Here is a 111902-nt window from a genome sequence, read left to right on the forward strand (position 1 = left end):
GTTTACTTCAGGGTTGGAGGTCATTGGCCCGTGCCTGTGGGGGAAATGAAAAGGCCGCCAGCAGGGCCGCCGCCGTCAGCCTAGCAGGCATTGTTCGGCTTGGGGATAGCAAGCCGGCCAGGCGCGTTCAGGCAATCGGGTTCGCCCCGCGGTCATCGGAAAACCCGAGCTCGCGAATGAACATCGAGAACAGTTCGGGGTGGGACGAGATGTTCAGTTTCGTGTACAGGTGCCGTCGGTGCACCTTGATGGTCTCGGGCGAGATCCCCAGCCGTTGTGCCATGGCCTTGGACGAGTAGCCGCGCAGGATGAGCCGGGCGATTTCCAGCTCGCGCTCGGACAACAGGCCTTGGCCGAACCTTGCCAAGGCGTCGCCAACGGCTGGCTGAACGGGTACCGAGACGCCGCTGCGGGCCCAGTGCTGCTGGAGCAACGCCAATACCCAGGCACTGACCAAGGTGAGTTTCCCCAGCTCCGCCGTCTCGAACGCGCGGCGCATGCCCAGCGACAGCGACAGCACCCCGTCGGGCAACTGCAGCAGAAACTGTACTTCGTCCACCAGCACATGGGCCTGGAAGTAGTTCAGGTAATAGTCCGCTTGCCAGAAGTGATCCGGCGCCACCTCCTCGAGGTGGTAGCAACCACTGGGCAAGCCTTCGCGCGCAGCCTGGTAGAAAGGGTCGAGCAGGTACAGCCCGTCGAGGTACAGCTCACCGGCGGCGGGCGCTGGCGCGGCATCGTATTCCTCCAGCACGTGCGGGGCGCCCTGGGGCGGGAAGTGAATTGCCAGCGCATTGTCGAATGGCACCCAGTGGCGCAACACCAGGATCAGCTGCCGCCAGAAGCGCGGGCCGCCGATGTGTTCGATAGTTCGGGCCAGGGCGGCGTGGCCGGCAACTTCATGAAAGAGAATGTCCACGACACGGTCCTTGAAAGCGGTAAGGCATTGGTGCGCTATTGGCCGCCGCTGTCAACGGGGGTAACCCTTAGTGGGAATTGTCCAGGCGGGTGCTGGCGCATAGATTCCATCCCCATCAAGCGGGCCGTCGAGCCCGCCATCGTTCGCCTGCTGGTTCTGCCTCCTGACACACCAACAATAACGTGAGGATGAACATATGACGTCCTGTAATGCCCCCACCCCGGCGCTGAAACCCACGCTGAGCGTGCCTGATGTAGTTGCCATTACCGTGTCCTCGGTAACCCCCGCCAGTTCGGTATTCGTGATTGCGCCGTTTGCCATTGCCCAGGCAGGTACCGGAGTAATCTGGGCCTTTGTGCTCGGTGGCGTGCTGGCGCTGATGTTCGCGCTTTGCTACGCCGAGCTGGGCCGTGCGCACAGCGCCGCCGGCGGCGAATACGTGTTCGCCAAACGGGTCTTTGGCGGCATGGCAGGTTACGCGACCTTTCTTACCGTGCTGGCCATGCTGGTATTTGTGCCGCCTGTGTTGGCCACCGGGGCAGCCACCTACCTGAATGCGGCACTGGGTACCCAGCTGGACGGGCAGACGGTGGCCTTGGTGATTGTGGCGCTGGGCTATCTGCTCGGCATCCTCAACATCAAGCTCAACGCGTGGGTCACCGGCATCTGCCTGCTGCTTGAGGTAGCGGCACTGATGGTGATCGTGGTGTTGGGCTTTGGCCACGCCCAGCAACCGCTCGGCACGCTCGTCACCCCACTGGTACTGGATAACGGGATATTGCACGCGGCACCCTGGGCACTGGTGATCGGGGCGGTCGGTACGGCGCTGTTCTCGTTCAACGGTTATGGCGGCGCCGTGTTGCTGGCCGAGGACATGAAGTGTGGCGGGCGCGGTATCCCTCGGGCGGTACTGTGGTCGCTGGTGCTGGTGGTAGCCATCGAAGTGATTCCGCTGGTGGCGTTGCTGATCGGTGCGCCCTCGCTGGAAGCGATGCTGGCAAGTCCCGACCCGATCGGCTACCTGCTGACCGCCCATGGCAACGAAACGCTGTCGCGCCTGGTCAGTGCCGGTATCTTCCTTTCGGTGTTCAACGCGATCATCGCGCTGGTGATCCAGAGTGGCCGGGTGATCTACAGCAGTGGGCGAGACGCGTTGTGGATGCCCACCCTGAACCGTGCCTTCACCCGCATCCACGCCAAGTGGGAATCGCCGTGGCTGGCCACGCTGTTCCTCGCCGTGCCCTCTGCGGCCCTGACCTTCAGCTCCAGCTTGTCGGAGCTTACCTCCTTCACGGTACTGCTGATCCTCGGCGTGTACCTGGTGGTGGGCCTGTGCGCGCTGTTCAGCCGGGTACTGCGGCGTGACCGCGAACACCCGTACCGGATGCCGCTGTGGCCTCTGCCGGCACTGGTTGCGGTGACGGGGGCGGGGTACCTGTTGACCACCCTCCTGAGTGAGGCTTCGGCCCGGGACATCCTGATCATCCTTGGCATGCTGCTGACCTCTGTGGTGCTGTACGGCACATACGGCAAGTTGAGCCCTGCCTTCCAGAAACTTTGAGCGAGAGACATGATGCGAGCACGCGACCTGGGCATTACGCTGGGCCTTGGCCAGCCAGGCCCCCACAATGCAATTACCGATGTACCTGGCGTACGGGTGGGCCACGCCACCTTGAACACCAGCCATGGCGGCAAACCTGTGCGCACCGGGGTCAGTGTCATTGAGCCCCGCGACGGACCGGCGCGCTACCAGCCCTGCTTTGCCGGTTGCCATGTGCTGAACGGCAATGGCGATGCCACGGGGCTGGAATGGATTCGTGAAGCGGGCCTGCTGACCACTCCCATCGCTACCACCAACACGCACAGCGTCGGGGTAGTGCGCGACGCGCTGATCGCGCACGAGCATGCGACCCTGGCCGACACGTCGACCTATTGGTGCATGCCGGTGGTGATGGAGACCTACGACGGGGTGTTGAATGATATCTGGGGCCAGCATGTGGATGCGGACCTGGTCCAGCAAGCGCTGGCCGCCGCCAGCAGCGGGGCGGTGGCCGAGGGCGCGGTTGGCGGCGGCACCGGCATGATCTGCCATGAGTTCAAGGGCGGCATTGGCAGCGCGTCACGGGTGGTGCCGGCAGAGCAGGGTGGCTGGACTGTGGGTGCGTTCGTCCAGGCCAATCACGGCCAGCGTCGTGAGCTGAGGGTGGACGGTTATCCGGTGGGCCGGGTGCTACTGGACCTGCCGTCGCCATTTGCACAGCAGGACACCGCGGGTATGGGCTCGATCGTGGTGGTGCTGGCTACCGATGCACCGTTGCTGCCGCATCAATGCCAGCGCCTGGCGCAACGTGCTGCGCTGGGAATTGCCCGCACGGGGGGCGGCACCGACGATTCCAGTGGTGATGTGTTCCTGGCGTTTTCAACGGGTAATACCGGGCTGGCGCCGGCCGACTACAACCGCCGCGATCTGCCGACCACGGCGCAGGTGGCGATGGTCAACAATGACCATATTTCGCCGCTGTTTGCGGCGGCGGCCGAGGCGGTGGAGGAAGCGATCGTCAACGCGATGCTGGCCAGCCGGGGCATGGTGGCCGGGGACGGACGACAGGTGCCAGGGCTGGCGGGGGCAGCGCTGCTGGCGGCACTGCGGGAGGTGGGCTGGAAGGCTCGGGTTTGAGGGGGGGCGTCAGGGCTGACAGGTGCTTGCCGCAAAATATGCAGCGCCTGTCAGCCCTGGCGCAATCTGCCAAAAACCATGAACTCTTCCATCCGAACCGATCATTTCCTGCTGCGGAGTACAAATGTACCCCTCACGCTTCCCCTTGAACCCGCGTCGCAATAAATGCTCTCATCCCGCCCCAAACCCAACCGGTACCGAACATGAACCGCCCGCTGTTTGTTTCCATGGACGGCCCCAAGGGCACCGGCAAGACCACGCTGCTCGAGGCCGTTACCCAGGCCCTGAGGGCCGAAGGCAAGAAGGTGATCCGCCTGTGCGAAAAGAACAACGACCCCTTCAGGCGCGAGACCATGGCCCTGGTCAACCAGCTCGCCAGAAACCCCTCGTGCGAGCTGGAGCTGCAGGTTTGTGAACGTTTTGCCGAAAGCCGGGCCTGGATTTCCCGGTCCGTGCTGCCACGCCAGCCGCTGGGCAGCATCATCCTGATCGATCGCTGGTACCCGTCCGACGCCGCGTTTCGCCGCAGCGTGCCATTTGCCGACATCTTGCAATTGAACCTGCGCCGTGATGTCCAGGTGCCAGACCTGCACGTCGGCGTGGTCACCGACCCGCAGACTTCATGGGCCAGGGCCGCAGCCCGCACACGAGGGCTGGGCAGCACGGTCATCCATCGTCTGGAGGAACAGGCTGCCTGCACCGAGGCGTTCGAGCGTGCGGCTGCAGAACACGGCTGGCTGCTGTGCCGTAACGAGGGAAGCATAGAAGCGGCCACACGCCAGTTGACCACTGAGATAAACAACGTGCTGCAGCAACGCCAGAACCTGGCAGGTTGCTGATCCTGCCTCTACCGCGTGGTTTCCAGCGCAGCCCATCGATCCGTCAGCTGGTCGATGAAAACGCGGATCGCAGCCGGTACATACATGCTGTTCCGGTACAGCGCATGGATGGGCTGGCGCAGCAGATGCGCGGGGTCGACGACGGCGTCGAGTTCACCCATGGCGATGGCTTCACCCACTAGCCAGGCTGGCAGAAGCGTCACCCCTAGGCCGCGCACGGCCATGGCCATCAAGGCTTCGGCGCTGTCCGCCTGCAACCGCGGTGGGTACTCGAAGCGCGCGTGACGGGGCAACAACCCGGGCTTGAAGAAGCGCCACGGCGCATCGCGCAGTTGCGTATGCGCCAGCCAGTGCGCGTGTACCAGCGCGTGCGGCGAGGCGATCGGGTGGCGCTGCAGGTACGCCGGGCTGGCGACCACTTGCAACGCATAGTCGCCAATTCTGGCGGCCTTGAAATCGGAGTCTGCCAACTGCCCCAGGCGGATGGCGACATCAAAGCGTTCGGCAACCAGGTCACTGAGCTGCGATGAGGCTACGTGCTCGATCGACAGATCAGGGTGAGCCTCTGCCATGTCCGCCATCAAGGGCAGCACCGCTCGCTGTGCGAAGGCCGGCGTACTGGTGATGCGCAAGCGCCCGCCGAGCCCGGCATGCGACTGCTGCACGCTTGCCGACGCCCGCTGTGCAAGCTCAAGCAGCTGGCGCGCCTCGCGCAGGAATGTGGCCCCGACATCGGTCAACACGGTGTGACGGGTATTGCGGGCCAGCAGGCTGACCCCCAGGTCTGCTTCCAGGCGCCGGACGTTGAAGCTGACCCGGGCCTTGGACAGGGCGAGCAATTGGGCTGCCTTGGTGAAACTGCCGGTATCTGCGACAGCCACGAAGGTGGCAACACGGTGAAGATCGAGCATGATTGTCAAAAAATAGCGAACAGTGTGAACGATATTACAGCACTTATGCCCCAGCAGCTGTTTGCTTACAGTCAGGCTCGCTGACTGGAGTTCACCGTGGCCTTACTTGACATGCGTCGTCGCATCACCTGCGTTTACCTGCTGGGGTTCTTCCTTGATCTGATCAATACATTCATCACGGCGGTGGTCGCCCCGAGCATCGGCGAAGCCCTGCAGGCCGATGTGGCGACCTTGGCCTGGGTAAGCACTGCCTATCTGCTGGGGCTGATGCTGGGGATGCTGCCCAGTCGATGGCTCGGGGAGCGCCTGGGCGAGCGCCCAGTGCTGCTGGGGTCGCTGGTGCTTTTCTCGGCGGCGACGATGTTGATCCTCGGGGCCGGCCAGATGGCTTTGCTATTGCCCTTGCGCGGGCTGCAAGGCTTTGCTGCCGGGCTGTTCATTCCGGTCGGGCAGGCGCTGGTGTACCGGCTGTACGCTGCCGACGAGCGCCCCAGGGTAACCATGGCGATCATGGCCACCGGGCTGCTGGCGCCCGCCGTATCCCCCGTGCTGGGTGGCTGGTTGTCGCAGCACATGCCGTGGCAGTGGGTGCTGCTCGCCAGCCTGCCGATCGCGCTGATCACGCTGGTGCTGGGGGCTGTTTGGTTACCGCGCACACCGGCAACGGCGGCTCCAGAAGCTTTCGATGGCAAGGGCATGCTCCTGGCCGGGGCCGGCATTGGCATCGGCTTGCTGGGCATGACCGAAGCAGGCAATGGTGCGGCCTGCAAGGCTGCTGCGTGGTTGCTGCTGGGGGCAGGCTTGCTCGCCGGCTACATCAGGCATTCTCGGCGCAGTGCAGCACCACTGGTGGATTTCTCGGTGGCCCGTGAGCCCGTATTCGCGGCGTCGCTGGTCTTGTACCTGGCCATACCGGGCCTGTTCATCGGGGTGAACCTGCTGGCCATGCTTTACCTTCAGGCCCAGCTTGGCTGGAGCCCAAGTGCAGCGGGTAGCCTGATGCTGCCATGGACACTGGGGGCAGCACTGGCGATAGCATCGACCACCTGGGGCTACAAACGGTTCGGCCCTGTGCCGTTGCTGCTGGTCGGGATCGTGCTGCAGATACCGGGTTATGCATTGCTGGCGCTGGCTTCGAGCGTGCCGTCATTGACGATCGCCTATGCGCTGCTCGGCCTTGGCGGCAGCTTGTGCACCAGCGTCGCGCAAAGCGCTGCATTTTCCACATTGCCTGCATCGGCGCTCGGCCAGGCCAGCACTCTCTGGGCCCTGAACCGGCAGTTGAGTTTCTGCCTGGGGGTAACCTCTGGCAGCCTGGTCTTCGGTTTGCTGGCAACGTTCCTCGGCGCCCGAACTGCCTACCAGACCACTTTCATGCTGGCGGGGGCAGTGCAGCTGTTGTGCCTGGCAACCCTCGGCTGGCTTCGCCTTTTTTCATCTGCAAAACGAAAGGAATGCCATGAACCCGTATCTTGAGGAAGTCATCGCTCTGCATGACATGATCGAAGCGCTGTTTGCCACAGGGGAGGGCTCTGTTGCCGGCATGCTGAAGCGCTTTCACCCGGACTTTGCCATGGTGACACCGGCCGGCATGCAACTGGGGCTGGGCGAGGTCTCAACACTGTTTGCCCAGCGTGGTGGCTCTCAGCCCGGGTTGTGCATCGAGCTCACCGAGCAGCAGGTTCTCGCGCAATGGCCGGAGGGGGCAGTGGTCAGTTATCGGGAAACGCATCATGTGCCCGGTCAGCCGGCCAAGGCACGCATCTCCACGGTCCTGTTCAGCCTGCAGGCCGGGCAGGTGCTATGGCGCCATCTCCATGAAACCTGGGCGGCTTGAAGGCACTCAGGCGCCCTGGCGGTCGATGTCACGGCGCAGCACCACCGAGGTGGTAATGTCGTCCACCGACTCGTGCCTTGCGACGTTGTCACGCACCTGATTCAGGTCTTCGATTGTGCGGGTCTCGACTTCGACCACCAGGTCAAGCTGCCCGCTCACCGAGGAAACGCGGCGCACCCGTGCGTCCGTTGCCAGCTGGTCGAGCAGGCCCATGGCCGGTGTGCGTTGCAACGTCACCAGCAGGATCGCGCGGATGACGTTCGCGTCTATTTCACCAATGTCGGCGCGGTATCCGCGAATGACCCCGCTGCGCTCAAGGTTGGCGACCCGTTCTGTCGTGGCACTTCTGGAAAGGCCTATACGGCCTGCCAGTGCCTTGAGGGCAATGCGCGCGTCCTTCGAAAGTACTTCAAGAATCTCACGGTCTTTTGCGTCCAGCTCCCGCATTGCACCACCCAATCCGCCCACCGTCTTTATGCCGGCCGGAACCGGCATTATGCTTGTCGATCCCGACAGCATGCAGGGTGTCGGTTTCGGTGGTGCATGACAAGCTATTGAAAAACAATTTGCTCGCCTGGAACGTGATGACATGACAGACCTTTCCCACCCGGCACCTCGGTTTTCGGCAAGCGATGCAGAGGGCCTCGCCAAAGAATTCTTCAATATCAGCGGCGCTGCGACGCCACTGGACGGGGAGCGAGATCGCAATTACCGGCTGACTACCGGCGTCGATGCAGGCTGGATCCTGAAAATCGTCAACGCCACGGAACCCCGTGTCGAAAGCGAGTTTCAAACCGCGCTGCTGGGTCACCTGGCTGCCCATGGCGCGCACCTGGGCGTGCCGCACGTGCGGGCAAGTGTGGCAGGCGATGTGTTGCCGTCGGTGACCAGTGCCAGTGGCGAACAGCATACGCTGCGTCTGGTCAGCTGGTTGCCCGGTAAGCCGCTGGCCGAGGCCAGGCGCAGCTTTGCGCTGATGGGCAACTTCGGCCGGGCGCTGGGTGAGCTTGACCGCGCACTGCAGGGGTTCATGCACCCAGGGGCGGTGCGCGAGCTGGATTGGGACCTGCGCCATGCCGCGCGTTCGCGCTCGCGCCTGCATTACATCAAGGACCCTGAACGCCGGGCCATGCTCGAGCGTTTCATCAGCCGCTTCGAAGCGACCGTCCGGCCGAAGCTGGCCGCACTGCGCGCCCAGGTGATCCACAACGACGCCAACGACTGGAACATCCTGGTCGATGCCGAAACCACCAGCAGCGTGACCGGCTTCATCGACTTCGGCGATGCAGTGCATACCGTGCTGATTGCCGAGGTCGCGATCGCCAGCGCTTACGCCATCCTCGACATGGACGACCCCATCGGCGCTGCGGCTGCACTGGCTGCGGGCTTCCATGAGTGCTACCCGCTGCAGGCACAAGAGCTTGATGTGCTGTTCGACCTGATCGCCATGCGTTTGGTCATCAGCGTCACCTTTTCCGCGTCGCGGCATGATCAGACCGACGACAACCCTTACCTGGCCATCAGCGAGGCACCTGCCTGGCGCCTGCTGGAGCGGCTGGATGCGATGAACCCGCGGCTCGCCACCGGGATCCTGCGCAAGGCCTGTGGTTTTGATGCCATTGAAGGTGCTGGCGCGGTCCGCACCTGGATCGCGCACAACCACAGAGCCTTCGCCGACCTGGTGCGCCCGTCAGCTGCCATCCTGAACAAGGTGCTTGCGCCGTTTGGTGACGCCAGCCACGAGATGACCATCGCTTCAGCCGAACAGCGCCCTGCCGATGCCACCCGCTGGTGGGATGAATTCTCTGCTGCGCACAAGGTGCCGCTGGCCATCGGACCGTGGGGCGAACTGCGCACCATCTACACCGATAGCGCTTTCGAGTCGCGCTTCATCAAGGGGGAGCGCCGCACGCTACATGTGGGCGTCGACCTGGTGATGCCAGCGGGTACGCCGCTGTATGCGCCCGTCGCCGGTGTGGTCAAAAGCGTTGAAGTGGAACCAGATCCGCTGGGTTATGGCGGCCTGGTGATGATCGAACACACGCCACCTGGTTGTCCGCCGTTCCTGACCCTTTGGGGACACATGGCCCATGAGGCACTCGGCCGCTTGAAAGCCGGGGACAGGCTGAACGCCGGTGACCTGGTCGGCTACATGGGTGCCGATCATGAGAACGGCGGTTGGATTCCGCACCTGCACTTGCAGATGACCACCGATACCCGGCTGAGCGCGAGCGAGATCATCGGTGTGGGTGAGCCCGAATACCGCGAAGTCTGGGCGGACCTGTTCCCTGATGCTTCGGCGCTGGCCGGTATCCCGCCAGAAACCTTCAGCCAGGACGGGATGACCAAGGCCCAGATCATCGCCAAACGCAAGGCGTTGCTGTTGCCTAACCTGTCGATTTCCTACAGCGACCCGATCAAGTTCGTGCGCGGTGACGGCGTGTGGCTGATCGACAACTTCGGCCGGGCCTACCTGGATTGCTTCAACAATGTCTGCCACCTGGGCCACAGCCACCCCGACGTCGTGCAAGCCTTGACTCGCCAGGCCGCGCTGCTGAACACCAACACCCGCTACCTGCACGACAATATCGTCGAATACGCCGAGCGCCTGACCGGCACCCTGCCAGAAGGCCTTTGCGTAGCGTCTTTCGCCTGTTCGGGCAGTGAAGCCAATAGCCTGATGCTGCGCATGGCGCGCAACTACACAGGACGTGACCAGGCAATCGTGCTGGACTGGGCCTACCACGGCACCACCCAGGAGCTGATCGACCTGAGCCCTTACAAGTACAAGCGCAAGGCAGGCAAAGGCAGGGCGCCGCATGTTTACGAGGCGGTGGTGCCGGACAGCTACTACGCCCCCGAGCATTGGCCGCTGGAGCAACACGGCAAGCGCTTCGCCGAATCTGTCGCTGACCAGTTGGATGCCATGCGCAAGGCAGGCAAGGCCCCTGGGTTCTTTATCGCGGAGTCGATCCCTAGCGTGGCGGGCCAGGTATTCCTTCCCGAGCATTACCTGCAAGAGGTGTACGCCATGGTTCGCGCCGAAGGTGGGTTGTGCCTGGCCGATGAGGTGCAGGTAGGCTTTGGGCGCGTGGGCAGCCACTGGTGGGCATTCGAGACCCAGGGCGTGGTGCCGGATGCCGTGACCATGGGCAAGCCGATCGGTAATGGCCACCCGATGTCGGCGGTCGTCACTACGCGTGAGGTGGCGGATGCCTTCGACAACGGCATGGAGTACTTCAATACCTTCGCCGGCAACCCGGTCTCTTGTGCTGTGGGGCTGGCGGTGCTCAACGCGATCGAGCGTGACGGGCTGAAAGAGAATGCATTGCAGGTCGGCAACTACCTGCTCGACGGTTTCCGCAGGCTCCAGCAGCAATTTGATGTCATCGGCGATGTGCGAGGGCTTGGCCTGTTCCTTGGCATTGTGCTGGTCACCGACCGCCAGTCGAAGGCGCCGGCTACCGCATTGGCCAGGAAAATTGCAGATGGTGCCAGGGAGCGTGGGGTGTTGATCGGCACGGAAGGCCCTTACGACAACGTGTTGAAAATGCGTCCTTCGATGATTTTCAGCCGGGCAAACGCTGATTTTCTGCTGGATGTGCTGCAAGACAGCTTTGCAGCGGCGTTGAAATAACCGGGCGGGCAGGGCGTGTCGACAGGCACGCCTTGCAAGCCAACTTCAGGCTTTCTGCCGGTCGATATCACGTCGCAAGACCACCGCCGTGGTGATGTCATCTACCGAATCGTGGCAGGCCACGGCGTCCCGTACCCGGTTCAGGTCATCGATGGTCCGTGACTCTACCTCGATTACCAGATCAAGCTGCCCGCTGACCGACGAAACCCGCTTCACCTGGGCGTTCTGCGCCAGCAGGTCCAGCAGCCCCAGCGCGGGCGTGCGTTTCAGCGCTACCAGAATGATTGCCCGGATAACGTTGGCATCGATTTCACCAATGTCGGCTCTATACCCGCGAATGACCCCGCTGCGCTCCAGCTGCAAGACCCGTTCGCTGGTGGCACTTCTGGACAGGCCTATCCTGGCTGCCAGCGCCTTGAGTGCCACACGTGCTTCCTTGGACAGTATCTCGAGGATTTCCCGATCCTTGACGTCTAAATCGCGCAATGCCGACACTCCCGCCTGTTGACCGGTAAATGGCACCCGCGCCCGGCAAAGTGCCGGGGGCAGGCAGCCGTGAACTTGCTGCTGTTTAGCGCAAGCATGACACTACTGCAGTTTCGGTCAGGCGAAAGTGGCACCGACGTTATGCCGGTGTATCCCGGCAATGTGCCAGCTGAACCTGCACATTGCAGGGTGATTTCAAAGTACCGGTGTGCAAAGCTTTCGGTGAAGGTTGGGACCTGCGAGCCCAAAACAATAAGAAATACAAACTTCCAAGGAGCGCCGCGATGCTGGCAAGAACAACAAGAATGCTACTGGCTTCAACCGCTGTCGCAGCGGCTGCATTGTTCGCTCACGGTATAGCGCAAGCCGATGACCTGCAGGCTGTAGAAGAGGCCAAAGTACTTCGAGTGGCCATGAGCGGGCAGTACTCGCCGTTCAGCTTTGCCAATGAAAGAAATGAAATTGTCGGTTTCGACGCTTCGGTGGGTGAAGCACTGGCCCAGCGTCTGGGTGTGAAGATAAAAATCATTACAACGCCTTTCGACGGCATTATTGCCGGGCTGTTGGCCAAGAAGTACGACGCCGTCATCGCGTCCATGACCATTACCCCGGAACGCTTGAAAGCAGTTGACTTCGTGGGGCCTTACTACCATGCAGGCCGTACTATCGGGGTGAAGGAAGATTCACCGATCAAAGGGCTCGATGACCTGAAGGATGTCACCGTTGGCGTCACCCTGGGCGACTCGCATGACAAATGGGCGCGTGCCCGCGGCAACTTGAAGGTGCGCACTTACAAGGGCTTGCCGGAAATGCTGGTGGATCTTGAAGCCGGGCGTATCGATGCTGTGGTAATGGACAGTATTCCAGTCATGGTGGCGGTGAAAGAGACCGGGCAGAAAGTGCGCATCATCAGGCTGCCAGACGAGCAGGGTGGTCGTGAGGGGCTCGGCATTGCCATCCGCAAGAACAACCCTGAACTCAAGGCCCGGCTGCAGCAGGCGCTGGACGAGATCCTGGAAGACGGCACCTACAAGGAAATCTCGATGAAATGGGTGGGTAGCGATATTCGCTGACGCGCGTCCAGAACGGCCTGGCCAGCGTGGCCGGGCCTGGTTAGCCGATTATTCGAGTGGTTCCCATGGATCTATCATTAATCCAGCGCACCTACCCGTTCTTCCTCGAGGCGGCGTGGGTCACCGTGCAGATTTCATTGCTGTCATTGTTGCTGGGCTTGCTGTTGGCAATGCTGCTGGTTGCTTGCAGATTATCGCCTTTCATACTCTTCAGGTGGGCGGCAAGACTCTATGTAAGCGTGTTCCGCGGCACACCGTGTCTGGTGCAACTGTTCATTATCTATTTTGGCGGGCCACAGGTTGGCATCGAACTGGAACCGTTTTCCGCAGCGGTGATCGGTTTGGGCATGAATATCGCGGCCTATATGTCCGAGTCCATTCGCGGCGCCATCGACAATGTCGACCCGGGCCAAGAAGAGGGCGCGCGGTCCATTGGCTTCAGCCGCCGTCAAACGCTGCTGTTCATCACTATTCCCCAGGCACTCAAACTCATGATCAGGCCGCTGGGCGTCAATGCCATCGGCCTGATCAAGGGCTCCGCACTGGTATCGGCCATTTCAGTGGTGGAGCTGACCTACACCGCTCAGCGTTTTATCAGCTCAACCTACAAGCCGTTCGAAATATTCATGGTTTCCGCGTTGCTGTATATCGTCATGGTCTACTCGGTCAAATACCTGGTGGACGTGCTGGATAGACGCTACTCGACCCAGTAAGGAGTGGTCCGTGGAAGGATTGAACCCAAGCGTCGTAACACCTTATCTCGACATGCTGGCAACGGGGTTATGGTGGACGGTTGTCATGTTTCTCTATTCGAGTGTGATCAGCCTGATCGTTGGCGTGCTATTCGCATTGGTCGACCTGTACGCGCCCAAATCCCTGGCGCTGCCGGTACGCTTCGTGACCTGGCTGTTGATGGGTACGCCACTGTTACTGCAGCTCTATCTGATCTACTACGGGTTGGTCCAGGTGGGGATCGATATTCCGGCGCTGGCGGCAGGTATCATCGGGTTGAGCCTGCATTTCGCAGTCTACAACGCCGAGGTGATCAAGTCCGGGATCGAGTCTGTCGACCCAGGCCAGATCGAAGGCGCACGCTCCATTGGCCTGAGCAGGGCACTCACCCAGCGCTACATCATTGTGCCGCAGGCGCTCAGAAAGACCATAGCGCCGTTGGGCAACAACCTCATCGTATTGCTCAAGGACACCTCACTGGTATCGATCATCGGTATCGCCGAACTCGTCTACAGCGCACAACTGGCGGTCAGCGAAACGTATAGCCCCTTCGAGTTCTACATCGCCGTCGCGGTGATCTACTACCTGGCCAACCTGGTACTCGAGGCCGGTCTGAACATTCTTGAAGCAAAGGTCGAGATGTCACGATGAATAACAACGCTATGGTGCAAGTGAAGGGCGCTCGCAAAGCCTACGGCGCAGTTGAGGTGCTCAAGGGCATCGACCTGTCGGTCTCGCGTGGGCAGATCGTCGCCATCATCGGCCCCAGTGGCTCGGGCAAAAGCACATTGCTGCGGTCGATCAATCATCTTGAAGTGCTCAATGGCGGCGAAATCTGGCTTGACGGCGCCCAGGTCAACCAGCCCTTGAAAGGCCGTGCCTTCGAACAGCACATCAACCAGGTGCGCCAGCAAATGGGCATGGTGTTCCAGCATTTCAATCTGTTCCCGCACCTCACCGTCTGTGAAAACATCGCGATCGGGCCGGTAAAACTCAAGGGCTATTCAAAAAAAGCGGGCAGGGAGCTGGCGCTTGAGTACCTGCAAAAGGTTGGGCTGGCGCACAAGATCGACGAGTATCCATCGCGGTTGTCCGGTGGGCAAAAGCAGCGCGTCGCCATTGCCCGGGCACTGGCCATGCAGCCCAAGGTCATGTTGTTCGACGAAGCGACGTCGGCGCTGGACCCTGAGCTTGTCGAGGAAGTGAACCTGGTAATGAAACAACTGGCGGCCGAGCACATGACCATGCTGATCGTCACCCATGAGATGCATTTTGCCGGCGAGGTGGCTGATCAGATCGTGTTCATGGATGGCGGGGTGGTTGTAGAGCAGGGTGCACCAGGTGAGATTCTGAGCAGCCCGAACCAGGAGCGCACACGGGCATTCTTGAAGAAGCATCTTCACGCTCGCTAGTTGCTCAAGATGGTCAGGCACGCATGTGTCAACTGCCCGTGCTGGGGGGTATCCTGAGCGTGTTATCCCTGGAGGCATATACCGTGCGTAGACTGATGCTGTTTCTCGCCGTCATGGCGGGTGCGGGGTGTCAGGCGCCCTTGCCAGCCGCAAACCCACAGATGGCCTGGGTCGACTTATCGGTGCCATTTCCCAATGACAGGGTGCTGATGGCCGAGCGCCTGGACAGACAGCGCCTGAGCGACGGGCGCTTTTTTCAGGTCAGCCCGGGCAGCCATGAATTGCTCGTCCGGTTCGACTACGAAGTTGGCGGGGGCGGGGGAACGAGCATGATGGGCGGCACCACGGTTCGCCAGTGCTACCTGACCATTCCTTATGCACACTTCAAAGCAGGCGAGCGATACCTGCTGGAGGCCCGATCGATGGCGCTGACGCCCGAGGCGCGCTTGTACGACGGCAGGCGCCAGGTGGTTGCAGAGCTCAGCGAGTTCTACTGCTTGTGATCACCGACCGCCCAGGTTGGTGATGCCCAGTGGGGTGGCGTGGGCGTCCCCTTGGCACCCATCAAGGAGCCTACATGGCTGCCATTCGCCTCCACTGCGCGCGGCACCTATCGCCCCCCGAACCGGCAAGAGAACATTTGTACTCCATGCGTGTGCCTTTACGTGCTGATTCAAGCAATAGTGTGTTGTTCTAGGGCAGCGGGGCGAAGGCTGTGATAATGAGGGCAATCACAAGGGCCCTTTCATGCTGATCATCTCCAATAGCGTGCATCTGCCGGATGCCGACATCGAACTGACCTACATCCGCGCGCAAGGCGCGGGTGGGCAGAATGTCAACAAGGTGTCCAGCGCCGTGCACCTGCGCTTCGACATCCGGGCCTCATCGCTGCCCGAATTTTACAAGGAGCGGCTGCTGGCGCTGCGTGACAGTCGCATCACCGGCGACGGCGTGCTGATCATCAAGGGCCAGCAGTACCGTACCCAGGAGCAGAATCGTGCCGATGCACTGGCGCGTCTAGCCGAGTTGATCATCGCTGCCGGCAAGACCGAGAAGAAACGCCGCCCCACCAAGCCGACCCTCGGCTCGAAAACCCGCCGCCTCGAAGGCAAAGCCAGGCGCAGCAACGTCAAGGCAGGGCGGGGCAAGGTGGAGTACTAGCCAATGGCCGACGACCGCTACTGATTAACTTCCGCGATGGCGGAGGGCTGTCTCAAAACATGCGGCATCTGACAAAGCACTGCCGTGTTCCGCAGTAAACAGGATATCGTGGCGGAGCAGGATGACTCTGTGCCGCCCAATGGCAACGAATTTTCTACAAGAGCGGTGGCAAAGGGGTGGTCGTTGAAGGTTTCCAGGCCGAGGTTGCGGGCGAGGTGATGACTGATTGGCAAATGAGCCTGGGCTACAGCTACACCCACGCCGCCACCGCTGAAAAGAAGAGAAGAAACACCGAGCAGCCATTGAACCTGGTGCGCTTCTCCAGCACTTACAAAATGACCCCGGTACTCACCGTGGGGGCGAGCCTGGATTGGCAGAGCGACAGTTTCAAGTTGGCTAACTCGGCCAGAAGGCGTTCTCGGTGGTGGGGTTGATGGCACGTTATCAAATCGATGAACCCTTGGCAGCGTCGGTCAACGTGAAGAACCTTTTTGACGAGCACTACTACAACAATGTTGGATTCTACAACGGTGTTTACCAAGGTGAGCCACGGACAATGATGGTCAGCCTGGACTGGAAATTGTAGGGCCAAGGCGCCGCCAGGCGTGATGCCTGGCGCTGCGCAGTCGTGACGGCTTACACTTTCACCGACGTCAGAAGTCCCCCGAGAACGCCGCTGCCGAGCACTACCAGCCATGGCGGCAACTTCCAGAACATGAGCGCGATCAAGGCCACAATGGCGAGGACGAAGTCTTGTGGAGTGAGTATTGCGCTCGTCCATACCGGCCGGTAGAGAGCGGCCAGCAACAGCCCGACTACGGCCGCATTTGTTCCCTGTAAAGCTGTTTGCATGAGGGTATTGCCGCGCAGGCTCTCCCAGAAAGGCAAGGCACCAGCTATCAGTAAAAATGAAGGTATAAAGATGGCGACCAGGCAGATCATGCCCCCGAGCCAAGCGGTGGGTGCCTGGTTCATCGAGGCGCCCAGAAAGGCTGCAAAGGTAAAGAGTGGCCCTGGAACAGCTTGCGCTGCACCGTAGCCAGCCAGAAATACATCGGCATCAACCCAACCAGGTGTGACGACTTCCGCCTGCAGCAGTGGCAGTACCACATGCCCCCCTCCGAATACCAGCGACCCGGTCCGGTAGAAGGCGTCCACCAGAGACAAACCGTGGCTCGCCGAGAGTTTCGTCAGGAGCGGGAGGCTTAATAACAGCGCAAAGAACAGCGCCAGCCACAAAATCCCGGCGCGACGGCTCACAGAAATGGGCAACGGCTCATGGGTGTCGTATGGCTGAGGTTTCAGGAGCCACAGGCCAGTCATCGCGGCGACAAGAATGATCCCGACTTGCCCGATAGCAGACGGGACGAACAACGCAAGGCAGGTGGCAACCATCATGATCGTGATACGAGGTGGGTCGGGGCAAAGATTGCGACCCATACCCCATACCGCTTGGGCAACAACCGCCACTGCAACCACCTTCAAACCGTGTAACACCCCGGCGGGCATGGCAGCGCCATAACTGGCGATACCCAGTGCGAAGAGGATCATGGCAATCGCCGAGGGGAGGGTAAAGCCCAGCCAGGCGGCTAATGCGCCGCCGTAGCCAGAACGTGAAAGCCCCAATGCGATCCCCACCTGGCTGCTGGCTGGCCCCGGTAGAAACTGGCAAAGGGCAACCAGATCAGCGTAGCTACGCTCGCTCAGCCAATGTCGTCGCACCACAAACTCATTGCGGAAATAGCCAAGATGCGCAATAGGCCCACCAAAGCATGTCAGCCCCAGGCGAAGGAAAATCACGAAGACAGCCCACGGGCTGCGGTCGGCTTGACGGCTGGTGGTCATACTGGATGATCCATTGAGAGCTTTCACATGCCCGTAATTGGAGAAAGCCAATTTTAGGGGATCGTATTGCCTTGGTGGGGACCTAGATGAAATACATGCGGCATTTAACCAGCTTTCAGCTGCTGCTTGAGCTTGGCCATGAGGCGCAGGCCTGCCGCTTCGACAAGATCGCCGTGATGACTGATGGCCCCACAGCCTCTGCAGGTAATCAGTGATTTGCGATGCAGTCTGATCGGCTGAACGAGCTGCTTTCCATCGCATTTCAGGCAACGCAGGGTGAGGCTCATGGTTCCGTCTCCTTGGAAAAATCGCAGGTGCTGCCCTCGTTCCTGCGAGTGCATCAGGTGGAGTCGGGATGGGCCATGAACGTTCATTCCAAAACACGTGCGGCGCTGTACTCTTCCGACTACGCCTTCAGTTTTGGCAAAAATACCTTTTGCAGCCCCTGGCGCGATTCGGTTGTCTGAGAGGTATCCGCTCACGAGTCTGTACTATGCATCCAACGACACCAGACGGTCGCTATTTCGTAGTTAAAGGCCAGCTTTGGCGCTGCAGCAATCCCGCGCTTTCTGACGAAGAGCGTCAGCACTTGGTGCACGACCTGATGAAAGCTAGGCGAGCCGTGAAGGAAGCGAAGGCATCAAGCGATGCAGTTCAGATGCGTATCGCTCGAGTAGCGGTAAATCAAGCGAAGGTGGCATTGGGGGAGAGGGGGCCCGTATGGTGGAGCGACGGAAGCCCGGACTACAACCGCTATAAAGCTGATAACACGCCGTACGCTCAGTGGTTCCGCTCGTTGCCAGATCAGGAAAGCTCATAGGACGGCCTGGAATTGGTACCGCAAAGCTTGAACGACCAAGGTAAAAGCGGGTGAGGGTTGGCGACGGCTTGGGTAGTAAAGGTAGTAGCCCGCAAATGGGGGGCACCAGTCTTCCAGCACACGCTCCAGCTTCCCATCTTTCAGGTGAGGAGCAAATTCCTCTTCGGGAAGCCAGGCAACACCTAATCCTGCAACTGCAGCGTCGACGATATTAGGTGAGGTGTTGAACGTGAGTTGCCCATCCACACGGACATTCACCTGTCGGCCCCTTTTCTGGAAATCCCAAACGTAGAGCCCCCCTGAACTCTGCATCCGCTGATTTATGCATCTGTGGCGGATAAGGTCTTTGGGTGTTTTTGGCTTCGGGTGTTCCGCGAAGTACGCCGGAGAGGCAACAACGGCCATGCGTAGCTGTGGGCCAATGGGCACTGCGATCATATCCTTGTCGATCGTGTCGCCCATACGAACACCTGCGTCGAAGCGGTCGCTGACGATATCCCGGAGGCCGTAGCTCACATCAAACTCGATGTTTATGTCGGGGTGTTCAAGCAAAAAAGGCGTGAGCTTGGGCAGCAAGGTCGTGCGCAAGATGTGATCACCGCTTGTGATCCTTACCGTTCCCGCTGGTTTGTCTCGCAGATCCGTCAGCTCGTCCAGCTCGGCTTCAATCTCATCAAAACGGTGCCCGATGGCATTCAGCAGGCGCTCACCCGCAACGGTCAGTGAGACGCTGCGAGTAGTACGAGTCAGGAGCCGAATCTGCAAGCGCGCTTCCAAGCCACTCACGGTTTGGCTTAGGGCCGACTGGGACACGCCCAGCAGCGCAGCTGCACGCGTGAAGCTTTTCTCGCGGGCGACAGTGACGAATGAAAGCAGATCGTTGAAGTTGCGTTTGGCCATGCCGCAAGTATCGCACAGATTATTGATTAGCCTAGCTTATAGGTTTTGTAAGTATTAAGTAGCTAGTCAGATGGGCTATTGGAGCAGACCATTGTAGTCATCATCAACGGGTCGCATATGGACTGCCAAATGACCGAGCCTACTGAAATCCCTCTAGATCACCCGGACGTAGTAAAGCCTGGTGTTGGGCGTCGCACATTGTTGAGGATGACCAGCACCGGAATTGCATCGATTAGCGTGGGTGCAGCGCTTCCTAATGGTGCCTTTGCCACAAGCGGCGTGCAGCTCGACAGCAAGTGGGACAAAACCTTTCCCAAGAGCGACAAAGTCGACCACCAGAAGGTAGCTTTCAAAAACCGCTATGGCATTACTTTAGCGGCCGACCTGTACCGCCCGAAAAACACGGCAGGCACGCAACTGCCAGCGTTAGCAGTCAGTGGCCCCTTCGGGGCTGTCAAAGAACAAGCCAGCGGTCTGTACGCTCAGGTGATGGCTGAGCGCGGCTTTGTCACAGTCGCTTTCGACCCTTCGTTTACAGGCGAAAGCAGTGGCGAAACCCGAAACATCGCATCCCCCGATATCAACACCGAAGACTTCAGCGCTGCTATCGACTTCTTGGGGCTGCTGCCCTACGTCGACCGAAACCGCATTGGCGTCATTGGCATCTGTGGTTACAGCGGGATGGCACTGACTGCAGCCACAAGCGACTCCCGAATCAAAGCGGTCGCCACTTCATCGATGTACGACATGTCCCGTAGCATGAGCCGAAGCTACAAAGACAGTTACACCACAGAGCAACGCCACCAGGTGGTCGACTACCTGAGCCAGCAGCGTTGGGCTGATGCACAGCTTGGCAAGCCTGCGTTGGGCTACCACGAAGTACCGTTTGACGAGAATGGCAACATCGTGAAGGGCCAGCGTGTATTGCCAGAAACGCTGCCGAAAGATCCGAACCCGGTATTGGCGATATTCTTCGATTACTACCGTACGCCTCGCGGCTTCCACCCCAGAGGGGTTAACTCGACAACGGCGTGGACGGCAACCACTCCCGTGTCGTTCTTCAACTTCCCAATGTACGCGAACATCGAAATGATCTCTCCACGCCCAATTTTACTGGTCGCTGGTGAGAACGCTCACTCGCGTTATTACTCCGAGGACGTCTTCAAGGCAGCCTCGAACCCTAAAGAGCTGTTGATTGTCCCCAATGCGGATCACGTGGATTTGTACGACCGCATGGACAAGATCCCTTTCGACAAATTGACAGCATTCTTCCAGCAGCACCTGGCTTGAACGTAAGCCCCTGACGAACTGAAACACGCCTGGCGCCAATGACAAGGACGCCAGTCTTTGAATGGGCGCGGTCAGTTGCGTCAGCCCGTTGGTACACACAGCGAGGAATCCATGACAAATCAAATGAGCAGCGCCACGTCAGGCTCTGCGACCTCAAAAACTTACGGTGAGCCGCGCGCCTACTGGAGCGGCGTATTCGCAATGACCCTCTGTGTTTTTGCGCTCATCGCATCCGAATTCATGCCGGTTAGTCTGCTTACACCCATCGCTGCTGACCTCCATATCACCGAAGGCATGGCGGGCCAAGGTATCGCGATTTCGGGTGCCTTCGCGGTTCTCACAAGCCTGTCGATCACGTGGATCGCCGGCAGTATGGATCGAAAGGCGATGTTGCTGGGCTTCACCGCGTTGATGGGCGTCTCAGGCGCAGTTGTCGCTTTTGCTCCGAATTACTTGGTCTATATGGTCGGTCGCGCGCTTATTGGCGTTGTCATTGGGGGCTTCTGGTCGATGTCCGCAGCGACGGCAATGAGGCTGGTACCCAGTGAACAGGTGCCTAAAGCGCTTGCGATCTTCAACAGCGGTAACGCTCTGGCAACGGTCATTGCCGCCCCATTGGGAAGCTATCTGGGCGCTATGGTCGGATGGCGCGGTGCCTTTCTTGCACTGGTACCCGTCGCCCTTATGGTTCTGGCTTGGCAATGGTTTAGCTTGCCCTCCATGAGAGCTGCTCCACGTCGCGCCACCTCCAGCAATGTTTTCAGGCTGCTCAGAAAGCGGCCTGTAGCATTGGGCATGGCTGCCAGTGGTGCGTTCTTCATGGGCCAGTTTGCTCTGTTCACCTACGTGCGACCCTTTCTTGAAACCGTGACACATGTCGGTATCACCACGCTGTCGCTCGTTCTGCTGGTCATCGGGGTGGCGGGCTTCATCGGCACCGCCTTGATAGGCACTTTCCTCAAAAGGGGACTCTACCGAACCCTGATCATTATCTCGATTTTGATGGCTGTAATCGCTCTCACGTTAATCCCCATGGGGGCCTGGGTCGTTCCTGTAGCAGTGCTCTTGGGGCTGTGGGGCCTGATGGCCACAGCTGCTCCTGTTGGATGGTGGAGCTGGGTAGCCCAAGCGATGCCAGACAACGCTGAGGCCGGCGGTGGCTTGATGGTAGCTGTCGTTCAGTTGTGCATCGCACTGGGCTCAACAGTGGGCGGTGTGCTGTTCGACGCGAGCGGGTACCGAAGCACGTTCATCGCGAGCGCGGCTATTCTTTTGGTCGCGGCATTCCTCACCTTTCTCACATCGCGATCGCAAGTATCTTGCTGAGCATGAGCTTATGAGGACCAAGGGCGATGGGGCCATCCAGGTGACCCCATCGCCGCGCTTGAAGCGCATGGCTTCCCAGTGTTCGGGCGGGGTATATCGGCCAAGGGTACCGTCAAGGCGACTACGCCTTCAGTAGGTCAACCGTTCCTCGCTCCGTGCGGCGTGCCAATCTATCCACTGCTTCTGCGAGGATGCACGATAGCTGAATAACCACGCAGAAGTAGAGCAGCGGAAGGCTGCACCTGCGCAACACCCCCGCTGTTGACCCAGAATGCTGATATCTTTTCCGATCGAACGTTGGCGTGAGTGTGTCCTCAAACATCTGCAGGAGGACTAATTATGCAGCCCAATACCGCAGGAACTGAAGAGCAGGGCCCCAGTGGCGTTCCCTATATCAATGACCCGGTAAAGCCCACGTCACCACCCATGAATGACGCCGACGCCACTGATGCTGACGAGGCCGAGCAAGACATGGAGGACGACGGTGAATCCATCCAGGTCAGAGGAGCAAGGCAATGGAGAACTATCATCTGAGTCAAACCCCCGATGGTTGGGAGCTCAAAAAAGCAGGCGCTGTCCGGGCCTCCAAGCGGGCCTCGACAAAGCAGGAGTTGGTGGGTTTACTGGCCGATTTTTTTGACGGCAAAACTGGATCGGTGAAGATCCACAAAGCCGACGGCACCATTGAGGAAGAACGTACCTACCCGCGGTCTACTGATCCGAGACGTTCGAAAGGGTGATCACCATTACTGCTGCTGACTTTGGAATCGAGGTCGGCGATGCGAGCAGCCACGGGTTGTACAAGTGGCTGCTCGCGAGCTTTTTGATCGCGAAGAGGATTCGATCCTCGATCGCTGTGGAGGCGTATCGAAACATTGTTGTTCGGCATGGCTTGGATACGCCCGAGAAGCTGGCTCAATGCTCACATCGTGATCTGGTCAGGTACCTCGGCCAGGCAGGGTATGCCCGCTATGACGAGTCTACGGCAAGGCGGTTGCATTTGCTGGGCGCTGGGCTCTCAAACGATTTGAAGACACGCATGAGCGCATTGACCCTAGGTCTCATCGACCTCGCGACATTTCAGCGTTGGCTTCTGAGCTTTGAAGGTATAGGCCCTAAGACGCTGGAGATTTTCATGCGCGAAGCGGGGCCGAGTTTCACCCGCCAACGGCAGAATAAGCTGGAGCCCATGTGTCGCCGTGATGGCGGTTTAAAGATCTAACTTGGAAAACGGAGTGGGAATCTGCCCAGGCGCGGGCATTCCAACGTGCAGGACCAGCGTGCCGTCGGCATCACTGAAGACCCATCGAAAATACCGGCAGACAAACTCCGCGCTCTGTTCGGCGTGCGCGTGCCGCAACGCAAAGGCCTGCGACAGTGGATACCTGCAAAGGCATACTCCACGGCAGCGTTCGAGCATTTCTTTGCTGCCACCATAGAGACCGTTGAGCAGCTCTGGCGCAAGGCCTGCAATGGACGAGATGTTGATGACAGCGCCTCATATCGGTACTTGCTCACGTAGAGATCAGCGATCCTCCCGTTGCTTTTGTAGCTCTCTGTGCAACCACACGCTTGCTGGTTCTACATCTCCTGAGCATCGCACCTCATAGGCACGGCCACTAACACTGCTTTTAGTCGCAGCAAGGTCAATGAAGTCTTCCGCGCTTTTCACCATGTTCTTGCTTTCGAGATAATTGAGCTTCTGCTCCAGGTGCGCTCGGGCTCGGGGGCCTGAATAGTCGGCGCCGTTACGAATGAATCTGCAGCCACTTTTTTCTACAAACTCTAGCAGGCCTTTTATTTCATCAGCGGTTTGAGGTAAGGCGAATACCCGCATGTCAACGGTGATTGCGATCACGCAAATACTCACTGCCGTGATCAGTTGGCTGACGACCCGCCGGGGGCCTTTCATCCACTTGCGCATGATTTGTCCTACCCACGCTATAGCATCTTTTCAAGCCCTATCGTGCTGCTGAGCCACGAATTGAAGCGCCGCCACCAGCCCCCCGGTTCAGTGGTCAACGTGCGTTGTTGGCCATTGTCCTCGGTGACCCAGACCAGATGATTATCTTCCAGCCGGGCCTGGTAACTCAGGGCAGGTGCCATGCCCTCCAGGGCCAGTTCGCGCACCCGTCCGGCGAGCTGCGGATCATCAACCAAGACACCGACCTCGGTGTTCCACAGCAAAGAGCGCGAATCGAAATTGAACGAACCGACAAAGGCTTTCTGTTGGTCGAACACTATCGCTTTGGTATGCAGGCTGGAGTCGGAGCTACTGGAGGGGCTGCTGGAGGACCCCTTGTGGGAGAAATGCGGCTTGGTATCGCTATCACTTCGACCACCGGCCTGGCGACGTAACTCGAACAGCTTCACACCATGCTCAAGCAAGGTCTTGCGATAGGGCGCGTAAGCACCGTGCGAAGCCGGTACGTCGGTGGCCTCCAGAGAGTTGGTCAGCAAGCTGATCGACACGCCGGCGTCGGCTCGACGGGTCAGGTACACCACTCCCGGATGGCCAGGTACCATATAGGCCGACACCAAGATTAGCTCCTTGTTGACCCCGTTGAGCTCGGGTGCCAACTGGGTGGCCAGAAGCAAGTGCGGAGCAGGTTCACCACTTGCCAATACCTTGCTCGGTGCATCCCACATCGCTTTGTTCCAGGCCCAGATCAACTCCCTGCGCCAGTCATTCAGGCGTGGCTGGGTGGTATAGCTCATCAATTGCCGGTAGAGCGCATGATTCTGGGTGCGAGTTTCCTCTAGGGACGCAACCAGCCGAGTCCGAAGATCTTTCAGATCTCTGCTGGTCGGCTTGAACGATATGAACTGCTCGATGGGCTTGCTGAGGACACTGTTCCAGTACTCGTCAAAACTATGTCCCAACTGTTCCGCGACCGGGCCGACACTGAGCATGTCAACGTCAGTAAAATTTCTGTTGGGCTCCGCATCGAAATACTCGTCCCCCAGATTGCGCCCACCGACGATGGCCACACAGTTGTCCACCACCCACAATTTGTTGTGCATTCGCCGGTGTTGCCGGGAAAGGTTGAAGAGCCGGCCCATCGTGCGTGTCACGACGGTACTGCGGCCCAAATGAAGAGGGTTGAATACCCGGATCTGTATATGCGGATGCGTCGTCAGTGTCGCGAGGGTTTGCTCGAGGTCGTCGCTGGTGGTGTCATCGAGCAAAATCCTGACGCGCACTTCACGGTCGGCCGCGCGGAGCAACTCGCTCAGCAGTATCCGAGTACTGATACCGTCGTGGACGATGTAGTACTGCAAATCAATGCTGCTCTGAGCACTACGAATCAGCTCCGCGCGGGCGGCAAAAGCTTCGGCACTCTCCGGGAATAGGCGGAACCCCGATTGACCGTGATGTGGAGCAACCTGGGTCTGGATAGATCGACCGAACGCCGAACCGTTTGCAGGCAAGGCCTGACTGGGTTCGTAGGGGGTGTTGGGTGTTGCACATCCACCAAGGAGAACCGTGAGTGAGAGAGCGGCAATCTGGAGCTGTTTGGTTCTCACTGAGCGCACCTTGACGATGGTGATGTGGGTCTCGGATGCCGAAGAATGGCCATTCCCTTACCACCCTGCATTCGGCCGTAACGACCTTCTGCAATGCGTCTTCGATCTGCGGCTTTTCTGAAGCGTAGTTCATTCCCAAGGACTGCGACGTTGGCCCTGTGCGAAATAGATGACGCCGATTAGACCAGCCAGGCAATCTAAGACCTACTGCCAAATTTTATACAAATCACATTGCGAATTATTTCATATACGCCTATCTCCACAGAGTACGATCAGCGTGGCCCGACCAGGTCGGTCAGACCTGGTCATTTATCTTGCCGAGTTAGATAAATTTTGTTACGTGTCAGGTTGCGAACAGTGCAAGCTATTAATAAGTTATTCAACCTCCTCCTTGATTGACCTCAATCGCGGGTGCAGTTTTTGATGGCGCTGGCAATAAAGTTGAGCTGCGCTTCATTATGTTGATCACCCATGTTTGCGACGACACGCAATCTCGCACTACCGGAGCTGTAGATTGTGATTTCTGAGATCATATTCTGAGAAGAAGGGTGGCCTTCGATTGTGCAGAAGCACGAAGGGGTAAGCCGAGGCTCCAAAACTTTCTTATAATTTCTACATGCTCATCATCCCGAGCGTTGGCTCGTAACCCTGGCATCACGCAGCAGGACGTTGATCAACATCCTTCATGAGATGAGGCCTTACGCACTCAATGAAGCGTTCCAGCGACCAAGGTTTTTGGAGGAATTGGATCCCCTGGGGTAGCGCCTCATCCATTTCAGGGTGATAGCCGCTGGATACGATGATGGCAGTATCCGGCAGTTCCTTGTGTGCGATCCAGGCCAGGTGGAGTCCTGTTGCGACGCCTGGAGTCCGGACATCAGTGATCACCAACGACCAGGATTGCAGCTTCAGCGCAGCAATGCCGTCGTCGGCCGTTGCCAGAGCGGTGACGGATGCGCCCAAGTCTTCCAGCAGCATGGTTATCAGTTCTCGCAAAGCGGGTTCATCCTCGACCAAGAGAACGGAGGAAGTGAAATCAGGGAGTCGTGGTTCTATCATCAGGGTGCTCGCATTCAAGCGCACGTCGGAAAAGCCATCCGTCCTTGATCCGCCCCAGCGGCATGGTGACGTGCGATATCATTCCGACATCGCTTTCACCGGCAAAATTCACTTCCACTGCCTGAAAAAAATTTCACCTCATCTCATGGCGTCTTCGCTGGGGGGTTGGGCGGGATCGGCGTCCGTATAAGGGTTGCCTGCTGCTGCTTGCTGATCACAATTCTCGCCCATCGCCCGATACTCCTTGCGCAGGGCTCGCAGCTGCTTATTGTCCAGTGCTTCAAGGTCAAGGACGGAGCGCTCGGCAGACTTTGTCGCCCGAATAAGCTCGTCCAGCTTGAGGTGGATTATGTCATTGTCCCGGTTTTGGGTGTTCTGAATCAGGAAAACCATCAGGAAGGTGATGATCGTCGTGGAGGTGTTGATGATGAGCTGCCATGTATCGTTGTAGTGAAACCATGGCCCTGAGGCTGCCCACATTCCAATCAGTACGACGGCGATGAAGAAGGTACTTGGCCTGCCAGCACGGTTGGATAGCCATTGGCAGAACTGCGCGAATTTCATGATGCTTTTCCTTTTGAACACGTTGCATGTTTCGGTTGACCCCAAAACCTTTCAGAAATCTTTTTTTACATTTGCTGGGTCTGACGAACAGCCGTATGTTTCCGTGACGGGTTGTCCAGAGACGATTACTACGGGCAGGTCGGGTTGGTTGACCAGATCGTTTTGGCGAGCCCAAGCCCATCTGTGGTGCCTCGCATGTTCAGGTCAGTAATGACGAGATCAAACGGCTAGGCGTTTAACTTACCGAGGGCATCGTGGGCATTGCTGCATTCGACGGCCGGATAGCCCAAGTGTGTCACGGCTTCGGCCATTAGCCTGCGCAGGATGTCATCGTCTTCGACCAACAAAACCCTCTGCGACATAGAGCTTTCGTCTGGAGGCTGATGCTGCTTATCTCAGAGCGGTCGCAGGGGACGATGATCCCTCAAGAATTGGATCGACGTAGGGTGTGGGCATGGACGTAGTCGTCTGAGACGCCCCGTCCATACCCAGCTGCAGATGGTGCCTTTCTAGTTTTTCCTGCGTTGTGAGCGGGCGATTGTTAAACCTGCAATGACTCCAAGCGCAGCTGCGCCGATCAGCAGTCGCGTTTTGTCTTTCGGCTTCCTCCAGCCTCCGTCTATCCCCCTCGTACCACTTGGAGGTTCAAAGAGATTGCCTGAGGATGTTTCGGCTAAAGGGCTGCGATTTATCCCCCACCGCGTCACCCACCCAGACAACAAAAACATACCTAGTACCAGGTAGCTGGCCAGGTGCGCGAGGCGAGCAGCAGTGCCGACCGTTGTGTGAGCTCGAGGTGAGATTGCACAGGCCACCATTGCCTTGGCTACCCGTTCGGGATCGTAGATGGGGCCTGGCGGTGTCAGCGCATGTCCCGTGTAGTTGCCGCCGTCTCGGAAGCCAGGTGTGTCCATGACTGCTGGATAGATGTCGCACACATGGATGTCGGGAAACTCGGTCAGCTCCCCTCGCAGCGCCTCGGTCAGTCCACGCAAGCCGAACTTGCTCGCCGAATAAGCCGCTGCATAGGGCTGGGCCACCCAGCTCCCCAGCGACAGGGTGTTGATCAGAATGCCGCTACCTTGCGCTTTGAAGAAGGGAAGGGCGACGTAGGCCCCTCGCAGGTATCCGACCAGATCGGTCTGGATAACCTGTTCGTGAGCTTCCAGTGGGGTATCCTCGAAGTTTCCGACTGCCCCAACTCCGGCGTTGTTGACCCAGATGTCGATCCGTCCGTGGCCAAATTCCGAGGCCTGCGCGGCCAGCGCTTGAACCTGGTCGCTGTGCGTGACATCGGTCATGATCGCTATCGCATCCGTACCGCAATCAGTGCATTCATCCAGGACGTCAAATAACGCTTCTTCATCGCGGGCCGCGAGCACCAAGCGTGCGCCTTTGCAGGCGAAGGCGTGTGCGGCGGCGCGGCCTATGCCGCTGGATGCCCCTGTGATTACCACGACTTTTCCGCGCAGCGGCCCCCTCACAGGATATCCACTGCGGGGCGCTTGTTGCTCTTTGCCAGTGCTGCAGTGATCGAGCGGGGCGATGATTTCGTCGGCCTCGACCAGAGAGAGCTCAAGGGCGGTGCCATCGACCAGGTTCAAGGTCAGGCCTTCTAGCGTACCGGCCTCTTTGTCTGGAAACACGGGTTCACCTTCAGCATCCAGGCTGTCGTAGATGAAGCGTGTACCTTCGAGCCATCCCACAGCTGTGAGAAGCTCAGGGCCTAGGTAATACTTCCCGTCTTGAAAGAATCCTGAAAACTGATGCGCTCGCTCCATGTTTTCCACACGGTAGCGCTCACCGGATTTCATACCTGTCGCTTGATCGACCATTGTGCATATCCCTCCAGGTGGTGCCAAGAAATGTCAGCCTTTGCTGTGCTCGTCAGAAGTGGGCCCAGTGCCTCGCTTGATTCCTCGCGGGCCAGCAACGCCCCATATGCCCAGACCAACAAGCGGTAGTGCCACGATCAGGAGGGCCCACGCCGCTTTGACGGCATCTGTCTTGTCGCTCCGAAACACGCTGACAATGGCCCACAGGTCAATGAGTAGAAGAATTGCCGCTACGGCAATCCAGAAATAGCTGGCGACACCGTTCATGACCATTACCCCTCTACACGAAGTCAGGGCCCAGTGTCCCTGATGCAGCCCCTGGAACAAGGATCACCTTGCGACAGTTGTCCTCTTTCTGATCGAACATCTTGTAGCCCATGGCTGCCTCCTCCAACGCAAGGCGGTGGGTGACGATCAGCTCGGGCTGGAGGCGTCCGGCTTCGATGTGTTCGAGTAGCTCGGGGAGGTACTTTTGGACGTGGGTCTGACCCATCTTGAAGGTCAGGCCTTTGTCGAAGGCATCACCGAACATGAAGCCGTGAATGAACCCTGCATAGACACCGGGGACGCTGACGACGCCGCCACGTCGCACAGCCGCGATGCTCTGGCGCAGGGCCTTGCCGCTGCTGCCTTCCAGTTTCAAAGCCGTCATCACGGTTTCCGTGGTGCTGCCTTTGGCCTCAAACCCGACCGCATCGATGACCGCGTCTACGCCACGCATGCCGGGTGTCTGACGAATGATGCTGTCGGCGGGATCGTCATCGTTTTCGAAGTTGATCGGGATGACGCCGTAGGCTTCCTGGGCGTAGGCCAGGCGGTAGTCGTTGTCGTCCACCATGAAGACGGTGTGAGCACCCAGCATCCGTGCGCAGGCGGCGCTCAGTAGGCCCACTGGCCCAGCGCCGTAGATCGCTACCGACGAACCTTGGCCGATCTCGGCATTGATGACCGCTTGCCAAGCGGTGGGAAGGATGTCGGAGAGGAACAACACTTTGTCGTCAGCGAGGGTGGTCGGCACTTTGAACGGCCCGACGTTACCTTTGGGTACTCTGACATAGTCGGCCTGGCCTCCAGGGATGCCGCCATACAGATGGCTGTACCCAAACAGCGCTGCGCCTGGTGGAATGCCTTTTTTATTGAGGATCGATCCGCGACCGGTGTTTGTGGTTTCGCAGGCGGCAAACAGATCGTGCTGGCAGAAGAAGCAACTACCGCAGGCAATCACAAACGGGATCACTACACGGTCGCCAACCTGCAGGTTCGTCACGTCTCTGCCGACGTCTTCGACGATGCCCATGAACTCGTGGCCGAAGATGTCGCCGTGTTCGGTTTCAGGGATTTTGCCGCGATACAGGTGCAGGTCAGAACCGCAGATCGCGGTTGCAGTGACCCGAAGGATTATATCGTCCGCCTCCATGATGATGGGGTCCGGGACGGTATCGACCCTGACATCGTTTGCTCCGTGGTAGGTCAGTGCTCGCATGGTGCTTTCTCCTGCATCAGGTTCAGAGGTTATGCAGGGGAAGCCATGGACAGTTACAAAGTTCAGACAAACTGATTCAGTGGTTAACTTAGGCGCTAACTGTTGGGGTGAGGTTGTTTTTATATTTTTATAAAACTTGGCTTGAACCTTTTCAACTTTTCCTTTCGTCCTGAAAACGCGTGGTGCGCTAGCACGTATCGAGTGCAACTGGCTCCCATCCATAGACGGCGCGCATTTATTTGGGCGCTTGATCAGCCGCGAGGAGAAAAATATGTTTATTCACAATAAGCGCTTGCAATATACGGTGCGCGTCGCGCAGCCCAATCCCGGCCTTGCAAACTTGCTTCTGGAGCAGTTTGGCGGCGCTCAGGGTGAGCTTGCCGCTGCGAGTCGTTACTTCACCCAGGCGCTCGCCGAGGATGACCCAGGCCGCAAAGACTTGCTGATGGACATCGCCACCGAGGAGCTGAGTCACCTGGAGATTGTAGGTTCGATCATCGTGATGCTTAACAAGGGTGCCAAGGGCCGACTTGCCGAGGGCGTTGAGGAGGAGGGAGAGCTGTACCGAGCCATCAATGGGGCCGGTAACGATTCCCATATTACCAGCATTCTCTATGGGGCCGGCGCTCCGCTCACCAACTCGGCAGGGGTTCCGTGGAGTGCGGCCTATGTCGACACCATCGGCGAACCGACGGCTGATTTCCGCTCCAACATCGCTGCCGAAGCGCGGGCGAAGATCGTGTACGAGCGCCTGATGAACGTGACGGACGACCCAGGCGTGAAAGAGGCCCTGGGCTTCCTGATGACTCGGGAGATCGCGCACCAGCTTTCTTTTGAAAAAGCGTTGCACGCCATTCAGCCAAACTTCCCTCAAGGCAAGCTTCCAGGCATGCCGGAGTTCACCAACAAGTATTTCAACATGTCGGGTGAACCGAATGTGCGCGGCCCTTGGAATGAAGGCGAGGAATGGGAATACGTCGAGAACCCATCGGCTGCCGTTGATGGCGGAGATGGCACTGCTTCGGTGGAACTGGCCGCGCCTGATCTGGCGGTTCTGGAAGCCATGAAACTGCGAACGATGTCCGATCCAGCCAGTAATCCGGTCACCGGTGCGGATCTGGGTTCTGGTTTGGTCAACGGCAAAGATGACTGAATTGAAGGAGGCCGCAATGAGCACTTCGAGAAGAAGGGATAAGGCTCAGGCTGACATCGGCTTCGAGCATTTGATGAGCACGGCGGTGGCAGAGTTTGAGGCCGACTCGCGCCTGGCTTGCCGAGCGATGCGAGTGAAGATGGCGATAGGCATGTTCGGCGTAGGCTCGGTGCTGCCTAACGATCTGCCCCTGAAGCTTCCGACTGAGTCCTTACACAAGAGTCTGGTGAGCCACACCCTGCAGTAACACCGATTTTCACACCCAAGGAGAATGACGATGGTTGCTCGCAAGACAGTTGAAGATCTGTTCATCCATGAGCTTTCGGACGTGTACAGCGCTGAGAAGCAGATCACCAAAGCATTGCCGCGCTTGGCTCGGGCATCTACCAACCCGCTTTTGGCTGATGCGTTCACCTCACACCTGGCGGAAACCCAGGGGCAGATAGAGCGCATTGACCAGTTGGTAGAGTCGGCTGGATTGAAACTCAAGCGGATGAAGTGCGTAGCCATGGAGGGGCTGGTTGAGGAAAGCAAAGAGCTGCTGGATGAAATCGAGAAGGGGGCAGTGCTCGATGCGGCGCTCATAGGGGCATGCCAGAAGGTCGAGCATTACGAGATCGCCAGTTACGGCACCTTGATTGCAATGGCGAAGCACCTGGGCATGGAAGAGGCCGCCTCGCTATTGGCAGACACACTCGCAGAAGAAAAAGCCGCTGACGAGAAGCTGTCAGCGATTGCCGAAGAGGGCGGCAATCAAGCTGCTACGCTCGAGAAGTAACGGGTCGGGCCCAGCCAGGGACGCGCTGGGCTTCCAAGAATTTGCGATTTCAATCATGTTCCTGGCCGAAGGTCTGCGTTATGCGGATACCATTTCGGTATGTCGAGTTTTATGACCTCACTCACTCGGTCAGCGCTTGGGAGTATGCAGATGCATTGCGCACCAACTGATAAAGAGATCGCGGACGCGCTGTGCATCAGTGAGATTGAGGTAGCCCGGTATGGACGGGATGTATTCGGACTTGGAGATGGAGGTTGGCTGATTCACTTCGAACTCAGCATGCCCCGAGAGCTTGGGGTCAACATCGAGGGAAGGTTCACCTTGATCATACGGCCCCCCGGTGAAGCGAACGAGAGACGCGCCCAGGATGTGTGCTGATGAGATGCTTTCTGGAACCCACCCAGAGCCAGCGAGGATGGGCAGAGATTGGCTTATGAAGGGAATTCAAGCATTCTCAAGAGCCGGACTCACGTACATCGACTACTACTTATGAGCAAGCCTGTCTTCCCTCAGCCCTTTACAGCGATTGGCTGCTCTCAATGTCGCGACGCTGCGAGCCTGGGTTTCGATTTTACAATGGCGTTTCAGCCTATCATCCATGTCCCTTCAGGGAGACCATTCGCCTATGAGGCACTGGTTCGGGGCCTGAACGGTGAAGGCGCTTCGGACATTCTGGCCCAGGTGACGCCTCACAATTTGTACCGCTTCGATCAGGCCTGCCGAGTGAAGGCCATCGAGCAGGCTGCTGCGCTTGGCTTGGGGCGGAAGACGGAATGTAAATTGAGCATCAACTTTCTGCCCAATGCCGTCTACCGGGCCAGCACCTGCATTCGGGCTACCCTGGAGGCCACGCGAACGTTCGACTTCCCTGCAAATCGGCTCATGTTCGAAGTGACCGAGGGCGAGCGGATCGAAGACACTGAGCATTTGAAGGCAATCTTCAAGGAATACGACCGACAGGGCTTCACCACTGCGATAGACGACTTCGGCTCGGGTTACTCAGGTCTGAATCTGCTTGCGGAATTCCAGCCGGACGTACTCAAGCTGGATATGGCACTCACTCGGGGAATCAGTCAGGATCCAGTTCGCCAAGCCATCGTCGCCGGTATCGTCCTGGTAGCCGAGCGGCTGGGCATCACCCTTGTAGCCGAGGGGATTGAGACTGACGCAGAGAGCCAAACGCTGGGGGCGCTCGGGATTGATTTGATGCAAGGGTATTTTTTCGCGCGGCCGGAGATAAATAGATTGCCCCTGATCGAGCGGCTTGCCTCGTCATGAACTGACCGCGCACTATCAAGGCGTGCTCAGCAGGTGCAGGAATACCTGGTGCAATCAACTGACCGGACGAGACTTCATACCCGTGGCTATGCCACATCGCCTTATAGCTCTCGGCTAGCAGTGTTGGTGGCGGCAACCTACTGGCCGCTACCCAGGTGAGCCCATTCGCGGTATGCCGATTTCAATATCTGGGGCAGGCGAGGCAGCTCACGCCTGATTTCGCCCAGAGCATCAGGACTTCGAATCCATTCCGTCAGCCACGCGATCATCATGGGTCGAGTAGTGGGGCAGGGCCCTACTTGCTGTTCAAGCTCGTCGGCTATGTGGGCGAGTAGTTCAAGGTACGCGTCCAGCTCGGCCATTTGATTTGCCATGGTGTTCAGCCTCTTCACGTGCGGACAAGCACTGGCTCCGCCGCCATCTTGGCTCCCATTTCAGCAAGTGAGCAGCCTCTACTCGTTCCCCAGGCCATTGCCCGCGTAGTCGTCTCACCGGGCCGCTTGGCGTAAGCCTCCTCAATTCCTTGCCTCCTGATTACATCTCCATCAGGACAGCCTAGACCGTTTCGCTTGTATCACGCGGACTAATTATTTCAGGTCATTCCGGGCAGGCAGAATTTGGAGCAGAAGTAGTGTTTAGCTTCGCGTGTGTTGAACTGATAGAGGGTGAGCGCCTCTTCCCCTTCAGTGACAGTGATATCACTCAGGTTGGCCGACACCGCCACGGCACCACGCATGCGGCAGAGCGAGCAATTGCACCTACGCGCGGTACGCAAACCATCGGTCAAGCGCAATGAGAAGCGCACCGTCCCGCAGTGGCAGGCTGCCTGGTAAACAGGGCGATCATCGTTCTTTTCATCAGTCATAGCGTTCTCTGATCCAGTCTGAGCAGGCAAAGTTGATTTGGCGAATACCCCGTTCTCGGCTAGGTAATTCTAACGAGATAACTGGTTCCTGTCGGTGGCCCGGCAATCACTATCAGCCCTCGCTACCTGGTGCGATCTTGGAAGGGGGTATGTGGACACAGTGTCGGCCACCACGCAAAGTGAACCGCGAGACCAGCGTGTGGGTCGGATCGTTAACTGTCACGAAAAAGGAAGTTAGCGATGAAAGCGACGACTCGACTGTTCACTGGCCTCGCCATGGTTGGCGCACTGGCAAGCTCTGCAGCATGGGCTGACCAGCCTGGTGCTGATTGGAAGGTGACCAAAGATCAGGCTGAAGCCACTTTGAAGGGCGCCGGATACACGCAAATCACCAAAATCGAGGCCGATGACGGACATTGGGAAGGGGAAGGCATGAAAGCTGACGGCAAGCAGTATGAATTCCAGGTCGACCCACACGATGGCAAGATCATCAAAGACCAATTGGACAACTGATGATCCCGCATGCGGATGAGCCCGCGCTATGGCGCGGGCTTTTGTTTGAGCCGTGATCAGAAACCTTCCAGGACAATCTTGCCTCGGGCCTTGCCGCTTTCGATCAAGGCGTGGGCACGCTTGAGATTTTTGGCACAAATGCTCCCGAAGTGCTCCCCAACAGTTGTTTTCACAATCCCCTCATCGACCAGCTGCGAAACACGTTCGAGGAGTTGGTGCTGCTTGATCATGTCCTCGGTTTTGTACAGTGAGCGGGTGAACATGAGCTCCCAGTGCAATGACAGCGATTTGCGCTTGAGGGGCATGACATCCAGTTGTGCCGGATCATCGATCAGTGCGAGTTTGCCTTGCGGACGAAGCACATCCACTAATTGCCGGAGGTAGGTGTCGGTGTGCGTCAGGCTGATTACGTAATCAATCGGATTCAGTTTGAGCTCTTCCACCTGAAGCGGGATCGGCTCGGAGTGATCAATCACATGATGGGCTCCCAGATCTTTCACCCAGGCTTGAGTCTCTTGCCTTGAGGCCGTGCCTATGACTGTAAGCTGCGTCAACTTGCGTGCTAGTTGTACCAGGATCGAGCCCACACCGCCCGCAGCCCCGACCACCAGGAGGCTTTGACCTTCGCCGCCATTTTCTTCGACGGCTAAACGGTCGAACAGCAACTCCCAAGCCGTGATGGACGTCAGAGGCAGGGCGGCGGCACTGGCATTGTCCAGGCGCTTAGGCTTGTGGCCGACGATTCGCTCGTCCACCACATGGAGCTGGCTGTAGCTGCCGGGTCGATCAATGGCACCGGCGTAGAACACTTCATCCCCTGGCTTGAACAGCGTTACCTCTGGGCCAGTTTCACGGACGACACCGACAGCATCCCAGCCGAGAACTTGTGGTTGCTCACCACCACGGCTAGCCCGAACTTTGGTATCGACCGGGTTGACGGCAATAGCCCGGACTTCGATAAGCAGGTCGCGGGCGCCGATTTTTGGCTCCGGGAGCTCCGCGTCGTATAGAGACTGAGCGTCCTGAATAGGTAATCCGGGTTGTGTGTAAACGACAGCCTTCATGGCGCTACCTCTATGAAAATCAAAAGTGGGCACAGGTTATTCGCTTCGATCAACTCGAAAAACAGCCTCAAAGCAGTAAGACTTTCACGCTTGTAATGAAAGTGGTGCGAGGCGTTCACATCGACCAGGGCACTGTCGACCAGGTCATGAGCGGACATGGCGATGCCGGGATCGAGGTTCTCGACAGGCAGGCCGCCGATCTGCAGAAGTCGGTCGCAGTGGCTCCCGGCAGAATCGCCTGAATCTTGATGCCTTTGTCTGCAAGCTCCTTGTGCAGGGATTGGCTGAAGGCGGTGACGTAGGCCTTGCTGCCACCGTAGACACCGTTGAGCAGCTCTGGCACAAGGCCTGCAATGGACGAAATGTTGATGACGGCGCCTTCCTGGTGGGCGACGAAGCCTGGAATGGCCGCGTAGGTCAGTCGGGTCAAGGCGGTGATGTTGAGGCTGATCATTTCGGCCATGCGTTCGACATCACTATCCAGCAGGCTGGTGTGAGTTCCGATACCCGCATTATTCACCAGCAGGGTGATGCTGGCGTCATCACGAAGTGAGGTCGGAGGCGGGAAGGTGGAACAGGTAGGGACGGGTAAGTGCTTGGTTTTTTCAGGAACGGGGTTTTGTGAAAATCTCAACGGGGGTTAGTGGAAACGGACACAACAAGCACACACTATCGTAATACTGCATTTAACATAATATGCATTATCCGAACCTACGCATTTTGCACGTGAGGCCAGGGGCCACGCAGATTTTAAGACAGCTCAAGCCCCACAATCACCTTAACCCTCATTTCCATGACCCAGGTTAAGGTCACTCATCCTGCCGCACTCAAAATGAAGCTCCGCACCCTCACGGGGATTCTCCTATGAGCATCATCGTAACCGGCGCCGCAGGTTTCATCGGCAGCAATCTCGTACAGGCGCTCAATCAACGCAGCGAAACCGAGATTATTGCGGTCGATGACCTGACTGATGGCGACAAGTTCTGCAACCTGGCCGACTGCGACATCGCCGACTATCTGGACAAGGACGACTTTCTCGAGCGCTTCAGGCTTGGCCAGTTCGGCAACGTGCGCGCGGTACTGCACCAGGGCGCGTGCTCGAGCACCGTGGAAGCCGACGGCCGTTTCATGATGGACAACAACTACCGGTTCAGCCGTGAACTGCTGGCCGTTGCGCAACAACAGCAGATCCCGCTGTTGTATGCCTCGTCGGCAGCGGTCTACGGCGCGGGACAGGACTTTCGCGAACAGCGCGATTGTGAGCGCCCGCTGAACGTCTATGGCTATTCCAAATTCCTGTTCGACCAGCACGTCCGCCGGCAGCTACCCGGTGCACGCAGCCAGATCGTCGGGTTGCGTTACTTTAATGTTTACGGGCCCCATGAGCAGCATAAAGGCCAGATGGCGTCGGTGGCGCTGCACTGTTTCAATCAGTACCAGGTCAACGGCAAGGTCATGCTGTTCGGTAGCTATGGCGATTACCCCAGCGGTGGTCACCTGCGCGACTTCGTGTCCGTGGACGACGTGATCAAGGTCAACCTGTTCTTCCTGGACCGCCCACACTTGAGCGGCCTCTACAATGTCGGCAGCGGCCGAGCACAAACCTTCAACGATGTCGCCCTGGCTGTTATCAATCGCCTGCGCGCGCAACAAGAGCAGCCACCACTTTCATTGGCGATGGCATTGCTCGAAGGTGTTTTGGAGTATGGGGATTTCCCTGATCACCTGCGTGGCAAATACCAGTGTCATACGTGCGCAGACCTGGAACGCTTGCGCGCGCAGGGTTTTGACGCAGCAACGTTAACGGTTGAGCAAGGCGTTTCGCGGTATTGCGACTGGCTGCTGGGAGGGTTCCGCCCGCCCCTTGCTGTTGAACGTCAAGCAGGAGTGGCTTGATCATTTGGACGGCCTTGCATCACCCAGATTGGTATGGGCCAATAATAACTACGCTAAATAGTCATTTAGCGTAGTTATTTATCAGGCTGGTCCAGCTACCTGAGCATACGCTCCGAACTCGTCGCATCGCAGGCCATATCTAGGTCATTACCTGCGAGCACTTGTGCGTAATGATCTTTCAATTCCTGCTCCCAACTCGCCACTTCTTCAAGCCAATGCTCGGCCTGATCGCGCGTCAGCGCAAAATGCGCATGATGACTCAGCAGGTTTGCTCGGCTGATCTGGCTACCCTCTCGGCCAACTGCCATGGCCAAGGCTTTCGCGGGCCCTTCATCAAGCATGGGCAATACGTCGTACATCGGTGAAAGCCGCCACTTCCCGCCAACCCAGATCACTGCATGATTGCGCGGGTGATCATCGGAGTTGCCCACCAGTGCGTTGTAGCACATGCGTTTGAACAGCTCCTGGAGGTCCCCGCTCGGTACACCTCGCCGGCGCATTTCGTCGGCAACAGCAGCATAGCGCCAATCCTTGTGGTGTGGACCGTTCCACTCAGAGTCGAGCAAAGTGAGCGCGCTCAGCATCGGTATGCGCCGTGCGCCCTCGGCAATTGGCGTACGGTCGAAGCGTTCAACCAGCAAGGTGGACGGTTGTTCGGCATGCAGAGCGGTTCGGGCCACATTGATACCCTTCCCTGCCGCAAATGTCATGCAGGCATACTCGATCGTCGGCAAGTCGAAGTGGTCAAACCGATCGCGTGGTTTGGCCAGAATGAGCATCCCTTTGTCCTGCAACGTGCGCTTGGGGCGCGCACCACCCAATGCGGAACGTTGCTGGCGCAGATTCAACGTTGCGATCGATTCATTGTCGAGCTGGCCGTCGTAGACGGCCTCGCATGCCAGAACAAATTTTGCCAACCCCTTGAGGTTCGGCACGGCACCCTCGCCGATGCCTTCGGCAGGTGTTGTGGCGCTACCCGCCATGAGGTTGCCGACGCGGTCGTTGTTAGGAGACTTGAGCAGGAAATCGATGGTACCCAACTCCTGCCCGTAGGCCCGGTGTAGCAGCCGCTCGCCCCAACCATCTGGCATGGCGTCGTTGATGAAGCCGGGTATCCCGCGGTTCTTGGTAATGCCGGCGTAGGCTTCGGCGCGCAGGGGGTAATTGATCGAGTCGGGCACCCAGCCGCCCCGTGCTACCTGGTCGGGAGAATACAGGAACTCTCCCTGCTTGCCTTTGAGGGTAAGACGGCCAAGCGTCACGACCTCGGTCGTTTCGGGGTGCTCCATATAGATGTAGGCGCGGGACATCAGAACGCCTCAGGCTTGGGTTTTGCCAGGCGCACGCGCTTGGCTGCAATCCCCACGGCTGCATCGTCGTCCGGGGCAAAACGTGTGATCTGCGAACGTTTCTCCAGGTCATCCAGCGAGGTGAAGACTACATCGCTCAGACCCAGCCGCCAGAGCACGAGCATGAACGAGCGCAAGTCCACCAGCTCCGATCCGCTCTCGATTTTGCGCAGCACATGTGGCGAAACCCCGATCGCTTCCTTGAGGTCGGCCTGGCGCACCCCTAGCGCCAAGCGTCGTGCTTTGACCAGCAAGCCGATTTTACCGAGGGTATCGGCACATCCCACAGGAAAGAACTCAACCATAAAGGTCACCGGGATCAACCTTAAATTGCCTAAAGTTAACCACAGTACGCATTAAAAATGAAGGCAACAGGTTTAATATTCATGGGGGTAAACCTTATGGTGCATAAGGCTAACCATGCTAGATATTAATTCATCAAGCCAACCCGCCAAAACGCTTGTAGAAGCTCTCGTTCACGTCCGGCAAAGGCCCGTCTGCGGTCTCCAGGGCGGCATTCAACCACTCCTCCGCCTTGGCGAATACCAGGCGATAGAGGTTGCGGCACAACTGTCGTGCAGCCCTTCCCTCCCAATCCCCTGGCAGCAGCTCGTCAGGCAATTGCGGGTCGCGCAGCAGCAGCCGGCGGTACTCGTGAATCAGCAGCGTGCGTGCCAGGAAGCAATCCTGCGCATCAAGCTGCGGCTGTTCCTTCAGCCCTTGCCATAGCGGCCTGAACAGTTGAATGAACTCGCTGTACTGCTGCCCCAGCTCGTCGATACGCCAACTTTCCCGCACCTGGGCGCGCATCGCTTTGGACGCAAGCACTTCCTGGGTGTGGGTTTCGAAGACAATGCTGTCGTCGCTGGCTTCCAGGTCACGCAAGGTGGCGGCCAAGTCGGCGCGGTCTGCCCGCGGGCAACCCAGCAGGTTCGGCGCCATGACACCAAACCCCTGCCACTCCAGCTCTTCACGCAAGGCCTTGCGCTTGCCGGCCTCGAGTTGCGATAGCAGTACCAGCGTCCAGGCCCCGTCCCAGGCTGGCTGGCTGGGGCTGTACACCCGCTTGAAGGCTTTTTCGAAACGCCGCCGGCCGGTGCCGGTCAGGCTGTAATAGCTGCGTCGGCCAACCTTTTCGGCGGTGAGCCAGCCTTCCTTGGTCAGGCGGAAGATCGACGTGCGGATCAGCCGCTCATTGATGCCGATCGGTTCCAGCAGGTTGATCAGGCTACCCAGCCAGACCGTACCGCCGTGGGGCTCGATGGCATCGCCGTACAGGGTGATGATCAGGGAACTGGCGCGGATCGGCGTCTGCTCCTGAAAGCGAGTGATCAGGGTATTGAGTGGGGCAAGATTGCTCATGGGCGAACTGTGCGCGGATAAAGCACCGACTATACCTGTGCGACGGGCCGCCTGGCCAATACGTGAGGCTGGCAGGCTCATGCCGTTACCTGGCCTTTGGGCCGAACACCGGTGTCTTCCATGCGTGGGCGCCCTGCTTCGGCCTGGGCCAACGGCGGGCATTCGACCATGCTGTTCATGCAGCGCTGCGCCAGGTGCTGGTACTCGGCGGTGCCGCGCTGTTTCCAGGCCAGTTCCTGGTCGGTCAACGGGCGTTTGACCTGCGCCGGCGAGCCCATCACCAGGCTTTGCGCCTCACATTGGAACCCGGCTTTGACGAACGCGGTTGCCGCGACGATGCAGCGTGGAGCGATGTGGGCGCCATCCATGACCACCGCGTTCATGCCGATCAAGGCGTCTTCGCCTACGCGGCAACCGTGCAGTACGGCGCCGTGCCCGACATGGCCGTTGCGCTCTACTACAGTGTCGCCCCCCGGGAAGCCATGCATCACGCAGGTGTCCTGCAGGTTGGCACCCTCCTCGAGCACGATGCGACCGAAATCCCCCCTAAGCGATGCCAAAGGGCCGACATAGCACCGAGGGCCGACGATGACATCGCCAATCAGCACTGCGCTGGGGTGCACATAGGCCGTCGGGTGCACTACGGGCGTCAGGCCATCCAGTCGATAGCAAGGCATGGGAAACCTCCTGAAATGATTTGAAGTTCCATGCGATCTTGTATCACATGGAAATGCATCGTCAATCCGATTTGGGATGTATCGCTTTTGAAAGGTTGGGAGATCAGAATCAATAATCAGGGTCCTAGGCCTGAAAAGCTTGAGGTTAGGCCGTTATTCAGTCATGTCAGCGAATGATGGCTTCGTTGCTCATTCGGATAAAGAGATACACGGACAGATTGTTATGCTTGCCTAAATGTATCGCATGATGCATATACTGACTTCACCCGGTCGTGAGCCACCGCCACGCCCCTGCAAACAACAAGAAATGCCGGCCCCACGATGTGCCGTGCGTGCAGCCAGAGGAACCCGACATGCCGCAATATCTCGATGTGCAGGCGCCTGAGAACGGTGTCCAGCTCATGACCTTGCAACGGCCCGAGGCACTCAACGCCCTGTGTACCGAGCTGCTGGCAGAGCTGGCAGCAGCGTTGGCCGCAGCCGCGCAGAACGACCACATCGGCGCCGTGGTGATTACCGGCAGCCGCAAGGCGTTCGCCGCAGGCGCCGACATCCGCGAGATGGCCGAGCGCGATCTGGTCGGCATCCTCAATGACCCACGTGTGGCCCACTGGCAAAGCATCGCTGCGTTCGCAAAACCGCTGATTGCCGCCGTCAACGGCTATGCCCTGGGCGGTGGTTGCGAACTGGTGATGTGCGCCGACATTGTCATCGCCGGCAGCGACGCCCGTTTCGGCCAGCCGGAAATCACCCTCGGCATCATCCCTGGCGCTGGCGGCACCCAGCGCCTGGTGCGGGCCGTGGGCAAGCCGCTGGCCATGCAGATGGTGCTGACCGGCGAAGCCATCACCGCCCGCCACGCCCAACAGGCCGGCCTGGTCAGTGAACTCACTCAACCGGAACTTACCGTGGAGCGCGCCATGCAGGTGGCGCGCAGCATCGCTGCCAAGGCGCCGCTGGCAGTACGGCTGGCCAAGGAAGCACTACTGAAGGCCGGCGACACCGACCTGGCCAGCGGCCTGCGTTTCGAGCGCCATGCGTTTACTTTGCTGGCCGGCACTGCCGACCGCGCTGAAGGTATCCAGGCGTTTCAGGAAAAGCGCCCGGCACGTTTCCAGGGCTGCTGACCCACCCTTTCCACGACTGACGGAGCGAGCCTGTCATGACTTTCCAGCACATTCTGTTTTCCATCGAGGACGGCGTCGCCCTCCTCTCGTTGAACCGCCCCGAACAGCTGAACAGCTTCAACACCGCCATGCACCTGGAAGTACGCGAGGCGCTCAGGCAAGTGCGCCAGAGCAGCGAGGCGCGGGTGTTGCTGTTGACCGGTGAAGGCCGTGGCTTCTGCGCCGGCCAGGACCTGTCCGACCGCAACGTCGCGCCCGGGGCCGACATGCCGGACCTGGGCGAGTCCATCGACCGGTTCTACAACCCCCTGGTGCGCACCTTGCGCGACCTGCCGCTGCCGGTGATCTGCGCAGTCAATGGCGTGGCGGCGGGTGCCGGGGCCAATATCCCGCTGGCCTGCGACCTGGTGCTGGCGGCCCGCTCGGCCAGCTTCATCCAGGCCTTCTGCAAGATCGGCCTGGTGCCGGATTCCGGTGGCACCTGGTTGCTGCCACGCCTGGTCGGCATGGCCCGGGCCAAGGCGCTGGCCATGCTGGGTGAGCGCCTTGGCGCCGAACAGGCCCAGCAATGGGGGCTGATCCATCGCGTGGTGGACGATGTCGCGCTGCGTGACGAAGCCCTTGCCCTTGCCCGTCACCTGGCCACCCAGCCCACCTATGGCCTGGCGCTGATCAAGCGCAGCCTGAATGCCAGTTTCGACAACGGCTTCGATCAGCAGCTGGAGCTGGAGCGCGACCTGCAGCGTCTGGCCGGGCGCAGCGAAGACTACCGTGAAGGCGTGGGTGCCTTCATGAACAAGCGCACGCCGTCATTCACGGGGCGCTGATCATGAGCCAACTCGCAAGCAATGTGCAGGTGGCAGTGATCGGTGCCGGCGCAATGGGCGCCGGGATCGCCCAGGTCGCGGCGCAGGCCGGGCACCCGGTAAAACTGTACGACACCCGCCCGGGTGCCGCCGCCCAGGCGGTGGACGGCATCAACCGGCAACTGGCCCGGCTGGTGGAAAAAGGCAAGTTGCAGCCAGGCGAGCATGAAACGATCAGCGCCCGCCTGTGCCCGGTCGACACGCTCGAAGCGTTGGCCGATGCAGGCCTGGTGATCGAAGCCATCGTCGAGAACCTGCAGGTCAAACAGGCGCTGTTCAGTCAGCTGGAAGCCTTGTGCGGCAAAGACTGCATACTCGCCAGCAACACGTCGTCACTGTCCATCACCAGCCTCGCTGCCGGGTTGTCGCGGCCGCAGCGGGTGGTGGGCATGCACTTCTTCAACCCCGCACCGCTGATGGCGCTGGTCGAGGTGGTCTCAGGCCTGGCAACCGATCCGGCAGTGGCCGCCTGTGTCTACGCAACCGCCCAGGCCTGGGGCAAGAAGCCGGTGCGCACGCGCTCCACACCGGGCTTTATCGTCAACCGTGTGGCGCGGCCGTTCTATGCCGAAAGCCTGCGCCTACTGCAGGAAGGTGCCGCCGATTGCGCCAGCCTCGATGCATTGCTGCGTGACGCTGGCGGTTTCCGCATGGGGGCCTTCGAGCTGACTGACCTGATCGGTCACGACGTCAATTACGCGGTTACTTGCTCGGTATTCGATGCCTTCTATGGCGATTTCCGCTTCCAGCCATCGCTGGTGCAAAAAGAGCTGGTGGACGCCGGTCGCCTGGGCCGCAAGACAGGCCAAGGCTTCTACAGCTATGCCGCAGGCGCCGAACGCCCGCAGCCAGCAGAACTGCACAGCCCCGCCATTGCCGAAACCTGCGTGGTCGAAGGCAGCCTGGGGGTGATGCAGCCATTGGTTGAACGCCTGCGCAAGAACGGTATAGCCGTCACTCAGCGTGCCGGCAGTGGCCTGATCCAGGTGGGCGACGCCACCCTGGCACTCTCCGATGGCCGCCTGGCCAGCCAGCGCGCCCGTGAAGACGGGCTGCGCAACCTGGTGCTGCTGGATCTGGCGCTGGACTACAGCACGGCCAGCCGACTGGCAATCACCTGGTCAGCCGATACCACCGACAGCGCCCGCGATCACGCCGTCGCGCTGCTCCAGCGTGCCGGTCTCAAGGTGACGGCGGTTGCCGACCTGCCCGGCCTGGTAGTGCTGCGCACCGTAGCCATGCTCGCCAACGAAGCCGCCGATGCCGTGCTGCAGAGTGTCGGCAGCGCCGCCGACATCGACCTGGCCATGCGCGCCGGGGTCAATTACCCCTGCGGCCCTCTGGCCTGGGCAGCGGCTGTCGGCATCCCTCATACCCTGCGCGTGCTCGACAACCTGCAGCGCAGCTACGGCGAAAGCCGCTATCGCCCTTCCCTGCTGTTACGCCGTTGCGAAGCCAATGGAGGCACCTTGCATGACTGAAACCGAACTGGCACAAGCCTGTGCCGACGCCATGTATGCCCGTGACCAGGCCAGCCAGGGCCTGGGCATCAGCCTGCTGGATGCCGGTCCGGGTCGGGCGAGCCTGCGCATGCCGGTACGCGCCGACATGATCCAGGGCCACGGCACCTGTCACGGTGGCTTCCTGTTCGCCCTGGCCGACTCGGCGTTCGCCTTTGCCTGCAACAGTTATGACCAAGCCACTGTGGCGCTGGGCTGCAGCATCGATTACCTGGCGCCAGCGCTGCGCGATGATGTGCTGACCGCCCATGCCAGCGAGGTCAGCCGCAAAGGCCGTACCGGCCTGTACGACGTACGCATCGACAACCAGCGTGGTGAGCTGGTGGCGATGTTCCATGGCAAATCCTACAAAGTGCGCGGCACGGTGCTGGCGCAGGAGACCCAAGATGACTGAACACTCCCTCGCCGATGCCTTGATCATCGACGCCGTGCGCACACCCATCGGCCGCTACGGCGGGGCCTTGAGCAGCGTGCGCGCCGATGACCTCGCGGCCATCCCGCTCAAGGCCCTGCTCCAGCGCCACCCCGAACTGGACTGGAAAGCCGTCGACGATGTGATCCTCGGTTGTGCCAACCAGGCCGGCGAAGACAACCGTAACGTCGCCCATATGGCCAGCCTGCTGGCCGGGCTGCCCCTTGAAGTGCCGGGTACCACCCTCAACCGCCTGTGCGGTTCTGGCCTGGATGCCATCGGCAGTGCCGCCCGCGCCCTGCGTTGTGGCGAGGCCGGTTTGATGCTGGCCGGTGGTGTCGAATCGATGTCGCGTGCGCCGTTTGTCATGGGCAAATCCGATCAGGCGTTCGGCCGCTCGGCCGAGCTGTTCGACACCACCATCGGCTGGCGTTTCGTCAACCCGCTGATGCAGCGTGGCTTTGGCACCGACTCGATGCCGGAAACTGCCGAGAATGTGGCTGAGCAGTTCGGTATTTCCCGCGCCGACCAGGATGCCTTTGCCCTGCGCAGCCAGCACAAGGCTGCAGCGGCACAGGCGCGTGGCCGGCTGGCACGGGAAATCGTGCCGGTCGAGATCGCCCAGCGCAAAGGCCCGGCCAAAGTGGTCGTGCACGACGAACATCCGCGCAGCGATACCACCCTTGAACAGTTGGCCCGGCTCGGTACTCCGTTTCGTGAGGGTGGCAGCGTCACCGCCGGCAACGCCTCCGGGGTCAATGACGGCGCCTGCGCCCTGCTCCTGGCCAGCAGTGACGCTGCCCGCCGGCACGGCCTGAAGGCCCGTGGCCGTATCGTCGGCATGGCCGTAGCCGGCGTCGAACCCAGGCTGATGGGTATCGGCCCGGTACCGGCAACCCGCAAGGTGCTGGCACTCACCGGCTTGTCGCTGGCAGACCTGGACGTCATCGAACTCAACGAGGCCTTCGCCGCACAAGGCCTGGCCGTGCTGCGCGAACTGGGCCTGGCCGACGACGACTCGCGGGTCAACCGCAATGGCGGTGCCATCGCCCTCGGGCATCCGCTGGGCATGAGCGGTGCACGCCTGGTCACCACCGCCTTGCACGAGTTGGAAGAGACCGCTGGCCGTTATGCGCTGTGCACCATGTGCATCGGTGTCGGCCAGGGCATTGCCATGGTTATCGAGCGCCTCTGAGCGGCTCGGACCATCGGCCTGTTACCGAACCGAACGCAGCCGTATATGCTGCGCTCATGACACTCACCGTGCGGCCTGCAACCGCTGCCGCGCGGCGTACAAGAACAATTCGAGTGAAGCCATGAACATGTACCATGATGCCGATCGTGCCCTGCTGGACCCGCTGGAAACCGCCAGTATCGACGCCCTGCGCCAGCACCAGCTGGAGCGCCTGCGCTGGAGCCTGAAGCACGCTTACGACAACGTGCCGCTGTATCGCAAGCGTTTTGCCGAGTACGGCGCACACCCCGACGACCTCAAATGCCTTGAAGATCTGGCCAAGTTCCCCTTCACCGGTAAGAACGACCTGCGCGACAACTACCCTTACGGCATGTTCGCCGTGCCCCAGGAAGACGTGGTGCGCCTGCATGCGTCCAGTGGCACCACCGGCAAGCCGACCGTGGTGGGCTACACCCAGAACGACATCGACACCTGGGCCAATGTGGTCGCCCGCTCGATTCGCGCCGCTGGCGGGCGCAAAGGCGACAAGGTGCATGTCTCCTACGGCTATGGCCTGTTCACCGGCGGGCTGGGTGCGCATTACGGCGCCGAGCGCCTGGGTTGCACGGTGATCCCCATGTCCGGCGGCCAGACCGAGAAGCAGGTGCAGCTGATTCGCGACTTCCAGCCCGACATCATCATGGTCACCCCGTCCTACATGCTCAACCTGGCCGACGAGATCGAACGCCAGGGTATCGACCCGCACGACCTCAAGCTGCGTCTGGGAATCTTCGGCGCAGAACCGTGGACCGACGAGCTGCGCCGTTCCATCGAGCAGCGCCTGGGCATCAACGCCCTCGACATCTACGGCCTGTCGGAAATCATAGGCCCTGGGGTGGCGATGGAGTGCATTGAAACCAAGGACGGCCCGACCATCTGGGAAGACCACTTCTACCCCGAGATCATCGACCCGGTCACCGGTCAGGTCCTGCCGGACGGCCAGCTGGGCGAGCTGGTATTCACCTCGCTGAGCAAGGAAGCCCTGCCGATGGTGCGCTACCGCACCCGCGACCTGACCCGCTTGCTGCCCGGTACGGCCCGGCCGATGCGGCGGATCGGCAAGATCACCGGCCGCAGCGATGACATGCTGATTATTCGCGGGGTCAACGTGTTCCCGACCCAGATCGAAGAACAGGTGCTTAAAATAAAACAGCTTTCAGAGATGTACGAGATTCATCTGTATCGCAATGGCAATCTCGACAGTGTCGAGGTGCATGTGGAGTTGCGTGGCGAGTGCCAGCACCTCGATGAGGGCCAGCGCAAGCTGCTGACCGGCGAGCTCAGCAAGCAGATCAAGACCTACATCGGCATCAGCACCCAGGTACAGCTGCAGCCCTGCGGCTCGCTCAAGCGCTCCGAGGGCAAGGCTTGCCACGTCTTTGACAAACGCTTGGCCAGCTGACCCGTTCGGCTTGCCTTCCAGGCCCCGGCATTGTCCGGGGCTTTTTTTTGCATTTTATCTGCCGGCCCTTTCGCGGGTGAACCCGCGAAGAGGCCCGAAAGCGATACACAAATATTATTCGATACACACAAATATGTTTGACGTTATGTTTTGTATCGCTTACAAATGACTCATGCCTTAGCAGGAGTCGGAACACATGTACGCACAGCTAGTGGAAACCGGAGTCAAGCGGGTCAAGTCGCTGGAAGAAATGTCCCCCGAGGAACGCAACTTTCAGGAAAAGATCGACGCCGAGATCAAGATCGAAGCCAAGAACTGGATGCCCGAGGCTTACCGCCAGACCCTGATCCGGCAGATCTCCCAGCACGCCCATTCGGAAATCGTCGGCATGCTGCCCGAGGGCAACTGGGTCACCCGTGCCCCCAGCCTCAAGCGCAAGCTGCAACTGATGGCCAAGATCCAGGACGAAGCCGGCCACGGCCTGTACCTGTACAGCGCCATGCAAACCCTGGGCGCCGACCGCGATGAAGAAATCGCCAAGCTGCACAGCGGCAAGGCCAAGTACTCGAGCATCTTCAACTACCCCACCCTCAGCTGGGCCGACATGGGCGCCGTGGGCTGGCTGGTGGATGGCGCCGCCATCGTCAACCAGGTGGTGCTGCAGCGCACCTCCTACGGCCCCTACTCCCGCGCCATGATCCGCATCTGCAAGGAAGAGAGCTTCCACCAGCGCCAGGGCTACGAAATGCTCCTGACCATGATGCGTCACGGCACCCAGGCCCAGCGCGACATGGTCCAGGACGCCATCAACCGCCTGTGGTGGCCGTCGCTGATGATGTTCGGGCCCAGCGACGAGCACTCGCCCAACAGCGCTCAGTCGATGGCCTGGAAAATCAAGCGCCAGACCAACGATGAGTTGCGCCAGCGCTTCATCGACCAGACCGTGCCGCAACTGGAACTGCTCGGCTGCACTGCCCCCGACACGGAACTGAAGTGGAACGCCGAGCGCGGCCACTACGATTTCGGTGCAATCCAGTGGGACGAGTTCTACGAAGTGCTCAAGGGCAATGGCCCGTGCAATCAGGAACGTGTCGCCACCCGGCGCCAGGCCATCGACGACGGCGCCTGGGTACGCGAGGCCGCGGTGGCCTACGCGCGCAAGCAACAGAACAAGAACGCCGCTTGAGCGGCGATTGATGCGGAGATCGAAAATGTCTGTCTGGACCCTTTACGAAGTGTTCGTGCGCAGCAAGCACGGCCTTAACCACAAGCATGTCGGCAGCGTGCATGCCGCCGATGCCGCCATGGCCATCGAAAACGCCCGCGAGCTTTACACCCGCCGCAGCGAAGGCGTCAGCCTGTGGGTAGTGCCTTCGGCACTTATCACCGCCTCTTCGCCTGACGAGAAAGACCCGCTGTTCGCCCCGTCGGACGACAAGGTCTACCGCCATGCCAGCTTCTACGAACTGCCCGACGAAGTCGGACACATGTGAGGTTGATCATGCATAACCAAGCCCTTGTCCCCTACCTGCTGTTGCTCGGTGACAGCGCCCTGGTGCAGGGTCAGCGCCTTTGCCAATGGTGCGGCCACGCCCCTGCCATCGAAGAAGAGCTGGCCCTGATGAATGTTGGCCTTGACCTGGTCGGCCAGGCACGCAACTGGCTGGAGTACGCCGCCGAACTGCTGGATGACGGCCGCGATGCCGATGCCTTGGCCTTCCGCCGAGACGAGCGGGCTTATCGCAACCTGTTGCTGGTCGAACAACCCAACGGCGATTTTGCCGTGACCATGACCAAGCAGTTTCTCTATGACGCCTGGCACCTCGCCGTGCTCCAGGGGTTGGTCGAATCGAGCGATCCGCGTATTGCCGGTATTGCCGCCAAGGCAGTGAAAGAAGTCACCTACCACCTGCGTCGGTCCAGCGAGTGGGTGCAGCGCCTGGGCGATGGCACCGAAGAAAGCCGCCAGCGCATGCTCGCTGCCATCCCGGCACTGTGGCGCTTTACCGTCGAGCTGTGTGCTGCCAGCGACAATGAGGTGCAGCTGGCGAACGCGGGTATCGGCGCCAACCCCGCCAGCGTCGCCAGTGCCTGGCTGAAGCAGGTAAGCGAGACGTTCGCGGCGGTCGAACTGCCACTGCCCAAGGCGGCCAGCTACTTCTACCTGGACGGCCGCAAGGGCCTGCACACCGAGCACCTCGGCCTGCTGCTGGCCGAAATGCAATTCCTGCCGAGGGCTTACCCCGATGCAACCTGGTGAGCTGATTGCCGGCGACCGCGGTGCGCGAGCGCAGCATGGCGATGACCTGGCCCGCGCCTGGGCAGTTCTGGGCCAGGTCATGGACCCGGAAGTGCCTGTGGTCAGCGTGGTCGACTTGGGGATCGTCCGCGACCTCGACTGGCGCGCCGGCCACCTGCACCTGGTGGTTACACCGACCTACTCCGGCTGCCCGGCCACCGAGGTGATCGAGGGGGATATCCGCCAGGCGCTGGAGCAGGCAGGGTTTTCCGCGCCTGACCTTGAGCGCCGGCTGACCCCGGCGTGGAGCACCGACTGGATCAGCGAACTGGGCCGCGAGCGCCTGCGCGCCTATGGCATCGCACCGCCGCAAGGCAGCGCCAGCAAGCGCAGCCTGTTGGGTGACGCTCCCCAGGTGTGCTGCCCGCAGTGCGGCAGTACCCATACCGAATTGCTCAGCCAGTTCGGCTCCACGGCCTGCAAGGCGCTGTACCGCTGCTGCGAGTGCCTGGAGCCGTTCGACTATTTCAAATGCATTTGAGCCGTGGAGAACGCCATGAGCCAGTTTCACAGCCTGACCATCAAGCAAGTGCGCAACGAGACGCGTGATGCGGTGTCGATTGCCTTCGACGTGCCTGAGCACCTGCAAGCGCAGTTCCGTTTCACCCAGGGCCAGTACCTGGTCATGCGGACCCGGCTGGACGATGAAGAGGTCCGCCGCTCCTACTCGATCTGCAGTGCCGTGCACGACGGCGAGTTGCGCGTGGCCGTCAAGCGCGTGCCGGGCGGGCGTTTCTCGGCGTTTGCCAATGAAGTGCTCAAGGCCGGCCAGCAGCTGGAGGTGATGCCGCCATCGGGCAGCTTCTTCGTGCCGCTGGACCCGGCTCGCCGGGGTAATTACCTGGGCGTGGCCGCCGGCAGCGGCATCACCCCGATCCTGTCGATCATCAGTACTACCCTGGCCAGCGAGCCACACAGCCGCTTCACCTTGCTGTACGGCAACCGTTCGAGCTCCGGGGCGCTGTTCCGCGACAGGCTGGAAGACCTGAAAAACCGCTACCTCGACCGCCTCAACCTGATTTTCGTGTTCAGCCGTGAGCAGCAGGATATCGACCTGTACAACGGCCGCATCGATGCCGACAAATGCGGCCAGCTGTTCTCGCGCTGGCTGGATGTTCCAGGCCTGGATGCAGCGTTCATCTGTGGCCCGCAGGCGATGACCGAGACCGTGCGTGACAGCCTGCAGGCCAATGGCCTGAGCAAGCAACGCATTCATTTCGAGCTGTTCGCCGCAGCCGGCAGCGAAGCCCGCCGCGAGGCCCGTGAGGCCGCCCGGCAGGTAGACGCGGCGGTCAGCCACATTACCGTGATCAGCGACGGCCGCGCCCTGAGCTTCGACCTGCCACGCAACAGCCAGAACGTGCTGGACGCCGGCAATGCCATCGGTGCCGAACTGCCCTATTCGTGCAAGGCCGGCGTGTGCTCGACCTGCAAGTGCCGGGTGATCGAAGGCGAAGTGGAGATGGACAGCAACCATGCCCTGGAGGACTACGAAGTGGCGGCCGGGTATGTGCTGTCGTGCCAGAGCTACCCGGTAAGCGACAAGGTGGTGCTCGACTTCGACCAGCTCTGAGACCGCGTCGCCTGCTTCGCGGGCGCGCCCGCTCCCACAGGTAGGGCGCTGCCCCTTGGCCTTGTGCAATCCCTGTGGGAGCGGGTTCACCCGCGAAGCGGCCATCACCACCAACCCAGTACCCGCGTGACCTCACCAAAAACAATTACAACACCCAGAGATCGCAACCCATGACACCCGAACGCATAGAAAGCATCGCCAACCACCCCGACTTCCAGCACCTGGTGCGGCGCAAGCGTCGCCTCAACGGCAGCCTGACCCTGGCGATGCTGGTGATCTACTACGGCTTCGTCCTGCTGGTGGCGTTCTCGCCCAGCACCCTTGGGCAGTCGCTTAGCGGCGGCGTGACCACCGTCGGCATGCTGGTGGGCGTACTGATGGTGCTGCTGTCCTTTGCCCTGACCGGTATCTACGTGCACCGCGCCAACAACGTGCTCGACCCGCTCAACGACAAGGTCAAGCAGGAGTGCGCGCAATGAACTGGACTGCCATCTCGATGTTCATGGTGTTCGTCTGCTTTACCCTGCTGGTCACCCGCTGGGCCGCCCTGCGTACCCGCTCGGCCAGCGACTTCTACACCGCCGGCGGCGGCCTGACCGGCATGCAGAACGGCCTGGCGATTGCGGGCGACATGATCAGCGCCGCCTCATTCCTGGGCATCTCGGCGATGATGTTCATGAACGGCTATGACGGCCTGCTCTATGCCCTGGGCGTGCTCGCCGGCTGGCCGATCATCCTGTTCCTGATCGCCGAACGCCTGCGCAACCTGGGCAAGTACACCTTCGCCGATGTGGTCAGCTATCGCCTGGCGCAGACCCCGGTGCGCCTGACCTCGGCCTTTGGCACCCTGGTGGTAGCCTTGATGTACCTGGTGGCGCAGATGGTCGGTGCCGGCAAGCTGATCGAGCTGCTGTTCGGCATCAGCTACCTGTATGCGGTGATGCTGGTCGGCGTGCTGATGGTCGCCTACGTCACCTTCGGCGGCATGCTGGCCACCACCTGGGTGCAGATCATCAAGGCAGTGATGCTGCTCTCGGGGACCACGTTCATGGCCTTCATGGTGCTCAGGCACTTCGGCTTCAGCACCGAGGCCATGTTCGCCAGCGCCGTCGCCGTGCACGCCAAGGGCCAGGCGATCATGGCCCCGGGCGGCTTGTTGTCGAACCCGATAGATGCCATTTCGCTGGGCCTGGGCATGATGTTCGGTACCGCCGGCCTGCCGCATATCCTGATGCGCTTCTTCACCGTCAGCGACGCCAAGGAAGCACGCAAGAGCGTGTTCTACGCCACCGGTTTCATCGGTTACTTCTACTTGCTGCTGATCGTGGTCGGCTTTGGCGCCATCGTCATGGTCGGCACCGAGCCGTCCTACCGTGACGCCAGCGGCGCGATCATCGGCGGCGGCAACATGGTCGCCGTGCACCTGGCCCAGGCCGTGGGTGGCAACCTGTTCCTTGGCTTCATCTCCGCCGTGGCCTTCGCCACCATCCTGGCCGTTGTCGCCGGCCTGGCGCTGTCCGGCGCATCGGCGGTTTCCCACGACCTGTATGCCTGCGTCATGCGCAAAGGCAAAGCCACCGAGCAAGAGGAAATGCGCGTGTCGCGCATCGCCACGCTGGTGATCGGCCTGCTGGCAGTGATCCTCGGTCTGATGTTCGAGTCGCAGAACATCGCCTTCCTCTCCGGGCTGGTACTGGCGGTGGCCGCTTCGGTCAACTTCCCGGTGCTGTTGCTCTCGATGTTCTGGAAAGGCCTGACCACCCGTGGTGCGGTATGCGGCAGCATGGCCGGCCTGGTTTCGGCAGTGGTGCTGGTGGTACTGGGCCCGGCGGTATGGGTCAACGTCCTGCACCACGAACAGGCGCTGTTCCCTTACAGCAACCCGGCACTGTTCTCCATGAGCCTGGCGTTCCTCGGTGCCTGGGTATTCTCGGTCACCGACAGCTCCGAACGTGCCGCTGAAGAGCGTGGCCGCTACCTGGCCCAGTTCATCCGCTCCATGACCGGTATTGGCGCCGCCGGCGCCAGCAAGCACTGACCTCAGGGAAGAACGACCATGTCGGGTAAAACAACAACAATGAACCGCACGCATGTCATGACAGCCGCCTGGCTGGCCACCCTCGCCCTGCCCTTGCCGGCGCTGGCGGACCTTATCGGCGACAGCCATGCACGCCTGGAGCTGCGCAACCACTACATCAACCGCGACTTCCGCCAGAGCAACGCCGCGCAGGCCAAGGCCGAGGAATGGGGCCAAGGCTTCACCGCCAGGCTGGAGTCGGGCTTCACCGATGGCCCGGTCGGTTTTGGCGTCGACGCCATGGGCCAGCTGGGCATCAAGCTGGACTCCAGCCGTGACCGGCGCAACACCGGCCTGCTGCCGTATGGCCCGAACAGCCAGGAACCGGTCGACGACTACAGTGAGCTGGGCCTGACCGGCAAGGTGCGCGTGTCCAAGAGCACCCTGCGCCTGGGTACCTTGCAGCCAATCCTGCCCGTGGTGGTGTACAACGACACCCGTCTGCTGGCGTCCACTTTCCAGGGCGGCGTGCTCACCAGCCAGGACCTCGAAGGGCTTACCTTCAACGCTGGCCGCCTGACCAAGGCCAACCTGCGCGATTCCTCGGGCCGCGACGACATCGGCTACGGCGCCGCCAGCAGCGACCACCTGGACTTTGGCGGCGGCAGCTATGCCATCACCCCGCTGACCAGTGTCAGCTACTACTACGCCAAGCTCGAGGACATCTACCGCCAGCAGTTTGTCGGCCTGATCGATACCCGCCCACTGGCCGAAGGTGTGAGCTTGCGCAGCGACCTGCGCTACTTCGACAGCCGCAATGACGGCGCCGAGCGCGCCGGCAATATCGACAACCGCAACTTCAACGCCATGTTCACCCTCGGCGTGCGGGCGCATAAATTCACCGCCGCCTGGCAGCAGATGTCGGGTGACAGCGCCTTCCCGTTCGTCAATGGCGGCGACCCGTTCACCGTCAACCTGGTCACCTACAACACCTTCACCCGCACCGGGCTGGACTCGTGGCAGCTGCGCTACGACTACGACTTCGTCGCCATGGGTATCCCGGGCCTGAGCTTCATGACCCGTTACACCGACGGCCGCCACGCCGAAACCGCGACCATCAGCAACGGCCGCGAGCGCGAACGCGATACCGACCTCACCTACGTGATCCAGAGCGGCCCGCTCAAGGACGTCAGCCTGCGCTGGCGCAACGTCACCTTCCGTTCCGGCAATGGCCTGACCAACGCCGTCGACGAAAACCGCCTGATCATCGGCTACACCCTGGCGCTGTGGTAACAGCGCCCCCCTACTTCTGAACAGCATGGAGAACAGCATGTCTGCCGCCCCTACTCTGCAAAGCTTCATCGCCGGCCGTTGGCTTGGCCAGCACGGCGCCCAGGCCCTGCGCAGCGCCCTCGACGGCCACGTGCTGGCCTACAGCCATGAAGAGCGCCCGGACTTCGCCGAAGCCGTGGCCTTCGCCCGTGCCCGCGGGCTTGCCACGCTGATGGCCATGGATTTCCAGCAACGCGCCCAGCGCCTGAAAGCGTTGGCCCTTTACCTGGCCGAGCACAAGGAGCAGCTCTACGCGTTGTCCCACCACAGCGGCGCCACCCGTGCCGACAGCTGGATCGACATCGAGGGCGGCAATGCCACACTGTTTGCCTATGCGGGCATCGGCAGCCGTGAACTGCCATCGGGCAACCTGGTGCACGAAGGCCCGGCGATCCCGTTGGGTAAGCAGGGCCATTTCGCTGGCAGCCATATCCTGGTGCCGCGCGCTGGCGTGGCAGTGCACATCAACGCGTTCAACTTCCCGATCTGGGGCATGCTGGAGAAGTTCGCCCCGACCTTCCTGGCCGGCATGCCGTGCATCGTCAAGCCGGCGACCTCCACCAGCTACCTGACCGAAGCCGTGGTGCGCCTGATGAACGCATCCGGGCTGCTGCCAGAAGGCAGCCTGCAACTGGTGATTGGTAGCACCGGCGACCTGCTCGAGCGCCTTCAAGGCCAGGATGTGGTGACCTTTACCGGCTCGGCCGATACGGCCGCCAAATTGCGCGTCACGCCGAACCTGATTCGCAATTCGGTGCCGTTCACGGCCGAGGCCGATTCGCTGAACTGCGCCATCCTCGGCCCGGACGTCACCCCGGACACTGAGGAGTTCGAGCTGTACATCAAGGAGGTGGTGCGGGAAATGACCACCAAGGCCGGGCAGAAATGCACCGCCATCCGCCGCGTCATCGTGCCGGCCAGGCATATCGATGCGGTTGCTACGCGCCTGCGCGAGCGCCTGAGCAAGGTGGTGGTCGGTGACCCGTCGCTGGAAGGCGTGCGTATGGGCGCCCTGGCCTCCCACGACCAGCAGCATGATGTGGCCGAGCGGGTGCGCAGCCTGCTGCAGAGTTGCGACCAGCTGTTCGGCGCCAGCGATGGCTTTGCCCCGCGTGGCGAAGGCGTGGCCGAGGGTGCGTTCTTTGCCCCGACCTTGCTGCACGCCCGCGACCCGCATGCCGAAGGCGGTGCCCACGATATCGAGGCGTTCGGCCCGGTCAGCACGCTGATGGCCTACCACGACCTCGATGAAGCCCTGGCGCTCGCCGCTCGCGGCAAGGGCAGCCTGGTAGCGACGCTGGTAACGGCCGACCGCAGCGTAGCCGCCAAGGCCATTCCGGTGGCAGCTGCCTGGCACGGCCGCCTGCTGGTTCTCGACAGCGAGGCCGCCAAGGAATCCACCGGTCATGGCTCGCCGCTGCCACAGCTCAAGCACGGTGGCCCCGGCCGCGCCGGTGGCGGTGAAGAGCTGGGTGGCCTGCGCGCGGTCAAGCACTACCTGCAACGCGCTGCCGTGCAGGGTTCGCCGAACATGCTCACGGCGGTAACCGGTGAATATGTGCGCGGTGGCGAAGTGATCGAAACCGAAGTGCATCCGTTCCGCCGGTATTTCGAGCAGCTGCGCATCGGTGAATCGCTGCTCACCCACCGCCGTACCGTGACCGAAGCCGACCTGGTCAACTTCGGCTGCCTGTCGGGGGACCACTTCTACATGCACTTCGACGAGATCGCGGCCAAGCAGTCGCAGTTCGGCAAGCGCATTGCCCACGGCTACTTCGTGCTGTCGGCGGCGGCCGGGCTGTTCGTTTCGCCAGGTGCCGGGCCGGTACTGGCCAACTATGGCCTGGATACCCTGCGCTTCATCAACCCGGTAGGTATTGGCGATACCATCCAGGCGCGGCTGACCTGCAAGCGCAAGATCGACCAGGGCAAGACCAGCCCGCTGGGCCAGCCGCAGGGCGTGGTGGCATGGGATGTGGAGGTGACCAACCAGCTGGGTGAGCTGGTGGCCAGCTACGACATCCTGACGCTGGTGCTGAAGCAGCCACAATGATGGGGTGAGGCTACCGGCCTCTTCGCTGGCGCGCCCGCTCCCACAGGGATATGCGATCCCCTGTGGGAGCGGGTTCACCCGCGAAGAGGCGGCACAGGCTACATAAAGGCCAAGGGCCACCTCGTACATCCGCCCTAATCGCCTCATCACCCCCTCGGCGTTATAGTCCAGTGAGAACAACGCCAAGGAAGTCCCCATCATGCACCCCATCAAGCTCGTCCTCAGTGCCGCCCTGCTGGTCGGCGTCGCCGGCTGCCAGACCATCAACCCCTCCGAAGATACCCTCAAGCAGCGCACCGAATTCGCCCTCAACACCAAGGTATCCAAAGTCGCCGATGTGCGCAGCGACAGCACCATCACCTACTACACCGCCACCACCGCCAAAGGCCAGTACGAGTGCCAGATGCCCAGCGGTGGCATCGTCGCCGTGGCCGGCATGGGCCTTTACCAGCCTACCCCTTCGTGCATGAAGGAAGGCCAGGCATTGATGCTCCAGTAACCCACGCAAAACCTTTGCGCCCTGTCGCCGGTCTAGCCGACCGGCGCCGCAGGCAGCTCGCGCAACGCGCGCAGGGCGGCACGCAGTTCGGCTGGACGCACCGGTTTGGAAAGCACGGCGATATCACGCTCATGCACCTCTGCCTGAATCTTCTCCGGGTCGTGCCCGGTCATTATCAACGCTGGCACCGCCCATCCACGCTGGGCCCTGAGGCGGTCGATGCAATCGATGCCGGTGGCGTCCTGGCCCAGGTCATAATCCGCGACAATCACCTCGCAATCGCTGCTCAGGCCGCTTGGCGAGCTGTGCGCTTCTACCTCGCAGCCCCATTTCTGCAGCAGTGCCGAGGTAGCCCGCAGCACGTTGCGGTCGTCCTCGACCAGGCACACCCGCAAGCCGCCGAGCAGGCCGGGCGCTGCCGGCGAGCGTTGCGCCGAAGGCTGGTCCGGTTGTGCCTGCAGGCGTGGCAAACCCTGCAGAGTTACCGCCGTGCCGCGCCCCGGCCGCGAGCGCAAGCGGACTTCCAGCCCCATCAGGTGCCCCAGTCGGCGGACGATCGACAAGCCCAGTCCGACGCCTTCGACATCCTTGTCACGGCCCTGCCGTACCCGGTAGAACTCCTCGAACACCAGCCCCTGATGCGCCTCGGCAATGCCTCGCCCCTGGTCGCAGACGACAATGGCCAGGTCCCGGCCGCAGCGTCGTACCGCGATCAACAACGGGCGCTGCGCGGCGTATTTGAAACTGTTGGATATGACGTTCTGGACCATGGTCGCCAGCATGCCGCGGTCGGCACGGGTCCAGTAGCTGCAGGGCCGCAAACGAATGTCCACGCCTGCCCAGCGCGCGGCCTCGCTGTTGTTGCGCAGCAGTTCAGCCAGGAAATCACCCAAGGCAAAGGTTTCGTAACGGGGCTGCACCCGCCCGTTGTCCAGCGTGTACAGGTCAAGAATCGAGCGAAACAGCTGCGATACGTTGAGCAGCGAACGGTCGATGCTGTCCACCAGCCGCCGCTCATCCTCGCCCAGCGGCGCCTCGCGCAGGCAGGCGGTGAACAGGCCGATGGAGTGGATAGGCTGGCGCAGGTCATGGCTGGCCTGAGCCAGAAAGCGGGACTTTTCCTGATTCGCCGCTATCGCCTGTTCCGAGGCCTTGCGCGTGCGCTCCAGCAGCAGGTGCGCATACACCGGAATGACCGTGCTGGTGGTCAGCAGCATCAGCACCATGAACGGGTTGGCCTGCCAGTAAGGCGTAAGCTGATAGACCACCAGCAAGGCCGCCAGCGCCAGCACGGTGGCAATTGCCAGGTAGCGCGAGCCGAAGCGCATGCCGTTGCCCAGGTTCACCCACACCATGACCGCATAAATCGGCAGCGCCGCTTCGCCGCCTATCACCAGGCCAAAACAGGTGCCAGTGTAGTCATGCAGCATGCCCAGCACCCGGCGCCAGGGGTAATGGCCGGGCCAGCGGGCGATGGCCTGGCGAAGGCCGACCGACACCAGCAGGAACGAGACGATGTAGTAGATCACCGGCAGGTATCGCGCATGCGACTCGCCTGGCATGAAACCCAGCAGACCCATGTATGCCAGGGCGCAGCAGGCGACGATGAGGCGCAGGTTGGCTTGATCGAGCTCGTTGTTCTTGTCCAGGTCCATGGGCATTGTCCTTGTGCACATTTCGCGAGGCGGCACAGTCCGTGTAAGGCTGCTAAATTAGCATGGCCCGGTTCGCTGGTGGCTACAGGGAGTTGCCAGACGTGAAATGCCGCATCATTGTCGCCGATGACCATCCGCTGTTCAGGGACGCCATGGCCCGCACCGTCCGGCGGGTGGTGCCCGGTGCCTGCGTGGAAGAAGCCGGGGACCTTGCCGAAGTCTTCGCGCTGAGTGCCACTGGCGAGATACCCGACACCCTGGTGCTGGACCTGCGCTTTCCCGGCCTTACCGATATCCAGTGCCTTTCCCAGGTACGCCGGCAACTGCCACGTACCACGCTTATCGTGGTTTCAGCGGTCGATGACCCTGCGCTGATCGAGCAGGTGATGGCCACAGGTGTCGACGGTTTCATTGGCAAGGACAGCATGCCGGAAGACATTGGCGCAGCCATCCTGGCGATCCGCGAGGGCGAAGTATTGGTCAGGTACACCCCCTCGGGCTTGTTCCCTGGCGTCAGCCCCGACGGCGCGGTGGAGCAGCTTACTCAGCGCCAACATGAGGTACTGCGGCTGATTGCCCAAGGCAGGACCAACAAGGAAATTGCCAAGGCCCTGAACATCTCGCCCTTCACCGTGCGCATCCATGTGTCCTGCCTGCTCAAGGCATTGAAGGTCACCTCGCGTACGGCCGCGGCGGTTAAATACAGCGGGAGCTGAACCGTTGGTCAGGCTCCAGCGCACCTGCAAGGACTTCTACCGACCCGCCGACCCTCTCAGTAACTGAGGGGTGGCCAAAAAATTCGCCTCTCACGCCTGCAGTGGCCCGCCGGCCAGGCGGGCTTTATTTACCCGAAAGGAGGCCCGGAACATGAATCACAAGCTATCGATGGGAGGCGGGAACGTGGAGGATGACTGGCCAGAGCTGGAGCCGGACCGGCGCAACGACCAGGTCCCCGACCCTGACGCCGACCCTGATTTGACGGATGACGAGCAGAATCGGCCCGGCGTACCGGCGAGCGACCCGGAGTCGGGTGCCTGACTCGCCGATTGCCTGCACAGCAGAATCAGGCAGTGGTGGCGGGGTCTTCCAGCGACTGGCCGGGCTTGCTGCCCGATACCCGCCAACTCACTTCAGTCACCCCATAGCGCTCGGCCATGGGCCTGCTCACCTTGCGAATCTTTTCGCGCCCGAATTTCGGGATGATGCCAATCCCCGCGTCGCAGCTTGCCCAATGCCAGGCCTCGGCATTGTCCAGATGTTCCAGGCGGATGATGAAACTGCGCGGCTTGCCATGCAGTTGGTAGTCGATGATGTACAACTGGGGATTAGGCATCGCTGGGCCCTCCTCTTTTCCATGGATGACTTTCAGATTGAGTCGGGTGGGGCCGGAAAGATTCAAAATTTGTGAAATCCTGGGCGTGAATGGTTACCCGGCAGCTCACCACCGGGCAACCGCTGCAGTCACGCCGGGGGTTTTAGGGATTACGGCTACCGCCGTGGCTGTTCTGGCCACCTTTGCGGCCCGCTTCCGAGGCGCGTTGGCGGTCATTGGCGAAGTTGCCGCCGGATACCTGGCCGCCTTTCTGCCCCGCGCGGGAGGCCTTTTCACGGTCATTGGCAAAATTGCCCGGGTTGGTTTCCTTGGTGCCGCCACGTTGGCTGGTTTGATCCGGATCACGAGCCATGTCGTCTCTCCTTGAGGGATACGAGGTAACACGGTGTTATGCCGTGCTCTTGTTCCGAACACGCAAGGGCGCCAGGCGCTCAGTCGCAGTAGGCACTTGCGGACGAGTGGCGCCAAATGACTTCGCGGTCACCCATTGGCGGACTATCCGTTTGCGCACGCGCGAGTGCTCGCTGTTGCTTCGCAGGCCTGCCTATAATGGGGCTCACATGCCCGGCGATGCGTCGATGGGCCGTCTGTCAGGTCTGCACAAGGCACCGCCATGAAGTCGTCTGCTAACCAGCCCGCTGCCCCGCAGGACCCCAACCTGAGCCCAAGCCACCTGGACTTTCCGGTCGTTGGCATCGGTGCCTCGGCCGGGGGCCTTGAGGCCATCTGCACAATGTTCCGGCAGATGCCTGCCGATTCGGGCATGGCGTTCGTCATCGTGCTGCACCTGTCACCGGATCATCAGAGCGTCGCCGACCGTATCATCCAGGAAACCACTGCCATGCCGGTGCGCCAGGTGACCGAGCCGGTGCCGATCGAGCGCAACCATGTCTACGTCATTTCGCCGGCCAACAGGTTGTCGACCAATGACGGCTATTTGCGCGTGACGCCTGCCAACCGGCGCCGGGGTGACCATGTCGCCATCGACCTGTTTTTCCGCGACCTGGCCGACGTGCACAAGGACCATGCGTTTTGCGTGGTCTTGTCCGGCACCGGTGCCGATGGCGCAGTCGGGCTGTCGCGCATCAAGGAGCAAGGCGGGGTCACCCTGGTGCAAACGCCAGACGACGCCCAGTACGACAGCATGCCGCGGGCCGCGATCGAGACCGGGATGGTCGACGTCATCCTGCCCGCCGCCGAGATACCGCAGAAACTGCTGGAGTTGTGGCGCAACGCCCGCAAAGTCAGGTTGCCGCGAATCGATGACGATACCCTGCCGCCTCCGCTGGGTACCCGGGTCGGCGACCCGCAGGCCTTCGAGCCCCTGCTCGAAGAAATCCTCCTGCAGTTGCGCAGCACCACCGGGCATGACTTCCAGCACTACAAACGTGCCACCGTGCTGCGCCGCATAGAACGGCGCCTGCATGTGACGGGGCAAGCCGACCTTGGGGCGTACCTGCGCTACCTGGAGGAGCACAGCGAGGAGTCTGCGGCGCTGTTGGCAGATATGCTGATTGGCGTTACCAACTTTTTCCGCGACCGTGAAGCGTTCGAGGCGCTGGAACGGCATGTGCTGCCGCAGCTGGTCAGCGAACCCGAACCCGCCGAGGGTTCAGGCGAAATCCGCATCTGGTCCGCCGGTTGCTCGACCGGCGAAGAAGCCTACAGCCTGGCGATACTCGCCAGCGAGCAGCTGGCGCTGGAACAGCGCGCCAGCAAGGTCCAGGTGTTTGCCACCGACCTGGACGAGCGGGCGATCGGCATCGCCCGGGGCGGCTGCTACTCTGAGGCGATCGTCACCGATGTACCGCCTTCGCGGTTGCGCCAGTTTTTCGCGAAGGAGGACCAGCATTACCGGGTGCGCAAGGAAGTTCGCGAAAAAGTCCTGTTTGCCCGGCACAACCTGTTGTCCGACCCACCGTTTTCGCAGATCAGCCTGATCGTCTGCCGCAACCTGCTGATCTACCTCGACCGCGAAATCCAGCAGGACATCCTGCGCATGTTCCACTTCGCCCTGCGCCCCGGCGGCTATCTGTTCCTCGGCTCGTCCGAATCCGCCGACCTGGCCAGTGAGCTGTTCGCCGTGGTCGACAAGCGCAACCGCATTTACCGGGCACGTGACGTCAGTAACGCCGCGCGGCGCTCGGGCCGGCAGTTGCCGGGCCCGGACCTTGCCAATGTGCTGCAACCTGCGCGGGGTAAAAGCAAGCCCGGGCGCAAACCTGCCTATGCCGAACTGCACCACCGGGCGCTTGCGCGGCGGACCCCGCCCAGCCTGATCATCGATGGCGAAGGTACCATCCTGCATCTGAGCGAAGGCGTGGGGCGATTCATGCAACTGGGCAGTGGCGAACTCAGCCGCAACCTGCTGAACCTGGTGTTGCCGAGCTTGCGCCTGGCCTTGCGCAGCACCCTGTTCCAGGCTCGCCAGGGCACCGAAGCCGTGACCTCGCGGCCGGTAGACCTGGGCGAAGGCGCAGCACGGCTACAGGTGGAAATCACCGTCCAGCCGCACAAGGACGAGGCCAGCGCTGGCGAGTACCTGCTGGTGGTTTTCGAAGAACGCGCGCCCGACCCGTCACTGCCCCTTCCCGGCGCCATTCGCCAGACCGACAGCATGGTGTTGCACAACCTGGAGCGGGAGTTGCAGCGCACCCGGCTGCAGCTGCACGAAACCATTGAGCAATCGGAGATTTCCAGCGAAGAGCTGACCGCCTCCAACGAAGAGATGCAGGCGATCAACGAAGAACTGCGCTCGGCCAGTGAAGAGCTGGAGACCAGCAAGGAAGAACTGCAGTCCATCAACGAGGAGCTGCTGACGGTCAACTACGAGCTCAAGAACAAGGTCGAGGAAACCGACAAGGTCAACGACTACCTCAGCAACCTGATCGCCAGCACCGACATCGCCACGGTGTTCGTCGACCGCAACCTGCACATCCGCTGGTTCACCCCGCGCGCCACCGACCTGTTCAACATGCTGCCGGTCGACACCGGTCGTTCGCTGCTCGACATCACCCATCGCCTGGACTACCCGGCACTGGCCGACGACGCCCGTGCCGTGGTCCAGGGCGAAAGCATCATCGAACGTGAAATCGTCGGCCGGGACCAGCATTGGTACCTGGCGCGCCTGCTGCCCTACCGCTCCAGTGAACAGAAGATCGACGGCACGGTGCTCACTTTCATCGACATCAGCAAGAGCCGGGCAGCCGAAGAGCGCGTGCGCCTGGGCGAAGAGCGCATGCGTGTGGTTGCCGAGAGCACTCACGACTTTGCCATCATCCTGCTCGACGAGCAGGGCCTGGTGACCGACTGGAACACCGGTGCCACGTTGATCTTCGGCTACGCCAAGGCCGATGTGCTCGGCCAGCACTACCAGTTGATCTTCACAGAGGAAGATCGCCAGCACGGCGTACCCGAGCGGGAGCTGCAGGCAGCACGTGCCAACGACCGTAGCCAGGACGAGCGCTGGCATGTGCGCAAAGATGGCAGCCGCTTCTACTCCAGCGGCGAAATCTCCCGGCTCAAGGGCAGCAGCTTGCGCGGCTTCGTGAAAATCGCCCGCGACCTCACCGGGCACAAACGCTTGCACGACGAACAGACCAAGCAGCTGGCCGAATCGCAGAGCAACAGCCACATGAAGGACGAGTTCTTCGCCATCATGTCCCACGAACTCAAGCATCCGCTCAACCTGATCCAGCTCAACGCGGAGATCCTCCGGCGCCTGCCTTCGATTGCCCATATAGCGGCCGCGAACAAGGCCGTGAGCACCATCCGCGACGCGGTCACCAGCCAGGCGCGAATCATCGATGACTTGCTCGATGTAGCGCGTATCCGTACCGGCAAGCTCAAGCTCAAGACCGAACCGCTGGACTTCACTGCCATCCTGCAGGGGATCCACGCGGTGGTGCTGAGTGAGCAACCAGCCTGCAGCGTGGCGCTGGAACTGCCCGCGGACGGGCTGGCGTTGTTCATCGAGGGCGACAGCACCCGGCTGGAACAGGTGATCTGGAACCTGCTGAACAACGCCATGAAGTTCAGCCCGGCCGGCTCGGTGATCCGCCTGGTGCTGAGCCATGCGGATGATCAGCTCTCGCTGCGGGTTATCGACCAGGGTATCGGCCTGAGTGCAGGCAGCCTGGAGCATATTTTCGACCTGTTCAGCCAAGCCACGCCGGCATCGGGCAGTCACACCCGTGAAGGCCTGGGGATTGGCCTGTCGCTGGTCCGGCAGCTGGTGGAAGCGCATGGCGGCAGCGTGCAGGCGCAATCGGCGGGCATCGGCCAGGGCTGTACGTTCACCGTCAGCCTGCCCTTGTCCGCTGCCGGACGCCGCCCGTCTGCGGTGCCGGCCGAGGTGGACTACGCGGGTCGGCTCAGCGGCATTCACGTGCTGCTGGTCGATGACTCGCCTGAAGTGCTGGAGGTGATGCAGCAACTGCTGGAAATGGAGTGCGCCGAAGTCAGCGCCTTCAATGACCCGCGCCAGGCGCTGCAGGCGGCAGGGGACTCGACCTACGACATCATTCTGTCCGACATCGGCATGCCGGTCATGGACGGCCATGCGTTGATCAAGGCGCTGAGGGGCCTGCGCCACCTTCAGCACACGCCGGCGATCGCGCTGACCGGCTACGGCGCCAGTGCCGACCAGCACAAGTCGCGGCAGTCGGGCTTTGACCGGCACCTGAACAAACCGGTCGGCTACGACGACCTGGTGGAAGCGATCGAAGCCCTGCACGGCTCGGTGCCGTACTGACCGCACATCAGTCAGTACGGCATTACGAGCCAGTGGCTGGCCTCAGGCATGCACACTCCACTGGCTCACCTCCGACGCCAGCGGCATCTCGTCGATGGCATGGATCATGCCGCTTTGCAGCGCTTCTTGCGGGCCGAGTATGCGCGGGTAGGCCATCAGGTAGCGCGGTACATCCAGCACCTCGCTGCTGCCCTGGGTGCGCTCTGCCACGATTTCCGCATACAGCCGCAAGTCGTAGTCCAGACTCATGGCGTACTCGGCCATGCGGGCGTGGTCCACGGAGCCATGCAAAGTCCAGTGAAACGGGTGGAACAGGAACTTGCTGTGGGTGCAGGCAGTGCGGTGCTCGCCTGCCAGGAACAGGATGTTGCCCATGGACTCCACCGTCCCCAGGTTATGGGTGTGCAACGGAATCGGCAGGCCGCGCAGGAAGTTGTACAGGGTAAAGCCGTAGCTGCACTCCCCGCCCATGGTGGCGATGTTCAGCTGCAGCAGATCTGCGCCTTGTTGCATGGCTTTGGAGCAGGTATTGATCAGGTTGCCACAGGTAGATGAATTGATCGGGCCGGTGAAGTGGATGATATGTCTGGCCATGCGTGCCTCCAGGGTCTGGCAGTGCTTCTTCCGGTGAATCGGGCAGGCCTTCAGTCACCGGGTGGGTCCCGGCGGTCGGCCTGATGCGGGTCGAGCTTGCCCATGCTTTGGTACTGCTTGCGCAGGGCGTGCAGCTCGGCCGGGTCCATGTCTTCCAGGTCCAGCAATGCCTTGTGCGCACGCTTGGTGGTGCGCAGCAGTTCGTCGATCTTGATGTGCAGTTCGTCGTTGTCGCGGTTCTGGGTGTTCTGGATCAGGAACACCATCAGAAATGTGACGATGGTGGTCGAAGTGTTGATCACCAGCTGCCAGGTATCGTTGTAATCGAACAGCGGGCCGGTCACTGCCCAAGCCAGTATCAACAGAAAGGCGATGGCGAAGGTCTGCGGGCGACCCGCACAATTCGCCAGCCATTGCGCGAAACGGTCGAATTTCATGCTGTCGGTCCTCCCCGTAGCGCCAGGCTTGGGCTGCTTAAGGGTGGAATCGCGCGTGACGGCAAAGTTCAATCCGCGACCGTGCGCGCCGTCGATCTTCACCCTTGAACCCTTGTGCAGTTGCACGTGTCGCAATTGATGAACCGGGCAACGACGATCATGAGGAGGCAGCGTGAGCGAAGTGCGTATCGGCATTTCAGGTTGGCGCTATGGCCCTTGGCGCAAGGATTTCTACCCCAAGGGGCTACCCCAGGACGATGAGCTGGCGTTTGCCTCTCGAGCCGTGAACACCATCGAGATCAACGGGTCGTTCTACAGCCTGCAAACGCCTGACCGTTACCAGGCCTGGGCTCACGCGACGCCTGAGGATTTCGTGTTCTCGGTGAAGGCGCCCCGCTACATCACCCACATACGCCGGCTGAGGGAGATCGAACAGCCGATTGCCAATTTCTTCGCGTCTGGCCCGCTGCTGCTCGGTGACAAGCTAGGGCCGTTTCTTTGGCAGTTTCCACCCAACATGAAGTTCGACGAGGCGCTTTTCAGCGCGTTTCTTGACTTGCTACCCCGCGATGTTGCAGCTGCGCGGGCCTGTGCCGAGGGCTGCGCCGAACGCCTGCAAGGGAATGGCGGCACCGCCATCCAAGGCAATTACCGGCTGCGCCATGCGGTGGAAATACGCCACGAGAGCTTCCTGTGCGAAGCCTTCGTCAAGCTGTTGCGCAAGCACCACGTTGCGCTGGTGGTTGCCGACAGCGCGGGTAAGTGGCCGTACGTGGAAGATGTCACGGCCGACTTCATGTACATGCGCCTGCACGGCGATGTCGAACTGTACAGCAGCGGCTACACGGTGCGCGCGCTGCGGCGCTGGAAGCATCGGATTCAGCAATGGAGCCAGGGCAGCCAGGCCGATGATGCCAAGCTGATCGTCCCGGGCCCGCCGCCTCGGCGTGCTTCGCGGGATGTCTACTGCTACTTCGACAACGACCAGAAGGTGCATGCGCCCTACGATGCGCGACGTTTGCTGGAGAAGCTGCACCTGGACCACCCGCTGATGACCGAGCCCGGCGTGGCGCCGGAGGTGCCGCTGTGAACAGGACCCTGCCTGCCCCCCATTGCATCATCGACAAAGTTACCGCCGTACACCGGCTGAACGTGCTCACCCTCAACGTGCACAAGGGTTTCACCTTTTTCAACCGGCGCTTCATCCTGCCCGAGCTGCGCGAAGCCGTGCGTACCACCGGTGCAGACCTGGTATTCCTCCAGGAAGTGCATGGCAGCCACCAGCAGCATGCTGTACGCCACCCAGCGTGGCCGGAGGCACCGCAGTACGAATTTCTCGCCGATAGCATGTGGCCGCAATTTGCATACGGTCGCAATGCGGTGTACCCCCACGGCGACCACGGCAATGCCCTGCTTTCCAAGTTTCCGATTACCCGTTTCGACAACCTCGACGTGTCGGTACACGGCAACGAGCAGCGCGGCCTGCTGCACTGCCAGCTGGAAGTGCCAGGCCACGAACAGGTCCATGCGGTGTGCGTGCACCTGGGCCTGCGCGAAGCGCACAGGCAAAGCCAGGTGAAGCTGTTGCTCGAACTGCTTGACCGCCTGCCGCCAAAAGCGCCGGTGATTGTTGCCGGCGACTTCAATGACTGGCGGCTGAAGGCGGACGCAGTGCTGTCGCAGCGCCTGGTCGAAGCCTTTGGCGAGCGGTTCGGCACCCCGGCGCGCAGTTTCCCGGCGCGCATGCCGCTGTTGCGCCTGGACCGGATCTATGTGCGCAACGCCATGCCTGGCAAGGCCCAGGTGTTGTCCAACTACCCGTGGTCGCACCTGTCCGACCACGCCCCCCTGGCTGCGGAGATCGTTGTGTGAAAAGACCCTGGGTAGACGGTAACAGCGTGGAACTGTTGATCAATGGCGAGGCATTCTACCCCCGTGTATTCGACGCCATCGGCCAGGCACGGGAAGAAGTCCTGCTGGAAACCTTCATCATTTTCGACGACAAGGTCGGCCAGCAGCTGCAGCGGGCGTTGATCGAGGCTGCCAGCCGCGGCGTGCGGGTCGAGGTGGTGGCAGATGGCTACGGCACGGCGGATCTGCCCGACGATTTTATTGCGGCCATGACCGATGCCGGGGTCAGCTTTCACCTGTTCGACCCCCAGCCGAAACTGGCGGGCATGCGCACCAATCTGTTCCGGCGCCTGCACCGCAAGATTGTGGTCATCGACGGCGAGCTGGCCTTCATCGGCGGCATCAACTACAGCGCCGATCACTTGGGCGATTATGGGCCGATGGCCAAGCAAGACTACGCCGTCGCAGTCACCGGCCCAGTGGTGGCGCAAGTGCATGCAGTGAGCCGACGCCTGATGTCGCCTGTGCTCGAACCCCCCAGCGAGGTGCGACCCGTGACCGCGCCTACCGGCGAAACAACTGCGGTGTTGGTGGAGCGTGACAACGGGCAGCGTCGCACCGCCATCGAAGCGCAGTACCTGGAGGCCTTGCGCGCTGCCCGCCAGCGCATCGTGGTCGCCAATGCGTATTTCTTCCCCGGCTACCGCCTGCTGCGCGAGCTGCGCAATGCCGCCCGCCGGGGGGTGGAGGTGACCCTGATCATGCAGGGCCAGCCGGACATGCGCTGGGTGCGGGCGCTTTCACGGCTACTGTACAACTACCTGCTGCGCGATGGCGTACGCATTCACGAATACTGCCAGCGCCCGCTGCACGGCAAGGTGGCGCTGGTGGACGATGAGTGGTCCACCGTCGGCTCCAGCAACCTGGACCCGTTGAGCCTGTCATTGAACCTGGAGGCCAACCTGTTCATCCGCGACCGTGCCTTCAACCAGCAGCTGCACCAGCACCTGCGCACGCTGGCAAGCGAGCAATGCAAGCCGGTGACCCTGGAACGCATGATCCGCGGCTATTGGTGGCGGGCCCCGCTGATATTCCTGTGCTTCCACGTAGTTCGGCATTTTCCGCGCATTGCCGGCTGGTTGCCGGCGCACCGCAAACGCCTGAAATCGCTGCAAGCGCAAGTCCACACCCAAGGCAACCTGCACGAGGGCAATACCTGATGGAGCGCAAGCGCTGGCAAACCTGGGCCAAACGCCTGTTCACCGTGCTGTTCGTGGTGCTGATCCCGGTGCTGTTGTTCATGCTGGCACGCAATCTGGACTGGGGCGAAGTGCGCCAGTCATTGTTCGCCTACAAGCCTGGCGTTTTGGCGGTGGGCCTGGTGATGGCGCTGTGCAGCTTCCTGATCTTCGCCAGCTACGACCTGCTGGCACGCACCTACACCGGCCACACGTTGCCTGCCCGGCAGGTGCTGCCAGTCGCGTTCGTGTGCTACGCCTTCAACCTCAACTTCACCACCTGGGTGGGCGGCGTTGCGCTGCGTTACCGGCTGTACAGCCGGCTTGGGCTGGATACGGCCACCATCACCCGCATCCTCACCCTCGGCCTGCTGACCAACTGGATGGGTTACATGCTGCTCGCCGGTGGTGTGTTCGCGTTGCGTCTGGTAGAGCTGCCCGCGAACTGGGCGGTGGGCACTACGGGCCTGCAATTCATCGGCTTTGCGCTGCTGGCCATCGCCTTTGCCTATCTGTTTGCCTGTGGTTTTGCCAAGAAGCGCACCTGGCGCTGGCGTGATCACGAGCTGACCCTGCCTGGGCTGCGCCTGGCGCTGTGCCAGGTGGCACTCGGCGCCAGCAACTGGGCGATGATGGCCTTGCTGATCTACTGGCTGTTGCCCGACAAGGCCTTCTACCCCTCTATTCTGGGGATTCTGCTGATCAGTTGCGTGGCTGGGGTGGTTGCGCATATTCCGGCCGGGCTGGGCGTGCTGGAAACGGTATTTCTGGGGTTGCTGCATGGCCAGATGGGCCAGGGCAGCCTGGTGGCGGCGCTGCTGGCTTACCGGACCTTGTATTACCTGATTCCCTTGGCGCTGGCGGTGATCACCTATGTGGTGCTGGAAAAACGTGCCAAGGCCATGCGCCAGCGCGACAAACCAGCTTCGACGTGAATGACGGCCTGTGGCCGGGAGGTGTCCCATGCGTGTCTTTACGATGACATTGATGTTGGCAAGCCTGGCCAGCGGCGAGGTGCTGGCCGAGGCCTGCGATGTGGTCACCCGATCGTCCAGCGAAGCGGTGAAACCGGTGGCGCAACATACCTGCTACACCTTCGGCAACATGCCGCCGGAAGCGATCAACTGGTCGTGCAGCAACGAGAGCAAGGACATGCTCAGCGCGCAGAAGCAGAAGGTGGCGCGTTGCGCCGATGGCAGCGTGGGCAGTTGTATCGCACCGTTGACCCAGGAGGCGCTGGCCAATCCTGAAGCAGCCGGCAATGACCAGCCGTCCACTCGGCCTGGCTTGCCCAAGGATGCCCGGGTGGTGACCTATTACTACGATACACCTAGCCTGGGGCAGGCGCGTACCGAGTGTGAGCGCAGCAATGGGATCTGGCAGACGCATTGAAGGCCAGGCAGAACAGTCCCGGCAGCGCTAAACAGGCGCTTGCCACAGCATTTGCGTCGCCTATGAAATCGAGCGCCGCGCGGGCGGCGCTCGATCTCATAGGCGCTGCATATCTTGCGGCAAACACCTGCAAGCCGTTCAAAGTACTAGCATGAATCAGGGAGAAATCGGATCACTCGCCGGGAAGGTCTCATCCAGCGCATTGTCGACGCTGCTTTCCTTCACCTGCGCCACCTGTCCGCAATTGCAACCCGGCATACGGCACGGTTCACCGTTACGGTGCCCGCTGGCACAGGCCTCACAGCAGTAGGCCTTGCCGTTCTGAGGGGCGGCATCCACCGTACAGGAGCATTCACTGCACGCGCATCTTAACTCGCTCATGGCTTGCCCCCTTGGTCTTCGTCGATCACATCATCGGTCCATGGCTCGCCATCCAGCGGTGCGGAACGGGCCAGCTCGGCTTCATCCAGGCCGAACCCACCGCCGATCTCGTCAGCATCCACCTCGCGCAATGCCTCGTCCGCCGGGCCACCCTGGCCAGGCTCATGCGGGTCGCGGGCGCCGGTCTCGTCCAGCAGCGTATCGGGGCTCAGGTCGTCATAGGTCACGTTGTCCTCATGCAAGCTGTCACTCAAGGCCTCGCCCCCTGTCATGCCGCTCTGCGCCACGCGGCGCGGCGAAAATTCCTGGGCGACATCGGCTGCCGGGCGCTCATCCCCTACCCGCCCCTCGCGTTCATCCTGGCGCTCACTGAAATCCAGTTCATGGACGCTGCCCATGCGGTCTTCGGTGTCATCGATTTCGGTCGGTGTATACGGTTTGGGGTCATCAGGTCTGGACATGATCGTCTCCGTCAGTTGGCTTACCTTCGGTCGACTCCACCAAACCCAGGAAGATTCAGAGTTTTTCAGCGCGCTCGCCTCGGCGGATATTTTGAACTCCGCCGGGCCCCGCCGCCTCCCAACGATAAGACCGCGACTCGCCCCGGAGCCCGCCATGGCCAAACCCCTCGAGGAATACGCGCGCAAACGCGATTTCAACGCCACGCCTGAACCCAGTGGCAAGCGCAGCCGTGCCAAGCGGGCCCACGCCTTGCAGTTCTGCATCCAGAAACACGACGCCAGCCACCTGCACTACGACTTTCGCCTGGAGCTGGATGGCACGCTGAAAAGCTGGGCCATCCCCAAAGGGCCGTCGCTCGACCCGAAGGTACGGCGCCTGGCCGTGCACGTCGAAGATCACCCTCTGGATTACGCCGACTTCGAAGGCAACATCCCTGAGGGGCATTATGGCGCGGGTGACGTTATTGTCTGGGACCGGGGCATCTGGGAGCCCGAGGGCGATGCGCAGGCGGCCTATGCCAAGGGCAAACTGCGTTTTCGCCTGCAGGGCGAGAAGCTCAGCGGCGTATGGAACCTGTTTCGCACTCGCCTGGCGGGCAAGAAGGAACAGTGGATGCTGGTCAAGTCGCACGACGGCCAGGCCCGCAGTGAAAGCGAATACAGCATCGTCGACGACCAGCCCGACAGCGTCATCAGCGACCGCACCCTGGTGCCAAAAGGCAGTACCGCAAAAGCAGCGAAGCGAAAACCTGCCACCCGCAAGCGGGCAAGCACCGGCAAAGCAGCTGCATTGCCAACCCACCTGGAGCCGCAGCTCGCCACCTTGGTCGACTCACCGCCCACCGGTGAATGGCGCTACGAAGTGAAATTCGACGGTTATCGCATCCTGGCCCGGATCGAAGGCGATGACATCCGCCTGTTTACCCGCAATGGCCACGACTGGAGTGCCAAAATGCCGGGGCAATTGAACGCCTTGCGCGAGCTGGGCGTCGACTCGGCCTGGCTGGATGGCGAAATGGTGGTCAACAACGAACACGGCGTGGCCGATTTTCAGGCGCTGCAGAATGCGTTTGACTCCGGGCGCGATGAGCAGATCACCTATTACCTGTTCGACCTGCCGTTTCTGGGCGGCCGTGACTTGCGCCAGGTACCGCTGCAGGAGCGCCGCCAAGCGCTGCGCCAGTTGCTGGAGCACAACGAGGCCGACAACCTGAAGTTCTCCGCCGACTTCGACCAACCGGTGGATTCGCTGCTCGACAGCGCCTGCCGCCTGCAACTTGAAGGGCTGATCGGCAAGCGCCTGGACAGCCCCTACGTGGGCCGGCGCAGCGCCGACTGGATCAAGCTCAAGTGCACGCAACGCCAGGAGTTCGTGATTGTCGGCTTTACCGACCCCAAAGGTAGCCGTAGCGGTTTCGGCGCCTTGCTGCTGGCACTGCATGACAATGAAAGCGGCGCGCTGCGCTATGCCGGCAAGGTCGGTACCGGCTTCAGCAGCACCACGCTTGCCAGTATCCATGCCCGTCTCGAACCGCTGGAAATCGCCAAGCCCGCACTGCCCAAACCACCGACCGGGGCCGAAGCCCGCGGCGTGCACTGGCTGAAGCCACAGTTGCTGGCCGAAGTCGCCTACGCGCAGATGACCCGGGAGGGCATCGTCCGTCACTCGGTGTTCCATGGCCTGCGCGATGACAAACCTGCCACTGCCATCGACCTGGAGCGCGCCATGCCCGCCAAGACCGTGCCGAAAACCAAAAAGGCCAAGGCAGCGGATGAGTTTGACGACCTGCGCCTGACCCACCCCGACCGCGTCATCGATGCCAGCAGCGGCAGCACCAAGCGTGACGTGGCCGAATACTACGCAGCGGTCAGCCAGTGGATCCTGCCGCAGCTCAAGCACCGGCCGGTGGCGCTGGTACGTGCGCCGGACGGGCTGGCGGGCGAGCTGTTCTTCCAGAAAAACGCAGGCCAGCTGCACATCGCGCATGTGCTCAGCTACGAAAAAGCCGAGGCGGGTCAGGCGGCGATGGTCATCAATCGCCCGGACACGCTGCTCGGCGCCGTGCAGATGAACATGCTCGAATTGCACACCTGGAATGGCACTGACAAAGACTTCGACAAGCCAGACCGCTTCGTCCTGGACCTCGACCCGGACCCCGCGCTGCCCTGGAAAGCCATGCTCGAGGCCACTCAGCTGACCCTGACCCTGCTTGATGAGCTGGGCCTGAAGGTGTTTCTGAAAACCAGCGGCGGCAAAGGTATCCACCTGGTGGTGCCGTTGACCCGCAAGGCCGGCTGGGACGAAGTGAAGGACTTCAGCCATGCCATTGTCAATTACCTGGCCAAGCTGTTCCCGGACCGCTTGAGTGCCGTATCCGGCCCCAAAAACCGCGTGGGCCGTATCTTCATCGACTACCTGCGCAATGGCAAAGGTGCCACCACTGCCTGCGCCTACTCGCTTCGGGCTCGCGAGGGCTTGCCGGTTTCGGTACCCATATGGCGCGAAGAGCTGACACAGCTCAAGGGCGCCAACCAGTGGAACATCGCCAACCTGCGCGAGCGCCTGGCGGAGGTGGAAGACCCATGGGCTGACATGGGTAAAGTGCGGCAGTCGGTCACCGCCCGCATGCGCAAGCAGATGGGCCTCGAATGATGGCGTTACAGCCAATGGACATGACCCGGGAGACGCGCTGATGAGCATCGTTCAGGACTTCAACCTGACCAACCTCGACCGGCTGTTGCGCACCTTCGGTGAACGGCAGCAGCCTTTGAACCTGGACACGCAACTGCCCCAGCTTATCCAGGCCTTGCAAGCCGATCACCTGGACCTGCTGCCGTTGCCGGGTCAGGGCAACACACTTCGCCGCTGGCAGACCTTGGCCAGGGTGGCCGGCTGCGACCTGGCCCTGGCCAAGCTGTACGAAGGCCACACCGACGCCCTGGCCATACTCGCCGAATGTGCTGCCGCTCATCATGCTGCAGACGGTATCTGGGGTGTATGGGCTGCCGAGCCGCCTGGTGCACGTGCCCATATCAGCGCGCGGCAGGGTGACCAGGTGCGTCTGGTCGGCCGCAAGGCATGGTGTTCCGGCGCCTTGCAGATCGACAGGGCCTTGATCACCGCCTGGGACGAAGCGGAGCAACCGCAGCTGGTCGCGATCGAGCTGTCGCAACCCAGCCAGGAGTTGAACATCGAACACTGGCAAGCCGTGGGCATGGCGACCACGGCCAGCGTCGAAGTCGAATTCAACAACACCCCTGGCACGCTCATCGGCAAACCCGGCCAGTACCTGTCGCGCCCCGGCTTCTGGCACGGCGGCGCGGGCATTGCCGCCTGCTGGTACGGTGCGGCAGAAGCCCTGGCGGACTACCTGCGCGAGCATTGCCGCAACCCACGGCCCGATGTGCATGCCGATGCGCACCTGGGTGCTGTGGACGCCGCGCTGTTCGGCGCCCGCGCGGCGCTGCGCGAATGCGCTGGCTGGATTGACCGCCAGCCCGGGGCAGACGCCAGTTTCGAAGTGCGGCGCACCCGTGCGCAGGTCGAACAGGCGGTGGAGCAAGTGATCAGCCATGTCGGCCGGGCGTTGGGCGCGACCCCGTTCTGCCGTAGCAGCCACTTTGCTCGCTTGATTGCCGACCTGCCGGTATTCCTGCGCCAGAGCCACGCCGAGCGTGACCTGGCGGTCCTGGGGCAGCAGCTGGCACAAGTGCCGGCCGGGGCGTGGCAGCTATGAGCGAGAACCTGATACAAGCCAGCAGCGGCACGCCGTGGGCAGCCTGGCAGCAAGCGGCACTCCTGGCCCGCGCCACCTGGCTCGATGCGCGCCAGCTGTGCCCGCCGGGGCGCCGCCTGGTGCTGATCGCGCCACATCCGGATGACGAGATACTCATGGCGGGCGGCTTGCTGGCCGATTTCCAGGGGCGCGAAGGCGACTTGCTGCTGATCTCCGCCACGGACGGTGAAGGCAGCCATCCCGGATCAAACCAGTGGAGCGAGCATCGCCTGCGTCGGCAGCGTCCGCAGGAAAGCCGCCTGGCCCTGCAGCAGCTGGACCTTGACCTGGGCCGGGTGGACTGGCGCCGACTCAACCTCAAGGACGGCCATCTGCCTCGCGAAGAGGCGTTTCTGGTCAGCCACCTGACCCAGCTGCTGCGGCCCGATGACTTGCTGATGGCAACCTGGCGCGGGGATGGACATTGTGACCACGAGGCCGTCGGCCGCGCTGCCGCGCACGCCGCGCACGCCCGTCAGGTGCAACTGGCGGAGGTGCCGGTGTGGGCGTGGCACTGGGCGCAGCCTGACGACCCGCGCCTGCCGTGGCCCCGTGCGCACCGGCTGCAGCTGGATGAAACCCGCCTGGCGCGCAAGCGCAAGGCCCTGGCCGCCCACGCCAGCCAGCTGGAGCCGGATGGCACTAACCCGCCGGTGCTGCCGACGAACCTGCGTGACTGCCTGTTGCAACCTTTTGAACTGGTGTTTCTTTAAACGGAGTTGTCATGAGCCTTGATGCGCAGTATTTCGCTGACCTGTATGCCAGCAACGAAGACCCGTGGGCGTTCCGCACCCGCTGGTACGAAAAGCGCAAGCGTGAACTGGTCATGGCCAGCCTGCCGCGCCAGTGCTACCAGCGCGTATTCGAACCCGCCTGCGCCAATGGCGAGCTCAGTGCCCTGCTCGCCGACCGCTGCGCCGATCTGCTGTGCCAGGACATCGACCCCACTGCGGTGGGCCTGACCCGCGAGCGCCTGGCCGACGTCCGGCACGCCTCGGTGGACGCGGCACGGCTGCCCGGCGACTGGCCGGGTGGGCGGTTTGACCTGATCGTGCTGAGCGAAATCGGCTACTACCTTGACCCCACCGACTGGCTGCAGGTTATCGAGCAGTCGGCGGCCAGCCTGACCTACGACGGCGGCCTGCTGGCATGCCACTGGACTCACCCGATTGCGGGTTGCCCGCAGGACGGCCGCGAAGTGCACCGGATGCTGGCCAAGCACCTGCCGCTGTACCCGGTATTTCGCCATGAGGAGGCGGACTTCCTGCTGGAGTACTGGTCCAGCCAGCCCAGCGTGGTCGACCTCGACGAGACCTGCCCATGATTGCCGTGGTTATCCCTGCGCATAACGAAGCCCGCCGCCTTGGCCGCTGCCTCAAGTCTGTGCTGGCGGCGGCACGCCAGGCTGAACAGGCCGGGCATCAGGTTGAAATACTGGTGGTACTGGACCGCTGCAGCGATGGCAGTGCGGCCGTGGCCAGGCGCCATGCGGTGCACACCCTGGCTCTTGACGCGGGTAACGTCGGTAAAGCCCGGCGGGCCGGCGCGGCCTGGATGATCGAGCGCGGCGCCAGCTGGCTGGCCTGCACCGATGCCGATAGCCAGGTGCCGCCGCACTGGCTGGTGTCCCAGCTGGACTGCGGCACGGATGTGGTGTGCGGCACCGTGCACGTGCAGCGCTGGCAGCCGTGGCAGAAGGCGGCGTTGCGCCAGCTGTACCTGAGCCGCTACGAAGCCCGTGAGGGCCATCGGCATATCCATGGGGCGAACCTTGGGGTAAGCGCGCAGGCCTATCAGCGCATTGGCGGGTTCCGGCCATTGCCGGCGCATGAGGATGTGCACCTGGTCCGGGACCTGGAGGCGCTGGGCGTGCTGATCAGCTGGACCGCCCGGCACAGCGTGGCCACCAGTAGCCGCCGCGACAGCCGCGCGCGCGAGGGCTTTGGTGATTACCTGGCGAACCTGGAGGGCTTTGCACCGGTCGAGGGGTCATGACGCCTTGCGCGTACGCTTGGCAGGCTTCTTCTCGGCAGCAGGCTTCTTCTTGCTCGGTGCGCTGACCTTGCCACCCAGGCTGCGCTTGAGCAGTTCGGTAAGGTCGATGATGTCCGCGCTTTTCTCGGCACCGGCAGCTTCGCCCTTCTCCACCGTCTCGATCTTGCCCTTGCTGGCCTTCTCTTCCACCAGATCGAGAATGGTCTGGCGGAAGGCATCATGATACTCGTCGGGGCTCCAGACACCGGACATGTCCTCGACCAGTCGCTTGGCCATGTCCAGTTCGCGCTTGTCCACCTTCACATCGGTGACGCTGCTGTCGAGCTCCAGGGTTTCCAGCCCGCGCACTTCTTCCGGCCAGCGCAGGGTGATCATCACCAGGGCCTCGTCCAGCGGCCGTAGCAACGCCAGATGCTGGCGGGTATGCAGCACCACCGTGGCCAGGGCCACCTTGCCGGTGCTGGCCAAGGTTTCGCGCAGCAACGCGTACACCTTGCCGCCACGCCGGTCCGGGCTCAGGTAGTACGGCGTATCAAAATGCTGCAGCGGGATATCACCGGCATCGACAAAGGAAAAGATATCGATGGTCTGGGTGGCCTCGGGCCGCGCCTTGCGGATTTCTTCCTCGCTGATCACCACATAGCGGCCCTTCTCGTACTCCACCCCTTTGACGACGTTTTCCTTGTCGATGTCCTTGCCGGTGACCTTGTTTATCCGCTTGTAGCCAACCGGGTCCATGCTGCGCTTGTCGAGCCAGTCAAAGTCGACGCGCTCGGTGCGCACTGCGGTATTGAGCGCTACCGGGATATGTACCAGGCCAAAACTGATCGCGCCTTTCCAGATTGCCCTAGCCATGGACCTGCTCCTCGATTGCCTGCCGATATCACAAGTGACTGCTGGGGACCGCGAAGGTTTAACCTTGGCGCCCTATGGCAGCGGGTTGCCGCCGGTCACGCCGAAAATTTCACCGGTGATGTAACTGGACTCCTGGCTGGCCAGCAGCACATACACCGATGCGCATTCGGCTGGCTGGCCCGGGCGCTTCATCGGGGTATGCCCGCCGAAGTCCGGGATCTTCTCGGCTGGCTGGCCGCCGCTGGGCTGCAGCACGGTCCAGATCGGCCCGGGTGCCACGGCATTGACACGGATGCCGCGCTCGATCACTTGCTTGGCCAGCGCCTTGGTGAAGGCAACGATCGCGGCCTTGGTGGTGGCATAGTCGAGCAATGTGGCCGAGGGCTGGTAGGACTGGATGGAGGCCGTGTTGATGATGGTTGCCCCGGCGGGCATCAGCGGGATGGCGGCCTGGCACAGCCAGAACAGCGCATAGACATTGGTTTTCAGGGTGTGGTCGAACTGCTCGTGGCTGATCTGGGTGATGTCCTTGCGGGCTTCCTGCTTGCCAGCGACGTTCACCAGAATGTCCAGGCCGCCCAGCTGCTCATGGGCCTGGTCGACCAGCTGCTTGCAGAAGTGCTCGTCCTTCAGGTCGCCGGCAATGGCGACCGCCTTGCGGCCCTCTGCTTCGATCAACTTGATCACTTCGCGGGCGTCGGGCTGTTCTATCGGCAGGTAGTTGAGGGCAATGTCCGCCCCTTCGCGGGCAAATGCGATGGCCACGGCCCGGCCGATGCCCGAGTCGGCACCGGTGATCAGCGCCTTGCGCCCCGCGAGGCGACCGAAGCCTTTATAGGTGTGCTCGCCGTGATCGGGTTTGGGTTGCATGTTGGCATCCAGGCCAGGTGCAGCCTGGCCTTGGGCCGGGAATGGCGGGTGTGGATACTGGGTCAGCGGGTTTTGCATGCTGAACTGGTCCTGGGGCTTGCTGGGCATGGTGCGGGTCCTCTGCGGAAAACAGGTAGAAGCCTTCGCGACTGTGTAGCGCGAAGGCAGTTCTTCCATTTCGAGGTAGTCCCGGCATCGATGGTTTTTTCGGCCCGCGCAAACACCGACCGGCGGTCAGCCCTGGCTGAACAGCACCCGTTTGAAGGCCTCGGCAGCCAGGTGCACCTGCACCGCCCAATCGCCCGCCGCATCACTGCCGGCGTCATCGGAGATGTACTTCAGGCAGACCAGCGGAATGCCTTCGCTACGTGCGATCAACGCCAGCACATAGGCCTCCATGTCGACCACATCATAAGGCGCGTCACCATGGTTGATCTCGAAACTGTCTCCGCTGCCGCACGTTTCCAGCGGCAAGCCCGGCACTGTCACGCCATGCTCCAACAGCACGGGGATATCCGATAACGGCGTCTCGTAGCGGGCGAAACCCAACGGCGTCACGTCCATGTCGCGCTGGACGAATCGGGTGCAACACACCACCTCGCCCTTGCCGTGGCGCAGGCTGCCGGCGGAACCGAGGTTGATGATGAGCCTGGGCCGGCGCGTAGCGATGGCCTTGGTCAGGGCGATGGCGGCATTGACCTTGCCGATGCCGGTGAACACGGTGTTCATCCCCGCGAACACACTGCCCGCTTCGGCCTCCAGGGCGAAGACAAAAAGCGTATCGGCCAACGAAATATCAGGGAATTGCTGGGCAAGGATCATGGTGCAGAACGTCCGGGTGGCTGGCAAAGGCGCCGCCATTGTCGTTCAACCCTCTGCGATTGCAAGTGCCGCGGTATCATGGGGGCGCTGTTTACCGCCCTCTTCCACCACCTGCTCAACCACCCTGCGCAGCGCCTGATGCGCTGTGGCGCCGTTTGCGCGTGCACGTTCGAAACAGGCCAGCTGCCGGTCTGCGCTGGTGCCAGCGTCCAGCAGGCGGCGCGCATGCAGCAGGGAGCGCTCGGCATCTGCCGTATCGACCGGGAAAGCCTCGTGCAACTGGGCGAGCCAGCCCCGGGAAGACACCGCCTGTTGTTGCTGCTGGCCGATGAATGAGCCGTGGCGACCATGGCGCATGGCGCGCCAGTAGTTCTCCTGCGCTACCCAGCGCAGCTCCCGTGCCGGGGGCGCGCGGTCGAGCCCAGGATCGAGGTTGTGCTCCACCAGGTGCCGAAACAGCCCGGCGATGCACAGCGCATCCTCCAGGTCGGGGCAGGCATCACAGATGCGCAGTTCTACGGTCGGATAGCGTCGCGAGGGGCGGATCGCCCACCAGAAATCCCCGTCCTCGGCCAGCACACCGGTGCGCTGCAGCAACGCCCGGTAACTTTCGTAGGCGGGCCAGTCGGGCAATGGCTCAGGCAAGCCCATGTGCGGCCATTCAGCGCAAATCACCCTGCGGTAGCTCATGTAGCCCGTGTGCTGGCCGGTCCATAGCGGTGACGATGTGCTCAACACCAGCAGCAGCGGCAGCCAGGGTACCAGCCGATTGATCAACTGCATCCGGTCGCATTCTGCCGGCACGCCCACATGCACATGCAGGCCGTTGAGCAAGCTGCGCCGCGCCACGTGCTGGTAGTCATCGAACAATTGCCGATAATGCGCCGATGCGGCGGGTTTCTGCCTGTGCCACTGGGCGAACGGATGGCTCGCGGCGCCATACAGGCCCATGCCTTCCTGGGCCACGGCTGCGGCCAGGCGCTGGCGGCCCTGGGCGAAGAATTCCCGCGCCTGGTCAAGGTTGCCGAACACCGGGGAAGCCACCTCGATCTGGCTGCGGAACATCTCCTGGGCAAAATGCTTGCCTAGCGCATCGCGGCAACGCTTGGTCACGCCCAGCGCCGGGGTCACCGGCACCCGACCAGTGGCCAGGTCGATCAACAGGTACTCTTCTTCGATGCCGAAGGTGCACGACCTGGCCATAGTCGGATTACCCGTTACGGGTGACGGTAAGCGCCACGGCCGCAATGCGTTCCACGTGCTCGTAGCCACGCTCATCCAGTTGCTCGCCGAAAACATCCGGGTCGATTTCCCGGTATACCCACGACCATTCAGGCCCTGCCAGCCGCAGGCGGACCGCTTCCAACAGGGCATCCCGCCCTTCGACCATCGCGACCCCGGTGTACAGCAGCAGCGATCCGCCCGGGCTCAGCCGTTCGCGGGCTTGCTCGACGATGCGCAGCGAAAGCGCTGCGCCCAGTGATCCACCGCCATGCCGATAGGTGCGCTCGCTCAGGTCAAGCATATAGGGTGGGTTGGCCACGATCAGATCGAACGTGCCGGTAATGCCGTCAAGCAGGTCACTGGGCTCGACCGAAACATTGCTGACACCGGCCAGTGCTGCATTGATGGCGGTGTAGCGCAGCGCCAGCGGGTTGATGTCGACAGCGCTGACCTGAGCATGCTGCGCGGCCCGGGCAATCAGCAGTGCACCGACGCCGCTGCCGCAGCCGATGTCGACCGCATGCTCGACCCGCTGCGGGGTGCGTTGCAGGTGGTCATGGATGACCTGGGCGAAGCGGTAGCTGTCCGGGCCGAAAAACACTGCATCGCTGGCGTCGGTGGGGTATGCCGAGTGCACCAGTAGCAGGTCATCGAGGGTCGACCAGCGCACGGTACTGTGCAGCAGTTGCCCGTGTTCGGTGACAAGATGGCCGCGCTGCAGTTGGCCCAGTTCATCAGCAGACAGCAAGGCTGGCGAGAACGGGCGGCTCCAGCCGAACACGTCGCGCAAGGTGCGGGCCTGTTCAGCCCCCTGGCGGCTGTTGACGCGGGCGTGGGTAGCGGGCGTGACACAGGTGAAACGGTAGCCGTCGGCACGTAGGCGCTTGCCTAGCTGCAGTAATGCCCGGTCGGTTTCCAGATGTTGTGGGTCGAGCATCATCAGCAGGGTTGCTCCTGAATCAGGCCGGTGGCGCGCAGATACGCGCGGGTCGCGATCAGACCCTCCGGTGCGGCATGGCGATTGCCGGCCATTTTCTCAATCAATGCATCGATATTTTCATCCTGCGACCTGCCGAGAGGTGCGTCCTCCGGCTGCACAGGAACATCCCAGCTGCCCGGCATGACGCGCCTGACGCGGGTTTGCCAGCCCGCCGCGATCCAGTCGTGCCACAGCTGTTTCTCGTAAGCGTTGAATACGCCGTACATGGGTGCCGACGGCCCTTCGATCAACGTCCACCAACGGCTCTGGGCCGGCTGTTCGCCGCGGCGGATCCAGCCCTGGGCCTGCAGCGCCTGCAGAAACGCTGGCATGGCGCCCGGCTCGGCCAGCCACTGGTTGACGGTACGCTGCTGCAGGCGGCAGTGGTCCGAATGCATGAACTGGCCGAAATTGCGCTTGTGCTCAAGCGCCCGCAGCAGCTCGGCCTCCAGGTCGAAGCGGCTGATCAGGCTTGGCGTATCGACACCCAGATCATTGAGGCGATAACCGAGCCTGACGCGCTCATAGAAGGCATGCTGATCGTGGGCGGGGCACAGTTGGCGCACTGCCTGGGTGGACAGGTGGGCATGACCGCTGGCAGCGTTATCGATAGTGACATGCAGCTGGAAGTACTGCCCATCGATGCCCAGCTCGGCCAGCTCGTAAGTGGTAATCAGCAGGTGCAACGGCGGTTGCTCGTAGCCGAGGTTGTAGCCGATCATCTCGGCAAGGAATGCGTCGCCGTGCTGCCCGAGCGCGAGCTGTATAGCACCCTGCAGGTAGCGTTCGTCCTCAAGTTCGGCTTGGCCCGGGCAGCCGATGCGGCTCATCAGCCGCTGATAGATCAGCACGTGGTTACAGCGCGGGTCGCCGCTGCCCAGTTCTTCCAGGTAGGTACGGATCAGGCCGTGGAAGCGCGGATCACCCCAGTGGCGCAAGGTGCTATGTAGCCATGCACCGTCTACTGCCTTGGTGGGCGCCACTTGCTGGAGAAACCACAAGGCCTGGGCACGGTTGGCAAAATAGCGCCGTGGCGCGCCTTGTCGACGCTGCTGCAGATACGCCGCATAGGCTTCGGCCACCTGAGCGGCATGCTGGGCACTCCAGGCTTGCAACTGGGCGGGATCAGCGGGCAGGTCGTCCGGCAGGCGCCGAGCGTGCGCCAGCTGTTCGTTCAACCACGCGGCGCTGGTCGTGTCGCGGCCTTCGAGCAGTTCGTGGTAACGAGCGTGAAGGCTGGGCACGGTCGCCAAGGCCTTACCCTTCACGGCGGTCTTGCAGGTCGTGACCGTCATGGCGTGTTCCTCATGCGCGTGTTATGGGCTGGTTTTCTGGCCTGGCATCGGCTCAGGGTCTGGCGCAGGTTGGGGAGCGGGTTTATCAGTGGGTTGCTGCATCTGCAGAGAAGGCTTGCTGGGATCGGAATCCTTGCCCGGGTGGTCGTTGTCGCGGTCGAAGCAGCCGCCGACCAAAGTCAGGGCGCCCATCAGGGCGATCAGGGGAGTCAGTCGCATAAGGAGCTCCTGCTTAATAAAATCGCAGTGCCAGGTTGCCCTGGCACTGCGTAGCCTCACTTACGAACGGCCGCCCTTGCGGCTGGTATCGCTGCTTTGGCCGCCACCGGAATGCTGGCCGCCTTTGCGCCCTGCTTCGGAAGCTTTCTCGCGGTCATTGGCGAAATTGCCTGGGTTCTTGCTACCACCCTGGCTGCCTTGTTGATTGCCGGTGCGGCTATTCTCTTTGTTGGCCATGGTCTCAAACCTCATATGACTTCGGAATGCACGGCTTTTTCGCCGTACACCTGTTCGGAGTTCCGGCATATGAAGGGATTCGGTTTATTGCGAAGCGTTCGGACCGGCGGCGTTAAATAAGCGGCGGCGCCATATTTGGTGCGCTTGTCAGTCGCGCAGCGGGCGTTCCAGGCAAGCCTGTCGGCGCCCTAGCCAACTCCCGGTAGCCGCCCAGCACAACGCAATCAGTGTGCCGATCAGCATCGCCAGCTGCGGGTGTTCGGCCATCACGTCCAGCGCCCGCTTCAGCCAACCGCTCAAGGCATCGCCGCCGCGGTAGACCACAGTGTCGATGAAGTTCTTGGCCTTGTATTTGTCCTCGGCGGGCAGCACGGTGAAGAGCATTTCGCGGCCTGGGCGCACCAGCGCGTACTCACCGGCGCGCCGTACCACCATCACCACCACGAATGCGCCGAACACGGGTGCCAGTGCCAGCCACAAGAAGCCAGCCGCCATTACCAGCGGTACCGCCACCAGCAATATGCCAACCCCCAGGCGCCGCGCCAGGCGGCCGGTAAGAAATACCTGGGTGATGATGGCCAGGGCCTGGACCACGCTGTCGATCAGGCCGAACACCTGCGTCTGTCGAGTGCGGTCAGTGAAGGTTTCGCTGACGATGCGCGCCTGCTCGAAATACAGGAAGGTGCTGACACTGGCCAGCAACACCACGAACAACGCGATGCCCAGCAGATACGGCGAGCGCAGCACGGCGGTAGCACCGGCAAACGGGTTGCCGCCCAGCGGCCGCGCGTCCGGGTGGCCGGCTTGCGTTGGCAATGGCTGGCGGGCACGCCAGCGCTGCAGGTACAGGGTCGCGCCGATGCTGCCGAGCAAAAAGGCGGCCGCCAGTAGCAGCAGCCCGGCATGCCCCAGTGGCGCCACCAGCAGCGTGCCCAGGATCGGGCCACTGAGCCCGCCAAGGCTGGCCCCGGCCGCCAGCAAGCCGAACAGGCGCTTGCCTTGCACAGTGGAGAACAGGTCGGCGAGCACGCTCCAGGCCAGCGAAATGGTCAGCAGGTTGAACACCGACAACCAGATATAGAAGGCCCGAGCGACCCACACATCGTCGGGCGCGCGGGCAAACAGCACGGCAAACAGCACAAGGTTGCTGGCGAAGAAGCCGTAAGTCCACGGCAGGATATGCCGGCGCTGCGCCCTGGACGCCAGCCACCCGAACAGCGGCAGGCACGCCAGGGTGGCGATGAAGGTGCCGGTGAACAGCCATTGCAGGTTGTCGACGCCACCGGCGACACCCATGGTTTCGCGCACCGGGCGCAGCATGAAATAGCCGGTGAACAGCAGGTAGAACAGCAGCAGGCCGGCGACGACCGCCGGCCCCTCGCCAGGCTGGATGTTCAGCCCTTGGTCCAGGCGCCGCCGCCAGGCCTGCATGGCGTCAGGCAAACAGCTTGATCAGCGCCTGTTGCTGCGCCTGGGTAAGCATCGGCTCATGGCCGGCCTTCAGCTGGTCGAGCTGGCGGTCGGGGCGGCTGGTGGCAGGAATGACCGTGGTCACCGCCGGGTGGCTGATGGCGAACTTGAGAAACAGCTGCGCCCAGCTGCCGATACCCGCGTCTGCAGCCCAGGCGGGCAAGGCCTGGTCCTTTACCTTGGCGAACAGGCGGCCATCGTCAAAGGCCCTGTTGATCAGCACCGCAATACCCTTGTCCTGGCACAGCGGCAGCAACTCGCGGGCGGCTTCGGGCGCGTTGACCGAGTAGTTGATTTGAATGAAGTCCAGCGGCTGGCTGCGGACGATGCTGGCGACCTCGTCCTGCCCACTGTTCAGGTAATGGGTGATGCCTACGTAGCGGGTCTTGCCCTGCTGCTTCAGTTCCTGGGCATAGGGCAGTTGCCGCTGCCAGTCGCGCAGGTTGTGGATCTGCAGCAGGTCGACCTTGTCGGTACGCAGGCTTTCGAGGCTACCAGCCCATTGCGCTTGCGCATCGGCGCGGCTGTTGGCGGCGATCTTGGTGGCAATGAAGCATTGCCGGTGCCAGCCGCCCTCCTCCAGCAATTGGCCAAGAATACGGTCGGCGCCGCCGTAGTTAGGTGAAGTGTCGATGACCCGCCCGCCGCCCTCGAAAAAGGCCTTGAGGACAGTTTTCAGCTGCTGGTACTGAGCCGAGCCGGCTTCCACTTCGAAACTGCCGGAGGTGCCGGCACCAATCACCGGCAGCGCCTCGCCGGTGGAAGGGACTTTGCGCGTCAGCAGCCCGGTCGGGGCAGCGGCGTGCAACCAAGGGCTCGCGGCAAGCAAACCCAAGGCGGCACCTGCGCGTAGGACATCACGACGTGCGTACATGGGAAAGCCCCCGTCATGAACCGGAAACTTTCAATGCTAGCCGCTCTGGCCTGCGTTGGCAGGTGTTTCTGTGTCTGGATGTTTAGTGATCAGCCCTGCAGCAGCTGGCTCAGGTCGGCACCCGCCTCAGCGATCGGCGGGCACCAGTAATAGCCGCCGGTCAATGGCCGGCTGAAGCGGTAGAGGCCGTCAATGATCCCGTCTTCCAGTCCGCTCATGCGCCGCAATTGCACTTCGAACGCGTCGAAGCTGTGGCCCAGGGCGACGAAGGCCAGGCCAGCACCGCGTTGGTCGGCCCAGGCCACCGAGCGACGCACCATGAACGCCTCAGGTTCGAAGCTTTCCTGGGCGGTCCGCTTGACGTGGGCTGATTCGGGCGCGTCGTCCAGCTCCTCGTTGTCGCTCAGGCGACGGCCGATGATGTTGTCCTGGTCCGCCTGCGGCAGCGACTTGAAGTATTCCAGGTCATGCTTCCACAGCTGAAAGGCTGCAAAACTGGAGCCGTCTGCCGCAATGGCTGCCTGCACGGCGTCTTCGTCCACCGGGTTTTCGGTGCCATCCTCGTAGCCGGTCAGGTCATGGCCGCCACGGTGCAGGAAGGCATCAACACTGTCGGCCAGGCGCAGGGCCGGCGCCAGCAGCTGTTCCAGGGCCTGGGCACGCAGCAACAGATCGCCGCGCTCGTTGCCGCGCAGCCACAACCACAAGGCGTGCTGAGTGCTCGGGTTTTCCACGGCGGCATCCAGCTGCGGAAACGCACGCAGGCCCGGCACTTCGCGGCCCATGGCCTTGGCCAGCGGTGCTCCGACGCCCAGGATCAGCTGTACGCCATCGATCTGCGGCAGCAAGGCATCGAGAGCGGCAGGCAACGCCTCGGGCGACTGCAGGGTGAAGAACAGGTGACGGGCGTGCGCCGGCACCGGAGTGGCAAGCAGACCTTGCTGGAACGGCATGAAAGGCTAATCCTCGGTAAAAGCGGGAATGCTACTGTGCCTGCAGGCCTGCTGCAATGCGGCATGCGGGCGCGATGGCCGGTTTGCCGGTAACAAACAGTTACCAAGAGCTGGCTCTTTGCAATTAGCTATCAATCGAGGCCGTCCTACACTCGTCGGGATCCTTCGCCCAAGAGACACGCCCATGACCGCCTCGCCCTTGCTTACCGCGTTCCTGCCGCTTGCCCTGGGCATCATCATGCTCGGCCTTGGGTTGTCGCTGACCCTGGCCGACTTCGCCCGGGTGGTGAAGTATCCCAAGCCGGTGGTGATCGGCCTGGCCTGCCAGATTCTGCTGTTGCCGCTGGTATGCTTCCTGATCGCCAATGGCTTTGGCCTGGAATCGGCGCTGGCGGTGGGGCTGATGCTGCTGGCAGCATCACCGGGTGGCACCACGGCCAACCTGTTCAGCCACCTGGCCCATGGCGACGTGGCGCTGAACATCACCCTGACGGCCGTCAACTCGCTGATTGCGATCCTGACCATGCCGTTGCTGGTGAACCTGTCGCTGGGCTGGTTCATGGCATCGGACCAGGCCATCCCGTTGCAGTTTGGCAAGGTCATGCAGGTGTTTGCCATTGTCTTGCTGCCGGTGGCCCTGGGTATGCTGATTCGGCGTTTCGCCCCCGGCTTTGCGGGGCGCATGGAGAAACCGATGAAGCTGGTGGCGGCGCTGTTCCTGGCGTTCACCATTGTGCTGGCCCTGACCAAGGACTGGCAGACCGTGGCCGAGTACGCGCCGGTGGTGGGGCTGGCGGCGTTGCTGTTCAACCTGCTCAGCCTGGCAGTTGGCTACTTTGTACCGCGCCTGCTGAACATTCCCAAACGCCAGGCGATCGCCATCGGCATGGAGATCGGTATTCACAACGGCACCTTGGCGATTGCCCTGGCCTTGAGCCCTTCGCTGCTGAACAACCCGACCATGGCCGTGCCGGCGGCGCTGTACAGCTTGATCATGTTCTTTACTGCGGCGGGGTTTGGCTGGTGGGTGAGCCGCGGGCATGTGGCGGCGCGGGCTGAGGGGGAGACGGTGAATTGAGGGGAGGCCATGGTGCTTTTGCTGGCAGGTCATGGGGTTGCGGGGGATTGCATCAGGGCTGACAGGTGCTTGCCGCAGCAGTTGCAGCGCCTATGAGATCGAGCGCCGCCAGCGCGGCGCTTCGCGGGTGTCCGCCACCACATCTTCATCGCCTCTGAAACCGAGCGCCGCCCGCGCGGCGCTCGATCTCATAGGCGCTGCACCTCTTATGGCAAACGCCTTTCAGCCCGGATGCTATCCCTCTTGGAACATGCCCAACCAACAACCCCGCCCCAGCACAGCCACCTTCAGCCGCTCTTCCCGCGCAACTGCCGCTTCAACACCTTCAACGGCGGCGCGTAGAAAAAACCGAACGAAACACACCCGGTCCGCCCCTTCACCGCATGGTGCAGCCGGTGCGCCCGGTGCAGGCGTTTGAGGTAACCGTTGACCGGCCGAAGCTTGCGCGGCCAGTGCCGGTGGAAGAAACCGTCGTGGGCCACCACATACAGCACCCCGTACCCCGCCACACCAGCGCCCACCCACTGCAACGGTGCATACCCTGCCTTGCCTGATGCCACCAGCGCGGTAGCGATCAGCCCCAGGGCCAACAGATACAGGTCGTTGGTTTCGAGCATGCCCAGCTGTGGCTCATGGTGAGATCGATGCAGCCACCAGCCCCAACCATGCATGATGTATTTGTGAGCCAGCGTGCCAACGCCCTCCATGGTCACCAGGGTGCCGAACAAGATGGCGAGATTGAACAGCATGGAACGGTCCAGGTGATGGCCAAGGAAAGTGCAAGGGTACCCACTGGCTGCGTTTTTTGCCATGCAGGCGTGCCGGCTGCAGGCCCTTTGCCGATGAAGCCATTGTCATCTTTTCACCCTTGACCTCGTCTGTCCCGGGGCGTAAGGTCCGCGACGCAATTTTGCTTCCCTGAACAGGAGACCTGCATTGGACAGTAGCCCCAGTCGCTTGCGACAGGCCCACGTGGCGCGCTAGCCTGGCAGTGTCCTGCACTGTCTGGCCGCAATGGCAAGACGGTGGTTTCTTGTAACCCCCTCTTCTCTTCCCCTCCCCCGTGGTCCTGCGCATTTTCTGGTTTTTCAACCGCGCCACCTGATGGCGTACGTGCGGGCATTTGCCCGTGGAAGAGGTTTGCTATGGATTGGAAAGTATTTCTGCTGCGCGTCAGCATCGCCCTGATGTTGGGGGCGCTGATCGGTGCCGAGCGCCAACTGCGCCAACGCCTGACCGGACTGCGCACCAACGCGCTGGTCAGCACCGGTGCCTGCCTGTTCGTCCTCATGACCCAGGCGGTGCCAGGCATGCTCCCTGCCGACGCCTCGCGGGTTGCCGCGTATGTGGTCTCGGGCATCGGCTTTCTGGGTGGCGGTGTGATCATGCGCGACGGCTTCAACGTACGCGGCCTGAACACCGCCGCTACCTTGTGGTGCACGGCGGCGGTCGGCGTGCTGTGCAGCCTGGGGCTGCTGCTGGAGGCGGCACTGGGCAGCCTGGTGATTCTGTGCGCCAACATCCTGCTACGCGACATCGCCCAGCGCCTGGACCGCCAGGACGTGGTGCCGGCCAGCGAAGTGGAACAGCACTTTGAAGTGCGCATCGTCTGCCGTGCCGAGGACGAGATCCAGGTTCGCAGCTTGATGCTGCATAGCCTGGCCGACCCTGAGCTGCGCCTGCAGTCGCTGCAAAGCGAAGACCTGGCCAACCCGGCCCGCCTGGAAGTGCGCGCCGAGCTGCTGGGCACGGCGCAGGCACCGGGGCAACTGGAGCGCTTGGTCAGCCGGGTCAGCCTGGAGAAAGGTGTAAGCTCGGTGCGCTGGCAGCTGCAGCCACAGGTACTGAGAGCAGATTGAAACAACAGGACAGACGCATGCGCATTGGCCCTACCCTTGAGCACGACATCCAGTGGCTGCCCGGCATCAAGCGTTCGACAAGGATCTGGGTTGGCGGTTGTGCGGGGTTCTGCGCAACGAGCGGGAGCAGCGGGCGCTGCGCCATGCGTCTTCAACTGAGGCTTCAGGCTTTATGGCGCCACGCCAACCCCTGCATTTGCCGCTACGCAAAATCCATCCCGGCCCTGCCGCTTGGCCTGGTACAGCGCGCCGTCGGCGGCCGCCATCAGCCTCTCGGCCGTCACCCCTTCCCGCGCCAGATCACCGACCGCAATCCCGGCACTGAACGACACGCGCCCCAGCGGGCTCCCGCCGTGCTCGAGCAACTGGCGCCGCAGCAATTGCTGCACTTCCACTACCAGCACCTCTGCCCCGTGTGTATCGGTATCGGGCAACAGTAGCGTGAACTCCTCTCCGCCATAGCGCACGGCCAGGTCTGCTGGCCGCTTCAGGGCCTGTTGCAAGACTTCAGCGAAGCGCCGCAGGCACTGGTCGCCCGCAGGATGCCCGTAAAGGTCGTTATAGGCCTTGAAGTAATCCAGATCGAGCATCACCAATGCCACCGGGTAGCCCTGTCGCCGCGCACGCTTCAATTCTGCCTCGAACACCGCATCCAGGCGACGACGGTTTCCCAATCCAGTCAGGCTGTCGGTCAAGGCCAGCGCCTTCAGCGTCTGGTGCGCCTGGTGCAGCGCCCGCTCGATGGTTATTCGTTCGCGTAACTGGCGCAGCACCACCCCAGCAAATGCTGCCAGGCCCAGCAACAACAGCAACAACACCGCCAGCGACTTGATGGCATCGTGGCGCCAGGGCGCGACGATGGATTCACGCGACAAGCCTGCTTCAACCACCAGCGGATAACTCGACAGCGCGCGGTAGGCGTATAGCCGAGCCGTCCCGTCTACCACCGCTACTGCCTCTGCTACCCCCTCCGCAGCGTAAGGCAAGTGGTTACGGAAGATCTCGCTGTTGGCCAGGCTTCGGCCTACCGCCGGCTCGACGAACGGTCGCCGTACCAGGATGGTCCCGTCACGCTTGGCCAACACCAGCGCGCCACGCTCGTCAATCTTGAAATCGCCGTAATACTGCACGAACCATTGCACTTTGATGGTGCCCAGCAGGACGCCAGCGAAGCTGCCGTCGGGGTACTCCAGGCGCCTGGAAATGGGAATGATCAGGTCGCCCGTCGAGCGGCTGCGCACCACCGAACCGACCCGCACACCGCGGTCGGCATGGTCACGGTGATAGACAAAATAATCCCGGTCGGCATTGTTGGCATTGGCGGGGATAAGCGCCTGATCGGTAACGATCCAGTGGCCATCCGGGCCATACACGAACAGCCCGTGCAACTGCGGCATGATGCTTTTCTGCTTGGCCAGCAGTGCATGCAGCCGGGGCCGGTTGATGTGGTCGAAACCGTCGCCTTCAAGGCGCTCGGCCAACGTAGCGGTGATGGCGTCGACCTGGCGGATGGCGTCTTCGGCATGCTGGGCCGTGGCCCGGGCCAGGTTGGTGACGATGTTCTCGGCATTGCTGAAGGCGTGCCGGTAGTCGCGCCAGATACGCCAGCCTTCCACCAGGGCGAAGGCCAGCATCACCACCAGCATGAATGCCAATACCAGGCGGAACAACGCCACAGCGCGCCCCTCGCCGGCTACCGCGATAAGCCCGTCATCATCCTGTTTCCTGGCTGCGCACATTCAAATCCCTAGCCATACGGCATTTTGCCGCCTTTCACTATAGTTCAGGGCCGCCGGAGCGAAACCCGTCGCGAAAAAGATTAAACCTTTGCCTCCCCCGCACCCTCAACCGTACGCGACACTGACGTCGCGCCACGGTTTAAGGAGTGAAGCATGAGCAGTCTCTTCATCAAGCGCGTTGGTTTGTCCATGGTATTGGGCCTGGCATCGGTCCAGGCGATGGCAGCCAGTTCAGATGATTTTGTCGACGCGGCCACCGAAGCTGGCATTGCCGAGGTGGTAACCGGCAAGCTGGCCCTGGAAAAAAGCCAGGACGCCGAGATCAAGACATTCGCCCAGCAGATGGTCACCGACCACACCCAGGCCAACCAGAAACTCGGCGACATTGCCCGCAAGCTGGATATCTCAGTGCCCGATGAGGCGGCCATGACCGACAAGGTCAAGAAAATGATCCTGGAGTGGCGCGACGAGTCGTTCGACAAGTCTTACGTCAACAACCAGGTCGACGCCCACGAAAAAGCAGTGGAGCTGTTCAAGAAAGAAGCTGCTTCGTCCGACAAGGCGGAGCTGAAGGCCTTCGCCAGCGAGACCCTGCCGAAACTCGAAAAGCACCTGGAACACGCCAAAGCGCTTCAGACCAAGCACGGCAAGTGAGGCCCAGCATGACTAATGATGCATTGAAAACCGAAGTACTGACCCGCCTGTTACATGCGCACCCCCAAGGGCTGGGCAAGGAAGTGCTGGATAACTACCGCGGCGAGAAGGCCGTGGCCGGCATGCTCAAGACGTTGCAGGAGGCGGGTTTGATTCATGATGGCAGCGTGACGGTGGGCAATGACCACCAGATCAGCGTGAGCTATCCGATCAAGTTGTCTGCTGCGGGTGTCGAGGCAGCCAGACAGGCCGAGGCCTGACAATCCTGGGGGCACACCGCTAGTCAGGCAAATCAGGGGCCGCTTTGCGGTCCCTGATGACGTCGAGTGACGCTAGCCTTCACTGTTTCTTTTCCACATCCCTTGGCGGTTTGGCCGGCCCTTGCGGGTCGACCTGCGGGTCATCGGCATCCGGCGAATCGGGGTCGAACCCCAGGTCATTCGGCTTATCTGACTGTTCGGACGAGTGAGGTCCTTCTTTGTTTGGCGCTTTAGATTCAGGCATGGCTATCTCCCGTGAGTGTCCATAGAAGAAAGCAGCCGTCCGCGAAAGTTTGATTAATCTGCAACCGCAGGCAGTTGCGCCCTGCACTGCGCAAGTGCCTCGTCCCGCTCCCTCAGGTGCTCCTCCAGCCGCTGCAACTGGCGAGCCTGTTCGGCGCAAAGGTCGCGCCTGTCCTGCAGGCTTTGGGTCTGCACATCCAGCTGCCGGCGCATTTCGTCGCTGGCGCCCTGGGCCTGGGCGAGCATCGTGCGCAACCCCTGTATTTGTGCGTCGCGCTGCTCTAGCAGCTGGTCTTGCGCCCGGCACTCATTGGCGGCCTGGCGGTGTTCGCCCAGCAAGCGCTCGTTGTCGCGGTGAAGGCGGGTCAGCTCGTCCTGCTTGACGATCATGCCCTGTTGCAACTGGCGTAGTTCCAGCTGCAACTGCTGCAGCTGCGCTTCGTGGCGGCGCTGCTCCTGATCGCGCTGTTCACGGCTGGCCGTGCGGTAGTGCTCCAGCGCATCGCGGGCATGGCGGTGCTTGTCCTCCAGCGATTTGACCTGCTCGTCCTTGTCGGCCAGGCGCACCTGCATTTCACCCAGCGACTGATTGAGGCTGGCGCTGCGCAGTTGTTCGGCCTGCAGCGTGCTCTGGGTGGACAGCAGCTTTTGCGACTCGGCTGCCAGCGCAGTCACGTCGATCTGGTGCTGCTGATGGGCTGCAGCCAGCGCCTGTTGCGCGATCGCAAGCTGCGCTTCCAGTTGTTCGCGCTGCTCGGTGAATGTGCTTTCGGCTTGCTCGATCCTGAGGTCCGCCTCGTCCTGCAGCTGCGTGGCCAGTTGGCCGACCAGGCGGCTGAGCACTTCGCTCAGCGCTACGCCCCCTTCCGACGCCACCGGCTGCTGGCCGTTCAGTTCCTTCAAATAGCGATGAATCGTGGTCTTCGACCCGGTATTGCCCAGCTCTATACGTATGGCGTCGATGCTGGGGTTTTCGCCCCGGGCAATCAGCGCCTGACGTGCCTGCTGCACTACGACCTTGTTGATACCGCCCCGGCCCATGCTTGCTCCTACGATTTTGTACTGTGTTATGTACCATGTAATTACATACCAATTATGACGATAGTTGGGCTGCCCCGCAATGCTTGATTAAGGTGGAATAATCACGGCTTATCGCATGTTAGGTGAAATTTCAGGCGTTTTTACGACGCAGCCGTACACACGTGCGCATCGCTAACGCATTCCAGCACCAGCCGGTGACGGGTTCGTGATCGAAGAAATGGGGAGGACGCAACGGCGCCAACGAGAGCGGAGATCGGCCTCAGCTAACGGAGGAGTATCGAAGGTGCCGCTGCTATTGCAGCAGCGGGGTGTTGCGGTGATCGTGTGCCGCCGCAACATCTTGCAGGGAAGTTTTTGAAGGCCATTCAGCCCTGATGCCAGTCAGTCAAGGCTAATGGGGCTGCTGTGCAGCCCATCGCCGGCAAGCCAGCTCCCACCCCGACCGCATCGCATTCAAACCATGCGTCGTACCTGTGGGAGCCAAGCTTGCTGGATGCCTGCTCCATCCGACCGCATCGCATTCAAACTATGCGCCGTAGCTGTGGGAGCCAAGCTTGCTGGATGCCTGCTCCATCCGACCGCATCGCATTCAAACCATGCGCCGTACCTGTGGGAGCCAAGCTTGCTGGATGCCTGCTCCATCCGACCGCATCGCATTCAAACCATGCGCCGTACCTGTGGGAGCCAAGCTTGCTGGATGCCTTCTCCATCCGACCGCATCGCATTCAAACCATGCGCCGTACCTGTGGGAGCCAAGCTTGCTGGATGCCTGCTCCATCCGACCGCATCGCATTCAAGCCATGCGCCGTACTTGTGGGAGCCTGGCTTGCCGGCGATGGGCCGCCGAGCGGCCCCAATTGCTTAACTGACTGGCATTCAGCTGTGCCCTGCCAACTTTAGAGCAACCGTTGCACCTGCGCCGGGGTGCGCCGCATCAGTACCTTGCCATGGCGCACCGACACCAGCGCATGCCCCTGGCTGCGCACCATCTCGTAATCGTCTGGGGCCGACAGCAGCAACAGGTTCGCCGGCCGCCCGACCTCGATGCCGTAGCGCTCGCCCAGGTTCAGGGTGCGGGCGCTGTTGTCGGTAATCAGATCCAGGCAGCGCTGCAGGTCGTCGTAGCCGAGCATGTGGCAGATATGCAGCCCGGCCTCGAGTATGCGCAGGATGTTGCCGTTGCCCAGCGGGTACCACGGGTCGACGATGGAGTCCTGACCAAAGCACACGTTCATGCCGGCACGATCGATCTCGGCCACGCGGGTGACACCGCGTCGTTTAGGGTAGTTGTCGAAGCGCCCTTGCAGGTGAATGCTCTCGGTCGGGCACGACACGAAGTTGATGCCCGACAGCTTGAGCAGGCGGAACAGCTTGTAGCAGTAGGCATTGTCATACGAGCCCATGGCCACGGTATGGCTGGCCGTTACCCTGCTGCCCATGTCGCGTACCCGGGCTTCTTCGGCCAGCACTTCGAGAAATCGCGATTGCGGGTCGTCGGTTTCGTCGCAGTGCACATCCACCAGGCAGCCGCTGCGCTCGGCCAGGTCCATCAGGAACTTCACCGACGACACGCCCTGGTCGCGGGTGTTTTCGAAATGCGGAATACCACCGACGACGTCGGCGCCAATCGCCACCGCTTCGGTCATCAGCGCCCGGCCGTTGGCATACGACTCGATACCCTCCTGCGGGAAGGCAACGATCTGCAGGTCGACAAGCTCGCGCACTTCGTCACGCACCTCGACCATGGCCTTGAGCGCGGTGAGCGCGGGGTCGGTTACATCGACATGCGTGCGCACATGCTGGATGCCGTGGTCCACGAGCATGCCGATGGTTTTTTTCGCGCGGGTCTTGATGTCATCGTGGGTGGTGATTGCCTTGCGCTCGGCCCAGCATTCGATGCCTTCGAACAGGGTGCCGCTCATGTTCCACCTTGGTTCGCCGGCAGTAAGCGTGGCGTCCAGGTGGATATGCGGTTCGATGAAAGGCGCCACCACCAGGTTTTGCCCAGCGTCCAGGTCATCGGCGGCGCGTGGTGTCACCGGCTCGGGCTGGGGCACGATGGCGGCGATGCGCTCGGCGTTCAGTTCGATGCGGAACAGGCCGGGTTTGCCGCGCAGTCGGGCGTTGAGGATGTTCATCGAGGATCTCCTTGGGCTTTGCATTGCTCACACATCATAGCGGTTCGAGCCCTTTGATTTGGGAGATTTGCATCAGGGCTGACAGGCGCTGAAAATCCTGGGGCAAACACCTCTCAGCCCCCAATCACCCCCCATCCAACCCCATCTGCCAGAAATCAGCCTCAAGGCTCGACGCCTGGCCAAAAATACCGACCAGTTCGCCAAACCGCTGCTCGGTCATGCTCCGCGCCGCCAGCTCATCCAGGTGCTTGCGCGCTGCCGCTGCCACGCCCTGATAACCGTCCCCGGCATACTCGCCAATCCACTCGCGGTACGGGTGGTTGCTCAAGTCGCCGATCTGCTCTGCCAGGGCCCGCCCGATCTCGGCATAACCGATCACGCACGGCGCCAGTGCCACGTGCAGCTCCAGCAAGTCGCCCGCTGCACCGCAGTCCAGCACATAACGGGTATAGGCCACGGTGGCCTGGTGCTCGGGTGCCGCCTCGATGTCGGCCTGGGTCAGCCCCCAGCGCGCGCACAGGCGCAAGTGCAGCTCGGTTTCATCCAGAATCGCCGCCAGCCCCGCCTGTGCCGCGCGGATGTCGGCCGGGCGGCGACTTTTGTAGGCAGCCAGGGCCCAGGCGCGGGCGAACTGGACAAGGAACAGGTAGTCCTGCACCAGGTACGTCCGAAACGCCGCCTCACTCAGTGTGCCCTCGCCCATCTGCCGCACGAAATCATGGTCGACATAGCTGTGCCACTGGGGCTCGGCAGCCGTCTTCAGGCGCTGGAAGATGTCCATGCTCATTTGACCTCCGGGTACACGGCGTCGAAGAAGGCCAGCTCCAGCGCCACGGTGCGCTGGTAGAAGTCACTCGCCAGTGCCGCCTCCTGCGGGCCGACGCGGTCCAGCTCGCTTTGCAGGAAGGCGACGAACGCCTGAAACGCCGGGTTGTCGTGCAAGGTGATCCACTCGGCATGGACGAAATTGGCCGGCATGGGTTTCGGCGCTTTCAGCGCCCAGTCCAGGTACAGGCCTTCGGCAACGTTGAGCACGGCCAGCGCCGCCGCGTAGGAGCGGGTCGCCGCCGCTTCGCGCATGATTGCCTTGAAGCCCGCCGTTGGCGCGCTATCGGCCGGCTCGCTGCGTTGTGCAGGGCTGACGTCGAGGGCCTCGAAGGCGCGCAGGAAGTAGGTGTTCTCGTCGCTGCTGATCATTCCGGCAAAGCGCCCGAAGCGCAGGCGCGCCTCGAAGCTGTCGGTGCTGGCGATGGCCGCGCCCAGCAAGGCCAGGAAGCTGTCGAGGAAGCGGTGATCCTGCACCAGGTAGTCGACCATGATCGGGTCAGGCAGGCTGCCGTCGCACAATTGGGTCACGAAACGGTGGCCAACGGCCGCCGACCAGGTCGGCTCGCTCTGGCGGCGCAGGAACTGGCTGAAGCGTTCGGTCATGTTGCTGTCCTTGAAGGGGGTGACAGCGAGACCTTGGAAGTTGGCATGGACAGGCCCCGCAGTGAGGCCGGCAAAAAGGCAGGTTTCGAATCCCATCCCTTCGCCGGCATGATCCGGATCAGGTTCGAAGGGTCACCGCGCTGCAGAGCTCAGCGGTTTCTCAGCCCGTTGCCGGGCTCCCCTTGGTGGCGTTCAGGTATACCCCAGGGCGGCCCGGCTGTCACTCCCCCCACTCCCCAAAACGTGGGCAACCGGTGCCCCGCTACTGGGTACTTATCCCCATTATTGACGCGCGGTTATTTAGCGCGCTTCAGGCGCCGCAAGGATTTGTTTAACAAAGCATTACAGAAATATCTGTTGGCACAACCATTGCTCAGGCCCTTGAACCAGGCAAAACGCCATTGATGGCTCCCAGCCATATAGCCGTGAGCGAGGCACAAGGCAATGAAAACACCTGCCATGATCCACCCTGCCAGGCATGCATTCCAGCTATCTACCGTCACAGCGCTGATGCTCAGCCTCGGGCTGATCACAGCAGTGGCCTCGCCGCTGGATGACAATAGCCAGCCACCACCGACCGATCCGTCCTATTACTCTGATCAGCCCGACGACCCCACGCCGGCTCTGCTAAACCTCAATACCTTGAAAGAAGCCAACGAGGGCTCGCTGGAACTCACTGATGGCGTGTATGGCGACCGTTCGACCGTGCGTATAGACAACGTGCTGCCTCCCGCGCTGCAAACCTCGGACCGGTACCCTACCAACGGCAAGCCCAGCCCGTTGTTCGGCGCCCAACCCTTCACCCAGCAACTGCTGCTGTTTGAAGAATTCGGGCCGGAAAAACTCGACCCGGCACTGCCTCCGCCCGACCTGACATTCCCGGTCCCCACGCTCGGCGCCGCCCCTGCACAGGACCCCAACGTGGTGGCCCGCAGCGGCCCCAGCGGCACCGCGCTGGAAGCATTCCTCAAGCAGCCAGGTCTGTACCCCTTCCCCACCCAGTACGCCAACGTGCTGGACCGCAACCCGTGGAAGGCGCAGATCGAAATGTTCCTCAACCGCCACCCGGTGGGTTCGCCGGCAGAAGGCCGGCCACCAGGAAAAGGCTGGTCGCACCAGCGCTGGAACGAGTTCTACCCGCAGGCGGCGTTCAAGACCGCCCAGGCCGGGGCGCGGATAAACCTGGGCCTGCGCGATCGCAAGCAGCTGCACAACTATGCTGCCGGTGAGTTCGCGCCGGGCGGGCTGTACTACCAGACGTCCGATATCCCGACCACGCTGGGTACCACCAAAGGCATCGATACCCGATTCCACCCCAACTTCCCACTGCAGAACCACAAGTCACTGTGGACGTTCGACGGCACCTTCCCGCCCAAGCTGCTGATGGTGCGCTACGGCCAGCCAATCCTGATGCGCCACTACAACGCCCTGCCGATCGACCCCTCGGCCAACGGGGGCTTTGGCCTGCATACCATTTCGACCCACGAGCACAACGGCCACTCACCGGCTGAAAGCGACGGCTTCGCCAACGCCTACTTCTTCCCCGGTCAGTACTACGACTACCGCTGGCCCGTGCAGCTGGCCGGCTACGACACCATCAACACGCGTGCCCAGGACCCGCGTGCGGCGTTCCCCTGCGCGCCAGGTGAAACGCTGTTCGTCAACGATGACTCGCCAGGCCTGAAAACCTGCCAGAACGGCAGCATCAAGATTCGTGGCGACTGGCGTGAAACCATGAGCACCCACTGGTTCCACGACCATATGATGGATTTCACGGCGCAGAACGTCTACAAGGGCAACGCCGTGATGATGAACTACTACAGCGCCCTGGACCGCGGCAACGAGGCGTTGCAGGATGGCGTCAACCTGCGCTTCCCCAGCGGCTCGGGCATGCCATGGGGGAACCGCGACTACGACGTGAACCTGGTGATCGCCGACAAGGCCTGGGATGCCAACGGCCAGCTGTGGTTCAACCCGTTCAACACCGATGGCTTCCTGGGTGACCAGATCCTGGTCAACTGGCAATACCAGCCCAAGCTCAAGGTGCGTGCGCGCAGCTACCGCTTCCGCATCCTCAACGGCTCGGTGTCGCGCTACTTCAAGTTTGCCGTGGTACGTGAAATTGCTGGCACCAGCGGTGAGTTCAAAGGCCCGTCCGGCTCCAACGTGTCGTATGCGCGAGTGCCGTTCCACATGATCGCCAACGACGGCAACATCATGGAACACGCCGTGCCGTTCGACGGCACCATGGACCTGAATGCCGACGGTAACCTGCAGGACAACAACGGTATATTGCCGCTGCAAGGCATCGCCGAACGCTACGACATCATCATCAACTTCGCCAAGAACGGCATCAAGGCCGGCGACAAGCTGTACTTCATCAACCTTGAGGAGCACCGCACCGGCAAGGGTCCGGAAGGCACTATTTCGCTGGCCGATGTGCTGTCGGGAAAATACAAGGCAGTGATCAAGCAGACCAGCAACGGCCCGCAGTGGGACAACGGCGACCCTGCAGTCGGCAAGTTCCTGCAACTGCTGGTACAACCGTACGCCGGTCAGGACCTGAGCATGGACCCGGTGGCCTACGAACCGGCCAAACCGGGCAAGGCTGAAGGCCTGAAAATGCTGCCGCTGCCAATCGACCGCAACTCGGCAACCGACCAGGCCAAGATCAAGGATGCCCGCCACCGCGAGTTCATCTTCGGCCGCTCGGACGGCACCGACACCAACCCCTGGACAATCAAGACCGACGGTGGTTTCGGCTACAGCATGGACCCACGCCGCATCAGTGCAGCACCGCAACTGGCCAACCAGTCCACCGATGCCGGGTTCAGCGGCGACGGGACCTTGGAGGTGTGGAAAATCAAGAACGGCGGCAACGGCTGGAGCCACCCGGTGCATGTGCACTTCGAGGAAGGCGTGATCCTGAGCCGCGACGGCAAGGCGCCGCCAGAGTGGGAAAAATGGGCGCGCAAGGATGTGTATCGCATCGGGCCGGATACCGATTCGTCGGAAGAAGTGGAAATGGCCATCCGCTTCCGCGAGTTCGCTGGCACCTACATGGAGCACTGCCACAACACCCAGCACGAGGACTCGTCGATGCTGCTGCGCTGGGACCTCGAGCATCCGGGCCAGTTCCAGGTGATGCCGACCCCGCTGCCGGGCTGGGACGGAGTGGAATACATGGCTTCGGTCGGCCTGCCGACCTTCCGTACCAAAGGTAATGATGATGGCGATGACGATAGTTCGGCCAACAAGCCACCGGTCGCCAACAACGACAGTGCCGCCACTACCGCAGGCAAGGCCGTCAGCCTGAATGTGCTGGCCAACGACACCGACCCGGAAGGCAACCTGCCGTTGACCGTCACTGGCCTCAGCCAGCCGGACTCTGGCCAGGGCACCACCAGCACCGACGGGACTACCGTGACCTACACCCCACCGGCCACGGTAGGCACACCGTTCACCGCCAGCTTCAACTACACGGCGCGTGATGCCAAGGGTGCCGAGTCGGTAGCGCCCGCCACGGTCAGCATCGTGGTGAACCCGGCGGCGCCAGTCGACCAGATCCAGGTCACCAGTGCCACGGTGCAGGTACGCAGTGGCAACCGCTACACCTGGGACCTGGCCGGTACCACCTCGGTGGCCACTGGCAACAGCATCAGCGTGACCGCTGCAACCACCGCCGGGCCGCTGAACCTGGGCACGGCCACACTCACCGCCGCCACCAGCGGTGCCCGCTGGCGCTTGTCGGTAACCACCACCGGCAACGGCCCGGCCACGCCGGCAACGGTGACCGTGAAGTCGACCCTGGGCCAGAGCGTGACAGTGCCGATCAGCATCAAATAGCTGGGCAATGGTAACGACTGTAGGAGCAGCCTTGTGCTGCGAAGAGGCCGGTGCAGGCAGCCGCCACGTCTGTAATGGCCGCTTCGCAGCACAAGGCTGCTCCTGCAAAGATTGTGTGCAGCATCCCCACAAAGAGGACCGCATCATGCCCGGCACATGGCGTTTCCTGCTGGTGCTCGCGCTGTTCGCCGCCAGCCTTCCATTCTGGCCATTGCAGCCGCAACAACCGGTGGCCGACGAAGCCGCCACCCCCTGGGGAGCGGACTACTTCCCCAACATCCCGCTGCTGACCCAGGACGGCGAAAAGGTGCATTTCTTCGACGACCTGATCAAGGACAAGGTGGTGGCCATCAACTTCATCTTCACCGGCTGCACCGATTCCTGCCCGGTGGAAACCGCCCGCCTGCGGCAGGTGCAGAAAATACTGGGGGACCGCATCGGCAAGGACATCTTCCTCTATTCCATCAGCATCGACCCCTACAACGACACCCCCGCCACCCTCAAGCGCTACGCCGAAAAGTTCGGCATTGGCCCGGGCTGGACGCTGCTCACCGGTGAACCCGACGATATCGAAAAATTGCGCCGCAGCCTTGGGCTGTGGATCGACGGCCTGGAAAACGGCCGTTCCAAGGACCACAACCTGAGCCTGATCATCGGCAACCAGGCCACCGGCCGCTGGATGAAGGCCTCGCCCTTCGAGAGCCCGTACATCCTCGCCGACCGCCTGGGCAACAGCCTGCACAACTGGAAGCAGGCCAGCGCCATGCACAACGACTATGCCCAGGCCCCCGTGATACGCCCGCCCAGCAGTGGCGAGCAGATCTTCCGCACACGCTGCTCGTCCTGCCACACCCTGGGCCGCAGCGAACCCGGGCAACCCGGTATCGGCCCCGACCTGTTGGGCGTGACCCGCCAGCGTGATGCCAACTGGCTGACCCGCTGGCTGAAAGAGCCCGACCAGATGCTGGCCGAAAAAGACCCCTTGGCCATGCTGCTGTATGAGCAGTACAACCGCATGGCCATGCCCAACATGCGCCTGGGCGATGCCGAGGTCAGCGCGTTGATGAGTTATATCGAGGAAGAAACCGCGCGCTTGCAGACACCAGTAGCTGACCGGGGAAAACCTTAGAGGCTATTGGCCACTAGTCATTAGGCTGTCATCTGACTGTCGTATTTTTCAAACATCACCCAGGGTCGGGAACTATCAGCAGTGATTCGCCGTTCGCTTTCCTCCGCCAGCCTTCTGCGGCTGCTGATCCTGATGCTCTGTGCAGCGACCCTGGCCTTCCTCTGGGGGCTGCACGTCACGCAAAAAGCTGCCGCTCGGCAAGATGCGCTGTCGGCCAAGGCCGCCGAGCACCTGAACCTGGCCAGTATCGTCGGCGAAAGCCTGCGCCAGCTTGTCGACCGCGCCCAGGCCGTGGGCGGGGTCACCCAAGACGACATGAAGATGCTGCGCCAGGGCAACTTCAGCCTGGCGCGGATACTCGCCGAAGACCCGGTGTTCAAGCGCATGAGCCTGTACGACCGGCAAGGCCGGCTGCTGTCGGCAAGCCATGCCGACGAGGCCCGCGGGCTGCCCGAAGACTGGTTGCGGCAGTTGCAGCGACACATTGCCCGCTATGGTTTCAAACCTTTCCTGCCCAGCGTTCAAGCCGCCCGCCCGCCAGCCGCCCTGCCTGACTGGCGCCTGCCCTTTGTGCTGCCACTGACCGACCTGACCGGGCGCGAAATCGACCATATCCTGGTGGTCCAGCTGGACATCGGCTACCTGGCGGTGCTGTTCCAGCACATCGACCTGAGCAGCAGTGGCCTGGTACGGCTGCTGCAGGATGACGGCCTGGAGCGGTTGCGCATCGACACCAGTGGCGTGGTGGTGGCGGGCGATACGCTGCAGCCCGAGCTACCGAACAGCGCCAACGAAGCGGGCTTGCTGGCCCAATACGCAGCTGGCGAGGCGTACCAGAGCCTGTACCGGCGCGTCCCTGAACGGGGCTTCAGCGTGGTGGTCAGCCAGCGCCAGGATGAAATCCTGGCGGCCTCGACCCTGGCCTATTCCCGGCAGTTCTGGCTGAACCTCAGCATGACCCTGATGATCCTCGCCAGCCTGCTGTGGACCTTGCGCCTGTTGCGCAAGCGCCAGGAGGCCTTCAGCGCGCTGGAACATGCCCAGCAGGTCAACCAGCAATTGATCGGCCGCCTGGAGGACGAACACCGGCGCAGCAGCCACGCCGCCGCCACCGACCACCTCAGCGGCCTGCACAACCGCCGCCAGTTCGTCGAAGTGGCCGGCCTGGCGCTGACCAGGCAGCGCGGCAAGCGCCGGCTGATGGCGATCCTGTTCATCGACATGGACCGCTTCAAGTCGATCAACGACTCGCTTGGGCACAAGATCGGCGACTTGCTGCTGCAGGCCGTGGCCGGGCGTATCCAGCGCCTGCTGGAGCCTGGCGACGAGGCTTCGCGCTTTGGCGGCGACGAGTTCGTGGTGTTGCTTGCCGGCGAGCGCAGTGAAGAACAGATCAATGGCTGGGTTCGTGAACTGGTCCAGAAGCTGTCGGCCACCTACGCCCTGGACGGCAAGGAGGTCAACACCAGCCCCAGTGTGGGCGTAAGCATCTGCCCGCGCGATGGCCAGGACATCGACAGCCTGATCCGTACCGCCGATGCCGCCATGTACTCGGCCAAGCAGGCCGGGCGCGCGCAGTATCGCTTCTTCGACCCCTCGCTGAACCTGGCTGACATTCAGGCGTTCACCCTGAAGCAGGCCTTTGGCAGCGCCTTGGCCGAGCGCCAGTTCGTGCTGCACTACCAGCCGCAGATACGCCTGGATACTCAGCAAGTGCTGGGCTACGAAGCGCTTGTGCGTTGGGACCACCCCGAATTCGGGCTGCTGTACCCGGACCGTTTCATCGACCTGGCCGAACGCAGCGGCTTCATTGTCGAGCTGGGCTGGGAGGTGTTGCGCCTGGCCTGTGAGGCGTTGTCCAGCTGGGATGCCCAGGGCCGGGAGACGCGGCTGGCAGTGAATGTTTCCGCCCTGCAGCTGCGCCAGGCCGACTTCGCCGCGCGGCTACTGCGCAAGTTGCTGCAGCATGGCCTCGCGCCCCATCGGCTGGAGCTGGAAATCACCGAAACCACTATCCTTGACGCCGAAGGCACGGCAGTGACGCACCTGCATACCTTGCGCAACGCCGGCCTGGGTATCAGCCTGGACGATTTTGGCCGCGGCTACGCAGGCTTCGCCCACCTGCACTCACTGCCACTGAGCAAGCTGAAGATCGACCGCTCGCTGATCGCGCCGCTGTCCAACAGCCATGACGACAGCCCGATCGTGTCCTCCACCATCATCCTGGCCAAGCGCCTGGGGCTGGAAGTGGTGGCCGAGGGCGTGGAAACCCGTGAACAGGTGGTGTGCCTGAAACTGGCGGGCTGCGATATTGCCCAGGGCTACCACTTCAGCCGGCCGCTGTCGCTGGCGCAGTTGCGCGAATACCCGCCTTTCAACGGCGTCGAGGACAAGGCATGCGCGTATTGAAAACCCTGGCCGGGTTGCTGCTGGTCAACCTGCTCGGCATCCCCCCTGGCAATGCTGCGCCGGCGGACTGTACGCCACGCAGCCTGCGCCTGGTGGTGATCCCGATCAAAAGCGCCGAACAGATGATCCGCGAGCATCAGTCGCTGCTGCAGCGCCTGAGCGTGGCGGCGGGGGTGCCAGTGGAGCTGGTGATCGCGAGCTCCTACGAAAGCGTGGTCGATGCCATCGTCTCGGGTGGAGCGGACATCGCCCGCCTCGGCCCCGCCTCGTATGTGCTGGCCCACCGCCGCGATCCGCGCATCGAGCCGTTTGCCACCCTCACCTTGAGCGCTGGCCCCTACACCCCGGCGGGCAATCATTACCAGGCGCTGCTGCTGACCCGGGGTGCAAGCCCTGATGGCATCGAGGCGCTGCGTGGCAAGCGTGTGGCGCTGACCGACCCGGCCAGCACTTCCGGCAGCCTGGTGCCCAGCGTCGAGTTCGCCGAACGGGTGGGCATGCCACTGTCGCAGTTTTTTGGTGCGCTGGTGTATGCCGGCAACCACGACAATGCACTGCAAGCCTTGCTGGAAGGCCGGGTCGATGCCGCGTTCGTCGCCAGCGAGCGCACCGACGCGTACCTCGCCCAGCACGCCATTGCACCGGCGCAGCTCAAGGCACAATGGCGGTCACGGCCAATCTACTACGACCCGTATGTGTTCAGTGCCAGCCTGTGTCCGGCGCTGAGAAGCCGTATTCGCAGTGCCATGCTCGATGACCCGCAGGCGCTGGCGGCGTTCGTTGCTTCGCAGGATGCCAGCGGCCTGGTCCCCGTCAGCCAGGCGGACTATGCGCCGCTGCAGCAGATGATGGACGCAGCGCTGCGGCCCTGAGCCTGCCTGCGCGACCCCGTTGGCATGCATTGCGCCCTGATACCGGGTATGGTGTGCCCATCACCCACCGACACCCGCACCATGACCGATATCGAGCGCTACCTGCGCGCCGCCACCCGTGACAATACCCGGCGCAGCTACCAGGCTGCCATCGAACACTTCGAAACCCACTGGGGCGGCTTCCTTCCGGCCACCGCTGAAAGCATTGCCCGCTACCTGGCCGACCACGCTGACCAGCATGCCGTCAGCACCCTGCGCCAGCGCCTGGCCGCGCTCAGCCAATGGCACGTCGCCCAGGGCTTTCCCGATCCGACCAAGGCGCCGCTGGTGCGTCAGGTGCTGCGTGGCATCCGCACCCTGCACCCGACACCGCCAAAACAGGCAGCCCCGCTGTTGCTGCAGCACCTGCAAACCGCCGTGGCCTGCTTTGAAGAGGAAGCCCGTGAGGCCCGTGAGCATCACGACCTGGCCGCCCTGCGCCGCGCCCGTCGCGACAGTGCGCTGCTGTTGCTGGGCTTCTGGCGCGGTTTTCGCGGCGATGAACTGGCGCGTCTGCGCATCGAACACATCCAGGCCGAAGCGGGTGTCGGCATCACCCTGTTCCTGCCACGCAGCAAGGGTGACCGCGAGGCCCTGGGCGTGCAGCACCGCACCCCTGCCCTCAAGGCCCTGTGCCCGGTCACTGCCTACCTGCAGTGGCTGGAGGTCGCCGGCATTGCCCACGGGCCGGTGTTCCGCAAGCTAGACCGCTGGGGCAACCTCGGCGACAGCGCACTCAACAGCAACAGCCTGGTCGGCCTGCTGCGGCGCATGCTGGAGCGCGCCGGGGTGCCGGCAGCGCTGTACACCGGCCACTCGCTGCGCCGTGGCTTTGCCACCTGGGCCACGGCCAATGGGTGGGAATTGAAGTCGCTGATGAGCTATGTGGGCTGGAAAGACGCAAAGTCTGCGCTGCGCTATATCGATTCGGCGCAACGCTTTGGTGAACTGGCCGTGTTACCGGCCAGTCAGGCCCAGGTGCTTATTCCTTGAAGCAGTGTCGGGCGACGCCGCCGATTTCCGGGCGGATAGCGTAGAGGTCGCCGGCGTCCGGATAATGGTGCAGGTCTTCGGCACTCATGTCGTAGCGCGCGGTGCTGATGTACAAGGTATTAAGCCCCGGGCCGCCGAAGCAGCAACTGGTGGGGCATGGCACCGGCATCAGCACCTGGTCGGTCAGGTGGCCTTGGCGGTCATAGCGCAGCAGGCAACTGCCATGGTACTGGCACACCCACAGGCCGCCTTCGCGATCCAGGGCGAGCCCGTCCGGGCGCCCCAGCTCGGCAGGGGTTTCGGCAAACAGCGTGACGGCGCCCAGCCGCCCTTCGGCCAGGTAGTCGGCGCAATAGATTGCGCGCGCCGCCGAATCGACGAAGTACACCGTGCGGCCGTCCTGCGACCAGGCAATACCGGTGGGCAACGCCATGTCGTCGTGGATCACCTGATCGCACAACTGCCCGTCAAAGCGAAACAACGCCCCGCTTTTGCCGCTGGGGGTTTCGTCCATCAAGCCAGTCACGAAACGCCCTTGCGGGTCGCATGCGCCATCGTTGAAACGGTAGGTCGGGCGGGGATGCACCGCCGCCGAATGCTGGCTCACCGTGCGCGACGGCACATTGAAGATGCCCACGCTGGCATCCTCGGTGAAAATCAGGTTGCCGTGGTCGGTCAACGCCAGGGCGCCGATGCGTGCGGCGGACTCGTACAGGCTCTCGACTTCGCCGTCGGCCGCCAACCGGTTGATCCGCCCGCCAGAAATATCAACGAAGTACAAAGTGCTGCTGTGCTCGTCCCACACCAGGCTTTCGCCCAGGTCGGCGCGGGTATTGGCGACCTTGACTGGCACATAGTTGCATTCCTTGATGCGGTTCCAGCGTTCGGCAACCTCGGCCAGGTTGCCCGCCTGCACACGGCCGAGGTCCCGAGGGTAGCTGACGCCGCTGTTCTCGTTGAAGCGTGTGGCGGTGAACTGGCCATTGCTGGCCCGCAGGATGTAGCCGGTGTCATGGCACAGCGCGCTGGCCAGGTACAGCACCCCGGGCGTGACCCACTCGGGTTTCAGCTCCTCCGGGGGTTGGGTAATGCCCCACATGCGAGTCTTCGCCACGGGTGAAATGGCATTGACCAGGATGCCGTGCTCCTGGCCCTCCATGCTCAGGGCATTCATGATGCCGACCTGGGCCATCTTGCCGGCAGCGTAGGCCACCAGGCCGGGCTGCGCATAGCGCTGGTACATGGCACGGTCCGAGGTGGTCAGCACCACGCGCGGGGCCGTGGAACGCTTCAGGTGGGCCCAGGCATGCTTGGCCAGCCACACGGGTGCCTGTACGTTGATGCCCAGCGCGCGCTGCAGAAAAGCGTCATCCTGCGCCTCGATGCGCTGGTAATCGACCCAGCCGGCGTTATGGATCAGGATATCCAGTGCACCGAAATGCTCGATGGCCAGCTCGACCAGTTGTTTGCATGCGTCTTCGTTTTCCAGCCGGCCGGTGTGACCGACAACCGCGAAGCCCTTGGCCCGCATGGCCGCCAGCGCGTGATCCAGGGCCCAGGTATCCTGCCCCTGCCCGGAACGATCGGTGCCCAGGTCACTGATCACCACCCTAGCGCCCCGTTCGGCCAGTGCCATGGCATAGGACAAGCCCAGGCCCTGTGCAGCGCCGGTGATCACCGCAACTTTGTCGTGGAAAGGGTCTGTAACGGGCATTTGCTGGGTACCTTCAAATCTCCTTTTTAAGATATCAACAAAAAAATCAATGGCTTAATATTAAAAGCATGCAAGTTCGATATCTGAAAGATATCACCGCCGGGTCAGCTGTACTGAAGGAATGCTGGATGATCGAGACACGTTTGCTGCGGCAGTTCATTGCCGTGGCCGAAGAGCTGCACTTTCACAAGGCGGCCGAGCGCCTGCACATGGCGCAACCGCCACTGAGCCAGGCGATTGGTCGACTTGAGGAAAAGCTCGGGTTCAAGCTGTTCCTGCGCAACAAGCGCGGGGTGCACCTGACCGCCGCCGGCACGGCATTTCTCGACACGGCTTACCGCACGTTGGCCGAGTTGGAACAGGGCATCGAGTACGCCCGCAATGTGTCTGCCGGGGTCAGCGGCAAGCTCGCCATCACTGCCATTTCCATCGCCTACTACGACTCGCTGCTCAACAGTTTGCGCCGCTACCGCGAGACCTACCCGAACGTGCAACTGACCATCCGCGAGATGCCGTCGGCCTCGCAGGCCAAGGCGCTGCTGGCCGGCGAGGCAGATGTCGGCTTCATGCGCAGGTTGCCGCTGCCGGCCGGAACCCTTGAGTCGCGACTGCTGCTTGACGAGCAGATCGTCATGGCGTTGCCCGCCCGTCATGCGAAGGCCCAGGAATACGACGTGGACCTGCGCGGGTTTGCCGATGAGGATTTCGTGTTCACCCCGCAAAACCTTGGCGGTGGCTATCACGCGCAGTTGATCGCGTTGTGCGAAGCGGCGGGTTTTTACCCCAAGGTGGTGCAGGAGGCTGCGCAGATTCACACGCTGCTTGGCTTGGTGGCCTGTGGGTTTGGCGTGGCACTGGTGCCGGCTTCGTTTGCCAGTTCCACGCCTGGCGAACGTGTGCAGTTTCGGCCGATCCGGGTTATCGGTAACCAGCCTGTGCCAGGGCTTGGGTTGTACATGAAATGGAGCGGGCAGAATGCATCGCCAGCGCTGGCCAACTTTATTGCCATGTTTGGAGAGTCTTGAGGTTATTGGTGGCAGGTTGGGCCAGCAGGGATCGCATCAGGGCTGACAGGTGCCTGCCGCTGCATTTGTAGCGCCAGGGAGATCGAGGAGGGTGTCAGAAATTTTGTGTTCGGGCATAACATGAGTAAGAGGTGCATGTATGCCAACCAAAAAAAAACCGCTCCGAGAGTTACCAAAGGTTCCGAAAGAGCTGCTGGAACAGTTTTCCGCTGTTCCGCTGATGACCGCAGAAGCCATCGAAGAAGCCTCTGCGGCATTCAAGAAGGCGCTGATAGAGCGAGCCTTGAATGCCGAACTGGGTCATCATCTGGGCTATCCACCGGGCGCGCAGCGCCCGGAGGATGAAACCAACCAGCGAAATGGGAAGAGCGGCAAAACGGTACTCACTGGTGATGGCCCGCTAAGGCTGGATATCCCTCGTGACCGGGATGGCAGCTTTTCGCCCATTTTGATCCCCAAACATGAGCGCCGTTACACCGGTTTTGACGACAAGATCATCGCCATGTATGCCCGCGGTATGACGGTCAGAGAAATCCGTGCCTTTCTCTCCGAGCAGTATGGAACAGAGGTCTCGCCCGACTTCATCAGTTCCGTGACCGACGAGGTCATGGAGGAGATTGGCGCGTGGCAACAGCGGCCTCTGGAACCGATGTATCCGGTCATTTTCTTTGATGCTCTGCGGGTCAAAATTCGCGAAGAAGGCTTGGTTCGCAATAAAGCGATCTACTTGGCACTGGGCGTTTTGCCAGATGGAACGCGCGATATTCTTGGCATCTGGATTGAGAACACCGAAGGTGCGAAGTTCTGGATGAAGGTGTTCAATGACCTCAGGACGCGCGGCGTCGAGGATGTGCTGATTGCCGTAACCGACGGCCTCAAAGGCATGCCGGAAGCGCTCAGTGCAGTATTTCCGGAGACGACACTGCAGACCTGCATCGTCCACCTGATCCGCAACAGCCTCGCTTATGCGGCCTGGGACAAGCGTCGAGCCTTGGCCAAGGCTCTCAAACCGATCTATCAGGCCATCAACGCCCAGGCGGCTGAACAGGCACTGGATGAGTTTGAAAGCGGGCCTTGGGGCACGCAATATCCAACAGTGGTGACTGCCTGGCGACGGGCGTGGGATCGAGTGATTCCGTTCTTTGCTTTCCCACCGGCCATCCGGAAGGTGATCTACACCACCAACGCCATCGAGAGTATCAACGCTCAGCTACGCAAGATCATCAAAACCCGCGGTCACTTCCCGAACGACGACGCGGCGACCAAACTGATCTGGCTGGGGCTGCGCAACATCACAGCGAACTGGGGGTCAGCGGCGCATGACTGGAAAAGTGCGATGAATCAATTTGCGATTCTGTACGGAGATCGGTTCATCAGGCCAACCTGGTGAAATCAAGGCCTGCCGGGCGGCAGGCCATTACCGGCCCGCACACAAAAAACCTGACACTCCCAGATCGCGCCGCCCGCGCGGCGCTCGATCTCACAGGCGCTGAATATACCAAGGCATACACCTGTCAGCCCTGATGCAACCTCCCAGAGGCCACCCCCCACATGACCTGCGCTCCCCACCGGGGCAATACCTTCAGACCCGCTTCGAACAACGCCACAACCGCCCGATATCACAAGCCCGTGCCTGCAACAGCTCCCCAGCATTGGCACACGCGTGCTCCAGGCTCATCGGCCCACTTGCCAGGGCAAAGGCCGCATCTATCCCATGGGCATACAGGGCCTGATAGCCCTTACCCAAGGTCCCGGCCAGTACCACCACCGGCACACCATGGCGCTTGGCAACCCGGGCTACCCCCATTGGCGTCTTGCCGCGCAAGGTCTGCGCATCGAAGCGCCCTTCGCCAGTCACCACCAGATCAGCGCCTTGTACCAGCGCATCGAGACCGGCCAGTTCAGCCACTACCTCTACCCCCGGGCGGAACTGTGCACCCATGAATGCCCGGGCCGCAAAACCCATGCCGCCGGCAGCACCGCAGCCAGGGTAGTCACGCATATCCTCGCCCAGCAGCTGCGCACAATGGTCGGCAAAATGCCCCAGGGCATGGTCGAGCGCATCAACCTGCTGCGGATTCGCACCCTTCTGTGGGCCGAAAATGGCCGATGCACCGTTGGCCCCACACAGTGGGTTATCGACGTCGGCAGCCACTTCAAACTGC

The 111902-nt window shown here is 61.8% G+C and carries 108 protein-coding genes, 9 pseudogenes and 1 riboswitch (2 of these 118 only partly in view); of the genes and pseudogenes, 66 read left to right on the forward strand and 51 right to left on the reverse strand.

Annotation, left to right across the window (positions count from 1 at the left end; translation table 11 throughout):
* Window positions 1-24 carry the 5' end (the start) of an HWE histidine kinase domain-containing protein gene (locus tag AC5O5R_RS13320; protein WP_172223426.1) on the reverse strand. Its footprint begins 2514 nt before the window's first position, so 24 of the gene's 2538 nt are visible here — the first part of the coding sequence; it begins with the start codon at window positions 22-24; its stop codon lies beyond the left edge, outside the window.
* 103 nt (window positions 25-127) lie between these two features.
* On the reverse strand, window positions 128-919 hold the full coding sequence (locus AC5O5R_RS13325; protein WP_172223405.1) for a helix-turn-helix transcriptional regulator: 792 nt from the start codon (window positions 917-919) through the stop codon (window positions 128-130).
* A gap of 196 nt (window positions 920-1115) precedes the next feature.
* Between AC5O5R_RS13325 and AC5O5R_RS13330 the strand changes: the two genes are divergently transcribed.
* From AC5O5R_RS13330 to AC5O5R_RS13340, 3 genes are all read left to right on the forward strand, one after another.
* On the forward strand, window positions 1116-2480 hold the full coding sequence (locus AC5O5R_RS13330; RefSeq protein WP_172223402.1) for an APC family permease: 1365 nt from the start codon (window positions 1116-1118) through the stop codon (window positions 2478-2480).
* A gap of 12 nt (window positions 2481-2492) precedes the next feature.
* Window positions 2493-3596, forward strand: coding sequence for a DmpA family aminopeptidase (locus AC5O5R_RS13335; RefSeq protein ID WP_172223440.1), 1104 nt, complete (start codon window positions 2493-2495; stop codon window positions 3594-3596).
* A gap of 203 nt (window positions 3597-3799) precedes the next feature.
* Window positions 3800-4435 carry a dTMP kinase gene (locus tag AC5O5R_RS13340; protein ID WP_172223399.1) on the forward strand — a complete coding sequence of 212 codons (636 nt, stop codon included), beginning with the start codon at window positions 3800-3802 and terminating at the stop codon, window positions 4433-4435.
* Window positions 4436-4443: 8 nt separating this feature from the next.
* Here the strand turns inward: AC5O5R_RS13340 and AC5O5R_RS13345 are convergent, their stop codons facing one another.
* Window positions 4444-5346, reverse strand: a complete 903-nt coding sequence (locus AC5O5R_RS13345; RefSeq protein ID WP_172223396.1) for a LysR family transcriptional regulator — start codon at window positions 5344-5346, stop codon at window positions 4444-4446.
* A gap of 96 nt (window positions 5347-5442) precedes the next feature.
* Here AC5O5R_RS13345 and AC5O5R_RS13350 point away from each other — a divergent pair, with 96 nt between their 5' ends.
* Window positions 5443-6822, forward strand: a complete 1380-nt coding sequence (locus AC5O5R_RS13350; protein ID WP_172223393.1) for an MFS transporter — start codon at window positions 5443-5445, stop codon at window positions 6820-6822.
* Complete coding sequence (locus AC5O5R_RS13355) at window positions 6806-7183, forward strand: DUF4440 domain-containing protein (RefSeq protein ID WP_172223390.1); 378 nt, start codon at window positions 6806-6808, stop codon at window positions 7181-7183. Before AC5O5R_RS13350 ends, AC5O5R_RS13355 begins: the two co-directional genes overlap by 17 nt.
* A gap of 6 nt (window positions 7184-7189) precedes the next feature.
* Here the strand turns inward: AC5O5R_RS13355 and AC5O5R_RS13360 are convergent, their stop codons facing one another.
* On the reverse strand, window positions 7190-7630 hold the full coding sequence (locus tag AC5O5R_RS13360; RefSeq protein WP_172223387.1) for an Lrp/AsnC family transcriptional regulator: 441 nt from the start codon (window positions 7628-7630) through the stop codon (window positions 7190-7192).
* 142 nt (window positions 7631-7772) lie between these two features.
* Here AC5O5R_RS13360 and AC5O5R_RS13365 point away from each other — a divergent pair, with 142 nt between their 5' ends.
* Entirely contained in the window at window positions 7773-10820 is a 3048-nt protein-coding gene (locus tag AC5O5R_RS13365; protein ID WP_172223383.1) for an aminotransferase class III-fold pyridoxal phosphate-dependent enzyme, read from the forward strand.
* Window positions 10821-10865: 45 nt separating this feature from the next.
* Here AC5O5R_RS13365 and AC5O5R_RS13370 read toward each other — a convergent pair whose 3' ends face one another.
* Window positions 10866-11306 carry an Lrp/AsnC family transcriptional regulator gene (locus AC5O5R_RS13370; protein ID WP_172223380.1) on the reverse strand — a complete coding sequence of 147 codons (441 nt, stop codon included), beginning with the start codon at window positions 11304-11306 and terminating at the stop codon, window positions 10866-10868.
* Window positions 11307-11590: 284 nt separating this feature from the next.
* On the opposite strand from AC5O5R_RS13370, the gene AC5O5R_RS13375 reads away from it, so the two are divergent.
* The 7 genes and pseudogenes from AC5O5R_RS13375 to AC5O5R_RS13405 form a co-directional block, all read left to right on the forward strand.
* Window positions 11591-12379, forward strand: coding sequence for an ABC transporter substrate-binding protein (locus AC5O5R_RS13375; RefSeq protein ID WP_172223435.1), 789 nt, complete (start codon window positions 11591-11593; stop codon window positions 12377-12379).
* A gap of 65 nt (window positions 12380-12444) precedes the next feature.
* The gene (locus AC5O5R_RS13380) at window positions 12445-13092 is read left to right on the forward strand and encodes an amino acid ABC transporter permease (protein ID WP_172223377.1); all 648 of its coding nucleotides are present in this window, start codon (window positions 12445-12447) and stop codon (window positions 13090-13092) included.
* Window positions 13093-13144: 52 nt separating this feature from the next.
* Window positions 13145-13762, forward strand: a complete 618-nt coding sequence (locus tag AC5O5R_RS13385) for an amino acid ABC transporter permease (protein WP_218584477.1) — start codon at window positions 13145-13147, stop codon at window positions 13760-13762.
* 11 nt (window positions 13763-13773) lie between these two features.
* Window positions 13774-14523 (forward strand): amino acid ABC transporter ATP-binding protein, encoded by a 750-nt coding sequence (locus AC5O5R_RS13390; RefSeq protein ID WP_172223430.1) that lies wholly within the window; start codon window positions 13774-13776, stop codon window positions 14521-14523.
* Window positions 14524-14606: 83 nt separating this feature from the next.
* Window positions 14607-15026, forward strand: a complete 420-nt coding sequence (locus tag AC5O5R_RS13395; protein WP_172223371.1) for a PA0061/PA0062 family lipoprotein — start codon at window positions 14607-14609, stop codon at window positions 15024-15026.
* A gap of 244 nt (window positions 15027-15270) precedes the next feature.
* A complete protein-coding gene (gene arfB, locus AC5O5R_RS13400) occupies window positions 15271-15684 on the forward strand; it encodes an alternative ribosome rescue aminoacyl-tRNA hydrolase ArfB (protein WP_172223368.1) in 414 nt (137 codons plus the stop codon).
* A 75-nt stretch (window positions 15685-15759) separates the two neighbouring features.
* Window positions 15760-16270: pseudogene (locus AC5O5R_RS13405) on the forward strand (TonB-dependent receptor domain-containing protein); the annotation flags it as partial.
* 50 nt (window positions 16271-16320) lie between these two features.
* On the opposite strand, the gene chrA reads toward AC5O5R_RS13405, so the two are convergent.
* Window positions 16321-17529: a chromate efflux transporter gene (gene chrA / locus AC5O5R_RS13410; protein ID WP_172223365.1), complete on the reverse strand. Its 1209-nt coding sequence runs from the start codon at window positions 17527-17529 to the stop codon at window positions 16321-16323.
* A gap of 104 nt (window positions 17530-17633) precedes the next feature.
* Entirely contained in the window at window positions 17634-17816 is a 183-nt protein-coding gene (locus AC5O5R_RS13415; protein ID WP_172223362.1) for a hypothetical protein, read from the reverse strand.
* Window positions 17817-18022: 206 nt separating this feature from the next.
* Between AC5O5R_RS13415 and AC5O5R_RS13420 the strand changes: the two genes are divergently transcribed.
* Window positions 18023-18349 carry a hypothetical protein gene (locus AC5O5R_RS13420; RefSeq protein ID WP_256678448.1) on the forward strand — a complete coding sequence of 109 codons (327 nt, stop codon included), beginning with the start codon at window positions 18023-18025 and terminating at the stop codon, window positions 18347-18349.
* Here the strand turns inward: AC5O5R_RS13420 and AC5O5R_RS13425 are convergent.
* Window positions 18344-19249 carry a LysR family transcriptional regulator gene (locus AC5O5R_RS13425; protein WP_494515453.1) on the reverse strand — a complete coding sequence of 302 codons (906 nt, stop codon included), beginning with the start codon at window positions 19247-19249 and terminating at the stop codon, window positions 18344-18346. The genes AC5O5R_RS13420 and AC5O5R_RS13425 overlap by 6 nt on opposite strands.
* A 129-nt stretch (window positions 19250-19378) precedes the next feature.
* Here AC5O5R_RS13425 and AC5O5R_RS13430 point away from each other — a divergent pair, with 129 nt between their 5' ends.
* From AC5O5R_RS13430 to AC5O5R_RS13455, 6 genes and pseudogenes are all read left to right on the forward strand, one after another.
* A complete protein-coding gene (locus AC5O5R_RS13430; RefSeq protein WP_256678573.1) occupies window positions 19379-20539 on the forward strand; it encodes an alpha/beta hydrolase in 1161 nt (386 codons plus the stop codon).
* A 111-nt stretch (window positions 20540-20650) separates the two neighbouring features.
* Entirely contained in the window at window positions 20651-21865 is a 1215-nt protein-coding gene (locus AC5O5R_RS13435) for an MFS transporter (RefSeq protein WP_172285561.1), read from the forward strand.
* A gap of 48 nt (window positions 21866-21913) precedes the next feature.
* Window positions 21914-22012: pseudogene (locus AC5O5R_RS13440) on the forward strand (dimethylmenaquinone methyltransferase); the annotation flags it as partial.
* Between the two features lie 192 nt (window positions 22013-22204).
* Window positions 22205-22399: a hypothetical protein gene (locus tag AC5O5R_RS13445; protein WP_172232883.1), complete on the forward strand. Its 195-nt coding sequence runs from the start codon at window positions 22205-22207 to the stop codon at window positions 22397-22399.
* Window positions 22381-22605, forward strand: coding sequence for a DUF2188 domain-containing protein (locus AC5O5R_RS13450; RefSeq protein WP_172232880.1), 225 nt, complete (start codon window positions 22381-22383; stop codon window positions 22603-22605). The genes AC5O5R_RS13445 and AC5O5R_RS13450 overlap by 19 nt, the downstream gene beginning before the upstream one ends.
* Window positions 22602-23087, forward strand: coding sequence for an HhH-GDP family DNA glycosylase (locus tag AC5O5R_RS13455; protein ID WP_372242473.1), 486 nt, complete (start codon window positions 22602-22604; stop codon window positions 23085-23087). The genes AC5O5R_RS13450 and AC5O5R_RS13455 overlap by 4 nt, the downstream gene beginning before the upstream one ends.
* 303 nt (window positions 23088-23390) lie before the next feature.
* Here the strand turns inward: AC5O5R_RS13455 and AC5O5R_RS13460 are convergent, their stop codons facing one another.
* The 7 genes from AC5O5R_RS13460 to AC5O5R_RS13490 form a co-directional block, all read right to left on the reverse strand.
* Window positions 23391-23789 (reverse strand): YfeK family protein, encoded by a 399-nt coding sequence (locus AC5O5R_RS13460; protein ID WP_172232877.1) that lies wholly within the window; start codon window positions 23787-23789, stop codon window positions 23391-23393.
* A 17-nt stretch (window positions 23790-23806) separates the two neighbouring features.
* Window positions 23807-25393 (reverse strand): phospholipase D family protein, encoded by a 1587-nt coding sequence (locus AC5O5R_RS13465; RefSeq protein WP_494515454.1) that lies wholly within the window; start codon window positions 25391-25393, stop codon window positions 23807-23809.
* Window positions 25394-26047: 654 nt separating this feature from the next.
* Window positions 26048-26452 carry a response regulator gene (locus tag AC5O5R_RS13470; protein WP_172229847.1) on the reverse strand — a complete coding sequence of 135 codons (405 nt, stop codon included), beginning with the start codon at window positions 26450-26452 and terminating at the stop codon, window positions 26048-26050.
* Between the two features lie 138 nt (window positions 26453-26590).
* Entirely contained in the window at window positions 26591-27016 is a 426-nt protein-coding gene (locus AC5O5R_RS13475; RefSeq protein ID WP_172229829.1) for a low affinity iron permease family protein, read from the reverse strand.
* Between the two features lie 509 nt (window positions 27017-27525).
* Window positions 27526-28851, reverse strand: coding sequence for an SDR family oxidoreductase (locus AC5O5R_RS13480; protein ID WP_172229832.1), 1326 nt, complete (start codon window positions 28849-28851; stop codon window positions 27526-27528).
* Window positions 28852-28884: 33 nt separating this feature from the next.
* A complete protein-coding gene (locus AC5O5R_RS13485) occupies window positions 28885-29118 on the reverse strand; it encodes a PLD nuclease N-terminal domain-containing protein (RefSeq protein WP_020191975.1) in 234 nt (77 codons plus the stop codon).
* A gap of 13 nt (window positions 29119-29131) precedes the next feature.
* Complete coding sequence (locus tag AC5O5R_RS13490) at window positions 29132-30334, reverse strand: zinc-dependent alcohol dehydrogenase (protein WP_172229835.1); 1203 nt, start codon at window positions 30332-30334, stop codon at window positions 29132-29134.
* A gap of 271 nt (window positions 30335-30605) precedes the next feature.
* Here AC5O5R_RS13490 and AC5O5R_RS13495 point away from each other — a divergent pair, with 271 nt between their 5' ends.
* The 4 genes from AC5O5R_RS13495 (at window position 30606) to AC5O5R_RS13510 (ending at window position 33543) form a co-directional block, all read left to right on the forward strand.
* Entirely contained in the window at window positions 30606-31487 is an 882-nt protein-coding gene (locus tag AC5O5R_RS13495) for a manganese catalase family protein (RefSeq protein ID WP_027609203.1), read from the forward strand.
* A 16-nt stretch (window positions 31488-31503) separates the two neighbouring features.
* The gene (locus AC5O5R_RS13500) at window positions 31504-31734 is read left to right on the forward strand and encodes a hypothetical protein (protein ID WP_172229838.1); all 231 of its coding nucleotides are present in this window, start codon (window positions 31504-31506) and stop codon (window positions 31732-31734) included.
* Between the two features lie 30 nt (window positions 31735-31764).
* Window positions 31765-32265: a YciE/YciF ferroxidase family protein gene (locus AC5O5R_RS13505; RefSeq protein ID WP_172229841.1), complete on the forward strand. Its 501-nt coding sequence runs from the start codon at window positions 31765-31767 to the stop codon at window positions 32263-32265.
* Window positions 32266-32754: 489 nt separating this feature from the next.
* Window positions 32755-33543: an EAL domain-containing protein gene (locus AC5O5R_RS13510; protein WP_172285568.1), complete on the forward strand. Its 789-nt coding sequence runs from the start codon at window positions 32755-32757 to the stop codon at window positions 33541-33543.
* 7 nt (window positions 33544-33550) lie between these two features.
* On the opposite strand, the pseudogene AC5O5R_RS13515 reads toward AC5O5R_RS13510, so the two are convergent.
* Window positions 33551-33661, reverse strand: a pseudogene (locus AC5O5R_RS13515) (DUF1264 domain-containing protein); the annotation flags it as partial.
* Window positions 33662-34159: 498 nt separating this feature from the next.
* Window positions 34160-34408: pseudogene (locus tag AC5O5R_RS13520) on the reverse strand (GFA family protein); the annotation flags it as partial.
* 240 nt (window positions 34409-34648) lie between these two features.
* Between AC5O5R_RS13520 and AC5O5R_RS13525 the strand changes: the two are divergent.
* Entirely contained in the window at window positions 34649-34921 is a 273-nt protein-coding gene (locus AC5O5R_RS13525; RefSeq protein WP_172220935.1) for a PepSY domain-containing protein, read from the forward strand.
* A gap of 56 nt (window positions 34922-34977) precedes the next feature.
* On the opposite strand, the gene AC5O5R_RS13530 is transcribed toward AC5O5R_RS13525, so the two are convergent.
* A complete protein-coding gene (locus AC5O5R_RS13530; RefSeq protein WP_172220938.1) occupies window positions 34978-35985 on the reverse strand; it encodes a zinc-binding alcohol dehydrogenase family protein in 1008 nt (335 codons plus the stop codon).
* A pseudogene (locus tag AC5O5R_RS13535) lies at window positions 35982-36535 on the reverse strand (SDR family NAD(P)-dependent oxidoreductase); the annotation flags it as partial. The gene AC5O5R_RS13530 and the pseudogene AC5O5R_RS13535, both read right to left, overlap by 4 nt.
* 314 nt (window positions 36536-36849) lie before the next feature.
* Between AC5O5R_RS13535 and rfaD the strand changes: the two are divergent.
* The gene (gene rfaD, locus AC5O5R_RS13540) at window positions 36850-37881 is read left to right on the forward strand and encodes an ADP-glyceromanno-heptose 6-epimerase (RefSeq protein WP_172220941.1); all 1032 of its coding nucleotides are present in this window, start codon (window positions 36850-36852) and stop codon (window positions 37879-37881) included.
* 95 nt (window positions 37882-37976) lie between these two features.
* Here rfaD and AC5O5R_RS13545 read toward each other — a convergent pair whose 3' ends face one another.
* The 4 genes from AC5O5R_RS13545 to paaY form a co-directional block, all read right to left on the reverse strand.
* On the reverse strand, window positions 37977-39191 hold the full coding sequence (locus tag AC5O5R_RS13545; RefSeq protein WP_172220944.1) for a type II toxin-antitoxin system HipA family toxin: 1215 nt from the start codon (window positions 39189-39191) through the stop codon (window positions 37977-37979).
* The gene (locus AC5O5R_RS13550; RefSeq protein ID WP_172221009.1) at window positions 39191-39535 is read right to left on the reverse strand and encodes a helix-turn-helix domain-containing protein; all 345 of its coding nucleotides are present in this window, start codon (window positions 39533-39535) and stop codon (window positions 39191-39193) included. Before AC5O5R_RS13550 ends, AC5O5R_RS13545 begins: the two co-directional genes overlap by 1 nt.
* A gap of 133 nt (window positions 39536-39668) precedes the next feature.
* Entirely contained in the window at window positions 39669-40592 is a 924-nt protein-coding gene (gene paaX, locus AC5O5R_RS13555) for a phenylacetic acid degradation operon negative regulatory protein PaaX (protein WP_175586110.1), read from the reverse strand.
* 77 nt (window positions 40593-40669) lie between these two features.
* Window positions 40670-41269 carry a phenylacetic acid degradation protein PaaY gene (paaY, locus tag AC5O5R_RS13560; RefSeq protein ID WP_172220950.1) on the reverse strand — a complete coding sequence of 200 codons (600 nt, stop codon included), beginning with the start codon at window positions 41267-41269 and terminating at the stop codon, window positions 40670-40672.
* Between the two features lie 353 nt (window positions 41270-41622).
* On the opposite strand from paaY, the gene paaF reads away from it, so the two are divergent.
* The 16 genes and pseudogenes from paaF to AC5O5R_RS13640 all read left to right on the forward strand — a co-directional run bounded on the left by paaF (window position 41623) and on the right by AC5O5R_RS13640 (window position 57603).
* Complete coding sequence (paaF, locus tag AC5O5R_RS13565) at window positions 41623-42396, forward strand: 2,3-dehydroadipyl-CoA hydratase PaaF (RefSeq protein WP_172220953.1); 774 nt, start codon at window positions 41623-41625, stop codon at window positions 42394-42396.
* Window positions 42397-42431: 35 nt separating this feature from the next.
* Window positions 42432-43223: a 2-(1,2-epoxy-1,2-dihydrophenyl)acetyl-CoA isomerase PaaG gene (gene paaG, locus AC5O5R_RS13570; RefSeq protein WP_172220956.1), complete on the forward strand. Its 792-nt coding sequence runs from the start codon at window positions 42432-42434 to the stop codon at window positions 43221-43223.
* A gap of 2 nt (window positions 43224-43225) precedes the next feature.
* Entirely contained in the window at window positions 43226-44743 is a 1518-nt protein-coding gene (paaH, locus tag AC5O5R_RS13575; RefSeq protein WP_172220959.1) for a 3-hydroxyacyl-CoA dehydrogenase PaaH, read from the forward strand.
* Complete coding sequence (paaI, locus tag AC5O5R_RS13580) at window positions 44736-45176, forward strand: hydroxyphenylacetyl-CoA thioesterase PaaI (RefSeq protein ID WP_172220962.1); 441 nt, start codon at window positions 44736-44738, stop codon at window positions 45174-45176. Before paaH ends, paaI begins: the two co-directional genes overlap by 8 nt.
* Complete coding sequence (pcaF, locus tag AC5O5R_RS13585) at window positions 45169-46389, forward strand: 3-oxoadipyl-CoA thiolase (RefSeq protein WP_172220965.1); 1221 nt, start codon at window positions 45169-45171, stop codon at window positions 46387-46389. The genes paaI and pcaF overlap by 8 nt, the downstream gene beginning before the upstream one ends.
* Before the next feature lie 121 nt (window positions 46390-46510).
* Window positions 46511-47830 carry a phenylacetate--CoA ligase PaaK gene (gene paaK / locus AC5O5R_RS13590; RefSeq protein WP_172220967.1) on the forward strand — a complete coding sequence of 440 codons (1320 nt, stop codon included), beginning with the start codon at window positions 46511-46513 and terminating at the stop codon, window positions 47828-47830.
* A gap of 196 nt (window positions 47831-48026) precedes the next feature.
* Window positions 48027-49016 carry a 1,2-phenylacetyl-CoA epoxidase subunit PaaA gene (gene paaA / locus AC5O5R_RS13595; protein WP_172220970.1) on the forward strand — a complete coding sequence of 330 codons (990 nt, stop codon included), beginning with the start codon at window positions 48027-48029 and terminating at the stop codon, window positions 49014-49016.
* A gap of 25 nt (window positions 49017-49041) precedes the next feature.
* A complete protein-coding gene (gene paaB / locus AC5O5R_RS13600; RefSeq protein WP_004374528.1) occupies window positions 49042-49323 on the forward strand; it encodes a 1,2-phenylacetyl-CoA epoxidase subunit PaaB in 282 nt (93 codons plus the stop codon).
* 8 nt (window positions 49324-49331) lie between these two features.
* Window positions 49332-50090 (forward strand): 1,2-phenylacetyl-CoA epoxidase subunit PaaC, encoded by a 759-nt coding sequence (gene paaC, locus AC5O5R_RS13605; protein WP_172220973.1) that lies wholly within the window; start codon window positions 49332-49334, stop codon window positions 50088-50090.
* A complete protein-coding gene (gene paaD / locus AC5O5R_RS13610; protein WP_172220976.1) occupies window positions 50077-50610 on the forward strand; it encodes a 1,2-phenylacetyl-CoA epoxidase subunit PaaD in 534 nt (177 codons plus the stop codon). Before paaC ends, paaD begins: the two co-directional genes overlap by 14 nt.
* Before the next feature lie 15 nt (window positions 50611-50625).
* Window positions 50626-51702, forward strand: a complete 1077-nt coding sequence (paaE, locus tag AC5O5R_RS13615; RefSeq protein WP_172220979.1) for a 1,2-phenylacetyl-CoA epoxidase subunit PaaE — start codon at window positions 50626-50628, stop codon at window positions 51700-51702.
* A 170-nt stretch (window positions 51703-51872) separates the two neighbouring features.
* Window positions 51873-52181 (forward strand): DUF485 domain-containing protein, encoded by a 309-nt coding sequence (locus tag AC5O5R_RS13620; protein ID WP_012272262.1) that lies wholly within the window; start codon window positions 51873-51875, stop codon window positions 52179-52181.
* Window positions 52172-53740, forward strand: a pseudogene (locus AC5O5R_RS13625) (cation acetate symporter); the annotation flags it as partial. The gene AC5O5R_RS13620 and the pseudogene AC5O5R_RS13625, both read left to right, overlap by 10 nt.
* A gap of 39 nt (window positions 53741-53779) precedes the next feature.
* Window positions 53780-55012 carry an OprD family porin gene (locus AC5O5R_RS13630; protein WP_172220985.1) on the forward strand — a complete coding sequence of 411 codons (1233 nt, stop codon included), beginning with the start codon at window positions 53780-53782 and terminating at the stop codon, window positions 55010-55012.
* 37 nt (window positions 55013-55049) lie between these two features.
* The gene (gene paaZ, locus AC5O5R_RS13635; protein ID WP_172220988.1) at window positions 55050-57104 is read left to right on the forward strand and encodes a phenylacetic acid degradation bifunctional protein PaaZ; all 2055 of its coding nucleotides are present in this window, start codon (window positions 55050-55052) and stop codon (window positions 57102-57104) included.
* Between the two features lie 199 nt (window positions 57105-57303).
* Entirely contained in the window at window positions 57304-57603 is a 300-nt protein-coding gene (locus AC5O5R_RS13640; RefSeq protein WP_172220991.1) for a hypothetical protein, read from the forward strand.
* A gap of 32 nt (window positions 57604-57635) precedes the next feature.
* On the opposite strand, the gene AC5O5R_RS13645 is transcribed toward AC5O5R_RS13640, so the two are convergent.
* Window positions 57636-59258 carry a hybrid sensor histidine kinase/response regulator gene (locus AC5O5R_RS13645; RefSeq protein ID WP_172220994.1) on the reverse strand — a complete coding sequence of 541 codons (1623 nt, stop codon included), beginning with the start codon at window positions 59256-59258 and terminating at the stop codon, window positions 57636-57638.
* A gap of 101 nt (window positions 59259-59359) precedes the next feature.
* Between AC5O5R_RS13645 and AC5O5R_RS13650 the strand changes: the two genes are divergently transcribed.
* Both AC5O5R_RS13650 and AC5O5R_RS13655 read left to right on the forward strand, forming a co-directional pair.
* Window positions 59360-59974, forward strand: coding sequence for a LuxR C-terminal-related transcriptional regulator (locus AC5O5R_RS13650; RefSeq protein ID WP_172220997.1), 615 nt, complete (start codon window positions 59360-59362; stop codon window positions 59972-59974).
* A 151-nt stretch (window positions 59975-60125) separates the two neighbouring features.
* Window positions 60126-60296: a hypothetical protein gene (locus tag AC5O5R_RS13655; RefSeq protein WP_172220914.1), complete on the forward strand. Its 171-nt coding sequence runs from the start codon at window positions 60126-60128 to the stop codon at window positions 60294-60296.
* Between the two features lie 25 nt (window positions 60297-60321).
* On the opposite strand, the gene AC5O5R_RS13660 is transcribed toward AC5O5R_RS13655, so the two are convergent.
* The gene (locus tag AC5O5R_RS13660) at window positions 60322-60591 is read right to left on the reverse strand and encodes a DUF6555 family protein (protein WP_172221000.1); all 270 of its coding nucleotides are present in this window, start codon (window positions 60589-60591) and stop codon (window positions 60322-60324) included.
* Between the two features lie 142 nt (window positions 60592-60733).
* Window positions 60734-60889, reverse strand: a pseudogene (locus AC5O5R_RS13665) (con-10 family general stress protein); the annotation flags it as partial.
* Between the two features lie 315 nt (window positions 60890-61204).
* On the opposite strand from AC5O5R_RS13665, the gene AC5O5R_RS13670 reads away from it, so the two are divergent.
* Window positions 61205-65344, forward strand: coding sequence for a CheR family methyltransferase (locus AC5O5R_RS13670; protein WP_494514456.1), 4140 nt, complete (start codon window positions 61205-61207; stop codon window positions 65342-65344).
* A 42-nt stretch (window positions 65345-65386) separates the two neighbouring features.
* Here the strand turns inward: AC5O5R_RS13670 and AC5O5R_RS13675 are convergent, their stop codons facing one another.
* Both AC5O5R_RS13675 and AC5O5R_RS13680 read right to left on the reverse strand, forming a co-directional pair.
* The gene (locus tag AC5O5R_RS13675; protein WP_372242461.1) at window positions 65387-65950 is read right to left on the reverse strand and encodes an ATP-dependent Clp protease proteolytic subunit; all 564 of its coding nucleotides are present in this window, start codon (window positions 65948-65950) and stop codon (window positions 65387-65389) included.
* 38 nt (window positions 65951-65988) lie between these two features.
* Window positions 65989-66375: a low affinity iron permease family protein gene (locus AC5O5R_RS13680; RefSeq protein WP_172230796.1), complete on the reverse strand. Its 387-nt coding sequence runs from the start codon at window positions 66373-66375 to the stop codon at window positions 65989-65991.
* A gap of 172 nt (window positions 66376-66547) precedes the next feature.
* Between AC5O5R_RS13680 and AC5O5R_RS13685 the strand changes: the two genes are divergently transcribed.
* From AC5O5R_RS13685 to AC5O5R_RS13705, 5 genes are read left to right on the forward strand one after another with little or no spacing between them, the layout of a single operon-like run.
* Window positions 66548-67465, forward strand: a complete 918-nt coding sequence (locus AC5O5R_RS13685) for a DUF72 domain-containing protein (protein ID WP_172230799.1) — start codon at window positions 66548-66550, stop codon at window positions 67463-67465.
* Entirely contained in the window at window positions 67462-68247 is a 786-nt protein-coding gene (locus tag AC5O5R_RS13690; RefSeq protein ID WP_172230802.1) for an endonuclease/exonuclease/phosphatase family protein, read from the forward strand. Before AC5O5R_RS13685 ends, AC5O5R_RS13690 begins: the two co-directional genes overlap by 4 nt.
* Complete coding sequence (gene clsB / locus AC5O5R_RS13695; protein ID WP_172230805.1) at window positions 68244-69446, forward strand: cardiolipin synthase ClsB; 1203 nt, start codon at window positions 68244-68246, stop codon at window positions 69444-69446. Before AC5O5R_RS13690 ends, clsB begins: the two co-directional genes overlap by 4 nt.
* On the forward strand, window positions 69446-70399 hold the full coding sequence (locus AC5O5R_RS13700; protein WP_172285347.1) for a lysylphosphatidylglycerol synthase domain-containing protein: 954 nt from the start codon (window positions 69446-69448) through the stop codon (window positions 70397-70399). Before clsB ends, AC5O5R_RS13700 begins: the two co-directional genes overlap by 1 nt.
* Before the next feature lie 28 nt (window positions 70400-70427).
* Window positions 70428-70856: a hypothetical protein gene (locus AC5O5R_RS13705; protein WP_172233703.1), complete on the forward strand. Its 429-nt coding sequence runs from the start codon at window positions 70428-70430 to the stop codon at window positions 70854-70856.
* 156 nt (window positions 70857-71012) lie between these two features.
* Here the strand turns inward: AC5O5R_RS13705 and AC5O5R_RS13710 are convergent, their stop codons facing one another.
* Together AC5O5R_RS13710 and AC5O5R_RS13715 are read right to left on the reverse strand one after the other, a co-directional pair.
* On the reverse strand, window positions 71013-71237 hold the full coding sequence (locus AC5O5R_RS13710) for a metallothionein (protein ID WP_172233836.1): 225 nt from the start codon (window positions 71235-71237) through the stop codon (window positions 71013-71015).
* Complete coding sequence (locus tag AC5O5R_RS13715) at window positions 71234-71698, reverse strand: phosphotransferase system, HPr-related protein (RefSeq protein ID WP_494510964.1); 465 nt, start codon at window positions 71696-71698, stop codon at window positions 71234-71236. Before AC5O5R_RS13715 ends, AC5O5R_RS13710 begins: the two co-directional genes overlap by 4 nt.
* 154 nt (window positions 71699-71852) lie before the next feature.
* On the opposite strand from AC5O5R_RS13715, the gene ligD reads away from it, so the two are divergent.
* From ligD to AC5O5R_RS13740, 5 genes are read left to right on the forward strand one after another with little or no spacing between them, the layout of a single operon-like run.
* Window positions 71853-74351, forward strand: coding sequence for a DNA ligase D (gene ligD, locus AC5O5R_RS13720; RefSeq protein WP_494514457.1), 2499 nt, complete (start codon window positions 71853-71855; stop codon window positions 74349-74351).
* Between the two features lie 40 nt (window positions 74352-74391).
* Window positions 74392-75435 (forward strand): acyl-CoA dehydrogenase family protein, encoded by a 1044-nt coding sequence (locus AC5O5R_RS13725; RefSeq protein WP_172227415.1) that lies wholly within the window; start codon window positions 74392-74394, stop codon window positions 75433-75435.
* A complete protein-coding gene (locus AC5O5R_RS13730) occupies window positions 75432-76187 on the forward strand; it encodes a PIG-L deacetylase family protein (RefSeq protein ID WP_172227413.1) in 756 nt (251 codons plus the stop codon). Before AC5O5R_RS13725 ends, AC5O5R_RS13730 begins: the two co-directional genes overlap by 4 nt.
* An 11-nt stretch (window positions 76188-76198) precedes the next feature.
* Entirely contained in the window at window positions 76199-76798 is a 600-nt protein-coding gene (locus tag AC5O5R_RS13735) for a class I SAM-dependent methyltransferase (RefSeq protein ID WP_172227411.1), read from the forward strand.
* On the forward strand, window positions 76795-77469 hold the full coding sequence (locus tag AC5O5R_RS13740) for a glycosyltransferase family 2 protein (protein WP_172227409.1): 675 nt from the start codon (window positions 76795-76797) through the stop codon (window positions 77467-77469). Before AC5O5R_RS13735 ends, AC5O5R_RS13740 begins: the two co-directional genes overlap by 4 nt.
* Here AC5O5R_RS13740 and ku read toward each other — a convergent pair.
* The 11 genes and pseudogenes from ku to AC5O5R_RS13795 form a co-directional block, all read right to left on the reverse strand.
* Window positions 77464-78324 carry a non-homologous end joining protein Ku gene (gene ku, locus AC5O5R_RS13745; RefSeq protein ID WP_172227407.1) on the reverse strand — a complete coding sequence of 287 codons (861 nt, stop codon included), beginning with the start codon at window positions 78322-78324 and terminating at the stop codon, window positions 77464-77466. The genes AC5O5R_RS13740 and ku overlap by 6 nt on opposite strands.
* 72 nt (window positions 78325-78396) lie before the next feature.
* Window positions 78397-79302 carry an SDR family oxidoreductase gene (locus AC5O5R_RS13750; RefSeq protein ID WP_172227405.1) on the reverse strand — a complete coding sequence of 302 codons (906 nt, stop codon included), beginning with the start codon at window positions 79300-79302 and terminating at the stop codon, window positions 78397-78399.
* Between the two features lie 126 nt (window positions 79303-79428).
* The gene (locus tag AC5O5R_RS13755) at window positions 79429-80016 is read right to left on the reverse strand and encodes a 5'-methylthioadenosine/S-adenosylhomocysteine nucleosidase family protein (protein WP_172227403.1); all 588 of its coding nucleotides are present in this window, start codon (window positions 80014-80016) and stop codon (window positions 79429-79431) included.
* Window positions 80017-80061: 45 nt separating this feature from the next.
* Complete coding sequence (locus AC5O5R_RS13760; RefSeq protein ID WP_172227402.1) at window positions 80062-81219, reverse strand: carboxylate-amine ligase; 1158 nt, start codon at window positions 81217-81219, stop codon at window positions 80062-80064.
* A 7-nt stretch (window positions 81220-81226) separates the two neighbouring features.
* On the reverse strand, window positions 81227-82180 hold the full coding sequence (locus tag AC5O5R_RS13765; RefSeq protein WP_172227400.1) for a methyltransferase: 954 nt from the start codon (window positions 82178-82180) through the stop codon (window positions 81227-81229).
* A complete protein-coding gene (locus AC5O5R_RS13770) occupies window positions 82180-83514 on the reverse strand; it encodes an iron-containing redox enzyme family protein (protein WP_172227398.1) in 1335 nt (444 codons plus the stop codon). Before AC5O5R_RS13770 ends, AC5O5R_RS13765 begins: the two co-directional genes overlap by 1 nt.
* Before the next feature lie 21 nt (window positions 83515-83535).
* Window positions 83536-83733, reverse strand: a complete 198-nt coding sequence (locus AC5O5R_RS13775; protein WP_172227396.1) for a hypothetical protein — start codon at window positions 83731-83733, stop codon at window positions 83536-83538.
* A gap of 60 nt (window positions 83734-83793) precedes the next feature.
* A pseudogene (locus tag AC5O5R_RS13780) lies at window positions 83794-83913 on the reverse strand (KGG domain-containing protein); the annotation flags it as partial.
* Window positions 83914-84117: 204 nt separating this feature from the next.
* Entirely contained in the window at window positions 84118-85401 is a 1284-nt protein-coding gene (locus tag AC5O5R_RS13785; protein WP_172227417.1) for an NTP/NDP exchange transporter, read from the reverse strand.
* Window positions 85402-85405: 4 nt separating this feature from the next.
* Window positions 85406-86314: an aldo/keto reductase gene (locus AC5O5R_RS13790; RefSeq protein WP_172227392.1), complete on the reverse strand. Its 909-nt coding sequence runs from the start codon at window positions 86312-86314 to the stop codon at window positions 85406-85408.
* An 89-nt stretch (window positions 86315-86403) separates the two neighbouring features.
* Window positions 86404-87267, reverse strand: coding sequence for a Dyp-type peroxidase (locus tag AC5O5R_RS13795; RefSeq protein ID WP_494514458.1), 864 nt, complete (start codon window positions 87265-87267; stop codon window positions 86404-86406).
* Between the two features lie 184 nt (window positions 87268-87451).
* On the opposite strand from AC5O5R_RS13795, the gene AC5O5R_RS13800 reads away from it, so the two are divergent.
* A complete protein-coding gene (locus tag AC5O5R_RS13800) occupies window positions 87452-88345 on the forward strand; it encodes a bile acid:sodium symporter family protein (protein WP_172285356.1) in 894 nt (297 codons plus the stop codon).
* 287 nt (window positions 88346-88632) lie between these two features.
* On the opposite strand, the gene AC5O5R_RS13805 is transcribed toward AC5O5R_RS13800, so the two are convergent.
* Entirely contained in the window at window positions 88633-89094 is a 462-nt protein-coding gene (locus tag AC5O5R_RS13805) for a sterol desaturase family protein (protein WP_172229016.1), read from the reverse strand.
* A gap of 396 nt (window positions 89095-89490) precedes the next feature.
* On the opposite strand from AC5O5R_RS13805, the gene AC5O5R_RS13810 reads away from it, so the two are divergent.
* Window positions 89491-90204 carry an MgtC/SapB family protein gene (locus AC5O5R_RS13810; RefSeq protein WP_172229018.1) on the forward strand — a complete coding sequence of 238 codons (714 nt, stop codon included), beginning with the start codon at window positions 89491-89493 and terminating at the stop codon, window positions 90202-90204.
* A gap of 170 nt (window positions 90205-90374) precedes the next feature.
* Here the strand turns inward: AC5O5R_RS13810 and AC5O5R_RS13815 are convergent, their stop codons facing one another.
* On the reverse strand, window positions 90375-91943 hold the full coding sequence (locus tag AC5O5R_RS13815) for a sensor domain-containing diguanylate cyclase (protein ID WP_172229020.1): 1569 nt from the start codon (window positions 91941-91943) through the stop codon (window positions 90375-90377).
* Between the two features lie 153 nt (window positions 91944-92096).
* Here AC5O5R_RS13815 and AC5O5R_RS13820 point away from each other — a divergent pair, with 153 nt between their 5' ends.
* Together AC5O5R_RS13820 and AC5O5R_RS13825 are read left to right on the forward strand one after the other, a co-directional pair.
* Window positions 92097-92597, forward strand: a complete 501-nt coding sequence (locus AC5O5R_RS13820; protein WP_172229021.1) for a DUF4142 domain-containing protein — start codon at window positions 92097-92099, stop codon at window positions 92595-92597.
* An 8-nt stretch (window positions 92598-92605) separates the two neighbouring features.
* Entirely contained in the window at window positions 92606-92857 is a 252-nt protein-coding gene (locus AC5O5R_RS13825; RefSeq protein ID WP_172229023.1) for a hypothetical protein, read from the forward strand.
* A gap of 79 nt (window positions 92858-92936) precedes the next feature.
* Here the strand turns inward: AC5O5R_RS13825 and AC5O5R_RS13830 are convergent, their stop codons facing one another.
* From AC5O5R_RS13830 to AC5O5R_RS13850, 5 genes are all read right to left on the reverse strand, one after another.
* Window positions 92937-93101, reverse strand: a complete 165-nt coding sequence (locus AC5O5R_RS13830) for a DUF6021 family protein (protein WP_172229025.1) — start codon at window positions 93099-93101, stop codon at window positions 92937-92939.
* Between the two features lie 53 nt (window positions 93102-93154).
* Entirely contained in the window at window positions 93155-94141 is a 987-nt protein-coding gene (locus AC5O5R_RS13835; protein ID WP_172229027.1) for a DNA-binding protein, read from the reverse strand.
* Between the two features lie 896 nt (window positions 94142-95037).
* Window positions 95038-96279, reverse strand: coding sequence for a cytosine deaminase (gene codA, locus AC5O5R_RS13840; protein WP_172229029.1), 1242 nt, complete (start codon window positions 96277-96279; stop codon window positions 95038-95040).
* 124 nt (window positions 96280-96403) lie between these two features.
* Entirely contained in the window at window positions 96404-97066 is a 663-nt protein-coding gene (gene tenA / locus AC5O5R_RS13845) for a thiaminase II (protein WP_172285362.1), read from the reverse strand.
* Entirely contained in the window at window positions 97063-97710 is a 648-nt protein-coding gene (locus tag AC5O5R_RS13850; RefSeq protein ID WP_172232144.1) for a TenA family protein, read from the reverse strand. Before AC5O5R_RS13850 ends, tenA begins: the two co-directional genes overlap by 4 nt.
* 78 nt (window positions 97711-97788) lie before the next feature.
* A riboswitch (TPP riboswitch) is annotated at window positions 97789-97903 on the reverse strand.
* Window positions 97904-98154: 251 nt separating this feature from the next.
* Between AC5O5R_RS13850 and AC5O5R_RS13855 the strand changes: the two genes are divergently transcribed.
* The 5 genes from AC5O5R_RS13855 (at window position 98155) to AC5O5R_RS13875 (ending at window position 106998) form a co-directional block, all read left to right on the forward strand.
* The gene (locus tag AC5O5R_RS13855; protein ID WP_494514459.1) at window positions 98155-101556 is read left to right on the forward strand and encodes an Ig-like domain-containing protein; all 3402 of its coding nucleotides are present in this window, start codon (window positions 98155-98157) and stop codon (window positions 101554-101556) included.
* 145 nt (window positions 101557-101701) lie between these two features.
* Complete coding sequence (locus AC5O5R_RS13860) at window positions 101702-102685, forward strand: SCO family protein (protein WP_172228773.1); 984 nt, start codon at window positions 101702-101704, stop codon at window positions 102683-102685.
* An 81-nt stretch (window positions 102686-102766) separates the two neighbouring features.
* Window positions 102767-105094, forward strand: coding sequence for a putative bifunctional diguanylate cyclase/phosphodiesterase (locus tag AC5O5R_RS13865; protein ID WP_172228771.1), 2328 nt, complete (start codon window positions 102767-102769; stop codon window positions 105092-105094).
* Window positions 105082-105966 carry a phosphate/phosphite/phosphonate ABC transporter substrate-binding protein gene (locus AC5O5R_RS13870; protein ID WP_172228769.1) on the forward strand — a complete coding sequence of 295 codons (885 nt, stop codon included), beginning with the start codon at window positions 105082-105084 and terminating at the stop codon, window positions 105964-105966. The genes AC5O5R_RS13865 and AC5O5R_RS13870 overlap by 13 nt, the downstream gene beginning before the upstream one ends.
* 24 nt (window positions 105967-105990) lie before the next feature.
* Window positions 105991-106998 carry a site-specific integrase gene (locus tag AC5O5R_RS13875; protein WP_172228767.1) on the forward strand — a complete coding sequence of 336 codons (1008 nt, stop codon included), beginning with the start codon at window positions 105991-105993 and terminating at the stop codon, window positions 106996-106998.
* On the opposite strand, the gene AC5O5R_RS13880 is transcribed toward AC5O5R_RS13875, so the two are convergent.
* Window positions 106988-108097 carry an SMP-30/gluconolactonase/LRE family protein gene (locus AC5O5R_RS13880; protein ID WP_256676235.1) on the reverse strand — a complete coding sequence of 370 codons (1110 nt, stop codon included), beginning with the start codon at window positions 108095-108097 and terminating at the stop codon, window positions 106988-106990. The two genes, AC5O5R_RS13875 and AC5O5R_RS13880, sit on opposite strands and share 11 nt — an antisense overlap.
* 6 nt (window positions 108098-108103) lie before the next feature.
* Window positions 108104-108712: pseudogene (locus AC5O5R_RS13885) on the reverse strand (SDR family NAD(P)-dependent oxidoreductase); the annotation flags it as partial.
* A 128-nt stretch (window positions 108713-108840) separates the two neighbouring features.
* On the opposite strand from AC5O5R_RS13885, the gene AC5O5R_RS13890 reads away from it, so the two are divergent.
* Together AC5O5R_RS13890 and AC5O5R_RS13895 are read left to right on the forward strand one after the other, a co-directional pair.
* Entirely contained in the window at window positions 108841-109737 is an 897-nt protein-coding gene (locus tag AC5O5R_RS13890; protein ID WP_172228763.1) for a LysR substrate-binding domain-containing protein, read from the forward strand.
* A gap of 139 nt (window positions 109738-109876) precedes the next feature.
* Entirely contained in the window at window positions 109877-111127 is a 1251-nt protein-coding gene (locus AC5O5R_RS13895; protein WP_494514460.1) for an IS256 family transposase, read from the forward strand.
* A gap of 192 nt (window positions 111128-111319) precedes the next feature.
* On the opposite strand, the gene AC5O5R_RS13900 is transcribed toward AC5O5R_RS13895, so the two are convergent.
* Window positions 111320-111902: the 3' portion of a glycerate kinase gene (locus AC5O5R_RS13900; protein WP_172227475.1), read on the reverse strand. 557 nt of this gene lie beyond the right edge of the window; only the last 583 of its 1140 coding nucleotides appear in the window; its start codon lies beyond the right edge, outside the window — the gene reads right to left on this strand; the stop codon is at window positions 111320-111322.

This window comes from Pseudomonas sp. 8_5_2, assembly GCF_059295255.1.

Bases quoted from the DNA above. Each gene is read 5' to 3' on its own strand.
- AC5O5R_RS13330 (WP_172223402.1), top strand. From the start codon at position 1,116: ATGACGTCCTGTAATGCCCCCACCCCGGCGCTGAAACCCACGCTGAGC.
- AC5O5R_RS13335 (WP_172223440.1), top strand. From the start codon at position 2,493: ATGCGAGCACGCGACCTGGGCATTACGCTGGGCCTTGGCCAGCCAGGC.
- AC5O5R_RS13340 (WP_172223399.1), top strand. From the start codon at position 3,800: ATGAACCGCCCGCTGTTTGTTTCCATGGACGGCCCCAAGGGCACCGGC.
- AC5O5R_RS13345 (WP_172223396.1), bottom strand. From the start codon at position 5,346: ATGCTCGATCTTCACCGTGTTGCCACCTTCGTGGCTGTCGCAGATACC.
- AC5O5R_RS13355 (WP_172223390.1), top strand. From the start codon at position 6,806: ATGAACCCGTATCTTGAGGAAGTCATCGCTCTGCATGACATGATCGAA.
- AC5O5R_RS13360 (WP_172223387.1), bottom strand. From the start codon at position 7,630: ATGCGGGAGCTGGACGCAAAAGACCGTGAGATTCTTGAAGTACTTTCG.
- AC5O5R_RS13365 (WP_172223383.1), top strand. From the start codon at position 7,773: ATGACAGACCTTTCCCACCCGGCACCTCGGTTTTCGGCAAGCGATGCA.
- AC5O5R_RS13375 (WP_172223435.1), top strand. From the start codon at position 11,591: ATGCTGGCAAGAACAACAAGAATGCTACTGGCTTCAACCGCTGTCGCA.
- AC5O5R_RS13380 (WP_172223377.1), top strand. From the start codon at position 12,445: ATGGATCTATCATTAATCCAGCGCACCTACCCGTTCTTCCTCGAGGCG.
- AC5O5R_RS13385 (WP_218584477.1), top strand. From the start codon at position 13,145: ATGCTGGCAACGGGGTTATGGTGGACGGTTGTCATGTTTCTCTATTCG.
- AC5O5R_RS13390 (WP_172223430.1), top strand. From the start codon at position 13,774: ATGGTGCAAGTGAAGGGCGCTCGCAAAGCCTACGGCGCAGTTGAGGTG.
- arfB (WP_172223368.1), top strand. From the start codon at position 15,271: ATGCTGATCATCTCCAATAGCGTGCATCTGCCGGATGCCGACATCGAA.
- chrA (WP_172223365.1), bottom strand. From the start codon at position 17,529: ATGACCACCAGCCGTCAAGCCGACCGCAGCCCGTGGGCTGTCTTCGTG.
- AC5O5R_RS13415 (WP_172223362.1), bottom strand. From the start codon at position 17,816: ATGAGCCTCACCCTGCGTTGCCTGAAATGCGATGGAAAGCAGCTCGTT.
- AC5O5R_RS13420 (WP_256678448.1), top strand. From the start codon at position 18,023: ATGCATCCAACGACACCAGACGGTCGCTATTTCGTAGTTAAAGGCCAG.
- AC5O5R_RS13425 (WP_494515453.1), bottom strand. From the start codon at position 19,249: ATGGCCAAACGCAACTTCAACGATCTGCTTTCATTCGTCACTGTCGCC.
- AC5O5R_RS13430 (WP_256678573.1), top strand. From the start codon at position 19,379: ATGACCGAGCCTACTGAAATCCCTCTAGATCACCCGGACGTAGTAAAG.
- AC5O5R_RS13435 (WP_172285561.1), top strand. From the start codon at position 20,651: ATGACAAATCAAATGAGCAGCGCCACGTCAGGCTCTGCGACCTCAAAA.
- AC5O5R_RS13445 (WP_172232883.1), top strand. From the start codon at position 22,205: ATGCAGCCCAATACCGCAGGAACTGAAGAGCAGGGCCCCAGTGGCGTT.
- AC5O5R_RS13450 (WP_172232880.1), top strand. From the start codon at position 22,381: ATGGAGAACTATCATCTGAGTCAAACCCCCGATGGTTGGGAGCTCAAA.
- AC5O5R_RS13460 (WP_172232877.1), bottom strand. From the start codon at position 23,789: ATGCGCAAGTGGATGAAAGGCCCCCGGCGGGTCGTCAGCCAACTGATC.
- AC5O5R_RS13470 (WP_172229847.1), bottom strand. From the start codon at position 26,452: ATGATAGAACCACGACTCCCTGATTTCACTTCCTCCGTTCTCTTGGTC.
- AC5O5R_RS13475 (WP_172229829.1), bottom strand. From the start codon at position 27,016: ATGAAATTCGCGCAGTTCTGCCAATGGCTATCCAACCGTGCTGGCAGG.
- AC5O5R_RS13480 (WP_172229832.1), bottom strand. From the start codon at position 28,851: ATGGTCGATCAAGCGACAGGTATGAAATCCGGTGAGCGCTACCGTGTG.
- AC5O5R_RS13485 (WP_020191975.1), bottom strand. From the start codon at position 29,118: ATGAACGGTGTCGCCAGCTATTTCTGGATTGCCGTAGCGGCAATTCTT.
- AC5O5R_RS13490 (WP_172229835.1), bottom strand. From the start codon at position 30,334: ATGCGAGCACTGACCTACCACGGAGCAAACGATGTCAGGGTCGATACC.
- AC5O5R_RS13495 (WP_027609203.1), top strand. From the start codon at position 30,606: ATGTTTATTCACAATAAGCGCTTGCAATATACGGTGCGCGTCGCGCAG.
- AC5O5R_RS13500 (WP_172229838.1), top strand. From the start codon at position 31,504: ATGAGCACTTCGAGAAGAAGGGATAAGGCTCAGGCTGACATCGGCTTC.
- AC5O5R_RS13505 (WP_172229841.1), top strand. From the start codon at position 31,765: ATGGTTGCTCGCAAGACAGTTGAAGATCTGTTCATCCATGAGCTTTCG.
- AC5O5R_RS13510 (WP_172285568.1), top strand. From the start codon at position 32,755: ATGAGCAAGCCTGTCTTCCCTCAGCCCTTTACAGCGATTGGCTGCTCT.
- AC5O5R_RS13525 (WP_172220935.1), top strand. From the start codon at position 34,649: ATGAAAGCGACGACTCGACTGTTCACTGGCCTCGCCATGGTTGGCGCA.
- AC5O5R_RS13530 (WP_172220938.1), bottom strand. From the start codon at position 35,985: ATGAAGGCTGTCGTTTACACACAACCCGGATTACCTATTCAGGACGCT.
- rfaD (WP_172220941.1), top strand. From the start codon at position 36,850: ATGAGCATCATCGTAACCGGCGCCGCAGGTTTCATCGGCAGCAATCTC.
- AC5O5R_RS13545 (WP_172220944.1), bottom strand. From the start codon at position 39,191: ATGTCCCGCGCCTACATCTATATGGAGCACCCCGAAACGACCGAGGTC.
- AC5O5R_RS13550 (WP_172221009.1), bottom strand. From the start codon at position 39,535: ATGGTTGAGTTCTTTCCTGTGGGATGTGCCGATACCCTCGGTAAAATC.
- paaX (WP_175586110.1), bottom strand. From the start codon at position 40,592: ATGAGCAATCTTGCCCCACTCAATACCCTGATCACTCGCTTTCAGGAG.
- paaY (WP_172220950.1), bottom strand. From the start codon at position 41,269: ATGCCTTGCTATCGACTGGATGGCCTGACGCCCGTAGTGCACCCGACG.
- paaF (WP_172220953.1), top strand. From the start codon at position 41,623: ATGCCGCAATATCTCGATGTGCAGGCGCCTGAGAACGGTGTCCAGCTC.
- paaG (WP_172220956.1), top strand. From the start codon at position 42,432: ATGACTTTCCAGCACATTCTGTTTTCCATCGAGGACGGCGTCGCCCTC.
- paaH (WP_172220959.1), top strand. From the start codon at position 43,226: ATGAGCCAACTCGCAAGCAATGTGCAGGTGGCAGTGATCGGTGCCGGC.
- paaI (WP_172220962.1), top strand. From the start codon at position 44,736: ATGACTGAAACCGAACTGGCACAAGCCTGTGCCGACGCCATGTATGCC.
- pcaF (WP_172220965.1), top strand. From the start codon at position 45,169: ATGACTGAACACTCCCTCGCCGATGCCTTGATCATCGACGCCGTGCGC.
- paaK (WP_172220967.1), top strand. From the start codon at position 46,511: ATGAACATGTACCATGATGCCGATCGTGCCCTGCTGGACCCGCTGGAA.
- paaA (WP_172220970.1), top strand. From the start codon at position 48,027: ATGTACGCACAGCTAGTGGAAACCGGAGTCAAGCGGGTCAAGTCGCTG.
- paaB (WP_004374528.1), top strand. From the start codon at position 49,042: ATGTCTGTCTGGACCCTTTACGAAGTGTTCGTGCGCAGCAAGCACGGC.
- paaC (WP_172220973.1), top strand. From the start codon at position 49,332: ATGCATAACCAAGCCCTTGTCCCCTACCTGCTGTTGCTCGGTGACAGC.
- paaD (WP_172220976.1), top strand. From the start codon at position 50,077: ATGCAACCTGGTGAGCTGATTGCCGGCGACCGCGGTGCGCGAGCGCAG.
- paaE (WP_172220979.1), top strand. From the start codon at position 50,626: ATGAGCCAGTTTCACAGCCTGACCATCAAGCAAGTGCGCAACGAGACG.
- AC5O5R_RS13620 (WP_012272262.1), top strand. From the start codon at position 51,873: ATGACACCCGAACGCATAGAAAGCATCGCCAACCACCCCGACTTCCAG.
- AC5O5R_RS13630 (WP_172220985.1), top strand. From the start codon at position 53,780: ATGAACCGCACGCATGTCATGACAGCCGCCTGGCTGGCCACCCTCGCC.
- paaZ (WP_172220988.1), top strand. From the start codon at position 55,050: ATGTCTGCCGCCCCTACTCTGCAAAGCTTCATCGCCGGCCGTTGGCTT.
- AC5O5R_RS13640 (WP_172220991.1), top strand. From the start codon at position 57,304: ATGCACCCCATCAAGCTCGTCCTCAGTGCCGCCCTGCTGGTCGGCGTC.
- AC5O5R_RS13645 (WP_172220994.1), bottom strand. From the start codon at position 59,258: ATGGACCTGGACAAGAACAACGAGCTCGATCAAGCCAACCTGCGCCTC.
- AC5O5R_RS13655 (WP_172220914.1), top strand. From the start codon at position 60,126: ATGAATCACAAGCTATCGATGGGAGGCGGGAACGTGGAGGATGACTGG.
- AC5O5R_RS13660 (WP_172221000.1), bottom strand. From the start codon at position 60,591: ATGCCTAATCCCCAGTTGTACATCATCGACTACCAACTGCATGGCAAG.
- AC5O5R_RS13670 (WP_494514456.1), top strand. From the start codon at position 61,205: ATGAAGTCGTCTGCTAACCAGCCCGCTGCCCCGCAGGACCCCAACCTG.
- AC5O5R_RS13680 (WP_172230796.1), bottom strand. From the start codon at position 66,375: ATGAAATTCGACCGTTTCGCGCAATGGCTGGCGAATTGTGCGGGTCGC.
- AC5O5R_RS13700 (WP_172285347.1), top strand. From the start codon at position 69,446: ATGGAGCGCAAGCGCTGGCAAACCTGGGCCAAACGCCTGTTCACCGTG.
- AC5O5R_RS13705 (WP_172233703.1), top strand. From the start codon at position 70,428: ATGCGTGTCTTTACGATGACATTGATGTTGGCAAGCCTGGCCAGCGGC.
- AC5O5R_RS13710 (WP_172233836.1), bottom strand. From the start codon at position 71,237: ATGAGCGAGTTAAGATGCGCGTGCAGTGAATGCTCCTGTACGGTGGAT.
- AC5O5R_RS13715 (WP_494510964.1), bottom strand. From the start codon at position 71,698: ATGTCCAGACCTGATGACCCCAAACCGTATACACCGACCGAAATCGAT.
- ligD (WP_494514457.1), top strand. From the start codon at position 71,853: ATGGCCAAACCCCTCGAGGAATACGCGCGCAAACGCGATTTCAACGCC.
- AC5O5R_RS13725 (WP_172227415.1), top strand. From the start codon at position 74,392: ATGAGCATCGTTCAGGACTTCAACCTGACCAACCTCGACCGGCTGTTG.
- AC5O5R_RS13730 (WP_172227413.1), top strand. From the start codon at position 75,432: ATGAGCGAGAACCTGATACAAGCCAGCAGCGGCACGCCGTGGGCAGCC.
- AC5O5R_RS13735 (WP_172227411.1), top strand. From the start codon at position 76,199: ATGAGCCTTGATGCGCAGTATTTCGCTGACCTGTATGCCAGCAACGAA.
- AC5O5R_RS13740 (WP_172227409.1), top strand. From the start codon at position 76,795: ATGATTGCCGTGGTTATCCCTGCGCATAACGAAGCCCGCCGCCTTGGC.
- ku (WP_172227407.1), bottom strand. From the start codon at position 78,324: ATGGCTAGGGCAATCTGGAAAGGCGCGATCAGTTTTGGCCTGGTACAT.
- AC5O5R_RS13750 (WP_172227405.1), bottom strand. From the start codon at position 79,302: ATGCCCAGCAAGCCCCAGGACCAGTTCAGCATGCAAAACCCGCTGACC.
- AC5O5R_RS13755 (WP_172227403.1), bottom strand. From the start codon at position 80,016: ATGATCCTTGCCCAGCAATTCCCTGATATTTCGTTGGCCGATACGCTT.
- AC5O5R_RS13760 (WP_172227402.1), bottom strand. From the start codon at position 81,219: ATGGCCAGGTCGTGCACCTTCGGCATCGAAGAAGAGTACCTGTTGATC.
- AC5O5R_RS13765 (WP_172227400.1), bottom strand. From the start codon at position 82,180: ATGATGCTCGACCCACAACATCTGGAAACCGACCGGGCATTACTGCAG.
- AC5O5R_RS13770 (WP_172227398.1), bottom strand. From the start codon at position 83,514: ATGACGGTCACGACCTGCAAGACCGCCGTGAAGGGTAAGGCCTTGGCG.
- AC5O5R_RS13775 (WP_172227396.1), bottom strand. From the start codon at position 83,733: ATGCGACTGACTCCCCTGATCGCCCTGATGGGCGCCCTGACTTTGGTC.
- AC5O5R_RS13785 (WP_172227417.1), bottom strand. From the start codon at position 85,401: ATGCAGGCCTGGCGGCGGCGCCTGGACCAAGGGCTGAACATCCAGCCT.
- AC5O5R_RS13790 (WP_172227392.1), bottom strand. From the start codon at position 86,314: ATGTACGCACGTCGTGATGTCCTACGCGCAGGTGCCGCCTTGGGTTTG.
- AC5O5R_RS13795 (WP_494514458.1), bottom strand. From the start codon at position 87,267: ATGCCGTTCCAGCAAGGTCTGCTTGCCACTCCGGTGCCGGCGCACGCC.
- AC5O5R_RS13800 (WP_172285356.1), top strand. From the start codon at position 87,452: ATGACCGCCTCGCCCTTGCTTACCGCGTTCCTGCCGCTTGCCCTGGGC.
- AC5O5R_RS13805 (WP_172229016.1), bottom strand. From the start codon at position 89,094: ATGCTGTTCAATCTCGCCATCTTGTTCGGCACCCTGGTGACCATGGAG.
- AC5O5R_RS13810 (WP_172229018.1), top strand. From the start codon at position 89,491: ATGGATTGGAAAGTATTTCTGCTGCGCGTCAGCATCGCCCTGATGTTG.
- AC5O5R_RS13815 (WP_172229020.1), bottom strand. From the start codon at position 91,943: ATGTGCGCAGCCAGGAAACAGGATGATGACGGGCTTATCGCGGTAGCC.
- AC5O5R_RS13820 (WP_172229021.1), top strand. From the start codon at position 92,097: ATGAGCAGTCTCTTCATCAAGCGCGTTGGTTTGTCCATGGTATTGGGC.
- AC5O5R_RS13825 (WP_172229023.1), top strand. From the start codon at position 92,606: ATGACTAATGATGCATTGAAAACCGAAGTACTGACCCGCCTGTTACAT.
- AC5O5R_RS13830 (WP_172229025.1), bottom strand. From the start codon at position 93,101: ATGCCTGAATCTAAAGCGCCAAACAAAGAAGGACCTCACTCGTCCGAA.
- AC5O5R_RS13835 (WP_172229027.1), bottom strand. From the start codon at position 94,141: ATGGGCCGGGGCGGTATCAACAAGGTCGTAGTGCAGCAGGCACGTCAG.
- codA (WP_172229029.1), bottom strand. From the start codon at position 96,279: ATGAACATCCTCAACGCCCGACTGCGCGGCAAACCCGGCCTGTTCCGC.
- tenA (WP_172285362.1), bottom strand. From the start codon at position 97,066: ATGAGCATGGACATCTTCCAGCGCCTGAAGACGGCTGCCGAGCCCCAG.
- AC5O5R_RS13850 (WP_172232144.1), bottom strand. From the start codon at position 97,710: ATGACCGAACGCTTCAGCCAGTTCCTGCGCCGCCAGAGCGAGCCGACC.
- AC5O5R_RS13855 (WP_494514459.1), top strand. From the start codon at position 98,155: ATGAAAACACCTGCCATGATCCACCCTGCCAGGCATGCATTCCAGCTA.
- AC5O5R_RS13860 (WP_172228773.1), top strand. From the start codon at position 101,702: ATGCCCGGCACATGGCGTTTCCTGCTGGTGCTCGCGCTGTTCGCCGCC.
- AC5O5R_RS13870 (WP_172228769.1), top strand. From the start codon at position 105,082: ATGCGCGTATTGAAAACCCTGGCCGGGTTGCTGCTGGTCAACCTGCTC.
- AC5O5R_RS13875 (WP_172228767.1), top strand. From the start codon at position 105,991: ATGCATTGCGCCCTGATACCGGGTATGGTGTGCCCATCACCCACCGAC.
- AC5O5R_RS13880 (WP_256676235.1), bottom strand. From the start codon at position 108,097: ATGTGGGGCATTACCCAACCCCCGGAGGAGCTGAAACCCGAGTGGGTC.
- AC5O5R_RS13890 (WP_172228763.1), top strand. From the start codon at position 108,841: ATGATCGAGACACGTTTGCTGCGGCAGTTCATTGCCGTGGCCGAAGAG.
- AC5O5R_RS13895 (WP_494514460.1), top strand. From the start codon at position 109,877: ATGCCAACCAAAAAAAAACCGCTCCGAGAGTTACCAAAGGTTCCGAAA.